Annotated in this window: 108 protein-coding genes and 1 tRNA gene (2 of these 109 running past the window's edge); 46 read left to right on the forward strand and 63 right to left on the reverse strand. The window is 72.2% G+C overall.

Going from position 1 to position 113140, the window contains the following annotated elements; genetic code table 11:
- The 3 genes from AB0J53_RS14470 to AB0J53_RS14480 form a co-directional block, all read right to left on the reverse strand.
- On the reverse strand, window positions 1-1059 hold the 5' portion of the coding sequence (locus AB0J53_RS14470; protein ID WP_364172077.1) for a cytochrome P450. It extends 129 nt beyond the left edge of the window; 1059 of the gene's 1188 nt are visible here — the first part of the coding sequence; its start codon is at window positions 1057-1059; its stop codon lies beyond the left edge, outside the window.
- Between the two features lie 68 nt (window positions 1060-1127).
- Window positions 1128-1862: a DUF4142 domain-containing protein gene (locus tag AB0J53_RS14475; RefSeq protein WP_364172079.1), complete on the reverse strand. Its 735-nt coding sequence runs from the start codon at window positions 1860-1862 to the stop codon at window positions 1128-1130.
- Between the two features lie 98 nt (window positions 1863-1960).
- Entirely contained in the window at window positions 1961-2545 is a 585-nt protein-coding gene (locus AB0J53_RS14480) for a helix-turn-helix domain-containing protein (RefSeq protein ID WP_364172081.1), read from the reverse strand.
- A gap of 69 nt (window positions 2546-2614) precedes the next feature.
- On the opposite strand from AB0J53_RS14480, the gene AB0J53_RS14485 reads away from it, so the two are divergent.
- A complete protein-coding gene (locus AB0J53_RS14485) occupies window positions 2615-3847 on the forward strand; it encodes an MFS transporter (protein WP_364172083.1) in 1233 nt (410 codons plus the stop codon).
- Window positions 3848-3903: 56 nt separating this feature from the next.
- Window positions 3904-4713: a serine/threonine-protein kinase gene (locus tag AB0J53_RS14490; RefSeq protein WP_219513351.1), complete on the forward strand. Its 810-nt coding sequence runs from the start codon at window positions 3904-3906 to the stop codon at window positions 4711-4713.
- Here the strand turns inward: AB0J53_RS14490 and AB0J53_RS14495 are convergent.
- Window positions 4710-5462 carry a lysophospholipid acyltransferase family protein gene (locus AB0J53_RS14495; RefSeq protein WP_219513352.1) on the reverse strand — a complete coding sequence of 251 codons (753 nt, stop codon included), beginning with the start codon at window positions 5460-5462 and terminating at the stop codon, window positions 4710-4712. The genes AB0J53_RS14490 and AB0J53_RS14495 overlap by 4 nt on opposite strands.
- 79 nt (window positions 5463-5541) lie before the next feature.
- Between AB0J53_RS14495 and dhaK the strand changes: the two genes are divergently transcribed.
- Genes dhaK through dhaM form a run of 3 tightly spaced genes read left to right on the forward strand, consistent with a single transcriptional unit; the run spans window position 5542 to window position 7558 of the window.
- The gene (gene dhaK / locus AB0J53_RS14500; protein WP_219513353.1) at window positions 5542-6522 is read left to right on the forward strand and encodes a dihydroxyacetone kinase subunit DhaK; all 981 of its coding nucleotides are present in this window, start codon (window positions 5542-5544) and stop codon (window positions 6520-6522) included.
- Window positions 6523-6542: 20 nt separating this feature from the next.
- On the forward strand, window positions 6543-7184 hold the full coding sequence (dhaL, locus tag AB0J53_RS14505; protein ID WP_364172086.1) for a dihydroxyacetone kinase subunit DhaL: 642 nt from the start codon (window positions 6543-6545) through the stop codon (window positions 7182-7184).
- On the forward strand, window positions 7184-7558 hold the full coding sequence (gene dhaM / locus AB0J53_RS14510; protein ID WP_219513355.1) for a dihydroxyacetone kinase phosphoryl donor subunit DhaM: 375 nt from the start codon (window positions 7184-7186) through the stop codon (window positions 7556-7558). Before dhaL ends, dhaM begins: the two co-directional genes overlap by 1 nt.
- Here the strand turns inward: dhaM and AB0J53_RS14515 are convergent.
- From AB0J53_RS14515 to AB0J53_RS14530, 4 genes are all read right to left on the reverse strand, one after another.
- Window positions 7555-9234 (reverse strand): thiamine pyrophosphate-binding protein, encoded by a 1680-nt coding sequence (locus AB0J53_RS14515; protein ID WP_364172088.1) that lies wholly within the window; start codon window positions 9232-9234, stop codon window positions 7555-7557. The two genes, dhaM and AB0J53_RS14515, sit on opposite strands and share 4 nt — an antisense overlap.
- A complete protein-coding gene (locus tag AB0J53_RS14520) occupies window positions 9231-10031 on the reverse strand; it encodes a cyclase family protein (RefSeq protein WP_364172090.1) in 801 nt (266 codons plus the stop codon). Before AB0J53_RS14520 ends, AB0J53_RS14515 begins: the two co-directional genes overlap by 4 nt.
- Before the next feature lie 65 nt (window positions 10032-10096).
- Window positions 10097-10618, reverse strand: coding sequence for a hypothetical protein (locus tag AB0J53_RS14525; RefSeq protein WP_364172092.1), 522 nt, complete (start codon window positions 10616-10618; stop codon window positions 10097-10099).
- Window positions 10619-10708: 90 nt separating this feature from the next.
- The gene (locus AB0J53_RS14530; RefSeq protein ID WP_219513364.1) at window positions 10709-11137 is read right to left on the reverse strand and encodes a CBS domain-containing protein; all 429 of its coding nucleotides are present in this window, start codon (window positions 11135-11137) and stop codon (window positions 10709-10711) included.
- Between the two features lie 154 nt (window positions 11138-11291).
- Between AB0J53_RS14530 and AB0J53_RS14535 the strand changes: the two genes are divergently transcribed.
- Both AB0J53_RS14535 and AB0J53_RS14540 read left to right on the forward strand, forming a co-directional pair.
- Window positions 11292-12686: an aminopeptidase P family protein gene (locus AB0J53_RS14535; RefSeq protein WP_364172094.1), complete on the forward strand. Its 1395-nt coding sequence runs from the start codon at window positions 11292-11294 to the stop codon at window positions 12684-12686.
- Between the two features lie 96 nt (window positions 12687-12782).
- Window positions 12783-14330 (forward strand): alpha/beta fold hydrolase, encoded by a 1548-nt coding sequence (locus tag AB0J53_RS14540; protein WP_364172096.1) that lies wholly within the window; start codon window positions 12783-12785, stop codon window positions 14328-14330.
- Window positions 14331-14333: 3 nt separating this feature from the next.
- Here the strand turns inward: AB0J53_RS14540 and AB0J53_RS14545 are convergent, their stop codons facing one another.
- Window positions 14334-15755: an FAD-binding oxidoreductase gene (locus tag AB0J53_RS14545; RefSeq protein ID WP_364172098.1), complete on the reverse strand. Its 1422-nt coding sequence runs from the start codon at window positions 15753-15755 to the stop codon at window positions 14334-14336.
- Window positions 15756-15882: 127 nt separating this feature from the next.
- Here AB0J53_RS14545 and AB0J53_RS14550 point away from each other — a divergent pair, with 127 nt between their 5' ends.
- Both AB0J53_RS14550 and AB0J53_RS14555 read left to right on the forward strand, forming a co-directional pair.
- The gene (locus AB0J53_RS14550; protein WP_308126098.1) at window positions 15883-16506 is read left to right on the forward strand and encodes a phosphopantetheinyl transferase-like protein; all 624 of its coding nucleotides are present in this window, start codon (window positions 15883-15885) and stop codon (window positions 16504-16506) included.
- Between the two features lie 9 nt (window positions 16507-16515).
- On the forward strand, window positions 16516-16692 hold the full coding sequence (locus AB0J53_RS14555; RefSeq protein ID WP_357590915.1) for a hypothetical protein: 177 nt from the start codon (window positions 16516-16518) through the stop codon (window positions 16690-16692).
- Here AB0J53_RS14555 and AB0J53_RS14560 read toward each other — a convergent pair.
- Window positions 16689-17615, reverse strand: a complete 927-nt coding sequence (locus AB0J53_RS14560) for a cation diffusion facilitator family transporter (protein ID WP_308126099.1) — start codon at window positions 17613-17615, stop codon at window positions 16689-16691. The two genes, AB0J53_RS14555 and AB0J53_RS14560, sit on opposite strands and share 4 nt — an antisense overlap.
- Before the next feature lie 33 nt (window positions 17616-17648).
- Between AB0J53_RS14560 and AB0J53_RS14565 the strand changes: the two genes are divergently transcribed.
- From AB0J53_RS14565 to AB0J53_RS14575, 3 genes are read left to right on the forward strand one after another with little or no spacing between them, the layout of a single operon-like run.
- On the forward strand, window positions 17649-18107 hold the full coding sequence (locus tag AB0J53_RS14565; protein ID WP_219513405.1) for a MarR family transcriptional regulator: 459 nt from the start codon (window positions 17649-17651) through the stop codon (window positions 18105-18107).
- Between the two features lie 59 nt (window positions 18108-18166).
- A complete protein-coding gene (locus AB0J53_RS14570) occupies window positions 18167-18862 on the forward strand; it encodes an LppX_LprAFG lipoprotein (RefSeq protein ID WP_364172101.1) in 696 nt (231 codons plus the stop codon).
- A complete protein-coding gene (locus tag AB0J53_RS14575) occupies window positions 18859-20736 on the forward strand; it encodes an MFS transporter (protein WP_364172103.1) in 1878 nt (625 codons plus the stop codon). The genes AB0J53_RS14570 and AB0J53_RS14575 overlap by 4 nt, the downstream gene beginning before the upstream one ends.
- A gap of 43 nt (window positions 20737-20779) precedes the next feature.
- Here the strand turns inward: AB0J53_RS14575 and aspS are convergent, their stop codons facing one another.
- The 5 genes from aspS to AB0J53_RS14600 all read right to left on the reverse strand — a co-directional run bounded on the left by aspS (window position 20780) and on the right by AB0J53_RS14600 (window position 26410).
- Window positions 20780-22045 (reverse strand): aspartate--tRNA(Asn) ligase, encoded by a 1266-nt coding sequence (aspS, locus tag AB0J53_RS14580; RefSeq protein WP_364172105.1) that lies wholly within the window; start codon window positions 22043-22045, stop codon window positions 20780-20782.
- Window positions 22046-22304: 259 nt separating this feature from the next.
- On the reverse strand, window positions 22305-23699 hold the full coding sequence (gene der, locus AB0J53_RS14585) for a ribosome biogenesis GTPase Der (protein ID WP_219502646.1): 1395 nt from the start codon (window positions 23697-23699) through the stop codon (window positions 22305-22307).
- Between the two features lie 28 nt (window positions 23700-23727).
- On the reverse strand, window positions 23728-24384 hold the full coding sequence (gene cmk, locus AB0J53_RS14590; RefSeq protein ID WP_364172108.1) for a (d)CMP kinase: 657 nt from the start codon (window positions 24382-24384) through the stop codon (window positions 23728-23730).
- Window positions 24385-24437: 53 nt separating this feature from the next.
- Complete coding sequence (locus tag AB0J53_RS14595) at window positions 24438-25796, reverse strand: carotenoid oxygenase family protein (RefSeq protein ID WP_364172110.1); 1359 nt, start codon at window positions 25794-25796, stop codon at window positions 24438-24440.
- Entirely contained in the window at window positions 25796-26410 is a 615-nt protein-coding gene (locus tag AB0J53_RS14600; RefSeq protein ID WP_219502637.1) for a TetR/AcrR family transcriptional regulator, read from the reverse strand. Before AB0J53_RS14600 ends, AB0J53_RS14595 begins: the two co-directional genes overlap by 1 nt.
- A gap of 105 nt (window positions 26411-26515) precedes the next feature.
- Between AB0J53_RS14600 and AB0J53_RS14605 the strand changes: the two genes are divergently transcribed.
- The gene (locus AB0J53_RS14605) at window positions 26516-27370 is read left to right on the forward strand and encodes a glycosyltransferase (RefSeq protein WP_364172112.1); all 855 of its coding nucleotides are present in this window, start codon (window positions 26516-26518) and stop codon (window positions 27368-27370) included.
- Window positions 27371-27390: 20 nt separating this feature from the next.
- Complete coding sequence (locus tag AB0J53_RS14610; RefSeq protein WP_364172114.1) at window positions 27391-27585, forward strand: DUF2795 domain-containing protein; 195 nt, start codon at window positions 27391-27393, stop codon at window positions 27583-27585.
- A gap of 54 nt (window positions 27586-27639) precedes the next feature.
- On the opposite strand, the gene AB0J53_RS14615 is transcribed toward AB0J53_RS14610, so the two are convergent.
- From AB0J53_RS14615 to AB0J53_RS14655, 9 genes are all read right to left on the reverse strand, one after another.
- A complete protein-coding gene (locus AB0J53_RS14615; RefSeq protein ID WP_364172116.1) occupies window positions 27640-28737 on the reverse strand; it encodes a prephenate dehydrogenase in 1098 nt (365 codons plus the stop codon).
- A 17-nt stretch (window positions 28738-28754) separates the two neighbouring features.
- A complete protein-coding gene (gene aroH / locus AB0J53_RS14620) occupies window positions 28755-29114 on the reverse strand; it encodes a chorismate mutase (protein WP_219502624.1) in 360 nt (119 codons plus the stop codon).
- A gap of 70 nt (window positions 29115-29184) precedes the next feature.
- Complete coding sequence (locus AB0J53_RS14625; RefSeq protein WP_364172118.1) at window positions 29185-31188, reverse strand: pseudouridine synthase; 2004 nt, start codon at window positions 31186-31188, stop codon at window positions 29185-29187.
- Complete coding sequence (gene scpB, locus AB0J53_RS14630; protein ID WP_219502713.1) at window positions 31185-31757, reverse strand: SMC-Scp complex subunit ScpB; 573 nt, start codon at window positions 31755-31757, stop codon at window positions 31185-31187. The genes AB0J53_RS14625 and scpB overlap by 4 nt, the downstream gene beginning before the upstream one ends.
- 244 nt (window positions 31758-32001) lie before the next feature.
- Window positions 32002-32811: a segregation/condensation protein A gene (locus tag AB0J53_RS14635; RefSeq protein ID WP_364172120.1), complete on the reverse strand. Its 810-nt coding sequence runs from the start codon at window positions 32809-32811 to the stop codon at window positions 32002-32004.
- Window positions 32808-33749, reverse strand: a complete 942-nt coding sequence (locus tag AB0J53_RS14640; protein WP_219502618.1) for a ParA family protein — start codon at window positions 33747-33749, stop codon at window positions 32808-32810. Before AB0J53_RS14640 ends, AB0J53_RS14635 begins: the two co-directional genes overlap by 4 nt.
- A 116-nt stretch (window positions 33750-33865) precedes the next feature.
- Complete coding sequence (locus AB0J53_RS14645; RefSeq protein ID WP_364172123.1) at window positions 33866-34771, reverse strand: site-specific tyrosine recombinase XerD; 906 nt, start codon at window positions 34769-34771, stop codon at window positions 33866-33868.
- A gap of 17 nt (window positions 34772-34788) precedes the next feature.
- Window positions 34789-35400, reverse strand: a complete 612-nt coding sequence (locus tag AB0J53_RS14650) for an NUDIX hydrolase (protein ID WP_219502612.1) — start codon at window positions 35398-35400, stop codon at window positions 34789-34791.
- Window positions 35397-37061, reverse strand: coding sequence for a CTP synthase (locus tag AB0J53_RS14655; RefSeq protein ID WP_364172125.1), 1665 nt, complete (start codon window positions 37059-37061; stop codon window positions 35397-35399). Before AB0J53_RS14655 ends, AB0J53_RS14650 begins: the two co-directional genes overlap by 4 nt.
- 110 nt (window positions 37062-37171) lie before the next feature.
- Here AB0J53_RS14655 and AB0J53_RS14660 point away from each other — a divergent pair, with 110 nt between their 5' ends.
- From AB0J53_RS14660 to AB0J53_RS14670, 3 genes are read left to right on the forward strand one after another with little or no spacing between them, the layout of a single operon-like run.
- Window positions 37172-37816 carry an acyltransferase gene (locus tag AB0J53_RS14660; protein ID WP_364172127.1) on the forward strand — a complete coding sequence of 215 codons (645 nt, stop codon included), beginning with the start codon at window positions 37172-37174 and terminating at the stop codon, window positions 37814-37816.
- A 39-nt stretch (window positions 37817-37855) separates the two neighbouring features.
- On the forward strand, window positions 37856-38971 hold the full coding sequence (locus tag AB0J53_RS14665; RefSeq protein WP_364172129.1) for a nitronate monooxygenase family protein: 1116 nt from the start codon (window positions 37856-37858) through the stop codon (window positions 38969-38971).
- 17 nt (window positions 38972-38988) lie between these two features.
- Entirely contained in the window at window positions 38989-39732 is a 744-nt protein-coding gene (locus AB0J53_RS14670) for a GntR family transcriptional regulator (protein WP_364172131.1), read from the forward strand.
- On the opposite strand, the gene AB0J53_RS14675 is transcribed toward AB0J53_RS14670, so the two are convergent.
- Window positions 39725-42076, reverse strand: coding sequence for an FAD-dependent oxidoreductase (locus AB0J53_RS14675; RefSeq protein WP_364172133.1), 2352 nt, complete (start codon window positions 42074-42076; stop codon window positions 39725-39727). The genes AB0J53_RS14670 and AB0J53_RS14675 overlap by 8 nt on opposite strands.
- 68 nt (window positions 42077-42144) lie before the next feature.
- Here AB0J53_RS14675 and AB0J53_RS14680 point away from each other — a divergent pair, with 68 nt between their 5' ends.
- Together AB0J53_RS14680 and AB0J53_RS14685 are read left to right on the forward strand one after the other, a co-directional pair.
- The gene (locus AB0J53_RS14680) at window positions 42145-43050 is read left to right on the forward strand and encodes a choline/ethanolamine kinase family protein (RefSeq protein WP_364172135.1); all 906 of its coding nucleotides are present in this window, start codon (window positions 42145-42147) and stop codon (window positions 43048-43050) included.
- Between the two features lie 4 nt (window positions 43051-43054).
- The gene (locus AB0J53_RS14685; RefSeq protein WP_364172137.1) at window positions 43055-43648 is read left to right on the forward strand and encodes a DUF4126 domain-containing protein; all 594 of its coding nucleotides are present in this window, start codon (window positions 43055-43057) and stop codon (window positions 43646-43648) included.
- 187 nt (window positions 43649-43835) lie between these two features.
- Here AB0J53_RS14685 and AB0J53_RS14690 read toward each other — a convergent pair whose 3' ends face one another.
- A complete protein-coding gene (locus tag AB0J53_RS14690; RefSeq protein ID WP_364172139.1) occupies window positions 43836-45305 on the reverse strand; it encodes an SDR family oxidoreductase in 1470 nt (489 codons plus the stop codon).
- Window positions 45306-45489: 184 nt separating this feature from the next.
- Here AB0J53_RS14690 and AB0J53_RS14695 point away from each other — a divergent pair, with 184 nt between their 5' ends.
- From AB0J53_RS14695 to AB0J53_RS14710, 4 genes are all read left to right on the forward strand, one after another.
- On the forward strand, window positions 45490-46095 hold the full coding sequence (locus AB0J53_RS14695; RefSeq protein WP_364172141.1) for a hypothetical protein: 606 nt from the start codon (window positions 45490-45492) through the stop codon (window positions 46093-46095).
- A gap of 55 nt (window positions 46096-46150) precedes the next feature.
- A complete protein-coding gene (locus tag AB0J53_RS14700; protein ID WP_364172143.1) occupies window positions 46151-46729 on the forward strand; it encodes a Uma2 family endonuclease in 579 nt (192 codons plus the stop codon).
- Between the two features lie 55 nt (window positions 46730-46784).
- The gene (locus AB0J53_RS14705; RefSeq protein WP_364172145.1) at window positions 46785-47138 is read left to right on the forward strand and encodes an extradiol dioxygenase; all 354 of its coding nucleotides are present in this window, start codon (window positions 46785-46787) and stop codon (window positions 47136-47138) included.
- An 83-nt stretch (window positions 47139-47221) separates the two neighbouring features.
- Window positions 47222-47944 (forward strand): PepSY domain-containing protein, encoded by a 723-nt coding sequence (locus AB0J53_RS14710; protein WP_219502581.1) that lies wholly within the window; start codon window positions 47222-47224, stop codon window positions 47942-47944.
- Window positions 47945-47998: 54 nt separating this feature from the next.
- Here the strand turns inward: AB0J53_RS14710 and AB0J53_RS14715 are convergent, their stop codons facing one another.
- Genes AB0J53_RS14715 through AB0J53_RS14735 form a run of 5 tightly spaced genes read right to left on the reverse strand, consistent with a single transcriptional unit; the run spans window position 47999 to window position 52488 of the window.
- Window positions 47999-48349, reverse strand: a complete 351-nt coding sequence (locus tag AB0J53_RS14715) for a VOC family protein (RefSeq protein ID WP_364172147.1) — start codon at window positions 48347-48349, stop codon at window positions 47999-48001.
- Window positions 48350-48365: 16 nt separating this feature from the next.
- Window positions 48366-50474, reverse strand: coding sequence for an excinuclease ABC subunit UvrB (gene uvrB / locus AB0J53_RS14720; RefSeq protein WP_364172149.1), 2109 nt, complete (start codon window positions 50472-50474; stop codon window positions 48366-48368).
- A gap of 36 nt (window positions 50475-50510) precedes the next feature.
- The gene (locus tag AB0J53_RS14725) at window positions 50511-50744 is read right to left on the reverse strand and encodes a helix-turn-helix transcriptional regulator (RefSeq protein WP_219502572.1); all 234 of its coding nucleotides are present in this window, start codon (window positions 50742-50744) and stop codon (window positions 50511-50513) included.
- Between the two features lie 14 nt (window positions 50745-50758).
- Complete coding sequence (locus tag AB0J53_RS14730; protein ID WP_364172151.1) at window positions 50759-51613, reverse strand: ABC transporter permease; 855 nt, start codon at window positions 51611-51613, stop codon at window positions 50759-50761.
- Window positions 51610-52488: an ABC transporter ATP-binding protein gene (locus AB0J53_RS14735; RefSeq protein WP_246644362.1), complete on the reverse strand. Its 879-nt coding sequence runs from the start codon at window positions 52486-52488 to the stop codon at window positions 51610-51612. The genes AB0J53_RS14730 and AB0J53_RS14735 overlap by 4 nt, the downstream gene beginning before the upstream one ends.
- 180 nt (window positions 52489-52668) lie before the next feature.
- Here AB0J53_RS14735 and AB0J53_RS14740 point away from each other — a divergent pair, with 180 nt between their 5' ends.
- The 8 genes from AB0J53_RS14740 to AB0J53_RS14775 all read left to right on the forward strand — a co-directional run bounded on the left by AB0J53_RS14740 (window position 52669) and on the right by AB0J53_RS14775 (window position 59495).
- Window positions 52669-54297, forward strand: coding sequence for an SPFH domain-containing protein (locus AB0J53_RS14740; RefSeq protein WP_364172153.1), 1629 nt, complete (start codon window positions 52669-52671; stop codon window positions 54295-54297).
- Complete coding sequence (locus AB0J53_RS14745) at window positions 54294-55523, forward strand: SPFH domain-containing protein (RefSeq protein WP_219502560.1); 1230 nt, start codon at window positions 54294-54296, stop codon at window positions 55521-55523. The genes AB0J53_RS14740 and AB0J53_RS14745 overlap by 4 nt, the downstream gene beginning before the upstream one ends.
- 9 nt (window positions 55524-55532) lie before the next feature.
- Window positions 55533-56306 (forward strand): sporulation protein, encoded by a 774-nt coding sequence (locus tag AB0J53_RS14750; protein WP_364172155.1) that lies wholly within the window; start codon window positions 55533-55535, stop codon window positions 56304-56306.
- Between the two features lie 141 nt (window positions 56307-56447).
- A complete protein-coding gene (locus tag AB0J53_RS14755) occupies window positions 56448-57500 on the forward strand; it encodes a hypothetical protein (RefSeq protein WP_246644361.1) in 1053 nt (350 codons plus the stop codon).
- The gene (locus AB0J53_RS14760) at window positions 57497-58111 is read left to right on the forward strand and encodes a hypothetical protein (protein WP_364172157.1); all 615 of its coding nucleotides are present in this window, start codon (window positions 57497-57499) and stop codon (window positions 58109-58111) included. Before AB0J53_RS14755 ends, AB0J53_RS14760 begins: the two co-directional genes overlap by 4 nt.
- Window positions 58112-58120: 9 nt before the next feature.
- Window positions 58121-58918 carry an inositol monophosphatase family protein gene (locus AB0J53_RS14765; protein WP_219502550.1) on the forward strand — a complete coding sequence of 266 codons (798 nt, stop codon included), beginning with the start codon at window positions 58121-58123 and terminating at the stop codon, window positions 58916-58918.
- Between the two features lie 119 nt (window positions 58919-59037).
- Complete coding sequence (locus AB0J53_RS14770) at window positions 59038-59313, forward strand: hypothetical protein (protein ID WP_219502547.1); 276 nt, start codon at window positions 59038-59040, stop codon at window positions 59311-59313.
- Window positions 59310-59495, forward strand: a complete 186-nt coding sequence (locus AB0J53_RS14775) for a hypothetical protein (protein WP_364172159.1) — start codon at window positions 59310-59312, stop codon at window positions 59493-59495. The genes AB0J53_RS14770 and AB0J53_RS14775 overlap by 4 nt, the downstream gene beginning before the upstream one ends.
- On the opposite strand, the gene AB0J53_RS14780 is transcribed toward AB0J53_RS14775, so the two are convergent.
- Both AB0J53_RS14780 and AB0J53_RS14785 read right to left on the reverse strand, forming a co-directional pair.
- Window positions 59488-59937, reverse strand: coding sequence for a hypothetical protein (locus tag AB0J53_RS14780; RefSeq protein WP_357590940.1), 450 nt, complete (start codon window positions 59935-59937; stop codon window positions 59488-59490). The two genes, AB0J53_RS14775 and AB0J53_RS14780, sit on opposite strands and share 8 nt — an antisense overlap.
- Before the next feature lie 38 nt (window positions 59938-59975).
- Window positions 59976-61148 carry an SLC13 family permease gene (locus tag AB0J53_RS14785; protein WP_364172161.1) on the reverse strand — a complete coding sequence of 391 codons (1173 nt, stop codon included), beginning with the start codon at window positions 61146-61148 and terminating at the stop codon, window positions 59976-59978.
- A gap of 57 nt (window positions 61149-61205) precedes the next feature.
- Here AB0J53_RS14785 and AB0J53_RS14790 point away from each other — a divergent pair, with 57 nt between their 5' ends.
- Complete coding sequence (locus AB0J53_RS14790) at window positions 61206-66779, forward strand: TIR domain-containing protein (RefSeq protein ID WP_364172163.1); 5574 nt, start codon at window positions 61206-61208, stop codon at window positions 66777-66779.
- Between the two features lie 26 nt (window positions 66780-66805).
- Here the strand turns inward: AB0J53_RS14790 and coaE are convergent, their stop codons facing one another.
- From coaE to polA, 6 genes are all read right to left on the reverse strand, one after another.
- A complete protein-coding gene (gene coaE / locus AB0J53_RS14795) occupies window positions 66806-67408 on the reverse strand; it encodes a dephospho-CoA kinase (RefSeq protein ID WP_219502528.1) in 603 nt (200 codons plus the stop codon).
- Window positions 67409-67417: 9 nt separating this feature from the next.
- Window positions 67418-67867, reverse strand: a complete 450-nt coding sequence (locus AB0J53_RS14800) for a GNAT family N-acetyltransferase (RefSeq protein WP_357590947.1) — start codon at window positions 67865-67867, stop codon at window positions 67418-67420.
- Window positions 67868-67876: 9 nt separating this feature from the next.
- Window positions 67877-69025: an epoxide hydrolase gene (locus AB0J53_RS14805; protein WP_364172166.1), complete on the reverse strand. Its 1149-nt coding sequence runs from the start codon at window positions 69023-69025 to the stop codon at window positions 67877-67879.
- A gap of 152 nt (window positions 69026-69177) precedes the next feature.
- The gene (rpsA, locus tag AB0J53_RS14810) at window positions 69178-70659 is read right to left on the reverse strand and encodes a 30S ribosomal protein S1 (RefSeq protein ID WP_219502519.1); all 1482 of its coding nucleotides are present in this window, start codon (window positions 70657-70659) and stop codon (window positions 69178-69180) included.
- 201 nt (window positions 70660-70860) lie between these two features.
- A complete protein-coding gene (locus tag AB0J53_RS14815; RefSeq protein ID WP_364172168.1) occupies window positions 70861-71949 on the reverse strand; it encodes a polysaccharide deacetylase family protein in 1089 nt (362 codons plus the stop codon).
- A 491-nt stretch (window positions 71950-72440) separates the two neighbouring features.
- Window positions 72441-75131 (reverse strand): DNA polymerase I, encoded by a 2691-nt coding sequence (gene polA / locus AB0J53_RS14820; protein WP_364172170.1) that lies wholly within the window; start codon window positions 75129-75131, stop codon window positions 72441-72443.
- 122 nt (window positions 75132-75253) lie between these two features.
- On the opposite strand from polA, the gene AB0J53_RS14825 reads away from it, so the two are divergent.
- The 6 genes from AB0J53_RS14825 (at window position 75254) to AB0J53_RS14850 (ending at window position 80457) form a co-directional block, all read left to right on the forward strand.
- Window positions 75254-75598, forward strand: a complete 345-nt coding sequence (locus AB0J53_RS14825) for a hotdog fold thioesterase (RefSeq protein WP_364172912.1) — start codon at window positions 75254-75256, stop codon at window positions 75596-75598.
- Window positions 75599-76121: 523 nt separating this feature from the next.
- Window positions 76122-77276 carry a branched-chain amino acid ABC transporter permease gene (locus AB0J53_RS14830; RefSeq protein ID WP_364172172.1) on the forward strand — a complete coding sequence of 385 codons (1155 nt, stop codon included), beginning with the start codon at window positions 76122-76124 and terminating at the stop codon, window positions 77274-77276.
- Between the two features lie 11 nt (window positions 77277-77287).
- A complete protein-coding gene (locus AB0J53_RS14835; RefSeq protein WP_219502506.1) occupies window positions 77288-78274 on the forward strand; it encodes a branched-chain amino acid ABC transporter permease in 987 nt (328 codons plus the stop codon).
- Complete coding sequence (locus tag AB0J53_RS14840) at window positions 78264-79199, forward strand: ABC transporter ATP-binding protein (protein WP_364172174.1); 936 nt, start codon at window positions 78264-78266, stop codon at window positions 79197-79199. The genes AB0J53_RS14835 and AB0J53_RS14840 overlap by 11 nt, the downstream gene beginning before the upstream one ends.
- Complete coding sequence (locus AB0J53_RS14845; RefSeq protein WP_219502501.1) at window positions 79196-79981, forward strand: ABC transporter ATP-binding protein; 786 nt, start codon at window positions 79196-79198, stop codon at window positions 79979-79981. The genes AB0J53_RS14840 and AB0J53_RS14845 overlap by 4 nt, the downstream gene beginning before the upstream one ends.
- 80 nt (window positions 79982-80061) lie before the next feature.
- Window positions 80062-80457: a hypothetical protein gene (locus AB0J53_RS14850; protein ID WP_219502499.1), complete on the forward strand. Its 396-nt coding sequence runs from the start codon at window positions 80062-80064 to the stop codon at window positions 80455-80457.
- Window positions 80458-80517: 60 nt separating this feature from the next.
- Here the strand turns inward: AB0J53_RS14850 and AB0J53_RS14855 are convergent, their stop codons facing one another.
- A complete protein-coding gene (locus tag AB0J53_RS14855; RefSeq protein ID WP_219502497.1) occupies window positions 80518-81810 on the reverse strand; it encodes an ABC transporter substrate-binding protein in 1293 nt (430 codons plus the stop codon).
- A 517-nt stretch (window positions 81811-82327) separates the two neighbouring features.
- Between AB0J53_RS14855 and AB0J53_RS14860 the strand changes: the two genes are divergently transcribed.
- Window positions 82328-82846: a hypothetical protein gene (locus tag AB0J53_RS14860; RefSeq protein WP_364172177.1), complete on the forward strand. Its 519-nt coding sequence runs from the start codon at window positions 82328-82330 to the stop codon at window positions 82844-82846.
- On the opposite strand, the gene AB0J53_RS14865 is transcribed toward AB0J53_RS14860, so the two are convergent.
- From AB0J53_RS14865 to AB0J53_RS14875, 3 genes are all read right to left on the reverse strand, one after another.
- Window positions 82843-84144, reverse strand: coding sequence for an ABC transporter substrate-binding protein (locus tag AB0J53_RS14865; RefSeq protein ID WP_219502494.1), 1302 nt, complete (start codon window positions 84142-84144; stop codon window positions 82843-82845). The two genes, AB0J53_RS14860 and AB0J53_RS14865, sit on opposite strands and share 4 nt — an antisense overlap.
- A 172-nt stretch (window positions 84145-84316) precedes the next feature.
- Window positions 84317-85591: an ABC transporter substrate-binding protein gene (locus AB0J53_RS14870; RefSeq protein WP_364172179.1), complete on the reverse strand. Its 1275-nt coding sequence runs from the start codon at window positions 85589-85591 to the stop codon at window positions 84317-84319.
- A 146-nt stretch (window positions 85592-85737) separates the two neighbouring features.
- A complete protein-coding gene (locus AB0J53_RS14875) occupies window positions 85738-86325 on the reverse strand; it encodes a response regulator (protein ID WP_308125675.1) in 588 nt (195 codons plus the stop codon).
- Window positions 86326-86430: 105 nt separating this feature from the next.
- Between AB0J53_RS14875 and AB0J53_RS14880 the strand changes: the two genes are divergently transcribed.
- The 4 genes from AB0J53_RS14880 to dapD all read left to right on the forward strand — a co-directional run bounded on the left by AB0J53_RS14880 (window position 86431) and on the right by dapD (window position 88861).
- Window positions 86431-86513: transfer RNA gene (locus AB0J53_RS14880), tRNA-Leu, on the forward strand.
- A 41-nt stretch (window positions 86514-86554) separates the two neighbouring features.
- Window positions 86555-87301, forward strand: a complete 747-nt coding sequence (locus AB0J53_RS14885) for a helix-turn-helix domain-containing protein (RefSeq protein ID WP_364172181.1) — start codon at window positions 86555-86557, stop codon at window positions 87299-87301.
- Window positions 87302-87396: 95 nt separating this feature from the next.
- Window positions 87397-87837, forward strand: a complete 441-nt coding sequence (locus AB0J53_RS14890; RefSeq protein WP_364172915.1) for a pyridoxamine 5'-phosphate oxidase family protein — start codon at window positions 87397-87399, stop codon at window positions 87835-87837.
- Window positions 87838-87898: 61 nt separating this feature from the next.
- Entirely contained in the window at window positions 87899-88861 is a 963-nt protein-coding gene (dapD, locus tag AB0J53_RS14895; RefSeq protein WP_219502487.1) for a 2,3,4,5-tetrahydropyridine-2,6-dicarboxylate N-succinyltransferase, read from the forward strand.
- Window positions 88862-88963: 102 nt separating this feature from the next.
- Here dapD and pyk read toward each other — a convergent pair whose 3' ends face one another.
- From pyk to gltB, 5 genes are all read right to left on the reverse strand, one after another.
- Window positions 88964-90394: a pyruvate kinase gene (gene pyk / locus AB0J53_RS14900; RefSeq protein WP_219502484.1), complete on the reverse strand. Its 1431-nt coding sequence runs from the start codon at window positions 90392-90394 to the stop codon at window positions 88964-88966.
- Window positions 90395-90429: 35 nt separating this feature from the next.
- Window positions 90430-90780 carry a DUF2784 domain-containing protein gene (locus AB0J53_RS14905; protein WP_364172184.1) on the reverse strand — a complete coding sequence of 117 codons (351 nt, stop codon included), beginning with the start codon at window positions 90778-90780 and terminating at the stop codon, window positions 90430-90432.
- Window positions 90777-92414 (reverse strand): S8 family serine peptidase, encoded by a 1638-nt coding sequence (locus tag AB0J53_RS14910; RefSeq protein ID WP_364172186.1) that lies wholly within the window; start codon window positions 92412-92414, stop codon window positions 90777-90779. The genes AB0J53_RS14905 and AB0J53_RS14910 overlap by 4 nt, the downstream gene beginning before the upstream one ends.
- Before the next feature lie 114 nt (window positions 92415-92528).
- Window positions 92529-94007, reverse strand: coding sequence for a glutamate synthase subunit beta (locus AB0J53_RS14915; protein WP_364172188.1), 1479 nt, complete (start codon window positions 94005-94007; stop codon window positions 92529-92531).
- 13 nt (window positions 94008-94020) lie between these two features.
- Window positions 94021-98526 (reverse strand): glutamate synthase large subunit, encoded by a 4506-nt coding sequence (gltB, locus tag AB0J53_RS14920; RefSeq protein WP_219502472.1) that lies wholly within the window; start codon window positions 98524-98526, stop codon window positions 94021-94023.
- Window positions 98527-98825: 299 nt separating this feature from the next.
- On the opposite strand from gltB, the gene AB0J53_RS14925 reads away from it, so the two are divergent.
- A complete protein-coding gene (locus tag AB0J53_RS14925; protein WP_364172190.1) occupies window positions 98826-100361 on the forward strand; it encodes a bis-aminopropyl spermidine synthase family protein in 1536 nt (511 codons plus the stop codon).
- A gap of 341 nt (window positions 100362-100702) precedes the next feature.
- On the opposite strand, the gene AB0J53_RS14930 is transcribed toward AB0J53_RS14925, so the two are convergent.
- From AB0J53_RS14930 to AB0J53_RS15000, 15 genes are all read right to left on the reverse strand, one after another.
- Window positions 100703-101287, reverse strand: coding sequence for a hypothetical protein (locus AB0J53_RS14930; protein WP_364172192.1), 585 nt, complete (start codon window positions 101285-101287; stop codon window positions 100703-100705).
- Between the two features lie 125 nt (window positions 101288-101412).
- Window positions 101413-102270 carry a hypothetical protein gene (locus AB0J53_RS14935; protein ID WP_357590968.1) on the reverse strand — a complete coding sequence of 286 codons (858 nt, stop codon included), beginning with the start codon at window positions 102268-102270 and terminating at the stop codon, window positions 101413-101415.
- Window positions 102267-102971 carry a VIT1/CCC1 transporter family protein gene (locus AB0J53_RS14940; protein WP_219502463.1) on the reverse strand — a complete coding sequence of 235 codons (705 nt, stop codon included), beginning with the start codon at window positions 102969-102971 and terminating at the stop codon, window positions 102267-102269. The genes AB0J53_RS14935 and AB0J53_RS14940 overlap by 4 nt, the downstream gene beginning before the upstream one ends.
- The gene (gene lgt, locus AB0J53_RS14945; RefSeq protein WP_364172194.1) at window positions 102968-103996 is read right to left on the reverse strand and encodes a prolipoprotein diacylglyceryl transferase; all 1029 of its coding nucleotides are present in this window, start codon (window positions 103994-103996) and stop codon (window positions 102968-102970) included. Before lgt ends, AB0J53_RS14940 begins: the two co-directional genes overlap by 4 nt.
- A gap of 26 nt (window positions 103997-104022) precedes the next feature.
- Entirely contained in the window at window positions 104023-104775 is a 753-nt protein-coding gene (locus AB0J53_RS14950; protein ID WP_219502461.1) for a thioredoxin domain-containing protein, read from the reverse strand.
- Window positions 104762-105253 carry a MauE/DoxX family redox-associated membrane protein gene (locus AB0J53_RS14955; protein ID WP_219502457.1) on the reverse strand — a complete coding sequence of 164 codons (492 nt, stop codon included), beginning with the start codon at window positions 105251-105253 and terminating at the stop codon, window positions 104762-104764. The genes AB0J53_RS14950 and AB0J53_RS14955 overlap by 14 nt, the downstream gene beginning before the upstream one ends.
- Window positions 105254-105875: 622 nt before the next feature.
- A complete protein-coding gene (trpA, locus tag AB0J53_RS14960) occupies window positions 105876-106676 on the reverse strand; it encodes a tryptophan synthase subunit alpha (protein WP_219502453.1) in 801 nt (266 codons plus the stop codon).
- 47 nt (window positions 106677-106723) lie between these two features.
- Window positions 106724-107929, reverse strand: a complete 1206-nt coding sequence (gene trpB, locus AB0J53_RS14965; RefSeq protein ID WP_364172918.1) for a tryptophan synthase subunit beta — start codon at window positions 107927-107929, stop codon at window positions 106724-106726.
- Between the two features lie 38 nt (window positions 107930-107967).
- The gene (gene trpC, locus AB0J53_RS14970; RefSeq protein ID WP_219502450.1) at window positions 107968-108807 is read right to left on the reverse strand and encodes an indole-3-glycerol phosphate synthase TrpC; all 840 of its coding nucleotides are present in this window, start codon (window positions 108805-108807) and stop codon (window positions 107968-107970) included.
- Window positions 108808-108928: 121 nt separating this feature from the next.
- Window positions 108929-109360: a DUF2752 domain-containing protein gene (locus tag AB0J53_RS14975; RefSeq protein ID WP_219502447.1), complete on the reverse strand. Its 432-nt coding sequence runs from the start codon at window positions 109358-109360 to the stop codon at window positions 108929-108931.
- Window positions 109361-109362: 2 nt separating this feature from the next.
- The gene (locus tag AB0J53_RS14980; RefSeq protein WP_219502445.1) at window positions 109363-109908 is read right to left on the reverse strand and encodes a CD225/dispanin family protein; all 546 of its coding nucleotides are present in this window, start codon (window positions 109906-109908) and stop codon (window positions 109363-109365) included.
- A 156-nt stretch (window positions 109909-110064) separates the two neighbouring features.
- Window positions 110065-110655, reverse strand: coding sequence for a DUF4190 domain-containing protein (locus tag AB0J53_RS14985; protein ID WP_364172198.1), 591 nt, complete (start codon window positions 110653-110655; stop codon window positions 110065-110067).
- A gap of 62 nt (window positions 110656-110717) precedes the next feature.
- Complete coding sequence (locus AB0J53_RS14990; RefSeq protein ID WP_364172200.1) at window positions 110718-111389, reverse strand: Trp biosynthesis-associated membrane protein; 672 nt, start codon at window positions 111387-111389, stop codon at window positions 110718-110720.
- Entirely contained in the window at window positions 111389-111745 is a 357-nt protein-coding gene (hisI, locus tag AB0J53_RS14995) for a phosphoribosyl-AMP cyclohydrolase (protein ID WP_364172202.1), read from the reverse strand. The genes AB0J53_RS14990 and hisI overlap by 1 nt, the downstream gene beginning before the upstream one ends.
- Before the next feature lie 41 nt (window positions 111746-111786).
- Complete coding sequence (locus AB0J53_RS15000) at window positions 111787-112122, reverse strand: STAS domain-containing protein (protein WP_219502415.1); 336 nt, start codon at window positions 112120-112122, stop codon at window positions 111787-111789.
- 150 nt (window positions 112123-112272) lie between these two features.
- On the opposite strand from AB0J53_RS15000, the gene AB0J53_RS15005 reads away from it, so the two are divergent.
- Both AB0J53_RS15005 and AB0J53_RS15010 read left to right on the forward strand, forming a co-directional pair.
- Window positions 112273-113103: an MEDS domain-containing protein gene (locus tag AB0J53_RS15005; protein ID WP_364172204.1), complete on the forward strand. Its 831-nt coding sequence runs from the start codon at window positions 112273-112275 to the stop codon at window positions 113101-113103.
- A protein-coding gene (locus tag AB0J53_RS15010; RefSeq protein WP_364172206.1) for an ATP-binding protein crosses the window boundary here: on the forward strand, window positions 113096-113140 show its 5' portion. The gene runs 342 nt beyond the window's last position; only the first 45 of its 387 coding nucleotides appear in the window; its start codon is at window positions 113096-113098; its stop codon lies off the right edge, out of view. The genes AB0J53_RS15005 and AB0J53_RS15010 overlap by 8 nt, the downstream gene beginning before the upstream one ends.

The raw sequence follows: 113140 nt of genomic DNA on the forward strand, positions 1-113140 counted from the left end.
CTCGATGCGGGCGAGCTGCTGACCCAGGCACTGGTGGACGCCGTGCCCGAAGGCCAGGTGGTGGCGGGCCTCGGCGCGGTCCAGGCGCAGGACGGCGGGGTCGGGGAAGCGGGCCGGGTCGCGGTTGACGGCGGGCAGGGCGAGCACGACGGTCTCGCCCGCGCGGACCGTCCGGCCGCCCACCTCGACGTCTTCCAGGGCCACCCGGCCGGGGGCACCCAGGTGGACGACGGTCAGGTAGCGCAGCAGCTCCTCGACGGCGGTCTCGGTGAGCGACGGGTCGCGGCGGAACGCGTCGAGCCGGTCGGGGTGCCGCAGGAGGGCGAAGACGCCGAGGGCGAGCATGCCGGCGGTGGTCTCGTGCCCGGCGACCAGGAGCGTCAGGGCGATGTTGGTGAGCTCCTCGTCGGTCAGGTCGCTCCGGGTGACGAGCTCGCCGAGCAGGTCGTCACCGGGGCGGGCGCGGTGGCGGCGGACGAGCCCGGCCAGGTAGCCGGCGAGCTCGCCGACCGACGCCGTGGCCCGCTCCTCGGAGCTGGCCAGGTCCAGGGCGACGGCTGAGTGCTCCTGGAAGAAGGCGTGGTCGTCGTAAGGGACGCCGAGCAGCTCGCAGATGACCAGGGACGGGATCGGCAGCGCGTACGCCTGGACGAGGTCGGCGGGCGGGCCTTCGGCGGCCATGGCGTCGAGGCGGCGGGCGGCGATCTCGGCGACGCGCGGCTCCAGGCGCCGCATCCGCTGGACGGTGAAGCTGCCGGCGAGCAGTCGCCGGCAGCGGCTGTGGGCGGGCGGGTCCATGCCGCCGAACCAGCCGGGCGGGGCGGTGCCGTCGGCGCTGCGGGGCCGGACGTTGGGGCGGGGCAGCGGCGAGTGCCTGAGGTCGGCGCGCACGCTGAAGCGCGGGTCGGCCAGGACGGCGCGGGCGGGCTCGTACGCGGTCACCAGCCAGCCCCGGTGGCCGTCGGGGAAGGTGAGGGGGCCGACGGCGGGCCGGTCGGAGAGGGCGGCGGGCGGGTCGAACGGGCATCCAGGGGTGCGGCGGGTGGGCAGATCGGTCATGACGGCTCCTTGTGAGTGCAGCCTCTTAATTGAGAGTCTACTTTCACAATCGAGCGGGCGGTGGCCGTTCAGACGGGCGGAGGGCTGGGGAAGGACTCGGGGCCGGTCAGGCCGGTGCTCTCCAGCAGGCGCTGGTGGTTGAGCACCGCCGCGTTGCAGGTCTCGGCGAACTTGCGGACGAGCGTGTTCTGGGTGCTGCCGCGCACGGCGCCGATGAGGCCGAAGATCTGCCCGTGCGCCAGCCGCAGCCACTTCACGAACGTGACGTCGTAGTCGCGGCCCGACCTGCCGGAGATGTCGGCCATCCAGCGCTGCTGCGTCTCGGTCGGCTCCACCGGCAGCCGGATGTCGAACCGCTTGGCCAGCTCCCTGGCCTCGACGTCGAGCCCGTGGTGCTGTTCGGCGATCTCGGCGCTGATCGTGCGCACCTTGGCGCTGGCGCCGCGCTGGACGGCCTCCTGCGCGATCGTCATCTCCCAGAGCGTGGCCAGCCGTACCTTCTTGATCAGGTCGCGGTCGGCGGGCGACAGCGGGCCGGACTCGGTGGGCCAGGTGAGGTCGTCACGCCGGCCGGGCGCGGGCGAGGCGGCGGGGGCGCCAGTGGGGGCGCCGGTGGGGTCGGTGAGGCTGGTGGCGGGCGGGGCCAGGCTCTCCTCCGGGATGTCGGTCTCCAGGAGGTCCGCCACCCGGGCCGTGTCGGCGCTGGGCAGGGCCGCCTGCCCGCCGCAGCCGGTCAGCAGCGCGGCGGCACACCAGGCGGCACAGCAGGCGGCGAGCAGGGTACGGCCGCGTCGGGGTCGCACGTGCCCTCATCCCCTTCCGGTTCTCGCTGGTCGGCAGGAGGTACGCAGGCCGTCCCCGGCGCGTTCACCGGTATGCGCGGAAGTGATGAGGGCGGCCCCTAGGAGTCCGTCATGCCTGTGGGCAGGACGTCGAAGTGGATGACGACGTGCCCGGTGCCGGGGGTGTCGTGGGAGCGGCCGTCGGAGCGGGCCCGGTAGCGTTCCATCACCTCGAACACCTCGTCGCGCAGGTCGCGGGTCTCGTCGGGGGTCAGGCGCAGGGAGCGGCGGCCGAGGACGCTGGCCTCTACCCACTCCTTGGGCGTGCGCGGCTCCTCCTCGCGCCACCGGGCCAGCTCGGCGCCGCGCCGCCGGACGAGGTCGTCGAGGAGGAACTCCAGCGCGCCGGCCGTCTCGGGGTCGCCGGGCGGGTCGCCGTAGGAGAAGCCGCCGGGCACCACCCGCCAGTACTTCTCCTTGCCTCGGCCCAGCTCGGGGGCGATCTCGATCATCCCGTGCCGGGCCAGCTCGCGCAGGTGGTAGCTGGTGGCGCCGGTGTTCTGCGTCACGAGGGCGGCGAGCCGGGTGGCGGTGGAGGGGCCGTGCTCGTCCAGCAACTCGTACAGGCGCAGGCGGAGGGGGTGGGCGAAGGACTTGAGCGCGCTCGCGTCGAGTTTCCGCGCGGAAGGGCTCTTGCGGGACATCACTGTGCACACCTATCTTTGCAAAGGTTTGTTTGCACACTTTTCCTTACACACTATCGGAGTGTCCCGGTGAATCGATCGTTCGGCTTCCTGTTGTCGTCGGCCACGCTGTCGAACCTGGCCGACGGCGTGCTCAAGGTGGGCGCGCCGCTGCTGGCGGTGTCGTTCACCCGCTCCCCCGCACAGGTGGCGCTCGTCGGCGCGGCCACCACGCTGCCGTGGCTGCTGTTCGCGCTGCCCGCCGGGGCGCTGGCCGACCGGCTGGACCGGCGGCGGATCATGGTGACGGCGAACGCGCTGCGCGCGGGCGTCCTCGTGGCCGCCGGCGCGCTGGCCGTGCTCGGGCTGATGAACCTGTGGGTCATGCTGGCCGCCGTGCTGCTGGCGAGCGTGGCCGAGGTGCTCGCCGACACCTCCGCGCAGTCCGTGCTGCCGATGGCGGTCGAGCCCCAGGCCCTCACGCGGGCCAACGGGCGGCTGCAGAGCGCCCAGATGATCGGCAACGAGTTCGCCGGCTCCCCGCTCGCGGGCGTCCTCGTCACCCTCCTGCCGGCCGCCGTCTTCGGCGGGCCCGGCCTCCTGTACGCCGCGGCGGGGCTGCTCCTGCTGGGCATGCGGGGCTCCTACCAGCCGGCGGGCGCCCGGCGGCCCATGGCCGGGGAGATCGCCGAGGCGCTGCGCTGGCTGTGGTCGCAGCGGTTCCTGCGGGCGCTGGCCCTGACCGCCGGGACGCTGAACTTCGCCACCGCCGCCTACTGGGGGGTGTTCGTGCTGTGGCTGGTCGGCGAGGAGTCGCGGTTCGGGCTGGAGCCGAGCGGCTACGGGCTCATGCTGACCGTGTTCGCCGCCGGGGCGGCGGCCGGGGCGCTGGTGTCGGAGCGGATCTCCGGGGTGCTCGGCGAGGGCCGGACGCTGATCGGCATGTGGCTGCTCAACACCCTGCTGCACCTGGTGCCGCTGTTCGTGCCCGTCACCTGGCTGCTCTACCCGACGGCGCTGCTGTGGGGCATCTCCAGCGCGGTGTCCAACGTGCTCGTCATCTCCACCCGGCAGCGGCTGATCCCCACCGAGCTGCTGGGCCGGGTGAACGCCGCCTACCGGCTGATCGGCATGGGCGGGATGCCCGTCGGGGCCGCGCTCGGCGGCGTCCTGGGCGAGGCGGCCGGGCTGCCCGCGGTGTTCGGCGGGTCCGTCGTGCTGTCGCTCGTGGCCGTCGGCCTGCTCTGGCGTGTCCTTCGCGGGCGAATTTCCGCGCCGTTGACCAGCCAAGCTACGATTCCCGACATATCCAGATCACGTTAGGCACCCAAAGCTGCGCGCAGAGATGACATGATTACCCCTGTCAAAGAGGGGATGGTATGCGGCGGGAGATCGGCGGACGGTACCTCCTGAACGAGGAGGCCGGTCGTGGGGGCATGGGCGTCGTCTGGCGCGCGTTCGATCAGCTTCTGCACCGTGAGGTGGCGCTCAAGGAGCTGACGCTCGCCGGCGAGGCCGAGATGGTGCGCCGTCGTGTCCTTCGCGAGGCGAGGATGGCGGCCCGGCTCAGCCACCCCAACATCGTCACGGTCCACGACCTCATGGAAGAGGGCGGCAAGCTCTGGATCGTGATGGAGTACCTCGACGGGCTGTCGCTGCACCAGCTCCTGTCGCAGGTCGGCACGCTGCCGGCGCAGTCGGTGGCGGCCATCGGCCAGCACCTGCTCGCCGCGCTGCGCACCGCGCACCAGGCCGGCGTGCTGCACCGTGACGTCAAGCCCGCCAACGTCATGCTGACGGGCGAGCGGGTCGTGCTGAGCGACTTCGGCATAGCGACCGCCGAGGGTGACATCCGCATGACGACCTCGCGGCGGCTGCGCGGCACCCCCGCGTTCATGGCCCCCGAGCGGCTCTACGGCGGCCCGGCCAGCAAGGAGGCCGACATGTGGTCGTTCGGCGCCACCCTCTACAGCGCCATCGAGGGCCAGCCGCCCTACCCGGGGCAGGACGCCGCGACCGTGCTCGGCATGGCCCGTAGCGGCCGGTTCCCGCCGCCGCGCCGGGCCGGCGTGATGCGCCCGCTCATCGAGGGCCTGCTGCACCACGACCCGGTGCGCCGCTTCACGCCGGAGCAGACCGCGGGGCTGCTGGCGGGCATGCGCGCCAGCAGCTATCAGGCGGCGATCTAGTCCTCCCGCTTGGCGGCCCTGGCCTCGGCCTCGGCGGCGTCCATCGCGGCGGCCTCCTCCGGGGTCGGCGCGGTGCCGCCCAGGTGCGCCGGCTGCCACCACACGCCCGGCGGGATCTCCGGGTAGGTGCGCTGCGCCCGGTCGACCAGCGCCGTCAGCCGCTCGCGCAGGTCGGCCGCGTGCTCGTTGACGTCCTCGCCGCGCTTGGGGTGCATCGGCTCGCCCACCAGGATCGTGATCGGCACGTGCCGCTGCAGGAGCTGCTTCTTCCTGCCCTTGGTCCACAGCCGCTGGCTGCCCCACAGCGCCACCGGGATCACCGGCACCTTGGTCGCCTGCGCCATCCGGATCGCGCCGTTCTTGATCTCCTTGACGGTGAACGACCGGCTGATCGTGGCCTCGGCGAACACGCCCACCACCTCGCCCGCCTTCAGCATGCGCAGCGCCGTCGCGTAGGAGCCCGCGCCCGCCCCCCGGTCGACCGGGATGTGGTGCATGCCGCGCATCAGCGGCCCGGAGATCCGGTGGTCGAACACGTCCTGCTTGGCCATGAACCGCACCAGCCGCTTGGACGGCAGCGCGCCGAACCCGGCGAAGATGAAGTCCAGATAGCTGATGTGGTTGCTCACCAGCACCGCGCCGCCGGAACGCGGCACGTTGTCGGTGCCCTCCAAGTGGAAGCGGTAGTCGAGCACGCGAAAGAGGGTCCGCGCGGCGGCGATCACCGGCGGGTACACGATCTCAGCCATGTGCAGACGGTAGCCTACCCGGCCGGCCCTCCACGCCGGGGTGCTTGCCAGGGCGTCATAACGGGCAGATGTTCTCACCATGAAGAAGCTCATCAACACGGCCGAGTCCGTGGTTGAGGACGCGCTGAACGGCCTGGCCGCGGCCCACCCGTCCCTGCGGGTGCGCGACCGCGTGGTCTACCGGGCCGACGCGCCGAGGCCGGGGAAGGTGGCGCTGGTCTCCGGCGGCGGCTCCGGTCACGAGCCGCTGCACGCCGGCTTCGTCGGCCACGGCATGCTGGACGCCGCCTGCCCCGGCGACGTCTTCACCTCGCCGGTGCCCGACCAGATCCTCGACGCCACCAGGGCCGTCGACGGCGGCGCCGGGGTGCTCCACGTCGTCAAGAACTACACCGGCGACGTGCTCAACTTCGAGATGGCCGCCGAGCTGTGCGCGGGCGTCGAGGTGGCGAAGGTGATCGTCGACGACGACGTGGCCGTGCAGGACTCCCTCTACACCGCCGGGCGGCGCGGCACCGGGGCCACGGTGTTCGTGGAGAAGATCGCCGGGGCGCTGGCCGAGGAGGGCGCGCCGCTGGCCGAGGTGGCCCGGGTGGCCGCCGACGTGGACGGGCGCAGCCGTTCGTTCGGGATCGCGCTCACCTCCTGCACCTCCCCCGCCGCCGGCAAGCCCACCTTCGACCTGCCCGGCGACGAGGTGGAGCTCGGCATCGGCATCCACGGCGAGCCCGGCCGCGCCCGCGTCCCGCTGGTGTCGGCGCGCGAGCTGGCCGCGATCGCGATGGAGGCGATCCACGGCGACCTGCCGCTGCGCGGCGACCTGCTCGTCATGGTCAACGGCATGGGCTCGACCCCGCTGATGGAGCTGTACGTGGTCTTCGCCGAGGTGGAGTCGTTCGTGCGGGGCAAGGGGGCACGGGTGACGCGCTCGCTGGTGGGTAACTACGTGACGAGCCTGGACATGCAGGGCTTCTCGGTGACCGTGTGCCGGCTCGACGACGACCTGACGCGCCTTTGGGACGCACCGGTCGAGACTCCGGGGCTGCGCTGGGGGCGCTGATGGGCGGGATGGGCGAGCTGATGGACCGCGGAACGGGCGAGGGGATGGACACGGCGTTCTTCCTGGCCTGGTTCGAGGACGCGGGCCGGCTGGTGCGGCTGCAGCGCGACCGGCTGACCGCGCTCGACGCCGCCATCGGCGACGCCGACCACGGCGCGAACCTCGACCGCGGCTTCACCGAGGTGCGGCAGGCGTTCGCCGAGTGGCCGCCCGCCACGCCCGTGCAGGCGCTGGTGTCCGCCGGCACGACGCTGATCCGCCGCGTCGGCGGGGCCTCGGGTCCCCTGTACGGGTCGGCGTTCCGGCAGATGGGCAAAAGCATGGACTCGCCGGTCACGCTGGCCGTGTTCGCCGCGGCGTTCGAGTCGGGGGTGCGGGCGGTGGAACGGCTGGGCAAGGCGGCGCAGGGCGACAAGACGATGCTGGACGCGCTGGTGCCCGCCTCCCGGGAGCTGACGCGGGCCGTACAGGAGGAGATCGCGGCGCGGGAGGCGTTCGAGCGGGCGGCCCGCGCGGCCGAGGAGGGGGCGCGGGCGACGATCCCGCTGCGGGCCCGCCGGGGCCGCGCCAGCTATCTCGGCGAGCGCAGCGTCGGCCACGAGGACCCCGGGGCGGCCTCGGCGGCGATCATCATGGCGGCGCTGGCGGCGGTGGCGTCCTGATGGTCGGGCTCATCCTCATCTCGCACAGCGCCGGGCTGGCCGCCGAGGTGGCCTCGCTGGCCCGGTGCATCGCCGGCGACCGGGTGCGGGTCGCCGCGTGCGGCGGCACCGGCGACGGCCGCACCGGCACCAGCGTGGACCTCATCGACCAGGCCGTCGAGCAGGTCGACGAGGGCGACGGCGTGGTGCTCATCCCGGACCTCGGCAGCTCGGTGCTGACCGCCAGGCTGCTGGTGGAGCCGGGCCGGGTGGTGCTGGCCGACGTGCCGTTCGTGGAGGGCGCGATCGCCGCCGCCGTCGCGGCGGGCGGCGGCGCGCCGCTGGCCACCGTGCTGTCGGCCGCCGAGGAGGCCCGCACCCAGCGCAAGCTCTAGTGGCCCCGGAACGCCTCCTCCAGCCACCAGGAGGCGCGCTCCCGGGTGACCTGGGCGTGCACCAGCAGCGGCCGGTCGCGCGGTCCCTTCAGCCAGTCGGCCACCCCGGCCAGGTCCGCCGCCGCGCCCACGGTCACCGCCGCGAACCCGTGCCCGCGCGCCACCGCCGCCAGGTCGGCCGGCGGGAACCGCACGGTGTCGAGCGGGTCGCCGCCCGGCCCGAAGTGGTGCACCTCCGCGCCGTAGGCCTCGTCGTCGTACACCACGACCACCATCGGCAGGCCGAGCCGCACGACGGTCTCCAGCTCGGCCGCGCCCATCCAGGCGCCGCCGTCGCCGAGCGCCGCCACCGTCAGCCGGTCCGGGCGTGCCACGGCCGCGCCGATCGCGCCGGCCAGGCCCAGCCCGACGGCCTGGAACGCCTGGGTGAAGCAGAACCCGGCCTCGTCGGGGACATCCATGAACATCGCCGGATATCCCGTGAAATTTCCGGAATCGGTGACCACGGTGCGCTCGGCGGGCAGCAGGTCGTCCAGGCCGATGCTGAGCGTCCTCGGGTCGATCCGGCCGCCGCCGCTCTCGTCCTGGTACGGCACGTCCCGCCACCGGCCCTCCTCGCGGATCCGCCGCGCGACGTCCGCCGACCGGTAGCCCGCGGACGGCTGCCCGGCCGCGAGGGCGTCCCCGGCCGCGCGCGCCACCACGGCCACGTCCCCGATGACCCCCAGGTCGGCGCGGACGTGCCTGCCGACGGCCTCGGGCTCCAGGTCCACCTGCACGACCGTGGCGTCCGGGCCGATGAGCGCGCCGTGGCGGGTGGTCCACATGTTCAGCGCGCACCCCCACCCCACCACCAGGTCGGCCTCGCGGATGAGCTCGGCGGCCAGCGGCGTGGCGAACCCGCCGCTCACGTCCAGGTCCCACGGGCTGCCCCGGAACAGGCCCCGGGCGACCGCCGAGGTCGCCAGCAGCGCCCCGGCCCGCCCGGCCAGCTCCTCCACCTCGGCCCGCGCCCGCCTGGCCCCGCGCCCCGCCACGAACACCGGCCGCCGCGCCTCCCGCAACAACCGCGCGAACTCCTCCACCCTCGCGCGAAGGTCCCCCTGGCCGGTGGCGGGCCCCTCCAGGGCGGCGCCCCCTGCCACCCCCCGGTCCGGGACTTCTTCGTCGCGGGGGGACTCCGTACGGGCCGCGGCGTCGGCGGCCTGGAGGTCCAGGGGAAGGTTGAGCAGGACGGTGCGGCGGTCGTCGCGGGCCAGGCGGAACGCCTCCAGGGCCTCGGCGACGGCCGTGGCCGGGGAGGTGACGCGCAGGGCGACGGCGCCCACGGAGCGGGCCAGGGCGTCCTGGTCGATGTGGAAGTTGGAGCGCGCGTCGGTGGCCTCGCCGGCCAGGACGACGAGCGGGGTGCGGCTCTTGGCGGCCTCGGCGATGCCGGTGACCGCGTTGGTGAGCCCGGGGCCCTGGTGGACGGTGACGACGCCGACGTGGCCGCTCGTGCGGGCGTAGGCGTCGGCCATGGTGGCCGCGCCGCCCTCGTGGCGGGCGGCGACGAAGCGCGCGCCGTGCCGTACGAGGGCGTTGGTGACGTGGAAGTTGCCGCTGCCGACCACCCCGAACGCGACGCGGGCCCCGGCGGCGGCCAGGGCCCGGCCGACGGCCTCGGCGACGGTCACCGCGCCTGCCCGGCCTCGCCGCCGTCGCGCTCGACGAGGGCGAGCACGCGTACGGGGCTGCCGGAGCCGCCGAGGATGGGCAGCGGCGGCGCGACGACGACGGCGCCGGTCACCGGGAGCCGGTCGAGGTTGCGCAGCTGGGTGAGGCCGTACTTGCCGGCTCCGAGCAGGTAGGAGTGGCACGGGAAGGCGGGGTCGAAGGAGTGGGCGGCGCCCGCGTCGGTGCCGACGGTCTCGACGCCGAGCCCGAGCACGGGCGTCTCCTCGGCCAGCCAGCGGGCGCACTCGACGGAGATGCCGGGCGTGTGCGGGCCGGTCTCGTCGGCGTTGAGGAACGCGGCCTGGTCGCCGGAGCGGGAGTCCCAGCCGGTGCGGTAGAGGAGCCAGCCGCCGTCGGGGAGCGGGCCGTTGGCGCGTTCCCATTCCTTGACGTGGTCGACCTGGAGGAGGAAGTCGGGGTCCTTGGCGGCCTCGGCGGCGAAGTCGAGGACGACGGCGGGGGCGAGCAGGCTCGTCACGGGCACCTGGGACACGTCCTGGCCGTCGCGGGCGGTGACCCAGTGGACGGGGGCGTCGAAGTGGGTGCCGGTGTGCTCGCCCGTGTGGATGTCGTTCCAGTACCAGGCGGGGCCGCGGTCGTCGTAGCGGCTGATCTCCTCCAGGCGGAACGGGATCGTGTTGCCGAACGGCTCGGGGAGCTGGAGGATCGGCGTGTCCGAGGAGAGGGGCGCGGTCAGGTCGATCACCTCGATCGAGCCGTTCCGTACGCTGTCCACGAAGCTCCGCAACACCGACATGTCATCCTCCTAGGTGGGCTGAGGGAATCCTCCTACGTGCGGTGTGGCCTCCGCAAACACCTGCTTCACGCCTTGGTCCATTCGGCGCAGCCGCCGGTCTGGAACGACTTGTCGGTGGCGAGGATGGTGACGGTGGCGGGGCCGGTCGGCATGCCGGCGTCGATCACGTCGGCGATCGAGGCGGTGGTGCCCTTCATCCGGGCCCAGTAGCAGCTCTGGGAGGCGGTGACGGGGCCGGTGGTGCGGTAGGTGCCGGGCTGGATGTCGACGCCGACGACCAGGGTGCGGAGCGTGGCGTTGCCGCCGCCGGGCCCGGCGGTCACGGGCGGCGTGCCGGTGCCCGGGGGCTGCGCGCCGGTGTCGGGCGCACCGGTGTCGGGCGCACCGGTGTCGGGCGTCCCGGTGTCAGGCGCGGCCGTGCCGGGAGCCTCGGTGCCCGGCGGCCGGCCGGTGGCCGTCGGGGCGGGCTCCGGCTCGGCCGTCGGCCCCTCGACCGTCACCGTGACCCGGGGCGCGGGCGGGGCGGCCGTCTCCCCCGAGCCGAGCCCGGCGAAGAAGCCGATCAGGAACCCCAGCACACCGGTCATCCCCGACACCAGCAGGATGATCGTCGGGCTGCTGGACGCGCGAGGGTATTCGGGAGGCCCGTACATCACCCGACCAGGGTCCCACCCCGGTCAGCGGTGAAGATAGTCCACCAGCGACGCCTTCTCGGTCTCCAGCTCCTCGATCGCGCTCTTGACCACGTCGCCGATGCTGACGATGCCGACCAGGCGGCCGTCCTCGACCACGGGCATGTGCCGCACCCGGTGCGTGGTCATGATCTTGCGCAGCTCGTCGACCCGGTCGCCGGGCGCGACGGTGCGCACCTCGGCCGTCATGATCGACGACACCGGCTCGGCGAGGATGGCGGCGCCCCGGTCGTGCAGGCGGCGCACCACGTCGCGTTCGGACACGATGCCGTCGATGGTCACGCCGTCGGCGGAGACCACGACGGCGCCGATGTTGTGCTCGGCGAGCTTGTCCAGCAGGTCGCGGACGGTGGCCTCCGGCGCCACCGTCGTGACGCCGCTTCCCTTGCCGCGCAGGATCGTCCCGATGAGCATCTGCACCACCTCGGCTCTGAGTTACCCCGGCGGGCACCCGGTTAAGCGCTTGTCGTCCCAGGCAAGCAACCGGGTGGGAGCCCGTCAAGGAGTCACGTAAGCTGCCGTACCGAAAGTCCGGGATAATCACGATCCACCTGCGGAGAGACACCTGATGAACGAGCCGCTCAACACCGGGAGCCACGACCTGCCGATCACCGGGGAGCTGGCCGCGTTCATGCGGACCGGGTGGGCCGACACCCGGCGCACGGACGTCACGGCGCTGCCGGTCGCGCCGTGGGCGGCCAAGCGGCGGGCGGCGCTGGCGAGCCGGTTCCCCGGGGAGCGGCTGGTGGTGCCGTCGGGGCGGCTCAAGGTCCGCAGCAACGACAGCGACTACCGCTTCCGCCCGCACAGCGCGTACGCGTACCTGACGGGCGCGGGCGAGCCGGACGACGTGCTCGTGATCGAGCCGTCCGGCGAGGCGCGGCTGTACGTCAGGCCGCGCTCGCCCCGCGAGGAGGGCGAGGAGTTCTACCGCGACCGCCGCTACGGCGAGTTCTGGGTGGGCCGCAGGCCGGACCTGGCCGAGGCGTCGGAGCTGTACCAGGTGGACTGCGCGCACATCCGCGAGCTGGACCTGAAGGGCTCGGCGCGGGTGCTGCGCGGCGTGGACGCCGCCGTGGACGCGATGGTGGCGCCCGGCGACGGCGACGCCGAGTTCGAGGGCTTCCTGTCGGAGATGCGGCTGATCAAGGACGAGTGGGAGGTCGGCGAGCTGCAGGCGGCGGTCGACGCCACCGCGCGCGGCTTCGAGGACGTGGTGCGCGCCCTGCCGACGGCGCTCGGCCACCCGCGCGGCGAGCGCTATCTGGAGGGCGTGTTCGGGCTGCGCTCGCGGCTGGAGGGCAACGCGACCGGCTACGACAGCATCGTGGCCTCGGGGGCGCACGCCTGCGTGCTGCACTGGATCCGCAACGACGGCCCGCTCGACCCGGCGCACCTGCTGCTGCTCGACGCGGGCGTGGAGTCCGACACGCTCTACACCGCCGACGTCACCCGCACGCTGCCGCTGTCGGGCCGGTTCGGGCCGGTGCAGCGGCAGGTGTACGAGCTGGTGTACGAGGCGCAGGCGGCCGCGATCGCCACGCTGCGGCCCGGCGCCCGCTTCCGCGACTTCCACCAGGCGGCCATGCGCGTCATCTGCGAGGGGCTGAACGAGTGGGGCCTGCTCAAGGAGTCGCCCGACACGCTCATGGAGACGGGCCTGTACCGCCGCTACACGCTGTGCAGCAGCGGCCACATGCTCGGCCTGGACGTGCACGACTGCGCCAGGGCGCGCGCCGAGGTCTATCTCGACGGCGTCCTGGAGGAGGGCCAGGTGCTCACCGTCGAGCCCGGCCTGTACCTGCAGCCGGACGATCTCACCCTGCCGGAGGAGTTCCGCGGCCTGGGCGTCCGGATCGAGGACGACCTGGTCATCACGGCCGACGGCGCCCGTCTGATGTCCGGCGCGCTGCCCCGCCACCCCGACGAGGTGGAGGACTGGATGGCTGGTCTGCTGCGCTGATGTCGGCCTGGAGGATGACATCCGTTTCGTCCTCCAGTCGGATGGTCTTGTCGGAAGATCCGGTCGATGATCGGATCCCCGACGATTGGACGCGCAGTGCGAAGACCTGTCCTGATCCTCTCGCTCCTCCCCGCTCTCGTCCTCACTCTCCTCGCGCCGCTGACGCCGGCCACGGCGAGCGCGGGCGCGATCTCCTGGGCTCCGTGCGCCGAGGACCCGTCGGCCGAGTGCGGCACGCTCACCGTGCCCGTCGACTGGCGCAAGCCGCGCGGCGAGACGTTCGAGCTCGCGCTGGCCCGGCGCAGGGCGAGCGATCCGGCGGCCCGGATCGGCTCGCTCGTCATCAACCCGGGCGGCCCCGGCGGCTCCGGCGTGGACGCCGTGGTGGGCGGCTACCTCGGCTTCACCCCGGAGATCACCAGCCGCTTCGACGTGGTGGGCTTCGACCCCCGCGGCGTGGCGCGCAGCCATCCGGTCCTGTGCTCGCTGGAGCTGGCCCTCCAGGCGCCCGACCCGCTGTCGATCAAGGACCAGGCCGGGTTCGACGCGCTGCTGGCGCACAACCGGCGCTACCGTGACGACTGCCGGGCCCGCACCGGGCCGCTGTTCGACCACGTCGACACCGGCAGCGTGGTGCGCGACCTCGACGCCCTGCGCGCCGCGCTCGGCGACGACAAGCTCACCTACTACGGCATCTCCTACGGCACGCTCATCGGCCAGCTCTACGCCGAGCGGTTCCCGCACCGGATCCGCGCGCTGGCGCTCGACAGCAACATGGACCACAGCCTGGGCACGCGGGCGTTCCTCGACACCGAGTCGTGGACCGCGCAGGACTCCTTCGACGAGTTCGTCGCCTGGTGCGAGCGCACCCGGACGTGCGCGCTGCACGGAAGGGACGTGCGGGCCGTCTGGGCGGACCTGCTGGCGCGGGCGGAACGCGGCGAGCTGAGCCTGCCGGGCTCCCCGGAGATCAAGCTGGGCAAGCTCGACCTGATCGGGCAGGCGTTCGGCGCGTTCTACGGCCCGGCGTTCAAGGAGCTGGCCGAGTTCCTGGTGGCGCTGGAGAGCGGCGCGGCGACCGCCCGCCCGATCCTGACCCCGCCCTCCACCGCCTCGTCCGCCTCGTCCGCCGAGCAGACGATCAACGATCCGACGCGCGTCTTCTGCCAGGACTACCTGCTGCCCATCCGCGACTACCGCGCCTACGAGCAGCACCTGCGCAGGTCCGCGCGCATCGCGCCGGACATGCTGGTCAGCGCGGCGGCGCATCCGATCACCGCGGCGTGTCTGGGCACCGAGGCGCCGATCCCCAACCCGCAGCACCGGCTGCGCGTCGACGGCACGCCCCCGCTGCTGCTGGGCAACGCCCTGCACGATCCGGCCACGGGCTACCCGTGGGCGGTGAGCGCGGCGCGGCAGATCGGCCGTGAGGCCCGGCTGATCACCTACGAGGGCTGGGGTCACGGCATCTACGGCCGCGGCGACTGCCCGACGCGGGCGATCGACGCCTACCTGGTCTCCGTCGACCCGCCGGAGCGGGGCCTGCGGTGCCAGGCCGTGCCGCCGGCCGAAATGTCCGCCCTGCGTCACCGGCCGCCGACCGGCCCGATCCCCGGGCTGCCCGGCTACCGCCTCACCCGATGACGGTCACGGCCGGGGCGGTTCCTCCCGCCCCGGCCGGGGCCTGACGTTGGCGTTCAGGTGGAAGACGTTGTCGGGATCGTAGGCGGCCTTGACGGCCGCCAGCCGGTCGTACTTCGCCCCGTACGAGGCGCGCACCCGCTCCTCGTCCCGGTCGGCGATGAAGTTCACGTACGAGCCCGTGCCCCCGGCGTACGGGAGCAGCGCCTCCCAGGCGGAGCGCGCCCACTCCCGCTCGGCGGGCAGCTCGTCCGCCGAGGGCGTGATCGCGGCGATGGACATCGTGTAGTGCGGCGCGCGGCTGCCGCTGAACGCGGTGGCGTCGTCGTCCCTGGCGGCGAAGGCGCCGTCGAGGCGGAAGGTCGGCAGGAACGACAGCGGCGAGGACTTGCCCGCCGCCTGCTCGCAGATCGCGGTCATCGCCTCGGGCGTGAGGCCGGGCAGGTCGAGCGCCTTCTCGTAGGCGGAGATCCCCCACGGCGCGCTCTCGTCGAGCAGCGACTGCAGTTGCGTGTACGGCATCGGCGCGACGAACTCGAACAGCGGCTCCAGCTCCCGCCTGATGGAGGCCAGCACCGCCTCGTGCCGCTCGGCCGTGGAGAACCCGGCGACGATCAGCGCGTGGCCGGGGCGCAGCCGGTGCTCCTCGGGCACGAACGGGGCGGGCGGGGCGCTCATCCCGAAGCCGATCAGCACGGCGGCGTCGTCCGGCAGGCCCGTGGCGGCGGCGTCGATGACCTCGGCGGCCTCCCTGCCGCGTTCGGCCTCCCAGAACAGCACGGCGACGTGCACGGCCGGGCCGACGGGGTGCAGCCGGTAGGTGAACGCGGTGACGACGCCGAAGTTGCCGCCGCCGCCTCGCAGGGCCCAGAACAGGTCCGGGTGGTCCCGGGCGGAGGCGTGCACCTGCTCGCCCCCGGCCAGCACCAGGTCGGCCGCCGCAAGGTTGTCGATCGTCAGCCCGTGCCTGTGGGTCAGCCAGCCGAACCCGCCGCCGAGCGTCAGGCCGCCGATGCCGGTGTGGCTGATCGTGCCGCCCGGCGTGGCCAGCCCGTGGGCCTGGGTGGCGGCGTCGACGTCGGCCCAGGTGGCGCCGCCGCAGCAGACCGCGCTGCGGGTGGCGGGGTCGACGTCGACCAGGCGCAGCGGGCTGAGGTCGAGCATGAGGCCGCCGTCGGTGACGGCCGAGCCGCCGAATCCGTGGCCGCCGCCGCGTACGGAGATCTCCAGCCCTTCCTCGCGGGCGAAGAGCACGCCCGCCGAGACGTCCTCGGGGCCGCTGCACCGGACGATCACGGCAGGGCGGCGGTCGATGGCGCCGTTCCAGATCGAGCGCAGCACGTCGTACTCGGTGTCGTGGCGGGTGACGACCCGCCCGGCGCAGCGGTCGCGGAGCCTGTCGAGCTCCGGCTTGATGAGCTGGACCATGCCGCCACCCCCAGTGCGCGACTTATCCCGAAATATCACTTAATCCTAGGATTTATCCGTATTTGGAGGGGTTGGCGGGCGGTGAAATCCCCCTCAAATTCCCTGCGCGGGAGGTACGATCCACCCAGTGACGATCACTCCTGCGACGGCCCTGGCGGCGGCGATGGGCTGCCCGCCCGACGAGGTGCGCGCGCCCCTGGAGTGGCTGACGGACGTCGAGCGCGATCGCGCCGCGCGCTTCCGCTTCGCCCCCGACCGGATCGCGTTCGTCGCCGCCCACCTGCTGGTACGGCTCTGCGCCGGCCGGGTGCTGGGCGCCGATCCCGGGGAGCTGACGCTGGCGCAGCACTGCGACGTGCACGGGCCGGGGCACGGCAGGCCGTACCTGGTCGAAGCCCCCGAACTGGGCGTGAGCCTCAGCCACACGCGCGGCTACGTGTGCGCGGCGGCCGGCCCCGGCCGCGTCGGCGTGGACGCCGAGCGGGTGCCGCCCGGCCCGCTCGACCGCACGCTGGCCCCGATCGCGCTCACCCCCGCCGAGCTGGCCGGGGCGCGCGGCAACGAGGACCTGATCCGCCACTGGGTGCGCAAGGAGGCGCTGATCAAACGGGGCGAGCTGACCCTCGCCGAGATGGCCACGGCCGAACCGGACTGGACCGGCCGCCACCTGCTGGAATGGCGCGCCGAGCCGGACGTCCTGGTGGCCGTGATCACCGACTCGCCCGCCACCCGCCTGCCGATGTCCGGATAATGTGGGCGCATGTTCTACAAGAAGCCTCTGGAGGAGCGCATCGCGGACCGGATGGCCCAGCGGCGCCCCCTCGAAGAGGGCCGGACGTTCGAGCACGGGCCGGCCAAGTTCGTGTTCGTGTCGCTGCTCGTCGCCGTGGTCGTCATGCACGTCGTCGGCGTGGCGATCGTCATGGCGTTCGACTAGCGGCGGCGGGGCGGGGTGGGGTCGAGGAACACCTGGTCGATGCCGGGAAAGCGCTCGCGCAGCCTGCGGTCCACCTCCTCACAGGCGCGCTCCACACCGCCGGCGCGCACCTCGTCCCGGAAGTCGATCTTCGCCGCGACCAGGAACCGGCCCGGCCCGATGACCATGGTGAGCAGCTCCACCACGTCCTCCACCTCCGGCTGGACGAGGAGCACCGCGCGCACCCCCGTCTCGATCGGGCGCGGCGCCGCCTGGCCGATGAGCAGCGACAGGTTCGCCTGGATGAGCGTGAGCGCGACCACCAGCAGCAGCACGCCGATGAGGACCGACGCCAGGCCGTCCCACAGCGACGACCCGGTGAGCTGCGAGCCGAGCAGCCCCAGCGCCGCGATGACCAGCCCGGCCAGCGCCGCCCCGTCCTCCAGCAGCACCGCCTTGAGCGCCGTGTCGGACGTCTTCCTGGCCAGCCGCAGCGGGCTGACCCGCCACCGGCCCGCCTCGCCGCGCAGCTGCCCGTACGCCTTGAGGAACGACACCCCCTCGATGACGAACGAGACCGCCAGCACCACGTACGCCGGGGTGAGCGCCGACAGCTCCTCCCCGCGGACGATCTCGTGCACGCCGTGGGTGATCGAGAACCCGGCGCCGCCCGCCAGCGTCGCGAACGCCGCCATCATCGCCCAGAAGAACCCCGCCTTGCCGTATCCGAACGGATGGCGCCGGTCGGCCGGCTTGCCCGAACGCCGGACCGCGACCAGCAGCAGCACCTCCGTCACCGTGTCGGCCGCCGAGTGCGCCGCCTCCGACAGCATCGCCGCCGATCCGCTGACGATCCCCGCCAGCAGCTTGGCCACCGCGATGGCGAGGTTCGCCGCCCCGGCCACCAGCACGGTGCCCAGGCTCTCTCCCGACTTCTCCCCCACCTTCGTCACTCTACGTGCGCTAGATTGGAGATCATGAGCGCGCCTCGCTGGCTTTCCCCCGCTGAGCAGCGTGCCTGGCGAACCCACCTGGCCCTGCACAAGCTGCTCATGCACCGCCTGGACCGGGAGCTTCAGGAACACGCCCTGTCACTCAACGACTACGAGATCCTGGTCAACCTGTCCGAGAGCCCCGCGCGGCGCATGCGGATGAGCGACCTGGCCGACGCGACCATCCAGTCCCGCAGCCGGCTCTCCCACCAGATCTCCCGGATGGAGGCCAAGGGCCTGGTCACCCGCGAAGACTGCCGCGACGACCGGCGGGGCACGTTCGCCGTGCTGACCGACGAGGGCTGGGAGACGATCCAGCGGGTGGCGCCCGACCACGTGGCCGGGGTGCGCGAGCACTTCGTCGACCGGCTCACCGACGACCAGCTCAAGGAGCTGGAGGCCGCCTACGGGCCCATCGTGGAGCATCTGAAGAAACTGCGCTGACACGCAGTCGATACCGCAGGGGCCGCCCGGGTGTCCGTCCCGCTCGCTACGATCCGCTCATGTTGAGAAAGCTGCTCGTGGTGGCCCTGGCCGTCGTGGCCCTGGCGGCCTGCTCCTCCGCAGGCGAGGGCGCGGCGCTGCCCGCCGGGCCCGACCTGATGCGCCAGGCCGCCGAGGCGATGAAGACGGTCAAATCCGCCGCGTTCTCCATCGCCACCGAGGGCAAGCCGAACGTGCCCGTCAAGAAGGCCGACGGGCGGCTCACCGCCGAGGGCGACGCCGACGGGACCATCACGCTGGAGGTGTTCGGCAACCTCCAGGAGGTGTCGTTCATGCTCATCGGCGACAAGGTCCACTTCAAGGGGCCGACCGGCGGCTACCAGGAGATGACCCGGCAACAGCTCGCCCAGCTCTACGACCCGTCGCTCATCCTCGACCCCGCCAAGGGCATCCCGGGGCTGCTCGCCACCGCCGCCGACCCGCTCGTCCGGGCCGAGGAGGACGGCGCCTACCGGGTCGACGTCGCCTTCACCGGGCAGGCGCTGAGCACGCTGGTGCCCGGCGTCACCGAGGGCGTCAACGGCACCGTCTGGGTCGACCGGGCCAGCAGCAGGCTCACCAAGGTGCTGCTGCAACTGCGCGAGGGCACGGTGACGGTCTCGTTCGCCGACTACGACGCGCCGGTGACGATCACGCCCCCGCCGTCGTCATCGTCGTCGTCGGCGCCGTCATCGCCGGCGTCGTCCGCGGGATGAGGAGCGCCCGCCGGGTCGTCCTCGGCGTGGGCGGGGCGGTGGTGCTGCTCGCCGCCCTCGACGCGTACGTGGTCGTGACCGTCCTCATCGACATCGCCACCGACATCGGCATCCCGCTCAACCGGCTCGAACGGGTCACGCCCGTGGTCACCGGGTTCCTGCTCGGGTACGTGGCGGCGATGCCGCTGCTGGGGCGGCTGTCCGACCGGTTCGGGCGTCGGCCGCTCATCCATGCCTGCCTGGCGGCCTTCGCGGCCGGCTCCGTGCTGACGGCGCTGGCGTCCGGGGAGGTGATGGTGGTGGCCGGCCGCACCGTCCAGGGCGTCGCCGGGGGCGCGCTGCTGCCGATCACGATGGCGCTCATCGGCGACCTGTGGGGCGAGCGGGAGCGCCCCCTGGCCCTCGGCGCGGTCGGGGCCGCCCAGGAGCTCGGCAGCGCCCTCGGGCCCGTGTACGGCGGCCTCCTCGCCGGCGTCCCCGCCGCCTCGCTGCTGGGCGTCGAGGTGGGCGGATGGCACGCCATCTTCTGGATCAACGTCCCCCTCACCCTCGCCGCCGCCCTGGCCGTCCACCACGCCCTCCCCTCCCCCACCAAACCCCCACCCCCCTCCCCTAAAGCCCCCACCCCCACGGAGGGGCTCCCCGAGCCCGAGCAGCCCCTCCCCTCCGGCGCCCACGCCCTCACCGATGGCACCCACCCCTCCGGCGAGGACACCCACTCTCCGGAAGGGCGGCCCTCCGCCGACGCCCCCGCCTCCTCGGGCGGCCCCGGCCTCGCGGAGGGGCTCCCCGCGCCCGCGCAAGCCGTCCCATCTGGAGGGCACGCCGCCGCCGGTACCCCCGGTTCCCCCGGGCTCGTGGACGGGCTCCCCGCGCCCGCGCAACCCCTCCCCTTGGAAGGACCCGCCCCCGCCGAGGGCGCCCGTTCCCTGGAGGAGGGGCGGGGTTCCGTCGAAGAGGCTGTGGAGCAGGCCGGGGCCAAGGGTTCTCAGGCGGAGGCGGTGGATCTGGTCGGGGGCGGGTTGCTGGCGTTGGCGCTGGCGTTGCTCGTGGTGGGTCTGTACAACCCGGATCCCGCCCATGCCGTCCTGCCGCCGTGGGGCCTGCCGGTGATCGGGGCGGGCCTGGTGGCGGGGGCGGCGTTCGTGTGGTGGGAGATCCGCTCCCCGGTGCGCCTGCTGGACCTGTCGCAGGTGCGCAGGGGCCCGCTGCTGGCGACGCTGGCGGTGAGCTTCCTGACGGGCGCGGCGCTCCTGGTGACGATGGTGTTCGTGCAGTTCACGGCGCAGACGCTGCTGGGGCTGGACGCGCTGGACGGGGCGCTGGTGCTGGGCCGGTTCCTGATCGCGCTGCCGGTGGGCGCGCTGCTGGGCGGGTTGCTGGCGCGCCGGTTGGGCGATCGGCTGGTGACCGTGGGCGGGCTGCTGGTGGCGGCGGCCGGTTATGCGCTGATGAGCCGGTGGCCGCTGGAGCTGGCGGAGGCGCGGGCGATGGTGGACGGCACGCTGGTGGTGGCGGGGCTGGGGGTGGGCCTGGTGATCGCGCCGGTGTCGGCGGCGGTGCTGCGGCTGACGCCGCCGCGCCAGCACGGGGTGGCCTCGTCGGCGGTCGTGGTGGCGCGGATGATGGGCATGCTCATCGGCATCGCCGCCGTGTCGGCGTGGGGTTTCTACCGGTTCCAGTCGCTCACGGCGCATCTGGACACGCCGCTGCCGTTCGGCGTCGACGCGGCGGTCTACGCCGAGCGGCTGGAGGCGTACACGGCGCGGGTGGAGGCGGCGCTGCACGTCGAGTACACGGAGATGTTCCTGGTGACGGCGTTCATCTGCCTGGCGGGCGCGGCGGTGGCGCTGCTCATGCCCAGGAAGGGGTGACCCGCCCCCAGCAGGGGCGGGTCACCGCGGAGTCACCCCGGAGTCACGGCGTGAGGCGGTGCAGGTCGCGCGGGAACGCGGTGACCTGCCGGATGTTGGCGGCGCCGGTGAGCCGGGCGGTCCAGCGTTCCAGCCCGATCGCGAACCCGCCGTGCGGCGGCATCCCGTACGCGAACGCCTGGAGGTAGCCCTCGTACGGGGCGGTGTCCTCGCCCCGGGCGGCGAGGGCGTCCAGGTAGTCCTGGTGCCGGTGCAGCCGCTGTCCTCCGGTCACCAGTTCCAGCCCTCTGAAGAGCAGGTCGAAGCCGTTGGAGTAGCCGGGCCGGTCAGGGTCGGGATGGGTGTAGAAGGGCCGTTTGGCCATCGGGTAGCCGGTCACGTACAGGAATTCGGACCCGTGCTCGGCGAGCGCCCATTCCGACAGCCACCGTTCCTGGGCGGGTGACAGGTCGGGTTCGTCCTCGCCGGTCATGCGCTGCGCCTCGGTGAAGTGGATGGCGGGGATCTCCTGGGGCACGTCGGGCAGCCGGGCGCCGAGCGTGGCGACGGCGGCGGGGGCGCGGTCCCGTACGGAGTCGAGCATGCCCGCCAGGGCTTCGCGCAGAACCGCCATCACGTCGCGGTGGTCGCGCACGAAGCCGAGCTCGGCGTCCAGGCTGGTGTACTGGGCGAGGTGGCGGACGGTGTCGTGCGGTTCGGCGCGGAACACCGGCCCCACCTCGTAGACCCGCTCGAACACGCCGACCATCGCCTGCTTGTAGAACTGGGGCGACTGGGCGAGGTAGGCGGGCCGGCCGAAGTAGCCGATGCCGAAGACGTTCGCGCCGGACTCTGTGGCCGAGGCGACGATCTTGGGCGTGTGGATCTCGGTGAAGCCGAGCCGGTCGAGCGTGCCGCGGAACCCGGCGACGGACGCGGCGGAGATCTCCAGGGGCGCGCGCAGCGCCGGGTGGCGCAGCGCGGCGGGGGCGTGGTCGAGCACCGTCGGCAGCGCGGCGGGGATCGACGGCCGGTAGAGGTCGAACGGCGGCGCCTGGACCGGCTCGGTCAGCACGCGCACCTGGGCCTCGGTGAGTTCGACGCCGCCTGGCGCCTGCTCGTTGGCCGTCACGGTCCCGGTGACCTCGACGACGCTCTCCTCGCCGGGCAGGGCGCCGTCGTGGAAGACCGCCTGGGCGAGCCCGGCGCGGTCCCTGACGATGAGGAAGGACACGGATTTCAGCTGCCGGCGGCGATGGACCCAACCGGCGATCGTCACTCGTCGTCCGGCGAACTCGGCGAGCTCGGCGGACAGGACACGAGAGATCATCACAACTCCTTGCGGATATGCGTGACCCCTTGGGAGTGCGGGGGAGAAGGGAGCTCCCGGTGCCACCGCACTTTCACCGCCCGCGAGGGGCGGCCTCCAGGACCCGATGACGGGGGTCAGGCCGGCGAGGCATTTCCTCCTCGCACTCGGGAGTGTCTTCACCGGGGGGCGCGGGGCCGCCTTCACAGCGACCGGCGGCTCTCTCGGCCCGCGCGGGCCCCGGTTACTCGTCTCCGTCTACGCGTTGTCCCGCATCGTATCAGCGGTCCTTCTTCTGGCGCTTCTCGCGGATCTTCATCGTGACCTCGATGGGCGATCCGGCGAAGCCGAACTCCTCGCGGATGCGCCGCTCGATGAAGCGGCGGTAGGTGTCCTCCAGCCAGCCCGAGGTGAACAGCACGAACTTGGGCGGCTCGATGGACGCCTGGGTGGCGAACAGGATCTTCGGCTGCTTGCCGCCGCGCACGGGGGGCGGCGTCTGCTGGATCAGCTCGGTGAGGAACGCGTTCAGCCTGGACGTGGGCACCCGCGTGGACCAGGAGTCGAGCGCCTTCTCCAGGGCCGGGACGAGCCGGTCCATGTGGCGGCCGGTCTTGGCGGAGATGTTGACGCGCAGCGCCCACGGGGTGCGGACGAGCTGGCGGTCGATCTCCTTCTCCAGGTAGTAGCGGCGGTCCTCGTCGACCAGGTCCCACTTGTTGAAGGCGACGACCATGGCGCGGCCGGACTCGATGACCAGGGTGATGATGCGCAGGTCCTGCTCGGTGAGCGGCTCGCTGGCGTCGATGAGCACGATCGCCACCTCCGAGCGCTCCAGCGCCGCCCTGGTGCGCATGGCGGCGTAGAAGTCGGCGCCCTGCAGCTCGCGGTCGCGCCGCCGGATGCCGGCGGTGTCGACGAAGCGCCAGGTGCGCCCGCCGAGCTCGATCAGCTCGTCGACCGGGTCGCGGGTGGTGCCGGCCATCGGGTCGACGAGCACCCGCTCCTCGCCCGCGAGCTTGTTGAGCAGCGAGGACTTGCCGACGTTGGGCTTGCCGAGCAGCGCCACCCGGTAGGGGCCGCGCTGCTCGCCGAACGTGACGGCGGGCGTCTCGGGGAGCGCGTCGAGCACGACGTCGAGCAGGTCGCCGCTGGAGCGGCCGTGCAGGGCGGAGACCGGGTAGGGCTCGCCCAGGCCGAGCGACCACAGGGCCGCGGCCTCCAGCTCGAGCTGCTGGTTGTCGACCTTGTTGGCGGCCAGGATGACCGGTTTGCCGGACTGCCGCAGCACCGAGCCGACGATCTCGTCGGCGTCGGTGGCGCCCACGCTCGCGTCGACCACGAACACGATGACGTCGGCCAGCTCGACGGCGACCTGCGCCTGCTCGGCGATGCGCAGGTTCATGCCGGTGGCGTCGGGGTCCCAGCCGCCGGTGTCGACGACGGTGAAGCGGCGGCCACGCCAGTTGGCCTCGTAGGTGACGCGGTCGCGGGTCACGCCCGGCACGTCTTCGACGACCGCCTCACGGCGGCCGATGACCCGGTTGACCAGCGTCGACTTGCCCACGTTGGGGCGGCCGACGATGGCCACGACCGGGAGCGGGCCACTGTCGGCCTGCTCGTCGGATACTTCGAGATCGTCGAGGTCTGCCTCGACCCAATCCCCCGTTGACACAGTGTTCGTCCTTATGAGTCCCGCACCCTCAGGTGCGCTCCTTGACCAGTCTCAGCACCTCCGCGATGACCTCCTCGAGGTTCAGCGCGGTGGTGTCGAGCTCGACGGCGCCAGCCGCCATCGAGAGTGGATCGGTCTTGCGTGTCGAGTCCAGGGTGTCACGCCTGGCCAGGGCCGCGACCTGCGCCTCGGCCGTGGTGCCGGCCAGCTCCGCGGAGCGCCGCAGGGCGCGGGCCTCGGGGCTGGCCGTCAGGAAGATCTTGACGGGGGCGGCGGGGGCGACGACGGTGCCGATGTCGCGGCCCTCGACCACGATGCCCCCGGCGCCGATGATCTCCCGCTGGAGCGCGACCAGCCGGGCGCGCACCTCGGGGACCGCCGCCACGGCGGACACCACGCCGGTCACCTCGTCCTCGCGGATCGGCCCGGACACGTCCGTGCCGCCGACGTGGATGGACGGGGCGTCGGGGTCGGTGCCGGAGACGATCTCGGCCTCGCCGCAGCGCGCCGCGACAGCCTCCGGGTCGGTGAGGTCGACGCCCTGCTTGAGCATCCACCAGGTCATGGCCCGGTATTGGGCGCCGGTGTCCAGGTAGCGCAGACCCAGCGCGCGGGCGACTCCGCGCGACGCGCTCGACTTGCCCGACCCCGAAGGGCCGTCCATGGCGACGACCAGACCGGTCACGACTCTCCCTCTTCAGCTTCCTTTACCCAACCTGAAGAGGCTACCGCCTCCCGTCAGTCGGCGACCCAGCTCCCGTGGAAGCCGAGCGGCACCCGGGCGGGCAGGTGGACGACGGCGACGGGTTCGCCGGTGAAGTCCTGTGCCGGGAGGATCACCAGGTCGGCGGCGCCCCGGTCGGGGTTGTTGACGTAGGAGAGCACGTACCCGTCGTCCTCGGCCTCGCCGGCGGCGACGAACACCGGCTCGCCCACGTACGCGCCGCGGCCGAACTGCCGCCGCTCCTGGGTGCCGCTCCTGAGGTCGTGCTTGACGAGCGTGTTGTCGAACGCCTCGTCGGGCAGGTCCTCCATCTCGGCTTCGCCGGGGTAGAGGACGTCCGTCAGGTCGTGGGTGGCGGCGGTGTAGCCGTAGCGGTAGGGCAGGCCGGTGCGCCGCTCGTCCATGCGGGGGAACTCCTGGGCCCGCTCGTCCAGCCGGGTCCGGCTCACCCGGCCGGACGCCGGGTCGATCCGCCACCGGTCGAGCGACGGCTCGCCGCCGCGGTCGAGGCGGGCGTCGACGAACCGCTTGGGGTAGCTGACCACGTCGACGACGACCTGGTCGCCGTCGTCGTAGGCGTTGAGGGTGTGGAAGACCCAGCACGGCTCGATCTCCACCCAGCGGATCTCGCCGGTCGCGCGCGACATCAGGCCGACGCGGGAGGGATGGTCGTCGTTCCACGCGTACGGCATCGGCGCGCCCTGCTCGGCGTGGGCCATGCTGAACGTCACCGGCAGGTCGTACAGGACGACGTAGCGCGCGGTGAGCGCGAAGTCGTGCATCATCGGCTTGTCGGCGAGCTGGATGTCGCGCGTGTGGATCACCGTGCCCTTGGCGTCGAGCACGATGTGCTGGTTGTGGTCCCAGTTGACGGAGTACGCCACCGCGTGCAGCTCGCCGGTGACCGGGTCGAGGTGGGTGTGGGCGGCGTAGCCCCCGGGCAGGCCGCCGTCGAAGTCGACCGGGCCGAGCGTCTCGAGCTCGTAGTCCAGCTCGTACGGCAGCGTGCCGGCCTCCATCGTCGCGTACGTGCGCCCGGCCACGCCGATCACGTGGGTGTTGGGCGAGAAGTCCAGGCCGGCGTGCGACAGCGCGGACCTGGGCTGCTCGCCGAGCCGCCCGGCGACGTCGACGCTGCGGACCCACCGGTTGCGGTACCACTCGGCGCGGCCGTCGCGCAGCCGTACGCCGTGCACCATGCCCGCGCCGAGGAACAGGTGGGAGGCGCCGGGGTCGTCGAGGCCGAGCGGGTTGGGCCCGTTGCGCAGGTAGCGGCCGTTGAGCTCGGCCGGGATCCGGCCGGTGACCGGCAGGTCGTAGGCGGTGATCTCCTCGGTCGCGGGCGTGAATCCGCCCCGGTACGGGGTGTCCATCAGGTGGTCCTCTCGTCGTGGGTCAGGAAGGGGTGGAGCACCGAGGCGCAGAGGAGCCGGTAGCGCGCCTCGGCCTCCTCCGGCTCGAAGTAACCGGAGATCTCCAGGCTCACGGCGCCGTGCATGGCCATCCAGAGCACGTCGGAGATCTCCACGGCGGCGGGGCCGCGCAGCAGGCCGGTGTCGAGGCACTGCTGGACCCAGGTCACGAGCAGGTCGAAGGTCCGGCGCGCCGCGTGTGCCGCGTCGGCGCCGGGCTCGAACCGGGACAGCGCGCCCATGAACATGGCCCGGTAGTAGTCGGGCTGGTCCAGCGCGTACGCCCGGTAGGCGGTGATCCCGGCCTGCAGGCGCTCCAGGGGCCCGTCGCCGGGCACCGAGAGCAGCCGCTGCTCGAACCGGGCGAACCCCTCCAGCCAGAGCGCCTCGGCGAGGCCGTCCTTGCCGCCGAAGAGCGTGTAGATCACTTTCGTGGAGCAGCCCGCCTCGCCGGAGATCCGGCGCACGGTCAGCGCGGCGGGGCCCTCGGTAACCAGGAGGTGGGTCGCGGTGTCGAGGATGGCGGCCCGGACGACGTCCTGGCCTTCGCGCTGGGCCTGCTGGTACACGGTCACTGGTAACACCGTTTCTGCGCGGTAACACTGTTACCGCATTTCTACCGCACCCGCCGCCCGGCGTCAACGCGAGTAAGCCGGTCCTCACCGGAAAGGTGAGGCCGTGTGACGGACAACTCCAGCCGGGTGACGGTCGTCGTGGCCACGATGAACCGGCTGCGCGCGCTGCAACGCTCGCTCCCCCGCCATCCGGGGCCGGTGATCCTCGTCGACAACGGCTCCACCGACGGCACTCCCGGCTTCGTCCGGCGCCACTTCCCGCACGTGCGCGTGGTCGAGGCCGGCCGCAACCTCGGCGCGCCCGCCAGGAACATCGGCGTCAAGCTGGCCGAGACGCCGTACGTGGCCTTCGCCGACGACGACTCCTGGTGGGCCGGAGGCGCGCTGGAACGGGCCGCCGACCTGTTCGACGCCCATCCGCGGCTGGCCCTGCTCGGCGCGCGGGTGCTGGTCGGCCCCGAGGAACGGCTCGACCCGGTCAGCGAGCTGATGCGCGACTCCCCGCTCGGCGTCGACGCCGACCTGCCGGGGCCGAGCGTGCTGGGCTTCCTGGCCTGCGGGGCGGTGGTGCGCAGGGAGGCGTTCCTGGAGGCGGGCGGGTTCGACGACGTCGTCTTCTTCTTCGGCGAGGAGGAGCGCCTGGCGGTGGACCTGGCCGCGCGCGGCTGGGGGCTGGCCTACGTCGACGACGTGGTGGCCCACCACCACCCCGCGCCGCCCCGCGACCCGGCCGGCCGCCAGTCGCTGGCCGTGCGCAACGCCGTCCTCACCGCCGTCCTGCGGCGCCCCTGGCGCGTGGTCGCGCTGCTCTCGCTCGACGCCGTACGCCGCGGCCCGCGCGGCTGGCACGGCCTGCGTACGGCGCTCCCCCGGCTGCGGCGAGCCCTGGCGCAGCGCCGGGAACTGCCGCCGGAGGTGGAACGCGCCCGCCGCCTTCTGGACAATGGTTACAAAGCGTGACAGTCGGGTAACACAGAGTCATGACTACTGCATCGAATCCGATCCAGCTCCAGAAGCACCTCAAGGGCGTCGACTACCCGGCCACCAAGGCCGACCTGATCGACGCCGCCCGCCGCCAGGGGGCCGACCAGGCCACGCTGAAGGCGCTGGAAGCCATGCCCGACCGCCAGTACGACGGCCCCAACGCCGTGAGCCAGGCGGTCACCCAGCGCTGACCCGTCGGCGCTTCGGAGGGTCCCGGTGGACGTCCACCGGGGCCCTTCGGCGATCTAGGGCACCTGCCAGCCGCGCTCGACCAGCGCCTGGCTCAGCCGGGCCGCCGAATCGGGCTGCACCGACAGCTCGGCCACACCCAGCGGCAGGCCGGGCGCGTGCTCCAGGCGGACGTCCTCGACGTTGACGCCGACCTCGTCGCACACCTGGAAGAGCCGGGCCAGCTGGCCCGGCCGGTCGCCGATGACGACCTGGACCACCACGTACGCCGGCGCCGGGCCGCCGTGCTTGCCCGGGATGCGGCCGTGACCGGCCACGCCGCGCTTGAGCAGCTGGGTCACCTCGCCGCCCGCCGTGCCGTCACCCCCGGCCAGCGCGCGCAGCGCCGACGCGGCGTCGGCCAGATCACGCGAGACCGCCTCCAGCACCTCGGCCACCGGGGCCGCGTTGCCCGACAGGATGCCCAGCCACAGCCCGGGATCGCCGCCCGCGATCCGCGTCACGTCACGCACGCCCTGCCCCGCCAGCCCGAGCGCCACGTCGGAGGCGTCGGCCAGCCGGGCGGCCACCGCCGAGGCGGCCACGTGCGGCGCGTGCGAGACGACCGCCACCGCCCGGTCATGGTCGGCGGCGTCCACCTCGACCGGGTTGGCGCCGCACAGCTCGATCAGCCGCAGCACCGCCGCGACCGCCTCGCCCGACGCCTCGCCGGTGGGACAGTAGGCCCACGGGCGGCCCAGGAACAGGTCGGCGCGCGCCGCCCCCGGCCCCGACCGCTCGCGCCCGGCCAGCGGGTGCGAGGCCACGTAGGCCGCCAGGTCGCAGCCCAGCCGCGCCGCCTGCTCGATCGGCTCCGCCTTGACGCTGGCCACGTCGGTGTAGAAGCGGGCCACGCCGCGCTTCTGCAGCTCCAGCAGCTCGGTCGCCACCTGGCCCGGCGGCACCGCGATCACCGCGAGATCCGCCGCCGGCCCGTCATCCTGGCCCCCGGGCTGCCACTCCTCGCCCGCGCCCAGCTCCCGGGCCAGCCGCACGGCGCCCGGATCGCGGTCGGCGAGCAGCACCCGCACGTCCTTGCGCCGCAGCGCCAGCGCCAGCGAGGTGCCGATGAGACCGGTGCCCACAACCAGCACGGTGCGCAGTTCGGTGGCCATGTCGTCGTCCCGGGATCCTATTGAGCGATGTCCTGCCGGAGCGCGACCGCGCCCCGCAGGTAGACGTGCTGGACGGCCGAGCGCGGCCGGTCGGTCTCGACGTGCGCCATCAGCCGCACCACCCGCGGCAGCGCGCCCGGCACGTCGATCTCCGTGGTGCAGATCAGCGGCACCTCGTGAAAGCCCAGCTTGCGCGCCGCCAGCGCGGGGAACTCCGCGGTCAGGTCGGGCGTCGCCGTGAACAGCACGCTGATCACGTCATCCGTGGTGAGCTCGTTACGCTCCATGATCTGGGTGACCAACTCGGTCGTGGCCTCGATGATCGAGCCACGGTCGTTGGCATCCACCTGGATCGCCCCGCGGATCGCCCGCACCATGCGCTTCGCCCCTTCGATAAGCGGGAGAGCCCGTGCGGAGGGTCGCACGGGCTCCTGCGTCGCGGCCAGATTACAGCTTCACGGCCGCGTAAAGCTCGCCGACCTCCTTCAGGGACAGCGCCCTGACGGTGCCCGGCTTCGTACGCCCCAGCTTGACCGGCCCGAACTCGATCCGCGCCAGATCGATCACCCGGTGGCCCGCCTCCTCCAGCATGCGGCGCACCACGTGCTTGCGGCCCTCGTGCAGCACCACCTCGACCAGCGCCTGCTGGCCGTGCTCCTGCACGATCGCGAAACTGTCGGCCCTGGCCAGACCGTCCTCCAGCTCGATCCCCTGCTTGAGCCTGCGGCCCAGGTCACGCGGGATCGGCCCGGGCACCTTCGCCCAGTACTTCTTCTGCACCCCGTAGCTGGGATGCGTCAGCCGGTTGGCCAGCTCGCCGTCGTTCGTGAGCAGCAGCAGGCCCTCGGTCTCGGTGTCGAGCCTGCCCACGTGGAACAGCCTCGGCGCCAGCTCCTCCACGAAGTCGGCCAGGCACGGCCGGCCCTGCGGGTCGTCCATCGTCGACACGACGCCGATCGGCTTGTTCAGCGCGTAGTAGACCAGGTCAGGGGCCGTCGGGATGCGCTTGCCGTCGACGTGGATCACCTGCGCAGCCGGGTCCACCTTGGCCCCGAACCTGCGCACCACCTGGCCGTTCACGGTGACCCGGCCGTCGCCGATCATCTCCTCGCAGGCCCTGCGGCTGGCCACGCCCGCCTGGGCGAGCACCTTCTGCAGCCGCACGCCGTCCGGCACCTCGGTGGTGTCGCGCTCGTCGGTGTAGCCGTCGGGGAAGAAGTCACGGTCGCGCATGGGCTGCCGCGCCGTCTTGAACCGGTCACGCGCCGGCCCGCCCTCGCCCCGGCCGCCGCCTGAGCCGCCGGGACCGCCTGGGCCGCCGAACCCGCCGTCGCGCCTCCCGCCGTCGCGGCGCGCGCCGCCGATGGTCTGCACGCCGTCACGCCCGGAGGTACGCCCGCCGCGCCCGGAGTCGTCACGCCGGCCGAACCGGCCCCGCGATCCGCCGCGCGCCGCGTCGTCCCTGCGCCCGCTCCGGTCGGCCCGGAACCCGCCGCGCTCCTCGCGCGGCCCACGGGTCTCCCCGGAGCCCCGCCCGGCGCCCTCACGCCCTTCGTACCGGTCACGCCCGGCATACCGGTCGCCGCCCTGGTAGCGGTCGCGGCTCTCGAACCGGTCACGGCCCTCGGCACGGTCGCGGCTCTCGAACCTGTCGCGGCCCTCAGAGCGGTCACGGCTCTCGAAGCGGTCGCGGCCTTCGTTCCGGTCGCCGCCGCTGAAGCCTGTACGCTCGCGGGCGTCTCGGGTGGCGGGGCGGCCGTAGCGGGCGCGGGAGCCGCCGCGGTCGGCGCGCAGCCCGTCACGGGCGCTCTCGTCCCTGAACCCGCGCTCAGCCGTGCCCCGGCCCTCGGAACGGAACCCGCCACGCTCGTCGCGGGACCCGCGCCGGTCGCCGCGGAAACCCTCACCGTCGCGGAACCTGTCACGGTCACCGCGCCCGCTCGGGGCCCCGGCGCGCCGGTCCCCCTGGTAGCCGGCCCGGTCGTCACGGCCCCGGGAGTCCCCGCCACGGGAACCGTCCCGGAACCCGCCGCCGCGCGAACCCGCACGGTCCTGGAACCCGCCGCCGCGCGAACCCGCACGGTCCTGGAACCCGCCGCCGCGCGAACCCGCGCGGTCCTGATAGCCGCCGCCGCTCCGCGAACCGGAGCGGTCCTGGAAGCCGCCGCCGCCCGAACCGGCGCGGTCGTCACGGCCGCCGCGGTCGTCGCGGAAGCCGCCGCGCTCGCCCCGGCGGGAGGCGCGGAAGTCGTCGCGGCGCGCGTCGCCGCGGGTGTCGTCGCGGCGGGGGCCGCCGCGTTCGCCATCTCGATGGGAACCGCCGCGGAAGTCGTCGCGGCGTCCGCCGCGGCTGTCGTCCGAGCGGAAGGCGGGACGCCCGCCGCGGCCGGAGCCGCCCGCGCGTCCTCGACCGCGTCCCTCACCGGACGGGGTGCTTCGCCTGTTGATCACTTTGTCGTCTCCTCGAGGTTTTCCACGTCGTCGGGGAGGAAGGGCGCGAGCTCGGGGAGCTCGCTGATGTCCCGCAGTCCCAGACGTTCAAGGAAGTATGAGCTTGTCCGGTAGAGCACCGCTTGGCTCTCCGGGTCGGTGCCGGCCTCTTCGACCAGCCCTCTCGCGACGAGCGTCCGCATGACGCCGTCGCTGTTGACGCCGCGTACGGCGGCGACACGGGCGCGGCTCACCGGTTGCCGGTAGGCCACGACCGCGAGAGTCTCCAGCGCGGCCTGGGTCAGCCGCGTCTGCTGGCCGTCGCGTACGAACCGCTCGACCAGCCCGGCGCAGTCGGCGCGCGTGTAGTAACGCCAGCCGCCCGCGACCTCTCTCAGATCGAAACCCCGCCCGGCGGCAGTGTATTCCTCGGCCAGCTCCCGCAGCGCCGCCGCCACCTCGTGCGTGGGCCTCTCCAGCACCTGCGCCAGCGTCACCTCGGCCACCGGCTCGTCGACGACGAGCAGGATGGCCTCCAGCGCCGCCTTGAGCCCGGGCCCTTCCCCGGACCCCTGAGCCGCCTCCCCCACCGTACGCGTCGCGCCGGGCTCCGCCGTCCCGCTGCCCGCCGCACCGGCGCCGGGAAGGGGCGGCGCGTCGTCCGCCTCCGGAAGAAGGCCAGCCGCCTCGTCCGGGAAGACCGCCGCGCCGGGCTCCGCCGTCCCGCTGCCCGCCGTGCCGGCGTCTGGAGGCTCCGGTTGGGGGTCGGTCAGGGCGCCGGGGAGGGTCATCCAGGCGGGGATGCGGTCGGCGCCGCGGGGGGCCTGGGGGTGGTCAGTCATCTGCTGCTTTCTCCGCGCTCTCCTCGTAGTCGTCCCTCACCGAGACGTCGCCGTCGTCGGCGCCCGTCCAGGTGACGTGCAGGTCGCCGAGCGGTTCGAGCTGGTCGAAGGTGACCGCCGACTCCCGGAAGAGCTCCAGGACGGCGAGGAAGCGGGCGATGACCTCGAAGGTGCCCTCGCAGTCGGCGACCAGGGCCCTGAAGGTGGCTCTGCGCATGCGGCGCAGCCGCTCGACCAGGATAGCGGCTTGTTCGCGGACGCTGGCGAGTGGTTGGTAGATGTGGCCGACGCTGACGGTGGGCGGCAGCTTCGGGGTGAAGGCCTTGGCGGCGATGCGGGCGAGCTGTTCGGGCCCGATGCCGAGGATGAGCTCGGGCAGCAGGTTGGCGAACTGGGGCTCCAGGGGGACGGTGCGGGGGAAGCGGAGCGCCTCGTCGGCCATGCGCCCGGCGAAGACCTTGGCCACCTCCTTGTACGCCTTGTACTGCAGGAGGCGGGCGAACAGCAGGTCGCGGGCCTCCAGCAGGGCGAGGTCCTCCTCGTCCTCGACCTCGCCGGAGGGCAGCAGCCGGGCGGCTTTCAGGTCGAGCAGCGTGGCGGCGACGAGCAGGAAGTGGCTGGTCTGGTCGAGGTCCCATTCGGGGCCGCGGGACCGGATGTAGGCGATGAACTCGTCGGTCACCTGGGACAGCGAGACCTCGGTGATGTCGAGCTTGTGCTTGGCGATCAGGCCGAGGAGCAGATCGAAGGGGCCTTCGAAGACGTCCAGGTGGACCTGGAATCCCTGCTGCTGCTCGGTCACCTGGCCATTGTCGCAGCCGCGGGCCAGCGCGAGAGCACCTCGCGCGCCAGCTCACGGTAGGCGTTGGCGCCCAGGGACGAGGGGTCGAAGGTGGTGATGGGCTCGCCGGCGACGGTGGCGTCGGGGAAGCGCACCGTACGGTTGATCACGGTGTGGAACACCTTGTCGCCGAACGCCTCGACGACGCGGGCGAGCACCTCGCGGCCGTGGAGGGTACGGGCGTCGTACATGGTGGCGAGCAGGCCCTCGATCTCGAGGTCCTCGTTGAGCCGCTCCTGGACCTTGGTGATGGTGTCCATGAGCAGGGCGACGCCGCGCAGCGCGAAGAACTCGCACTCCAGCGGCACCATGACGCCCTGGGCGCAGGTGAGCGCGTTGATGGTGAGCAGGCCGAGCGACGGCTGGCAGTCGATGAGGCAGACGTCGTAGTGCGGCAGCAGCGGCTTGATGACGCGGCCGAGCACCTGCTCGCGGGCGACCTCGGTGACGAGCTGGACCTCGGCCGCGGACAGGTCGATGTTGCTGGGCAGCAGGTCGAGGCCCTCGACGCCGGTCTCCAGCAGCACGTCCTCGGCGGTGACGTTGCGCTCCATCAGCAGGTTGTAGACCGTGAGGTCGAGCTGGAGCGGGTTGATGCCGAGGCCGACGGACAGGGCGCCCTGCGGGTCGAAGTCGACGAGCAGCACCTTGAGGCCGTATTCGACGAGGGCGGCGCCGAGGTTGATGGTGGTGGTGGTCTTGCCGACCCCGCCCTTCTGGTTGACCATGGCGACCACGCGGGCCGGGCCGTGGACGTCGCGCGGCGCGGGCTCGGGGAACACCGGCCGGGGGCGCTGGGTCGGGCCCAGGTTGACGCCCGTGGAGGGCGCGTTGGTCTTCGTGTCTCCCCAGGGGTTGTCGGGGGTCCCCGGGGCCGAACCGTTGGTCTTCACAGTCACCAGCTCGAACCTCCCTGACGATCCCGAACCGGACCGTCCGGACGGACACTATGGCGTCACCACTTAACGCGGCAAGGCGGCACGCCGATGTGCCGCACGACCCAAAAGACTATAGATCACTGGCGGGCCCGTGGATGCGCCGCCGCGTAGACCTCGCGAAGTTTGTCGACGGTGACGAGTGTGTAGACCTGGGTGGTGGTGACGGAGGCGTGGCCGAGCAGCTCCTGGACGACCCGGACGTCGGCACCGCCATCGAGCAGGTGGGTGGCGAAGGAGTGGCGCAGCACGTGGGGCGAGATCCCGGCGAGGCCGGCGCGCACGGCGGCGGCCTGGAGCACCTCCCAGGCGCCCTGGCGGGTCAGCCGGCCGCCTCTGGCGTTGAGGAACACGGCGGGGGTGCCGCGGCCGTGGGCGAGCAGGCCGGGCCTGGCGCGCACGACGTAGGCGTCGAGGGCGGCGCGGGCGTAGCGGCCGAGGGGGACGATGCGGGTGCGGCCGCCCTTGCCGCGCAGCCGTACCTGGTCGTCCTCCAGGTCGTCGACGGCCAGGCCGACGGCTTCGGAGATGCGGGCGCCGGTGCCGTACAGGACTTCGAGCAGGGCGCGGTTGCGCAGGGTGAGGGGGGCGCCGTCGGGGCCTGATGCGGCGATGAGGCGTTCGACCTCGTCGACGGCGATGGCCTTGGGCAGGCGGCGGAGCTGGCGCGGCGGCCGTACCTGGTCGGCGGGGTCGTGGGCGGTGACGCCTTCGCGCAGGGCGAAGCGGTGCAGGCCGCGCACGGCGGAGACGGCGCGCGCGGCCGAGCTGGCCACGAGCGCCGGGTGGTCGCCGTCTCCCTCGCGCAGGGCGGCGAGGAAGGCGCGCACGTCGGCCTCCCCCACCTCGTCGAGGCGGAGGCGGCCGCGGGCGCGCAGGTGTTCCAGGTAGCGGCGCAGGTCGCGACGGTAGGAGGCGAGCGTGTTGGCAGCCAGGCCCCGCTCCACCGCCAAATGGGCGAGGTAGCTGGAGAGCACCGCCTCCACGATGGTCCTTCCGGTCGTCAGGCCTCGGGCGCGTCGGCGGGGCGCAACAGGCCGAACCCCTCAACCGAAGCCGTGTATGCGGCGAGGATACCGGCCACGGCCGGGGAATTGTGGATCATTCCCATCAGGGCCTTCTCGACGGCGTCGGCGAGGGGCACCCATTCGACCGGCATGCCGATCTCCTCGTGACGGTGCACGAACCCGTTCTCCTCGTCCGGGATCTTGGTGAGGTCGCGGGCGAGGAAGACGCGGATGCGCTCGTCGGACATGCCGGGCGAGGAGTAGAGGTCGACGAGCGTGTGCCAGGTGGCGGCCCGGTAGCCGGCCTCCTCGGCGAGCTCGCGGGCGGCCCCTTCGACCAGGGGTTCGCCGGGCACGTCGCGGATCCCGGCGGGCAGTTCCCAGAGCAAATGGCGGGTCGGGTGGCGGTACTGGCGCAGGAGCAGGACGCGGTTCTGCTCGTCCAGGGCGAGGACCGCGACGGAGCCCGGGTGGACGACGTAGTCGCGGTCGGCGTGGTCGTCGCCGGGCATCCGGACGGTGTCGGTGACGACCTCGATGACGTGTCCCGAGAAGCGCTTCCTGGTTTCGAGAACGTCCCAGCGCTCGGGCGTGTCCTGGATCCTCACTTGGCCGCCTTCGCGCTCACGCGGCTGTCGGCGTAGGCGAGCGCCGCGTTGACGAGGCCCTTGAACATCGGGTTGGCGCGGGTGGGCCGGGAGCGGAACTCGGGGTGGGCCTGGGTGCCGATGAAGAACGGGTGCGTGTCGGCGGGCAGCTCGGTGTACTCGACCAGGCGGCCGTCGGGCGACAGGCCGGAGAAGACCAGGCCGACGCTCTCCAGCTTGTCGCGGTAGGCGTTGTTGACCTCGTACCTGTGGCGGTGGCGCTCGTCGGCCTTGGCCCGGCCGCCGTAGAGCTGGCGGGCCAGCGTGCCCTCGCCGAGCTTGGCGGTGTAGCTGCCCAGGCGCATGGTGCCGCCCATGTCGCGCTCGCCGGCGACGACGTCCTCCTGGTCGGCCATGGTGGAGATGACCGGGTGCTTGGTGTCGGGGTCGAACTCGGCGGAGTTGGCGTCGGTGATGCCGGCCATGTTGCGGGCGGCCTCGATGACCATGCCCTGCATGCCGAGGCAGATGCCGAGCAGCGGGATCTTGTTCTCGCGGGCGTGGCGGATGGCGCCGATCTTGCCTTCGATGCCGCGCACGCCGAACCCGCCGGGGATCAGCACGCCGTCGGCGCCGTCGAGCTCGCGCTCGGCGCCCTCGGGGGTCTCGCAGTCGTCGCTCTTGACCCAGCGGATGTTGACGCGGGCGTCGCAGGCGAAGCCGCCGGCGCGCAGCGCCTCGGTGACCGACAGGTAGGCGTCGGGCAGGTCGATGTACTTGCCGACGAGCGCGATCGTGACCTCCTTGGCCGGGCGGTGCACGCGGCGCAGGAGCTGCTCCCACTCCTTCCAGTCGACGTCGCGGAAGGGCAGGCCGAGGCGGCGCACCACGTACGCGTCGAGGCCCTCGGAGTGCAGCACCTTGGGGATGTCGTAGATGGAGGCGGCGTCGACGGCGCTGACGACGGCGTCCTCGTCGACGTCGCACATGAGGCTGATCTTGCGCTTGATGGCGGTCTGCACGGGCCGGTCGGAGCGCAGCACGATCGCGTCGGGCTGGATGCCGATGCTGCGCAGCGCGGCGACGCTGTGCTGGGTCGGCTTGGTCTTGAGCTCGCCGGACGGGCCGATGTAGGGCAGCAGCGACACGTGCAGGAAGAACACGTTGTCGCGGCCGACCTCGTGGCGGATCTGGCGGACGGCCTCCAGGAACGGCAGCGACTCGATGTCGCCGACGGTGCCGCCCACCTCGGTGATGACCACGTCGACGTCGGGGCCGGCCATGCCCCGGATGCGGTCCTTGATCTCGTTGGTGATGTGCGGGATGACCTGGACGGTGTCGCCGAGGTATTCGCCGCGCCGCTCCTTGGCGATGACGTTGGAGTAGACCTGGCCGGTGGTGACGTTGGCCGAGCCGTGCAGGTCGGTGTCGAGGAAGCGCTCGTAGTGGCCGACGTCGAGGTCGGTCTCGGCGCCGTCGTCGGTGACGAAGACCTCGCCGTGCTGGAACGGGTTCATGGTGCCGGGGTCGACGTTGAGGTACGGGTCGAGCTTCTGCATGGTGACCCGGAGCCCGCGGCCCTTGAGCAGACGGCCCAGGCTGGAGGCGGTGAGGCCCTTGCCGAGACTGGAGGCGACACCGCCGGTGACGAACAGATGCTTGGTTTGCGATGCGCTGCGCAAGGAGGCTCCCGTGGCTCGAGGTGTGGCCGATGTGTCCACGGGCTCTCAGGATATCAAACAACGCCCCCGACATGCCCGAACAGGATGACCTAGCGGTAACTTTGGTCCCTATGTCACTTGTACGGCGGGCGTTCGGCACGCTGATCCACCGGGCCTACGCCGCGATCCGCGACGCGGGTGCCATCACTCCCGAGACGCCCGCGGGTCACGGGTTCCGCCGTCTGGGCGACGGCGCGAAGATCGCCTTCCCGCCGGGCGCGATCTTCGGGGAGCGCTGGATCGAGATCGGCGACCACACGCTGATCGGCGAGCGGGTGTCGATCTCGTGCGGCATGTGGCCGGGCGTGGATCTGGGCCCCGGCTCGATCCTGCGGATCGGCGGGTCCTGCTCGATCGGGCGGGGCACGCACATCGTGGCCCACCAGTCGATCGACATCGGCGACGACGTCTTCACCGGCCCGTACGTGTACGTCACGGACCAGAACCACGTCTACGACGACCCGGACGTGCCGATCGGCAGGCAGTGGCCGCGCAACAGCCCGGTGTCGATCGGCTCGGGCTCGTGGCTGGGCGCGGGGGCGATCATCCTGCCGGGCACCCGGCTGGGCCGCCAGTGCGTGGTGGCGGGCGGCGCGGTGGTGCGCGGCGAGTTCCCCGACCACAGCGTGGTGGCGGGGGTGCCGGCGCGGCTGGTGCGGCGTTACGACCCGGCGCACGGTTGGCACGATCCAGCGGTGGCGCTGGCGGTCGACTGACCCTGGACCGAACATCCTTCTGGCGGTTAGCGTCAGTGCATGCGGACCGCCATCACCCGGCTTCTGGGCATCGAGTTCCCGCTGTTCGCCTTCAGCCACTGCCGTGACGTGGTGGCCGCGGTCACCAACGCGGGCGGGTTCGGCGTGCTGGGCGCGATCGCGTACACCCCCGAGCGGCTCGACGCCGAGCTGACCTGGATCGACCGGCAGGTGGGCGGCCGGCCGTACGGGGTGGACGTGCTCGTGCCCGGCCGGGTCGACGCGGCCGCGCCGGGCGGCGTGGCGCGGGCGATCCCCGAGCGGCACCGCGACTTCGTCGCGCGCCTGCTGGCCAGGCACGGCGTGCAGGCGGGCCCGGAGCGGGACGGCGGCGGCGCGGACGAGTTCGGCAGGCGGGTGACGGCGGCGGGCGCGGCCGGGCTGGCCGAGGTGGCGCTCGGGCATCCGATCGGGCTGATCGCCAGCGCGCTCGGGCCGCCGCCGCCAGAGCTGGTGGCGCGGGCGCGGGAGGCGGGCGTGCCGGTGGCGGCCCTGGTCGGCACCGTGGAGCACGCGCGCAGGCAGGTGGCGGCGGGCGTGGACATCGTCGTCGCGCAGGGCGCCGAGGCGGGCGGTCACACCGGCGAGATCTCCACGATGGTGCTGGTGCCGCAGGTGGCCGACGCGGTCGCGCCGGTCCCGGTGCTCGCGGCGGGCGGGATCGCCTCGGGCCGTCAGATGGCGGCGGCGATGGCGCTCGGCGCGCAGGGCGTGTGGTGCGGGTCGGTCTGGCTGACGACGGAGGAGGCCGAGACGTCCCCCGCCGTCCGGCGCAAGCTGCTGGCCGCCTCCTCGCTCGACACGGTCCGCTCGCGCTCGCGCACCGGCAAGCCCGCCCGGCAGCTCCGCTCGGCCTGGACCGACGCCTGGGACTCCGCCGAGGACAGCCCGGGTCCGCTCGGGATGCCGCTGCAGATGCTGGTGGCCGAGCGGGCGATGGCGCGGATCGGCGCGGCGGCCGAGCGCGGCGAGCCCGGCGCGGTGGAGCTGGCCACCTACTTCGTCGGCCAGGTCGTCGGCCAGCTCGACCGGGTGCGGCCGGCCCGCGAGGTGGTCTACGGGATGGTGTACGAGTTCGCGGAGGCGGTGGAGCGGTTGGCCGGGCTGTCCCGGTGACCGGCTACGATGCCCGAATGGTCGGGAATCCTCCCGAGTTGGAACGCGGCACCGGGGTTCCCGCGCACGTGCAGATCGAGCGCTGGCTGCTCGACTCGATCGCCGGCGGCGACATGGCGCCAGGCGACAGGCTGCCCGGCGAGCGCGAGCTGGCGGGCCGGCTCGGCGTGAGCCGGATGACGCTGCGCCAGGCGCTGGCCACGCTGGAGCGCGACGGGGTGCTGGTCAGGGTGCCGGGCCGGACCGGCGGCGCGTTCGTCGCCGAGCCGCGCATCGAACGCGACCTGACCGGCCTGGCCGGGTTCACCGAGCAGGTGCGGCGCGCGCACCTGCGGGCCGAGGCGCGCATCCTGACGGCCGCCACCGTGCCCGCTCCCGCCGCCGTGGCCGCCGCGCTGCGCGTCGAGCCCGGCTCGCCGGTGCACGAGGTGGCGCGGGTGCGCTCGGCCGGGCGCTCGCCGCTGGCGCTCGAACGCTCCTTCTTCCCCGCCCTGCCCGGCTTCCTCGCCCAGGACCTGACCGGGTCGCTGTACGCGCTGCTGGCCGACGGGTACGGCCTGGCGCCCCGCACCGCGCTGGAGCACCTGGACCCGGTCATCGCCGGGCCCGCCGAGGCGGCCGAGCTGGGCATCGAGCCCGGGGCGCCGCTGATGCGCGTCGAGCGGACCGCCTACGCGGCCGACGGCGCCCCGGTCGAGCACGCCCGCGACCTGTTCAGGCCGGACCGGGTGCGGATCTCGGTGCGCAGCGGCGTCACGTGACGACGGTCGCGGGCACCCAGGCGCCCTCCACCTCGACCTCCACCCCGGAAGCGTCGTCCGCGTCCTTCTCCAGGTAGGCGTAGGCGATCGACTGACCGGCGGTGTGGCCGTAGCCGCCGGAGGTCACCCGGGCCACGACGCGGCCGTCGAGGCGGACCGGCTCGTTGCCGAGCGCCACGGCGCGCGGGTCGGCGAGCGCCAGGCGGCGCAGCCGGCGCGGCGGGTCGGGGTCGAGCGCGTCGCGGCCGAGGAACTCCTTGTCGAGCTTGACGCAGAAGCCCAGCCCGGCCTCGTACGGCGTGGTCTCGGGCCCGATGTCGGCGCCCCACACCCGGTAGCCCTTCTCCAGGCGCAGGCTGTCGATGGCCCGGTAGCCGCCCGCCACCAGCCCGTACGGCTCGCCCGCCCGCCACAGCGTCCGCCACAGCCCGAGCCCGTACTCGGTGGAGCAGTAGAGCTCCCAGCCGAACTCGCCGACGAACGTCACCCGCAGCGCCAGCACCGGCACGTCGCCCACGGTCAGCTCGCGCGCGGTCATGAACGGGAAGTCCAGCGGGTCGGGCGTGAGCGTGGCGAGGATGTCACGGGCGCGCGGCCCCCACAGCGCGAAGCAGGCGCGGCTGCCGGTCACGTCGGCGATCCGGACGTCGGCGCCGCGCAGCCGGGCCTGCTTGCGCAGCCAGCCGAGGTCGTGGGAGCCGAACGCGGTGCCGGTGACGACGAGGAACTCCCGCTCGCCGCGCCGGGTGACGGTGAAGTCGCACTCGATGCCGCCGCGCCGGTTGAGCGCCTGGGTGTAGGTGACGTCGCCCACCCGGCGGGCGACGCGGTTGGCGCACACCCATTCGAGCAGCGACGCGGCGTCGGGGCCGGTGACCTCGATCTTGGCGAACGAGCTCTCGTCGAACAGCCCGGCCGTGGTGCGGGTGGCGTGGTGCTCGGCGGCGACGGCGGGCGACCAGTTGCGGCCCGCCCAGCCGTGCGGCCGGACGCCGTCGCCCGCGGGCTCGTTGGACGTGTAGTAGTTGACCCGCTCCCAGCCGGCCTTCTCGCCGAAGACCGCGCCGTGGGCGGCATGCCAGGCGTAGGCGGGCGAGGTGCGCAGCGGGCGGCCCGCCGCGCGCTCGTCGCCGGGGTAGCGGATGTCGTAGTAGGTCTCGTAGTTCTCCACCGCGCGGGCCAGCGTGTAGGACGGGGAGCGGTAGTGGGCGCCGAAGCGGCGGACGTCCATGTGCCAGACGTCCATGCCGGGCTCGCCGTCGACGATCCACTCGGCCATCACCCTGCCGATGCCGCCCGCGCCGGCGATGCCGTGGGCGCAGAACCCGGCCGCCACGTAGAAGCCGCCGACCTCGGTCTCGCCCAGGCAGAACTCGTTGTCCGGGGTGAACGCCTCCGGGCCGTTGATGAGCTTGCGGATGCCGACGTCGGCCATCGCGGGCACGCGGACGCGGGAGTTCTCCGAGATCTCCTCGAACCTCGGCCAGTCCTCCGCCAGCAGCCGCCCGTTGAAGCCGGCCGGGATCGCGTCGTAGGACGACTCCCCCGCCGTCCACGGCGCGCAGGTGCGCTCGTAGCCGCCCATGACGAGCCCGCCGACCTCCTGTCGGTAGTAGACGAGCAGGTCGGGGTCGCGCAGCGTGGGCAGCCCGGCGTGCTCGTGGAAGCCGTCGGTGACCACGTACTGGTGCGACATCGGCACGATCGGGACCCGCACCCCGGCCATCCGGCCGATCTCGGCGGCGAACATGCCGCCGCAGTTGACGACCACCTCGCAGTCGATGTCGCCCTGGTCGGTGCGCACCCGCGTGACCCGGCCGCGCTCGACGTCCAGGCCGAGGACCCGGACCTTGGTGCGGATCCGCGCGCCGCCCTCCCTGGCCCCGGCCGCCAGCGCGTAGCACAGCCGTGACGGGTCGATCTGGCCGTCGGTCGGCAGGTAGGCGGCGCCGACGACGCCCTCGGTGCTCATCAGCGGGAACAGCTCGGCCGCCTCGGCGACGGAGATCTCCTCCAGCGGCAGGCCGAACGTGCGGGCCCAGCCGATCTGGCGGCGGATCTCGGCCATCCGCTCCGGGGTGGAGGCGAGCTTGATGCCGCCGCACTCCGTCCACCCGGCGTCGAGGGTGCGGTAGAGCTCGACGGAGTACTGGTTCATCCGGGTGAGCGTCGGATCGGCGCGGAGCTGGCCGACCAGGCCCGCCGAGTGGAAGGTCGAGCCGCTGGTGAGCTCGTCGCGCTCCAGCAGGACGACGTCCCGCTCGCCGAGCTTGGTGAGGTGGTAGGCGACGGAGGCGCCGCCGACGCCGCCCCCGATGATCACGATGCGCGCCGAGTCGCTCATGCCCGCGAGGCTAACCGGCGGGCCGTAAAAGGTCTAGACCGTTTAGCGGGGCGGAGCTAGCATCGACCATGGCCGTGCTCGAGATCCTCGACCGCATCCCCCTGCTGGCCGGCGTGCCGCGCTCCGTGGAGGAGCTGCCCGGCGGCCTGACCAACCACAACTACAAGGTCACCACCCCCGGCGGGGCGTACGTGGTGCGGGTGTGGGCCAGCGACGGGTCGCTGCTGGCCATCGACCGCGACGCCGAGCACGCCTCCTCGATCGCCGCCGCGCGGGCGGGCGTGGGCGCGCCGGTGCACGCCTACCTGCCGGGCGAGGGGGTGCTGGTGGTGGGGTTCATCCCGGGGCGCACGTTCACGGAGGACGACGTGCGCGACTCGGCCAACCTGCCGCGGGTGGCCGAGGCGTGCCGGCGGCTGCACGCGGGGCCCCGGTTCGTGCGCGACTTCGACATGTTCGACGTGCAGCGGCGCTATCTGGCGATCGTGCGGGAGCGGGGGTTCCGGCTGCCGGACCGGTACCTGGAGTTCATGCCCGTCGTTGAGCAACTCCGTAAATGTCTGGAAATAAGGGCAGAAGGCACCGTTCCGTGTAACAACGACCTGTTGCCGGGCAACATCATCGACGACGGCCGGCGGCTGTGGCTCATCGACTACGAGTACGCCGGCAACAACGACGCCTGCTTCGAGCTGGGCAACGTGTGGAGCGAGTCGGACCTGTCGCTCGACCAGCTCGACGAGCTCGTCACCGCCTACTACGGCCGCCGTCTGCGCCACAAGATCGCCCGTGCCCGGCTGCTCGGCCTGATGGCCAAGTACGGCTGGACCCTGTGGGCCTCCATCCAGGACGGCGCCAACGACACGATCGACTTCGACTTCTGGTCGTGGGGCATGGAGAAGTACGAGCGCGCCGTGGCCGAGTTCACCGCCGGTGGGCTCGGGCGCCTCATGGACGAGGCCGCCCGGGCAGACTAGGGGCATGCTCGCCGCACTGACCGGGCTCGGCCTGTCCACCGCCGCCGGGCTCAACGCCTACATCCCGCTGCTCGTCGTGGGCGTGCTGGCCAACCTGACCGACCGGGTGCGGCTGCCCGACGGCTACGCGTGGCTGTCCCACTGGGGCGTCCTGGCGATCATCGCCGTGCTGCTGGCGGCGGAGATGGTGCTGGACAAGGTGCCCGCCGTCGACACCGTCAACGACCTGATCCAGACCGTCGTACGGCCCGCGTCCGGCGGCGTCGTCTTCAGCGCCACCAGCGCCGCCGCCGAGCTCGACCGCTCCACCTGGATGACCGAGAACCCGTGGGCGTCCTGGCTGCTCGGCATCGTGGTCGCGCTGGCCGTGCACGCGCTCAAGACGGCGGCCAGGCCCGTGGTCAACGCCGGCACCGCCGGGGCCGGGGCGCCGGTGGCGAGCGTTGCCGAGGACACGGGCGCGCTCGGCATGAGCCTGGTCGCGATCTTCCTGCCTCTGCTGGTGATCGTCCTGCTGGCACTGTTCGCGCTGGCCGCCTGGTGGACGATCGGCAAGGTGCGCCGCTACCGCGCCGGGCGCAGGCGGCCGCCCGGCTAGCGTCCTGCCGGATCATCCCCCGGGCTGACCCGTCATCCCCCTCGGGGCTGATCCGCCCGCGCCCGCCCGTCCCGTACCGTCCGATGACGTGCGGACTCGTCGTGGCCCCCGCCCGCGCCCGCACACGGGCCCGGCGGCGCACCCGCGCCGCCGGGCTCCCCGGCCCGTCACCACGGCGGTACGGGCCTCATGACCCGGATCGTTCCCGGCGCCGGGCCGCGGCGGCCACGTTGACCGGCATCCGGCCGAAGATCAGGCCGTGGAAGGGCGAGATCGCCCACCAGTAGAGGTGGCCGAGGAGCCCGTGCGGGTGGAAGATCGCCCGCTGGGTGTAGACCGTCCGGCCGCCGGAGCGGTCGACGCCGAGCTCCAGCCAGGCCAGGCCGGGCAGCCGCATCTCGGCCCGCAGCCGCAGCAGCCGGCCGGGAAGCACCTCCTCCACCCGCCAGAAGTCGATCGTGTCGCCCACCCGCAGCCGCGCCGGATCGCGCCGGCCGCGCCGCAGCCCGACGCCGCCGACGAGCCGGTCGGCCAGCCCCCTGAGCTTCCAGGCGACCGGCAGCGAGTACCAGCCGTTGCGGCCGCCGATGCCCTCGATCACCTGCCACAGCGCCTCCGGGCTCGACGGCACGGCCAGGCTGCGGTCGTCGACGAAGAGGCTGCCTCCCGCCCAGTCGGGGTCGGTGGGCAGCGGGTCGCTGGGCGCGCCGGGCGTGGACGCCGAGGACCAGCGCGTGGCGACGTCGGCCTCCCTGATCTTCATCAGCGCCAGCGACACCGCTCGGCGGAAGCCGATCAGCCCGCCCTCGGGGTCGGGCACGTGGCGGGCGATGTCGTGCTCGCCGCACACGGCCTCGTTGCGCAGCGACTCCACCAGCGGGCGGGCGATGCTCGCCGGGACCGGCGTGACGAGCCCCACCCAGAGGCTCGACAGCCGGGGGCTGAGCAGGGGCACCGGGAGGATCAGCCGGGGCGGCAGCCCGGCCACGGCGGCGTACCCCTGCATCATGTCGGCATAAGTCAGGACATCGGGCCCGCCTATGTCGAACCCTCGGTTGACCGTCCCCGGCACCTCCGCCCACGCGACCAGATACCGCAGCACGTCCCGTACCGCGATCGGCTGGGTGCGGCTCCGCACCCAGCGCGGTGTGGTCATCACCGGCAGCCGTTCGGTCAGGTAGCGCAGCATCTCGAACGACGCCGACCCCGACCCGATGATCATCGCGGCGCGCAGGACCACCGCCGGCACCGCGCCCCCCAGGAAGATCTCCCCCACCTCGGCCCGCGACCGCAGATGCGGCGAGAGCGCCTCGCCGGCGGCCGGACCGCCCAGGTAGACGATCCGCCGCACCCCCGCCTCGGCCGCCGCCGCCGCGAACGTCCGCGCCGCCAGGCGGTCCCGCTCGGCGAACCGGCCGCTCGCCCCCATCGTGTGGATCAGGTAGTACGCCACCTCCACCCCGTCCAGTGCCCGCCGCGTCCGCCCGGCGTCCGTGGCGTCGGCCTCGGCCACCTCCGTACGCGCCGCCCACGGCAGGTCGCGCAGCCGCCCGGCAGAACGCACCATGCACCGCACGTCATGACCGGCGGCCAGCAGTTCGGGGGCCAGCCGCCCGCCGATATAGCCGGTCGCCCCTGTGACCAGGCACAACGGCATGCCACGCCTGTTCCCCCGGCACCGTCCGTCATGCGTGGGGGCGCGGATCGCGGGACATGTCCGAGGAGCTCGGCCTGAGGTGATCAAGGGCGGCGGGGAACCCGGAGCGGCCGCCCGCGCGTTGGTCCGTGCGTTGGTGCGTGCCCTCGGCACGGCTATTCTCAAGGCGAGAACTCAACAGGAGGTGGCCACGATCAGCGAAATCGTCCTCATCGTGCTGGTGATCCTGGCGTTCCTCCTGCTGCTGACCGGGGTCGGCGTCTACCTCCTGGTCAAGCTCGGCAGGAAGGCCGCCACCAAGGCCAAGCAGGCCACGACCCGGCTGACCACGCACGTCAACGCGATGGGCACCGGCGACGCCGCCGAGGTCGAGCGCCTCCGCCTCGACCTGCGCCGCGAGGTGTCGCTCACCCGCCAGGCCGTCGAGCAGGCGCAGGCCCAGGGCTGGGGCCTCGGCGACCTGCCCCGCCTGCTGGCCGACCTGACCGCCCAGGCCGACGTGCACGACGGCCAGCTCGGCATGTACGCCCAGCAGCGCCGCCTCTCCCCGTACGTCGACCACGCCACGCTCGACCGGCTGCGCCAGCACCAGGCCAGGCTGACGGCCATGTGCGCCCGCATCCGCGCCGACCTGCTCAGCGACCAGGTCCACCACTCGGCCACGGGCATCGACGACCTCGACACGCGCACCAACCTGGAGATCGAGTCCCGCCGCCCCGCCCCCGACCCCCTCGACGAGATCGACGACCTCTACCGCAAGACCATGCAGGAACGCCGCGACCCCTCCTGACGACTACGGATCGTGGCATGATCCGTCACACGGTCACCGTCCAGGAGGCGCATCGATGAGCACGGCCCTGCCGGAGTGGTTCTCTCCGGGCCCTCCCGGCGGCTGGACCGCCGACATGCTCGACCGTCTCCCTCCCGGCGCGCCTGGGCACGTCGAGCTGATCGACGGATCCCTCGTCATGCGGTCCCCCCAGACGCTGTTCCACATGCTCGCGCTCAGGTTGTTCGAACGGGAGCTCACGCCTCCCGAGCATCTGGTCGTCGTCCGCGAGATGACCGTCACCCTGGGGCTGCGGCAGCGTCCCGAGCCGGACATCCTCCTGGTGAAGGACACCGCGGCCCAGCGGGTCGGCCTGACCAGCTTCAAGCCTGAGGACGTCCACCTCGTCGTCGAGGTGGTGTCGGAGGAGTCCCGCGACAGGGATCGAACGACCAAGCCGAGCAAGTATTCGAGCGCGGGGATCACGTACTTCTGGCGTGTCGAGCTGGAGGACGAACGGCCCGTCGTCCACACGTTCGAGCTGGAGCCCGCCGTCAAGGCGTACGTCCCCACCGGCATCCACCGCGGCCGCCTGCGCACCGACATCGGCTTCCCGGTGGACATCGACCTTGATCTGGACAAGGTCAGACGCTGAGCCCGCTGGGGCGTGGGTTCTTCCCGTGCGGGGCGCCGGGGGCGACACTGTGAGGGTGATTCGCGGACTGCATCTGCTGTTCCACAGCCGGGATCCGGAGGCGGACCGGGCGTTCCTGCGTGACGTGCTCGGGTGGCCGTACGTGGAGGACGCGGCGTCCGGGGCCGGGTGGCTGATCTTCAGGACGCCGCCGGCCGAGCTGGGCGTCCATCCGACCGACGCCGATCCGGTGGTGACGCTGCACCTGATGTGCGACGACGTCGCCGGGACCGTCGCCGGTCTCGCCGCGCGGGGCGTGGCCGCCGGTCCCGTCACCGACGAGGGGTACGGCCTGGCGACGACGCTCACGCTGCCCAGCGGCGCCACGATCGGCCTGTACGAGCCGCGTCACGCCAGCCCGCTCGGCTGAGCGAGCGTCATGCGCGGGCCGGGAACCGTACAACAGTCCTTGACCGGGTGATATACCAGCACATTCCGGGCAGTCGTCCCCGCATGAACGGGGAGACCAAGCGCAACAAGATCATCGGCGCCACGCTGGCGAGCGCCGCACTGCTGACCGGCGCGGGCTGCGGCCCGGCCGCGCCGGGCGAGACCGGGACCGCTCAGGCGGCCGGGTCGCCGGCCCCCGCGCCGACCGGCACGGAGGACATGCCCGTCGACCCGGGGAGCCCGCCCGTGGACCCGGAGGACTCGCCGACGGACCCCGAGGCCTCGCCCACGGGCACGGACGCGACGCCCTCCCCCACCGACGGCAGCCCCTCGCCGGGCGCCACCACGGCAGGCGTCGCCGATCTCAAGAAGGCCGCCGAGGCCGCACTCGCCGCTGTCCCGAACTCCACGCTCATCTCCATCGAGAGCGAGGAGGGCGGCAAGCTCTGGGAGGTCCAAGTCGTCGACAACACCGGCGCCGAGCAGCAGATGGACGTCGACGGCGCCAGCGGCCAGGTGGTGAACGGCCCCACCGCCGAGGAGTCGGACGCCGAGGACAAGCAGAAGCACCTGGAGCGGGTCAAGGCCGCCAAGCTCACCTACGCCCAGGCCGCCGACAAGATCGCCGCCTCGGTCCCGCAGGGGCGCATCACCGAGCTGAACCTGGACAGCAGCAACGGCAAGACCGTCTGGGAGTCGGACGTCGTCACCCCCAACGGCACCAAGCACGAGGTGACGGTCGACGCGGCCACCGGCGACGTCACCAAGAACAGCTCCACCAGCTGACCCCGCCCACCCGTCCGTCAAGGGCCCACGCCACCACGCGGCGCGGGCCCTCCCTCATGCCCGGGGCCTCAGGGCGCCGCCGAAGCTGAGCTCGTTGCCTTCGGGGTCGCGGTAGGTGACCTTGGTGACGCCGCCCTCGTACGTCTCGCGGCGGGCGGGCTCCAGGCCGCGGGCGGCCAGGCCGGCGACCCGGGCGTCCAGGTCGTCGACGAACGCCAGCACCAGCGCGTGGCCCGCCCGCTCGGGCGCCTGCACGATGTAGACGTGGCGGCCGGGGGCCACCTCCCACACCGCCTCGATGTCGTTGGGCAGGAACGACGGCGGCCCGCCGAACAGCCGCTCGTACCACGGCAGCGCGGCGGCGTAGTCGGTGACGGGGATGCCGGCGAACAGGTCGAGCGACACGTCGTCCTCCAGAGAGCTAGCTGATGCCGGCCTCGCGCATGTCGCGAAGCTCGCGCTTGAGCTCCTTGATCTCGTCACGGAGCCGGGCGGCGACCTCGAACTGGAGGTCGGCGGCCGCCTGGTGCATCTGCTCGGTGAGCGACTCGATCAGCGACTCCATCTGCGCCCTCGGCAGCTCGCCGGCGATGGCCTTGGCGTGCTGGCCGGCCTTGGCGGCGGCGAAGCCGGGGACGGGGGCCTTGCCCCGGGACTGGCTGCGCCCGCCGCCCATGAGCTGCTGGGTGTCGGCGTCCTCGCGCTGCAGCGAGTCGAGGATGTCGGCGATCTTCTTGCGCAGCGGCTGCGGGTCGATGCCGTTGGCCTCGTTGTAGGCGACCTGCTTGGCCCGGCGCCGGTTGGTCTCGTCGATGGCCCGCTCCATGGACGGCGTGACCTTGTCGGCGTACATGTGGACCTGGCCGGAGACGTTTCGGGCGGCGCGGCCGATGGTCTGGATGAGCGACGTCTCGGAGCGCAGGAAGCCCTCCTTGTCGGCGTCGAGGATGGCCACCAGCGACACCTCGGGCAGGTCGAGGCCCTCGCGCAGCAGGTTGATGCCGACGAGCACGTCGTACTCGCCGACGCGCAGCTCGCGCAGCAGCTCGATGCGGCGCAGCGTGTCGACCTCGCTGTGCAGGTAGCGGACCCGGATGCCGAGCTCCAGCAGGTAGTCGGTGAGGTCCTCGGCCATCTTCTTGGTCAGCGTGGTGACCAGGACGCGCTCGTCGCGGTCGGCCCGCTCGCGGATCTCGTGCACCAGGTCGTCGATCTGGCCCTTGGTGGGCTTGACGACGACCTCCGGGTCGACCAGGCCGGTGGGCCGGATGACCTGCTCGACGACGTCGCCCTTGACGCGGCCGAGCTCGTACGGGCCGGGCGTGGCCGACAGGTAGACGGTCTGGCCGATCCGCTCCAGGAACTCCTCCCACTTCAGCGGCCGGTTGTCCATCGCGGACGGCAGCCGGAAGCCGTGGTCGACGAGCGTGCGCTTGCGGGAGGCGTCGCCTTCGTACATGGCGCCGATCTGCGGCACGGTCTGGTGGGACTCGTCGAGCACCAGGACGAAGTCCTCGGGGAAGTAGTCGAGCAGCGTGTTGGGGGCGCTGCCGGCGGGGCGGCCGTCCATGTGGCGGGAGTAGTTCTCGATGCCGGAGCAGGTGCCGATCTGGCGCATCATCTCGATGTCGTAGGTGGTGCGCATGCGCAGCCGCTGGGCCTCCAGCAGCTTGCCCTGGCGCTCCAGCTCGGCCAGCCGGTCGGTCAGCTCGGCCTCGATCCCGGCGACGGCGGCGGCCATGCGCTCCTCGCCCGCGACGTAGTGGGAGGCGGGGAAGATGTAGAGCTCTTCGTCCTCGGTGATGACCTCGCCGGTCAGCGGGTGCATCGTGGACAGCTTCTCGATCTCGTCGCCGAACATCTCGATGCGCACGGCGAGCTCTTCGTACTTGGGGATGATCTCGATCGTGTCGCCGCGCACCCGGAACGTGCCCCGGGTGAAGGCCAGGTCGTTGCGGGTGTACTGCATGTCGACGAGGCGGCGCAGGAGCTGGTCGCGGTCGACGTCCATGCCGACGCGCAGCCGGGCCATGCGGTCGACGTACTCCTGCGGGGTGCCCAGGCCGTAGATGCAGGAGACGGAGGCGACGACGATGGTGTCGCGGCGGGTGAGCAGCGAGTTGGTGGCCGAGTGGCGCAGCCGCTCGACCTCGTCGTTGATCGAGGAGTCCTTCTCGATGTAGGTGTCGCTCTGCGGGACGTAGGCCTCGGGCTGGTAGTAGTCGTAGTAGGAGACGAAGTATTCGACCGCGTTGTTGGGCAGCATCTCGCGCAGCTCGTTGGCGAACTGGGCGGCGAGGGTCTTGTTGGGCTGCATGACGAGCGCGGGCCGCTGCAGCCGCTCGATGAGCCACGCGATGGTGGCGGTCTTGCCGGTGCCGGTGGCGCCGAGCAGCACGCTGTCCTTGGCGCCGGCCTTGACGCGGCGCTCCAGCTCGGCGATGGCCGTCGGCTGGTCGCCCGAGGGAGTCATCTCGGTGACGACCTCGAACGGCGCCACCTTCCGCTGCAAATCTGTGACCGGTCGCATGCTGCCCACTTTAGGCGGCCCGACCGACAGAATCGGTCAGGCCGTCCGCTCCCCGATGCGGGGGAAGGGCGCGGTGGAGAAGACGACCTCCACCGGCACCTCGAAGTATTCGGCTATCCGCAGCGCCAGGTAGAGGCTGGGGCTGTATTCGCCCCGCTCCAGGTAGCCGACGGTCTGGTAGTGGACCCCCAGGGCGTCGGCCAGCTGCCTGCGGCTGACGCCCCGCTCGGCGCGGAGCAGGGCGATGCGGTTGTAGACGGTCTCGCTCATCGTCGCCCATCTTCTCAGCCGATGCGCTGCAGTGCCCGATCGCGCCGCGACTGCATGAGGGAGCCCGACTCGCGGCGGGCCATCCGGCGCAGGATCGGCGGCGCGAGCAGGAGCCCGGCCACGGTCCAGGCCAGCAGCACGCCGATCGTCGGCAGGGTGCGCCAGGAGCCGCCCAGCTCGGCGGCGGCCGCCGCGCCGGGCAGCAGGGCCGAACGCATGCCGAGCCCCAGCCAGTAGATCGGGAACGCCTGGGCCAGGCCCTGCAGCCAGCCGGCGAGCGCGGTGATCGGGTAGAAGATGCCGGAGATGGCGGTGAGCGCGCCGAAGCAGAGCATCGACAGCCCGGCGGCGGTCTGCGGGTTGGCGCTCAGCGAGCCGATGACGGCGCCCAACGGCAGCATGGCGGTCAGCCCGAGCACCGCCACCCAGAGCACGGTGAGCCAGCCGCCCGCTCCGGCGGCGGCGAGCTCGGGCAGCAGGATCAGCCCGGCGACGGACACGAGCAGGAGGCTGCCGAGCGCGGAGAGCGAGACCGACACGACGCGGCCGACCAGGTAGCCGAGCATGCCCTGCGGCAGCGCCTTGGCCCGCAGCAGCGTGCCGTCCTCGCGTTCGACGGACAGGGAGCCGACGGCGCCCATGAGCCCGTTGAAGGCCATGCCGAGGCCGAGGATGCCGGGCATCGTGGCGGCGGCGAGCGACAGGTCGGTGCCGGGCACGGTCGCGCCGCGCTGGAAGTAGAGCACGGTGACGAACGCGGCCGTGGTGACGAGCGTGAAGCCGATGTCCTGGGGGTTGGCGAGGGCGTGCCGGAACTCGATCCACCCTCTGGCCAGGCCGAGCCGGGCGGCGTGCGCGGTGGGGTTCATCCTTCCTCCTTCTTGAGGATGGCCATGTAGGTGTCCTCCAGCGTGGCGCGCCGGACCTCCAGGTCGCCGATCTGGTCGCCGTACTGCTGGAACAGGCCGCGTACGAAGCCGGTGGCGTCCTCGGTGGCGTGCACGAAGTGCTCGCCGTCGCGGCTCCAGCGGACCTGGGCGTCGCGGGAGGCCTCGCGTGACAGCTTGTCGGCGCTGCCGTCGGCGACGATCCGGCCGCCGGCCAGGATGAGGATGCGGTCGGCGAGCTTCTCGGCCTCGTCCAGGTCGTGCGTGGTGAGCAGGATGGTGGTGTCGTCCAGGTCGGACAGCCGGTGCACCAGGTCGTGGAAGTCGCGGCGGGCCTGCGGGTCGAAGCCGGCGGTCGGCTCGTCGAGGAAGAGCACCTCGGGGCGGCCGACGATGCCGATGGCCACGTCGAGGCGGCGGCGCTGGCCGCCGGACAGCCGGCTGACGCGCTGCCCGGCGTGCCCGGTCAGGCCGACGGCCTCGATGAGCTCGGCGGTGGGCGTGGGGCGCCGCCGGCCGGGGGCGGAGTAGGGCGCGTAGTAGCGGCCCAGGTGGTCGAGGAGGCCGTGGACGGTCCAGCGGCCGTGGTCGCGCCAGGACTGCAGGACGACGCCGAGGCGGGCCCGCCAGCGTTCGTCGCCCTTGACGGGCTCGGTGCCGAGCACCCGCACGTGGCCGCCCGACGGGGCGCGGAAGCCTTCGAGGATCTCGATCGTGGTGGTCTTGCCCGCGCCGTTGGGGCCGAGCAGCGTGACCACCTCGCCGGGGGCCACCCGGAAGTCGACGCCGCGCAGCACCTCGTGGGTCCCGTAGCTCATGCGCAGGTCGCGGACCTCGATGGCGGAGGCAGCTTTCATCACAGTGATGTCTCCATCCAGTGTCGTAGCAGCGCCCATGACCCCCTCCATATAGTAGGTGTACTACATTGATAGCACACATACTATTGATCGCAATACTTCTATGACATTCGATTGCAAGCGATCTTTAAGTCGCACCCGATACGGTCGAATCCGCCTGTAGCGGAAGAGGAAGGTGCGATGTCACGACCCAGAGAGGCCTTGATCCAGGCAGGCCAGGGCGTAGCCCAAGCGGTCGCCCAAGGAGGAAACGTACGCCAGGCCATGAGCCAGGCGGTCGGGCAGGTCGCCCAGCAAGCGGGCCAGCTCGGCGGGCAGGGTCAGGGCTTCGCCCTCAACCCGCACGACTTCGCCGCCGCCCGTGACGGCGGCGTGTCGATCGGCACGCAGATCGAGGCGCGCACCGCGTCGCTCAACGAGGCCGGCGAGATCGTCAACCGCAGCTTCGCCGAGAACGGCATGCACGTCATCTCCCCGGTGGTGATCCCCAAGGGCAACACCGCCAAGGTGATCGTGCCGCTGGGCATCCTCATCGTGCTCGGCCTGATCGGCGCCCTCGGCAACGTCATCCCCAACACCGAGCTGTTCTTCGGCCCGCATTACTGGGTCGTGCTGGTGCTGGCGGCCGTGTTCCTGTGGTGGCGGCGCAGCGTGGTCATGGTGCCCGAGGGCTGCAAGGCCCTGATCACCAAGTTCGGCAAGCTCGTGCACATCGCCGACCCGGGCCGCGTGACGCTGCTCAACCCGTGGAAGCGGGTCAGCTACATCGTCAACACCACCCGCGAATACCCCTTCAACGCGCCCATCAGCGAGGCGCCCACCCAGCAGGGCGTCAAGGCGAGCGTCGACCTGTTCCTGCAGTTCAGGATCGAGAACCCGGCCGAGTTCATCTTCGTGCTCGGCTCGGTGAGCGGCTTCCAGTCCAAGCTGCAGAACGCCATCAGCGAGGTCACCCGCTCGCTGATCTACGCCCAGCGCGCCGAGGACATCTACGACCTGGTGGGCGAGAGCACGGTCGGCATGCTCGACAACCTCAACCAGCAGTTCCTGCCCGCCGTGCGCCTGACCGACGTGAACATCACGCACGCCGAGCCGTCCAGCCAGGAATACCGCATGGACCTGGCCGCCCCCGAGATGGTCCGCGTGGCCAAGGAGGCGTACACCTACGAGTACGAGCTCCAGCTCCGCAAGGAGCAGAACGAGGGCGACCTGATCAAGGAGCTGGCCGGGCTGCAGGAGACGCTGAGCGCCATCCAGGCCGAGATCGCCGGCTACCAGGCCCGCATGGACACCGCGCTGGAGCGGGCCACCCACCAGGCGACCGCGCAGGCCAGGCAGCGCCTGGTCGAGGCCGAGTCCTCCGCCAAGGCCAACTCGGCGCTGCTGGAGGCGCAGGCGCTCGACATCCGGGCGCTCAGCGCCGCCGAGGCCCCCGAGATCCTCGACTACCGCTTCCAGCAGGACCTGCTGGACAAGCTGGAGACGGTCTCCGGCCGGCTGCCCCAGGTCGTGCACGTCGGCGAGAACAGCGACATCGACTTCCTGGAGCTGGCCCAGCAGCTCGTCGGCAGCAAGGCCGCGGTGCTGTTCACGCCCGAGGACATGGCCGCCATCCGCTCCCGCCTGGCCGAGATCGGCAGGCGCGTCTCCGGCCGCGAGGCCGAGATCGGCGCCCTGCTCAAGAAGGTCGAGGACGAGGTCACCGAGGCGCCCGACCCGGACCTCGCCGTCCTGGGCTCCCCCGAGGGCCGCCATCACGCCGCCCCCGAAGGCGCCGTCCCCCAGAGCATCGAGGGTGAGGTCCGATGAGCCGCGAGTTCTCGAAGATCAAGGAGTCGCTGGCGTCCTGGTCGGAGATCCGCCAGCTGCTGCGCGGCGGCGAGCAGGGCCAGCTCGTCCCCGTCGTGATCCCCAAGGACCGGCGCGGCTTCTCCTGGATGGCGCTGGTGTTCATCGCGGTCTACTTCGCCGGGATGGCGGTGCTGACCGACTGGACCGTCATGGCCGCGCTGGCCGCGCTGTTCTTCCTGCTCGTGGCGCTGCTGACGGTGTGGCGCCGGGCCATCATCGAGATCGAGGAGGGCACCACCGGGGTGCGCAGCCACTGGGGCGCCATCACCGGCACGCTGCCCCCTGGCCGCCACTACCTGTGGCTGCCGTGGGACCGGGTCGACGCGGTCGTCGACACCTCCACCGAGATCCCGTACTCGGCGCCGATCGTGGCCTGCCCGACCGCCGAGAACGTGCCGCTGAAGTCGATCGAGTTCTTCCTGAAGTTCCGCATCGTCGACCCGGTGGCGTTCGTCCGCACGATCGGCGCCGGCAACTTCGACCTGGTGCTGTCCAGCGCGGTCCAGGACGCCATCCGGCAGCGCAGCCGCAGGGTCAACACCGAGCGGGCCTACGACCTGCGCGGCTCCGACGTCGGCGACATGCAGGACGCGCTCAACCGCCAGCTCGGCCGCTACGGGGTGCGCGTCACCGGCGCCAACATCCCCGACGTGCAGCTGCCCGACCAGTACCAGCAGCACCTGTCCACCCGCGAGAAGGTCGCCAAGGAGCTGTCGGCCTACGAGCGCGAATGGGAGCTGACCCGCAAGCGCCGCATCGACACGCTGCTGATGGAGATCGAGCGGTCCAAGAAGACCCGCGACGCCCGCGTGGTCGAGGTCAAGGCCGCCCACAACAAGGCGCGCAAGGACGTGGCGCGCATGCTGGAGGAGCAGGAGACCGAGGCGCAGCGGGTGCGCTGGGAGATCGAGGCGCGCGGCCGGGCCGAGCTGACCGCCGCCGAGAACGAGGCCAAGGCGCTGCGCCGGCTGGCCGAGTCCTACCGCGACAACCGGGCCGTGCTGCAGTACGAGCTGGCCCGCAAGCGCCTCGACGTGGGCGCCAAACTGGCGGAGAACGCCCCGCAGCCGCTGGTGGTCCGCACCCAGCAGGGCGGCGGCGACTCCGCGCTGTCCACCCTGCTGCTGGCCCAGCTTCTCCCCCGCTTCTCGGCCAACGGCAAGGACCAGGCGCCGACCCCCTAAGGAGGACTCATGGTGTTCCGCAAGCTGATGGCCGCGTTCGGCGCGGGCGTCGAAGTAGACACGGTGCTGACCAACGCCACCGTGCGCCCCGGCGAGCCGCTGCGCGGGGTGGTCAACTTCCGCGGCGGCGGCTCCGACTACAAGGTGGAGGGCATCTACCTGGACCTGACCGCCGTGGTCGAGGTCGAGTCGGGCGACAACGAGTACAAGACGACCTACAGCTTCCTGCGCCAGGCGGTGGCCGGGCCGTTCCAGCTCGCCGCCAAGGCCGAGCACGGGCAGCCGTTCGAGATCCCGGTGCCGTGGGAGACGCCGATCAGCGCGATCGGCGGCCACGCGCTGCCCGGCATGCGGCTGGGCGTGCGCACCGAGCTCGCGCTGGCCGGGGCCCTGGACAAGGGCGACCTCGACCCGCTGTTCGTCACCCCGCTGCCGGCGCAGGAGCACGTCATCCGCGCCCTGGACCGGCTCGGCTTCCAGTTCAAGAAGGCCGACCTGGAGCGGGGCACGCTGCACGGCTCGACGATGCCGTTCTTCCAGGAGATCGAGTACTACGCGGGCGGCCAGTGGCGGCGTCACTTCAACGAGCTGGAACTGACGTTCATCGCCGGGCCGAGGCAGATGGAGGTCATCCTGGAGGCCGACCAGCGCGGCGGCTTCCTGACCTCCGGTCACGACTCCTACAACCGCTTCACCGTCCGCTACGGCGACGCCCCGGAGGCCGTCGACCAGGCGCTCCAGCACGGGCTGGAGCAGATGGCGCGCCGGCGCGGCTGGTTCTAACCGGCCCCGCGACGGGAGGGCGGCGTCCGCGCCGCCCTCCCGTCCTTCATGGAGAGGTACGCCTTCCGCGCCTGGCAGGGACCTGACGCGCTCGTTACCATGACCCCGGGACTGACTGATCGTCGGGATGCGGGGCGAGCGATGGCACGGTTCGTGGGGGCGTTGCGGCGGATCGCCCCTTGGGCGGCCCAGAACGCGGACGTGGCGATCGCCTTGGCGCTGGCCATCGTGGTCGGCGTGCTGGGCATCATGCCCGACGACATCGTCCCGCCCAGCGTCCAGGCGCAGCTCGTCAGCGCCGCGACGCTGGTGATCCTGGCCCTGGTGGCGACCGCGCTGCTGCGCGACCGGGCGCGGCAGGCCCCCGTCGAGGAGACCATCACCTCCGGCGCGCTCGCCCAGCTCCCCGTCCGGCTGGAGCGGCTGGAGCAGATCGAGAACCTGGTGCAGGGCACCCGCAAGGCGCTCGACGCCCTCCAGCTCGTCCGGGTGCTCGGCAGCTCCCAGGAGATCGCCCAGGCCCACGCCGACGCCCGCCGCGACACCTCCCGGTGGAGCTTCAAGGGCGGCACCGGCACCTACCTGCGCGCCGTCACGCTGCCCGTGTGCGTGGCCGCCGCCCGCCGCGACAAGCGCCACCTCACCGTACGGATCGAGATCATCGACCCGACCGACGCCGAGGTGTGCGAGACGTACGCCCACTACCGCCGCTCGCTGTCGGACCTGCCCGACGGCACCGGCGAGACGTGGACCACCGACCGGGCCAGGAAGGAGTCGTACGCGACGATCCTGGCCGCGTTCTGGCACCGGCAGCGCTACGGGCTGCTCGACATCGGCGTGGGCCTGTCGGCCACGATGACGACGTTCCGCTGGGACCTGTCCAGCAGCCGCCTCATCATGACCGTCGAGGACCCGAACATGGCGATGACGGCGCTGGCCGACACCTTCTACTACGAGAACGGCGACACCGAGCTGCGCCTGAGCTTCGAGCAGGCGCGCCGGGTGCCGCTGGAGATGTACAAGCGGGTGCCGCTCAGCGACGAGCCCACGATCGAGGAGGTGCAGGACCTGTTCGAGCGCATCGGGATGCCGCTCCCCAAGTCCTACGACGGGCGCGACGTGGTCGACATCGCGCGCAAGGCGCTGCGCGCCGTCGACCCGTACGGCGAGCCGGCGCGCGGGCACGGGTCATGAGCTACGCGGGCGTCTACGAGCAGGTCGTCCGGGGCCGGGCCAGGGCATGGGCGCTGGAGGCGGTCTCCGGCGAGGTCCGGGCCGTGCGGCACCCCCTGGGATTCGTCTGCCTCCCGCTGGAGCGGGACGGCGGCGAGGGGGTATGCATCCATCTGTGGTCCGATTCGCTCGCGCCGGCGACCAGCACCACCTCGCAGATCCACTGCCACAGCTGGGACCTGGTCAGCCACGTGCTCTACGGCCAGGTGCGCAACGTGCACGCGGTGCTCGACGACGCGGGCCCCGACGCGACGCACCGGGTGTTCGAGGTGGTCAGCGCCGCCGACGGCGACCGCATCTCGCCCACCCCGCGCACGGTCCGGCACCGCACCGGCCTGGTGGAGTCGTTCGGGCCGGGCGACACCTACACGCTGCCTGCCGGCCGCTTCCACAGCAGCGTCGTGCCGGAGGGCGGCGAGGCCGCCACGGTCGCGCTCGGGCGGGGCCGCCCGGGCAGCCGCGACCTGTCGCTCGGCCCGCTCGGGGCCGGCGACCACCACGTGTCGAGGCAGCCGCTCGACGCCCGGGAGACGGCGCTCGCCGTACGCCTGATCACCGCCCGCCTGAGCTGAGGGGTGCCGATGGACCTGGACCGCGCGCGAACGCTGGCCGTCGAGGCGGCCGAGGCCGCCGGGCGGCTGCTGGTGGACGGCGCCGCGGGCGCGGTGGGGGTGCGGGCCAAGGGCGGCTCCGGCGACGTGGTGACCGATCTGGACCTGGCGTCGGAGAAGCTGCTGCTGGAGCGGATCCTCACCGCCTACCCGTCGCACGCGGTCATCGCCGAGGAGTCGGGGCTGCTGGGCGTCTCGGGCAGTGAGTGGACGTGGCTGGTGGACCCGCTCGACGGCACCAACAACGTGGCGATCGGGCTGCCCGCGTACGTGGTCGGGCTGGCGCTGTGCCACGGCGGGCGGCCGGTGCTCGGGGTGGTGCACGACCCGGTGACGTCCCGTACGTGGTCGGCGGTGCGCGACGGCGGCACGCTGGACTCCTCGGGCGCCCGGATGTCCCTTCCGCACCGGTCCGCACCACATGGGCCGCTGCTGGCTTGGACCCAGGGGTATGCTGTGACCAGGCACGACGCTGCGGCGCGGGCGCTGCGCACGAGGCTGGAGCTGGCTGCCAGGCGGGTGCTGCAGTTGTGGGCCCCGCTGCTGACGTGGGCGATGCTGGCGCGCGGCGACATCGACGCGATCATCGGCTACCGCGCGGAGCTGATCGACCTGCCGGCGGGCGTGCTGATCGCACGGGAGGCGGGCGCCGAGATCCGGGCGCTCGACGGCGGGCCGTTCGACGAGAGCATCGAGGGCACGGCCGACCGCAGCTTCGTGGCGGCCCACCCGAAGGCCATGCCGGGGCTGCTGTCGCTCCTGGCGTGACGATCTTGAATCCCTAAAAATCTTGAAGGTCCGGCGCGAAATGTCGATAACTTTCCGCGCCTTTCGACGTCTCACTAACAGGTGCGCGTTCCGGCGGCACCGGTGGAGAGGAGAAGACCATGGCGACCATGCTGACCCGGCTGAGCGTGACGGAGCTCGCGCAGGTGCTCTTCGCCTCCGCCGTGCAGCCGTCCGACACCGCGTCCGGCGCCGTGTCCGCGAGGGAGATCCGGGCGGCGATCGACCGGAGGCTGTGCGCGTGCGGCGGCCACGCCGGATGCGCCGCCTACGTGGCGCAGGAGGCGGGCGACCACCCGGACGCCTTCGTCACCCGCATGCGCTGGGCGCTGGAGGCCGTGGCGGGCGCCTATCCCGGTCCACGGGCGGCGGCATGAGCGGCGGCATGAGCGGCGGCATGAGCGGCGACGAGCGCAGGGAGTGGGCGCATCCGTGGTTCGCGGCCGTGGTCGGCCCGCGGCCGTCGGAGGAGAGGCCGGACAGGCCGGCCGAGGAGGACGAGCGCCGCGTCAGGCGCCGCGCTCGCCGCGTCGCGACGGTGCGCCGCCGCACTACTTGAGGAGATACTTGCACAGGCCCTTGGCGGTGACGACCCGCTCGCCGTCGACGGTGATGCGGCAGGGCGCGGGCCTGAACTGGCCGTTCTTGTCACGCACGGAGCCGGCCACGATGGAGACCAGCCGGCCGACCTCCTGCTCGGCGCCGGTCAGCTCGATGTCGGCCGTCCTCGACCAGGGCAGGGTGGCCGCGGTCTCGGTGCCGCTCTCGTCGGCGTTGTAGGCGATCGGCTGGACGGCCTCGCCCTTGCCGAGCACCTCCAGCTTGACCTTGCGCACCACCTTCTGCGGGGTTCCGGAGCTCGCCGGGCTCTGGGAGGGCGTGGACGCCGAGCTGGAGGGGGTGGGCACCGAGGCGGCGGAGCCGGACGTGCCGCAGCCGGTCAACGCTGCCGCCGCCACCAGGGCAAGACCGAAACATCTGATCAGAGGTGATTTGGCCATGGCGACCATTGTCCCCGACTTCCCCGGCCCCCGGTCCCTCAGCCGAAGGCCACCAGCGCCCACGTGGTCGCCAGCACCCCGGTGACGGCCAGCCCGGCGCCGGTCAGCAGGAAGCGGCGCATCGGCACCCGGACGTCGTGGCGGCGGCACGACTCGAACCACAGCAGCGTGGCCAGCGACGCCCACGGGGTGACGACGGTGCCCACGTTGGTGCCGACGAGCAGCGCGAACAGCTGCCCCCGGTCGCCTGCCGGGATGACGCCTTCGAGCGCCTTGTAGGCCGGCAGGTTGTTGACCACGTTGGCCAGGCCCGCGCCGACGGCCGCCGTCCGGTACGGGTCGCGCTCGTCGCCGAGCATCCAGTGCATGAGGTCGTCCAGGCCGTAGCGGCTGAGCGTGGGCACGACCAGGAACAGCCCGGTGACGAAGATCAGCAGTTGCCAGGGCACGAGCCGCCAGGTCAGCCGCTTGCGGTCGCGCACCGCGAACGCCACCACGACGACGAGCCCCGCCGCCGTGGCCGCGGCCCACACCTCGACCCTGGCCAGCAGCGCGACGATGAACAGCACGCAGGCCGCCGATGCGGCGGTGAACAGCGCCCGGTCGGCGATCGGCTCCAGCAGCGGCGGCGTGTAGCGCAGGTCGCGCCGCCGCCCGCGCCGCCAGAAGTACGCCCACAGGAACGCCATCGTGACCGCGATCGCGACCGCCTGCGGCGCCCACATGAAGGAGGCGAACTCCAGCGGGCTCAGCTCGATGCGGTGCATGGCCAGCAAGTTCGTCAGGTTGGAGACGGGGAACAGCAGGCTGGCGGTGTTGGCGAACCAGATCGTGGTCATGGCCAGCGGTAGCGCCGCGATGCGGGCCTTGGGGGCCAGGGCCAGCATCACCGGCGTGAGCAACACCGCAGTCGTATCAAGATTGAGAAATATCGTAATAAATGACGCAAAGACCGTACAAAGCAAGAAAAGGGCGAAATAGTTGCCGCGCCCGAGAACCGCCATTCTTGCCGCGATCGCGTCGAAGACCTGAGCCTCCTTGGTGAGCTCGGCCAGCACGATGACGCCCACCAGGAACACCAGCAGCGGCCCGATCTCGGTCAGGCTCGCCGTGGCCTCGGCCAGCGGCAGCAGCCCGGACGCCACGAAGAGCAGGCCGAGCGCGAGCAACCCGACCCTGATCCAGTCGAGCACGCCAAGACGCCGCAACACCCGACGATGATCGCACACGTGCTGGGAAACTCCGATCCTCCGGGCGATACTGGGGAGATGGCACGTGACGGCAGGCCGACCCAGATCTTCGTCAGCTATTCCCCCGCCGACACGGCCTGGGCGACCTGGATCGCCTGGGAGCTCGAGGCGGCCGGATATCGCACGATGATCCAGGCGTGGGACTTCGTGCCCGGCACCAACTTCATCGACTTCATGGACCGCGGCGTCAGCGAGGCGCAGCTCGTCGTGGCGGTGCTGTCGCGCAACTACCTGAGCTCGCGCTACGGCCGCCTGGAGTGGCAGGCCGCGCTGCGCGCCGACCCCGACAACCCCTCCAACAAGCTCGTCACGATCCGGCTGGAGGACGTGCAGCTCGAAGGGCTGCTGTCCACGATCACCTGGGTCGACCTGCTGGGCGTCACCGACCCGGGGCAGGCCAGGGCCGCGCTGCTGGGCCGGGTCGGCGAGGCGCTGGCCGGCCGGGCCAAGCCGCAGGCCGCGCCCGCGTTCCCCACCGCCGGGGCGCCGCCCGCCGCGGTGCCGACGCTGCCGCCGCCCGCCGACCCGGCCCGCGCCCGGCGCACGCCGGTCTCCGCGCCGAAGTTCCCGCCCGCCACCGGGCCCCGGGAGCGCCGCGAATCGCTCGCCGTGCTGCACATCGCCGGACCGCGCTTCGGCCGGGCGCTGCCCGAGCCGGGCGAGCCGTTCACGCCCGAGGACCTCCAGGCGCGGATCTGGGCCGACCTGACCGCCATGTACGACCGGGGCATGCCGCGGCCCGACCTGATGGTGGTCAGCGGCGACCTGACCGAGTCGGGCAGCCTCGGCCAGTTCGGCCAGGCGACCCAGTTCGTCACCGACTTACGGCTGCTCATCGGGCTGGAGCCGCACCGGCTGGTGATCGTGCCGGGCCCGCGCGACGTCACCAAGGCCGCCGCGAGCGCCTACTTCCTGACGTGCGAGGCCGACGACGTCACCCCGCAGCCCCCCTACTGGCCCAAGTGGCGGCACTTCGCGGGCCTGTTCGGCGAGGTCTACCAGGGGCTGGACGACCGGGTGTTCGACGGCGGCCAGCCGTGGACGCTGTTCGAGGTGCCCGACCTCCAGGTGGTCGTGGCCGGGCTCAACTCCACGATGGCGATGAGCCACCTGGAGCGCGACGCCTACCCGCTGATCGGCGAGGCGCAGGCCGCCTGGTTCGCCGAGCGGCTGCGGCCCTACGAGGAGCGGGCGTGGCTGCGGCTGGGCGTGATGGGCCACCCGCCGGCCGCGCTGCACGACGCGCCCGCCTTCGACCGGCTGCTGGCCCACCGGCTCAACCTGCTGTTCCACGGCCCCGGCCAGGCCGGTGAGGCGGCGATCGCCGCGCCGCGCGCCGGCCGCCACCACGTCGTCGAGCTCACCCCCGCCGAGACGCGCGTGTGGCTGCCCGACGGCGGCGCGCCGGAACGTTCCCGGCGCACCTGGCGGGCCGCCCGCGCCACCTTCACCGGCGAGACCCCCGGCACGCCGCCTCCCGCGCTGGCCGCGAGCTCGGGCGAGCGCGAGCCGAGCCCCGTCGACCTGCTGCTCGACCGCATCACCGAGGTGTGCGAGGCCCGCCACGAGCGGGCCCGCATCCGCCGCCTGCCCGGCCACCTGGTGGTCACCCACCCGGAGGACGGGTTCGTCCGCCAGCTCATGATCGGCGCGCACGTGGGCGAGCTCACGCCCGCCGACGCGGCCGACTTCGTCCGGCGCGCGCACGCGGCGGAGCTGGCCGCCGAGCTCGTCTACCAGGGGCCGCCCCCGGCCCGCGCGCTGCGCGAGGACCTCATGCGGCGCGGCGTGCGGCTGCGCAGCTTCACCGAGTTCCAGGGACTGCTCGACCTGTCGGGCTACGTCGGCGAGCAGACCGCCAGGCTCGCCGCCGACCACCGCTACCCGCCCGAGCTGTACGTGCCGCAGCGCTACCGCGAGCTCGACCGGCCCGGCCAGCACGTCAAGGACGGCCTGACCGACGAGCTGATGCGGCTGCTGTCGGCCGACCACGGCCGGTTCCTGCTGCTGCTCGGCGACTTCGGCCACGGCAAGACGTTCGCGCTGCGCGAGCTGGCCCGGCGCATCCCGGTCGAGCTGCCGCACCTGACGCCGATCTTCATCGAGCTGCGCGCCCTGGACAAGGCCCACTCCGTCGACGGGCTGGTGGCCGCCCACCTGGCCAACCACGGCGAGGAGTTCATCGACCTCAAGGCGTTCCGCTACCTGCTGCGCCAGGGCCGGATCGTGCTGCTGTTCGACGGGTTCGACGAGCTCGTCACCCGGCTCACCTACGACAGGGCCGCCGACCACCTGGCGACGCTGCTGGCCGCCGCCGAGGACAAGGCCAAGATCGTGGTCGCCAGCCGTACCCAGCACTTCAAGTCGCACAGCCAGGTGCTGACGTCGCTGGGCGAGATGGTGGGCGTGCTGCCGCAGCGGCGGGTGCTCGGCGTCGAGGACTTCACCCGCGACCAGATCCGCTCCTACCTGGCCAACCGGTTCGACGACGGCGACGAGGCCGGCGCCCGCATGTCGCTCATGGAGGGCATCAAGGACCTGCTGGCGCTGGCGCAGAACCCGCGGATGCTGAGCTTCATCGCCGACCTCGACACCGACCGGCTGCGCATGGTGGCCGGCGCCCGCCACACGATCAGCCCGGCGCTGCTGTACGAGGAGATCCTGCAGTCGTGGCTGGCCTTCGAGGAGCGCCGGGCCAAGGTGCCCGGCTCGCCCGCCTCGCTGACCAGGGACGAGCTGCTGCGGGCGGTGACGGCGCTGGCGCTGCGGCTGTGGGACTCCGGCGAGTCGCTGCTGGGCCTGGACGAGCTGACGGAGATCGCCGAGACGCTGGCCGACCTGGCCAGCGGCCAGCTCACGGTCGCCCACACCGCGCACGCCGTGGGGTCGGGCAGCCTGCTGGTGCGCACCGAGGAGGGCATGTTCGGGTTCATCCACGCCTCGGTGATGGAGTGGCTGATCGCCCGGCACGTCGCGGCCACCCTCGACTCCCCGGCCGCGCTGTCGCGCGGGCCGCTGTCGGCGCTGAGCATCGAGTTCCTGTGCGACCTGGCCGACGTGCGCACGCTGCGCGCCTGGGTGGCCGACCCGCCCGCCGACGACGTGGCCCGCGCGAACGCCGTCAAGATCGCGGCCAGGCTGCGCACCCCGGCCAAGGCCGACCTGCGCGGCGCCAACCTCAAGGGCGAGGACCTGTCGGCGCGCGACCTTCAGGAGGTCGACCTGACGGGCGCCGACCTGAGCGGGGCCACGCTCGCGGGCACCAACCTGACCAGGGCCGTCCTGCGTGACGCGAAGCTGACCGGGGCCCGGCTCGACGGGGCCGTGCTGGCGGGGGCCGACCTGCGCGGCGCCGACCTGTCGGGGGCCCGGCTGGCCCGCTCCGACCTGAGCGACGCCTCGGTCGAGGGCGCCCGCTGGCACCGGGCCGCGCTCATCAACGTGACGGGCACGCTGCCCCACCTGCCGGGCGCGGCCGTGGCCCCCGGCCAGCCGGTGGAGATCCAGCTCGCCCCGGCCGCGATCGGCGTCCCGTACGGCTATCACTTCCAGACCAGCCGGCTGCCCGAGCCGATCGCCTACAGCCCCGACGGCTCCACGATCGCCATCGGCAACGAGGACGGCGACGTGCTGCTGTGCGCGGGCGGGCTGCCGGTGCGCACGCTGCACGGCCACGGCGGCCGCGTCTACGCGGTCGCGTTCGCCGGCGAGCTGCTGGCCACCGGCGCGAGCGACGGCACCGTACGGCTGTGGGACTCAGCCACCGGCGAGCCGCTGCGGCAGCTCACCGGGCACGCCGACGGCGTGTGGCCGCTGCGGCTGAGCCCGTCGGGCGAGCTGGTCGCGGCGGGCGGCGGCGACGGCGTGGTGCGGGTCTGGGAGAGCGCCACCGGCGACCTGGTGCACGAGCTGGCCGGGCACCAGGCGCCCGTCTACACGGCCTCGTTCGGCGGCTCGACGCTGGTGACCGGCGACTCGGCGGGCGTGGTGCGGGTGTGGAGCCTGGCCGGCGGCGAGCTGACCGGCACCCTCGACGGCCACCGCGGCTCGGTGTTCCGGGCCGTGCACAGCCCCGACGGCACGCTGCTGGCCACCGGCGACGAGGCGGGCACGCTGCGGGTGTGGGAGACGCGTACGTGGACGTCGCGGGCGGCGCTCACCGGCCACCGCGGCAGCCTCTACTGCGTGACGTTCTCCCCCGACGGGTCGCTGCTGGCCACCGGCGACACCTCCGGCGACGTGCGGCTGTGGGACCCGGAGGGAGAGTTCCGCGGCCTGCACACCACCCACGCCGCCGCCGTCTACCAGGTGGCGTTCTCGCCCGACGGCCACACGCTGGCCACCGGCGACGCGGGCGGCGTGGTGCGGCTGCAGCCGGTCGGCTCGCCGCACCGGGTGGAGCTGACCGGGCACCGCAGCTCGGTGTGGCCGTTCGCCTGGCGGCCCGACGGCGAGCAGCTCGCCACCAGCAGCAACGACGGCACCGTGCGGCTGTGGGACCCGGTGTCGGGGCAGTGCCAGCGGGTGCTGCGCGGCCACGGCAGGCGGATCACCTCGGTGCGCTTCAGCGCCGACGGCTCGATGCTGGCCACCAGCGGCAACGACGGCGTCGTGCGCGTGTGGGAGCCGCGCGCCGGGCGGCTGCTGCGGGAGGTGCCCGGCCGCGCCGACCGGCTGGTGTCGGCGCTGTTCTCACCGGCCGGGCCGGTGCTGGCCGCCTCCAGCAACGACGGCGGCGTGCACTTCTGGAACGCCGCCACCGGCGACTACGAGCGCGAGCTCAACGTCGAGACCGACCACGTGTGGGCCGAGGCGTTCAGCCCCGACGGCAACATGCTGGCCACGGCCAACGACGACGACAGCGTGCGGATCTGGTGGCGCTCGACCGGCCGCATGGTCACCAACCTCGGCGACCACCGCGGCCGGGTCCGCTCGATCGCCTTCAGCCCCGACGGCCGCTACGTGGCCACCGGCTGCGACGACCGGCTGGTACGGCTGTGGCACGTGGAGTCCGGCGGCCGGGTGGCGACCCTCGAAGGGCACACCGACCGCGTCTACTCGGTGGCGTTCTCGCCCTCCGGCCGCCGGCTGGCGAGCGGCGGCAACGACGGGCTGGCCATGCTGTGGGAGCTGCGTCCGGGCCAGCCGTGGCAGCCGGCGCTGCGCCACACGATGCGGGCGAGCGCGGGACGACTGTGGAGCGTCAGCTTCGACGCCTCGGGCGAGCGGCTGGCGACCGGCGGCGACGACCGCGCCGTGCGCGTGTGGGACGCCGCCACCGGGCGGCTGCTGCACACGCTGCCGGGACACTCCAGGCGCGTCTGGTCGGTCGCCTACAGCCCTGTCTCCGACCTGCTGGCCAGTGCGGGCGACGACGGCGTGGTCATCCTCTGGGAGGGCGCTGAGCGCCGTACGACGCTGCTGGGGCTGCCCGAGGGGTGGGCGGCGCTGGCTCCGGACGGACGCTACAAGGTGCACGGGGACACGGCCGGGCAGTTCTGGCACGTGCTCGGCATGGCCCGCTTCGAGCTCGGCGAGCTGGACGCGCACCTGCCCGGGGTCCGCCAGGTGCCGCTCGACGCGCCCTTCTGACGGCGGCGCCCCGACGACGCTGCCGGTCAGGCGCGGGCGGCGCGCCTGACGAGGTCGTCCCACACCTCGGCGACGCGCGCCTCCAGCTCGTCCAGGCCCGCCTCGTTGGGGATCACCACGTCGGCCACGGCCAGGCGCTCGTCACGGGTGGCCTGGGCGGCGATGCGGGCCCTGGCGTCGTGCTCGGCCATGCCGCGGTGCTCGGCCAGCCGGGCGACCCGGACGTCGTCGGCCGCGTCGACCACGATGACGACGTCGTACATGGGGGCAAGCTTGTTCTCCGCCAGGAGCGGCACGTCGTAGACGACGATGGCGTCGTCGTCGGCCTCGCCCTGCAGCCGGGCGACCCGCTCCCCCACCAGCGGGTGGACGATGGCGTTGAGCGCGGCGAGCCGGTCGGGGTCGGCGAAGACGATGCCGCCGAGCTTCTCCCGGTCGAGCGAGCCGTCGGCCCGCAGCACGCCGTCGCCGAACTCCGCCACCACCCGGGCCAGGCCGGGCGTGCCCGGCTCGACGACCTCGCGGGCGATCCGGTCGGCGTCGATGACCACGGCGCCCCTGGCGGCCAGCCGCCTGGCCACCTCGCTCTTGCCCGACCCGATGCCGCCGGTGAGTCCGATCTTCAGCACGCCCGCAGCCTACCCGCGCCGCAGGTGGACCAGCGTCAGGTGGTCGTCCATCCGCTCGCGGTGCGTCTCGCGGTAGCCCAGGCGGCGGTAGAGCCTCAGGTTGGACTCCGACAGGTGGCCGGTGAACAGGTCGAACGCCTCGGCCTCCGGCACCCGCTCGTGCAGCGCGGTCAGCAGCGCGGTGCCCAGGCCCCTGCCCTGCCGGTCGGGGGCGACCACGAGCCGCCCGACCAGGCAGGTGGCCCCGGCCAGGGTGCCGCGCACCGACCCGACGACGCGGCCGGACTCGACGGCCTTGAGCACGACCCCCGCCTCGATGGCCTTGCGGACCTGCTCGACGGACTCCACCAGCGGCGGGATGTACGGGTCGCCGTAGAGCTGGGCCTCGCTCACGTACGCGGCCCGCTGGAGGGTGAGGATCTCGCCCGCGTCCGCGCCCGCCGCCCGCTGGATGTCCATCCGAGCACCCTACTTCAGCGGCAGGCTCCCGAAGAAGGTGCGGAGGTCGGCCACCACGTCGCCGGGGACGGCCATGGCGACCATGTGGCTGGGGCTGTGGCGTCCGCCCCAGTGGGTGAGCGTGTTCTTGCGCCCGGCGATCCGCGCGAAGGCGGCCGGGCCGCCGTGCGACACGCCGGTGGGCACGGCCGTCTGGTCGACGGGCAGGCCGGCGGCGCCCTCGTAGTAGGTCCACGACGACGAGCCGCCGGTGCCGGTCAGCCAGTAGAGGGAGGCGTTGGTGAGCAGCAGGTCGCGCGGGATCGGCTCGGCGGGGGTCTCCTCCGGCCAGCCGTCGAACTCCTTGTACCGCTCGACCAGGTAGGCGAGCTGGGCCACGGGCGAGTCGGCGAAGCCGTGCGCGAGCGTCTGCGGGCGGGCCGCCAGGTAGGGGCCGTAGCCGCTGCCCTGGCCCATCCAGGCGGTCGCCGCCTCCAGCTCGGCGCGTTCCTCCTCGGTCGCGCCGGCGAGCTCGGCCGGGTCGCCGGTGGGGATGCCGAGGCCCGCGGTGATGTGCGCGCCGGCCACGTGCTCGCTGTCGAGCGCGGCGAGCTGCGGCGTGACCAGGGCGCCGGCGTCGTTGCCGTGCGCGCCGTAGCGCTCGTAGCCGAGCCGGGCCATCAGCTCGGCCCAGACGCGGGCCACCCGGGCTACGGACCAGGGCCGCTCGTCGGCGGGCTCGGGGAACGGCGAGAAGCCGAAGCCGGGCAGCGAGGGCGCCACCACGTGGAAGGCCACCGCCGGGTCGAGGCCGTGCGCGCGCGGGTCGGCGAGCGGCCCGGCCAGCTCCAGGAACTCGGCGACCGAGCTGGGCCAGCTGTGCGTGAGGATCAGCGGCAGCGCGCCGGGCTCGGGCGAGCGCACGTGCAGGAAGTGCACCCGCTGCCCGTCGATCTCGGTGGTGAACTGCGGGAACGCGTTCAGCCTGGCTTCCTGCGCCCGCCAGTCGAAACCGTCGGCCCAGTAGGCGGCCAGCTCCCGCAGGTAGTCCACCGGGACGCCGCGCCGCCATCCGCCCCCGGGAAGCTGCCGCGCCCAGCGGGTGCGGCGCAGGCGGTCACGCAGGTCGTCAAGGTCGGCTTGGGGGATGTCAACGCGGAAGGGCGTGATGTCGTTCATGGGGCCCACGATGGCGCCCCATGCGGAAAGGATGCTTCCGCATATAGGCATTTCGGGAGGCCCGTTTTCCGGCGCGGGCGGTCCGGTTCCGGGAATGACGAAAGGCCCCGTACGGAGATCCGTACGGGGCCTTCGTTCAGCGATCAGCTAGCTCAGCTCTGGCCGCCCGCGAGCTTCTCGCGCAGAGCCGCGAGAGCCTCGTCGGAGGCGAGAGCGCCGGCCGCCGGAGCGGACGAGGAGCTGCTCGACTGGGGCTGCGACTCACCGCTGTAGGACGAAGGAGCGGCTTCGCCGGCCTCGGCCTCGGCCTTGCGGGCCTCTTCGATCTGCTTGCGGTGGGCCTCGTAGCGCTGCTGGGCCTCGGCGTACTGCCGCTCCCACTCCTCACGCTGCTTGTCGAAGCCCTCGAGCCACTCCCCGGTCTCCGGGTCGAAGCCCTCGGGGTAGATGTAGTTGCCCTGGTCGTCGTAGGTCGCCGCCATGCCGTAGAGCGTCGGGTCGAACTCGACCTCGGTGCCCACGCCCTCGTTGGCCTGCTTGAGGGACAGGCTGATCCGGCGACGGTCGAGGTCGATGTCGATGATCTTCACGAAGATCTCGTCGCCGACCTGGACGACCTGCTCCGGGATCTCCACGTGGCGCTCGGCCAGCTCGGAGATGTGGACCAGGCCCTCGATGCCCTCCTCGACCCGGACGAACGCGCCGAACGGCACCAGCTTGGTGACGCGGCCCGGCACGACCTGGCCGATCTGGTGGGTGCGGGCGAACTGCTGCCACGGGTCTTCCTGGGTGGCCTTGAGCGACAGGGAGACGCGCTCGCGCTCCATGTCGACGTCGAGGACCTCGACCGTGACCTCCTGGCCGACCTCGACAACCTCGGAGGGGTGGTCGATGTGCTTCCAGGACAGCTCCGACACGTGGACCAGACCGTCGACGCCACCCAGGTCCACGAAGGCACCGAAGTTGACGATCGAGGACACGACGCCCTTGCGGACCTGGCCCTTCTGGAGGGTGTTGAGGAAGGTCTGGCGAACTTCCGACTGCGTCTGCTCAAGCCAGGCACGGCGCGACAGAACCACGTTGTTGCGGTTCTTGTCGAGCTCGATGATCTTGGCTTCGAGCTCGCGGCCGACGTACGGCTGCAGGTCGCGGACACGGCGCATCTCGACCAGGGACGCCGGGAGGAAGCCACGGAGGCCGATGTCGAGGATGAGACCACCCTTGACGACCTCGATGACGGTGCCGGTGACGATGCCGTCCTCGTCCTTGATCTTCTCGATCGTGCCCCAGGCGCGCTCGTACTGAGCACGCTTCTTGGACAGGATCAGGCGGCCCTCCTTGTCCTCCTTCTGGAGAACCAGGGCCTCGACGTGCTCGCCGACCTCCACGACGTCAGCAGGGTCGACATCGTGCTTGATCGAAAGCTCGCGCGAGGGGATGACACCCTCGGTCTTGTAGCCGATGTCGAGAAGAACCTCGTCTCGATCGACCTTGACGACGGTGCCCTCGACGATGTCGCCGTCGTTGAAGTACTTGATGGTCTCGTCGATCGCGGCGAGGAAGGCTTCCTCGGACCCGATGTCGTTGACCGCTACCTGCGGGGTGCTCGAGGTGGCCTCAGTGCTGGACGTCATGTGTGGAATTGCTCCGAACGCGGACAGATGTCGATGTGGCGATGCGCGGCAGGCCCTCTTCCGCATCAAGCCGAGGAGTTACGACATCGACGTGACCGAGCGCGAGCCCGCTCCGTCTGAGGCGCGCGCGAGCCCACAGCGCAGCGATCAGCATATGAGACCATCGCCACGGGGTCAATCCAACCGGCACATCCACCGCGGCTAATAAGCGTTGACCCGGGGCCTGTGCTTTGCCTCGATATTACCCCGAAGCCGACGAGGGATGGAGACGCGCTCCGGGTCGCCGTCGGACACATAACGCTCGCCCGGGTGCTTGTCCAGCCATTCCAGCCAGTACTGCGAGCACCACTTGCGGCATTCGCCCTTCTTGCCGTTGCTCTGGATCCGCTGGATCGCACCCCTGTCGAATTTTTTCGCGTACGGCGAAACGGACGGCTCGGCCCCGGCCAGGAACACCCCGTCGTAGTCGTAGCGCGTGCCCTCCCACGACCCCTGCCGGGCCGCCTTCTTCGAACGCGGCATCGACCCGTACGGCAGCGCCAGCGTCGTCACCTTGTCCACGCCCAGCCGGCCCAGCATCCGGTCGAGCCTGGCGATCTGCTTGCGCACCTTCTTCGTGCCGAGCGAGCGCAGGTCCGGATGGGACCAGGTGTGGTTGGCCACCTCGAACCCGTTGCCCGTCAGCCAGCGCACCGCCGCCTCCTGCTCCCGCTCGCTCCGCAGCCCGAACGGCGTCTGGTTGACCCAGAACGTGGCCACCGGCCGGAACCCCGGATGGCGCGCGGCCACGTCCAGCAGGATGCCCACCGCCGTGTCCCGGGCGGGCTTCCCGGCGGCGTCCAGGGCGAAATGGCTGGGATGGCCGTCGTCGAACGTGAGCACGACCGGGAACTTCCCGGCCGGCACCCGGATGTCGCCCGCCGCGAACTCCGCCGCGCTGACCGGCACGTACCCCTTCCTGGCGAGCTTCTCCAGCTCCTGCCTGAACTGGGCCGGCGTGCGGTCGATCGACGAGCGTCGCTTGCCGACCAGCCGGTGGTACATCAGCACCGGGACCTTGCCGAGCTCGTTGGCCTTGACCTGCTTGGCGAACTCGGGGGTCGCCACGACGCCCGGCGGCTCGGCCACCTCGCCGACCGCCGGGCCCGTCGGCGCCGCCATGGACCGTTCCTGGGCCCGCGCGGGCGGGGCCGCCACGGGCCGGTCGCCGGGCACCAGCCAGAGCCCGACGATCGCCGTGACCACGACCAGGACGTTCGTCACGCCGATGATCCGCGTAAGGGACTGCACAAAACTCCTGTGCCACTCGGGGAAAGCTTCCCTCAGCGTAATCCAAAGGATCACGAAAAAAGTGCCATGCCCCGCCGAACCAGGACGAAACCCACCCCCACCGCAACCCGCCCAGGACCCCGGCACCACCTGCCCCGACGCCCCCGCGCGAAGGCAAGCCTCCCGGGAGGCGCGCCCGAGAGGGGCCCCCACCGCGCCGAGGCCCCGACCGCCCCCGAGGGGGCCCGCCGTACGGGGAGGCGGCACGACGGGAAGAGCCTGGAAGGGAAGGGGCGCGCGCCACCCGGGAGCCGCGCCAGGCGGCCACCCAGAGCGCCCACGCCGTGCCGGGGCCGGGCCCCGCAGGCGCCCGCACACCCTGGCCCGCGCCGCGCCAGGCGGCCACCCAGAGGGCGCGCGGGCGCCCGCCCACCCCGGACGGGGCCTGCACCGCGTGGAAGGCGCCCCGGGCGGAGGGCCTGCGCCGGGCGGGCCCTCCCGCTGGGTTCGGGTTAGTGGCCGGCGTCTTCCCAGGTGCGGCCGATGCCGACGGAGACCTCCAGGGGGACCCGGAGCTGGTAGGCGGCGTTCATCTGGTCGCTCACGAGCTGCCGCAGCGTCTCCAGCTCGCCCGGGGCCACCTCGAAGACGAGCTCGTCGTGCACCTGGAGGAGCATGCGCGAGCCCAGCCCCTCCTCGGCCAGCGCCTGGCGGACGTGCAGCATGGCGACCTTGATGATGTCGGCCGCCGACCCCTGGATGGGGGCGTTGAGCGCCATCCGCTCGGCCATCTCGCGGCGCTGGCGGTTGTCGCTGGTGAGGTCGGGCAGGTAGCGGCGGCGGCCCATCATGGTCTCGGTGTAGCCGTTGGTGCGCGCCTGGCGGACGATGTCGTGCAGGAAGTCGCGCACGCCGCCGAACTCCTCGAAGTATTCCTCCTTCAGGGCCCGCGCCTCGGCGACCGGGATGTTGAGCTGGCCCGCCAGCCCGAAGTCGGACAGCCCGTAGGCGAGGCCGTAGTTCATCGCCTTGATGCGGGCGCGCAGCTCGCCGTCGATCTGCTCGGGCGGCAGGTCGAAGACGCGGGCGGCGGTGGCCTGGTGGAAGTCGTGGCCCGACTCGAACGCGGCGATCAGCGACTCGTCGCCCGACAGGTGGGCCATGATGCGCAGCTCGATCTGGCTGTAGTCGGCGGTGAGCAGCGTCTCGTAGCCCTCGCCCACGACGAAGCCCTGCCGGATGCGGCGGCCTTCGGCGGTGCGGATGGGGATGTTCTGCAGGTTGGGCTTCTCCGACGACAGGCGGCCGGTGGCGGCGATGATCTGGTTGAAGGTGGTGTGGATGCGGCCGTCGTCGCCGATCTCCTTGATCAGGCCCTCGACCGTGGTGCGCAGCTTGGTCTGGTCGCGGTGGCGCAGCATGATCGTCGGCAGCTCGTGCTCGGTCTGGGTGACGAGCCAGGCGAGCTGGTCGGCGTCGGTGCTGTAGCCGGTCTTGATCTTCTTGGTCTTGGGCAGGCCGAGCTTGACGAACAGCACCTCCTGCAGCTGCTTGGGCGAGCCGAGGTTGAACTGCTCGCCGACGGAGCGGTGGGCCTCCTCGACCGCGTGCTTGACGGCAGCGCCGAACTCGGCCTCCAGGCCGGCGAAGTATTCGCTGTCGACGGCGATGCCGGCGCGCTCCATCTCGGCCAGCACGGTCAGCAGCGGCAGCTCGACGTCGCTGAGGAGCTGGGTGCCGCCGCGCCCGGCGAGGAAGCCCTCCAGGGCGTCGGCCAGCTCGCGCACCGCGTGGGCGCGCAGGGCGAGGTCCTTGGCGGGGGCGTCCTCGTCGTCGCCGAACAGGGCGGCCTGGCCGTCGGACTCCTCCTCGGCGCGCAGGTCGCGGTTGAGGTAGCGGCGGGCGAGGTCCTCGAGCGCGAACGTGCGCTGCCCGGGCATCGCCAGGTAGGCCGCCAGCGCGGTGTCGCACGACAGGCCGCGCAGCTCCATGCCCTGCGCCCACAGCGCCAGGATCGGGCCCTTGGCGTCGTGGACGGCCTTGGGCCTGCCGGGGTCGGCCAGGTAGGCGCGCAGCGCGGCCTCGTCGGCCTCGGTCAGCTTGACCGGGTCGATGTGCGCGGCGGTGCCGTCGGGGGAGGCGATGGCGATGGCGTCGACGCGGCCGGTGCCGCTGCCGTAGACGCCCTTGAACGCCACGCCGGCGCGGCCCTCGGGCAGCGCCGACAGCCAGCCGGCCACCCGGTCGGGGCCGAGGATCACGGTCTCGACCTCGAAGCCCTGGTCGGGCTCCTGCTCGCCGGTGCCGAGGGTCTTGAAGACACGCTCGCGCAGCTCGCCGCGGATCTGCAGGGTGTCGAACAGCTTGTTGACCTCTTCGCGCTCCCAGGCGCCCTGCTTGAGGTCGGCCAGCTCGGCCTCCAGAGGGACGTCGCGCAGCAGCTCGGTGAGCCGCCGGTTCATCAGCACCTGGGCGACGTGCTCGCGCAGCTTGTCGCCGACCTTGCCCTTGACCTCGTCGACCCGGTCGACGAGCTCGGTCAGCGAGCCGAACTCGCGCACCCACTTGGCCGCGGTCTTCTCGCCGACGCCGGGGATGCTGAGCAGGTTGTCGGACGGGTCGCCGCGCAGCGCCGCGAAGTCGGGATACTGCACCGGGGTGAGGCCGTACTTCTCCTGGACGGCCTCCGGCGTGAAGCGCGTCATGTCGCTGATGCCGCGGCGGGTCATGAGCACGGTGACGTCGTCGTTGACGAGCTGCAGCGCGTCGCGGTCGCCGGTGACGATGAGCACGCTCATGCCCTCGGCGCCGGCGCGGGTGGCCAGCGTGGCGATCAGGTCGTCGGCCTCGAAGCCGGCCTTGGACAGGCGCGGGATGCGCAGCGTGTCGAGCAGCTCGTAGATGAGCTGCATCTGGCCGCGGAAGTCTTCGGGCGTCTCGCTGCGGTTGGCCTTGTAATCGGAGTATTCCTCGTGCCGGAACGTCGGCTCCGATCGGTCGAAGGCCACCGCCACGTGCGTGGGCTGCTCGTCACGCAGGATGTTGGTCAGCATCGAGGTGAACCCGTAGACCGCCTCGGTGTGCTGACCGTCGGTGGTCATCAGGTTGGCGTCTTTCAGCGCGTAGAACGCGCGATAAGCCAGGGAATGCCCGTCAAGCAGCAGCAGGCAGGGTCGGCTGGGGGTCACTTCACTCTTCGGCACACAGGCAGCCTAGTCTCCAACTGCGACAGAAAACCCGAGCTCGAAAGACTGGAGGCGTCCCCTTGACGCAGATCGACCCGGCCTCCTTCACCGCCGTGCACGAGGGCACGCTGGCCGACCGGATGGGCATCGAGTTCCTGGAGGCGAGCGCCGAGCGCGTGGTGGCGCGGATGCCGGTGGCGGGCAACACGCAGCCGTACGGCCTGCTGCACGGCGGCGCCTCGGTGGTGCTGGCCGAGACGCTCGGCTCGACGGGGGCCGCCCTCTTCGCCGGCCCCGGCAGGATCGCGGTGGGGATCGAGATCAACGCCACCCACCACCGTCCGGCGACCTCCGGGCACGTGACGGGGGTGGCGACCCGGCTGCACGGCGGCCGCACGCTGGCCACGTACGACATCGAGATCTCCGACGAGCAGGGGCGGCGGGTGTGCACCTCCCGCCTCACCTGCATGCTGCGCGACGCCTGATCGCACCAGCCCCTTTGCGCACAGGGCCCGGGGATCGCTACGGTTGTCCCCAGCGGAGCCCGCGGGGAGGCCGAGTAGACAACGGGTGAGGCCGGGGAAGCCTCATACGGCACCAAAGGTCTCCCCCGGGCTCGTTTTTATGAATTCCGCTTGTATCGTTAGCGATTCGTTAGTCACCGCGCCAGGCGTGTCCGCTCATTTAGCCCCTGACCTGGCGCGTTGTTTGCTCACACAAGTGACACACGCATGTCACTAATTGGTGACGAACCATACTGAACCGGGCGTACCCGGAATAAGCTCCCGCCACAGCATCCCAGTCGTGCCTGCGATGCCCGCGTGTCGAGATGGAGGGGCACAACCCCGCCTTGACCTATCTGAGGGAGCACCATTGCGCAGAGCCGTGATCGCGTTCACGGCCTTCCTGGGTGGACTCATTCTCCTGCTCGCCGTTCCTGCCCATGCGGCGGATCCGGAACAGAGCCTGAGGGGAACACTCCAACACCAAGGCCAGCCAGTGAACGGCGTGAAGATCGTCGTGACCACCGAGAGCGGACAACCCGTTCAGGAGGTCACCAGTGACGCCAAGGGCACATGGGAGGTGCCGGTCGAGAAGCCCGGCAAGTTCAAGGTCACGCTGGATGTCAGCACCCTCCCCGCGGACCTGCAGATCGTCGGCGGCAAGAACGTCCGCACGCCGACCGTCTACGAGGGCAACCCGGCGAGCGTGCTGTTCGCCCTGCAGCCCAAGACCGCAGCGGGCGAGGAGCCCGCGGCGCCCGGCAGCGGGGGCAGCGCCTTCTGGGAACGGGCCGCGCAGCTCACCTTCGAGGGTCTCAACCTGGGGCTGATCATCGCCCTGGCGGCGCTCGGCCTGTCGCTCATCTACGGCACCACCGGCCTGACCAACTTCGCCCACGGTGAGCTGGTCACGCTCGGCGCACTGCTCGCCTACGCCTTCAACACCGGCATCGGCCTGCACCTCATCCCCGCCGCGATCATCGCGGTCATCCTCGCGGGCGGGCTCGGCTACGCGCAGGACAGGTTCTTCTGGGGCCAGCTGCGCCGCCGCGGCACCGGCATCATCGCCATGATGATCGTCTCGATCGGTGTGGCGATCTTCCTGCGCTACCTCTTCCTCATCCTGTTCGGCGGCCAGAGCGAGGCGTTCGCCCAGTACAACGCCCAGCCCGGCATCCAGGTCGGCCCGATCTCGGCGGCGCCGAAGAACTTCGTCGCCATGGGCATCGAGCTGATCGTCCTGGTCGTCGTCGGCATCGCCCTGCTGCGCACCCGCACCGGCAAGGCCGCCCGCGCCGTGGCCGACAACCCGGCGCTCGCCGCCTCCTCCGGCATCAACGTCGACCGGGTCATCCGCATCATCTGGACCATGGGCGGCGCCATCGCCGCGCTGGCCGGCATCATGCTCGGCCTGTCGCAGAACCTGAAGTTCACCATGGGCCAGGACATCCTGCTGCTCATCTTCGCCGGCGTCACTCTCGGCGGGCTCGGCACGGCGTTCGGCGCGCTGGTCGGCTCCATCATCGTCGGCCTGTTCATCCAGGTCTCCACGCTGTGGGTGCCGCCGGAGCTCAAGAGCGTCGGCGCGCTGGCCGTGCTCATCATCGTGCTCCTCTTCCGGCCGCAGGGCATCCTCGGCCGCCGCGAGCGGATCGGCTGACGGGGGGAACCATGGACTGGATCACGATCATCTCCACCACCGTCAAGGCCGCCATCGGCGTCGAGACGGTCTGGTACGCGCTCGCCGCGATCGGCATCAACATCCACTTCGGCTACACCGGCCTGCTCAACTTCGGGCAGTCGGCGTTCCTCGCGGTCGCCGGCTACGGCCTGGCGGTCACCGTCACCGTGCTCGGCCTGCCGTTCTGGATCGGCATCGGGGTCGGCCTGCTGTCGGCCGTCCTGCTGGCGCTCGTGCTGGGCATCCCCACGCTGCGGCTGCGCGCCGACTACCTGGCCATCGTCACCATCGCGGCGGCCGAGATCGTCCGATTGGTGTTCCGCTCGGTGGCGTTCAAGGACGTCTTCGGCGGCTCCGACGGCCGGCGCGGCTTCTCCGACGGCTTCTACGCGCTCAACCCCTTCCCCGAGGGGGAGTACGGGTTCGGCTGGCTGCTGTTCGGCGAGCGGACGCTGTGGGTGCTCGTCGTCGGCTGGATCCTCGTCGCCCTCTCCTGCGCCATCGTCTTCCTGCTCATGAAGAGCCCGTGGGGCCGCGTGCTCAAGGCGATCCGCGAGGACGAGGACGCCGTGCGCAGCCTCGGCAAGAACGTCTTCTCGTACAAGATGCAGTCGCTCATCCTGGGCGGCGTCATCGGCTGCCTCGGCGGCTTCATCTACGGCCTGGCCTACGCCTCGGTGCAGCCGGACATCTTCGGCACCGAGACCACCTTCTTCGCCTACACGATCGTCATCCTCGGCGGCGCGGCCCGGGTGTTCGGCCCGGTCGTCGGCTCGGCGATCTTCTGGGTGCTGCTGGTGCTGGTCAACGGCGTGCTCAGCGGTGCGGTCGAGTCGGGCGCGATCACCTTCCTGGACTCCACCCAGGTGGGCCCGTTCCGCTTCCTCCTCGTCGGGCTGGGACTCATCCTCTTGCTCGTCTTCCGGCCACAGGGCATCTTCGGTGACAAGAGGGAGATAGCAATCGATGCACGCTGAAACCACCACCGACCGCAAGGCCGCCGCCCTGGCCGCCTTCAAGGACCTCGCCCACGACCCCGGGGTGGCCAAGCCGGACCCGATCCTCGTCGTGGACAACGTGGTGCGCCGCTTCGGCGGCCTGACCGCCGTCGACGTCCGGCACGTCGAGGTGCAGCGCGGCTCCATCACCGCGCTGATCGGCCCCAACGGCGCCGGCAAGACCACGTTCTTCAACCAGCTGACCGGCTTCGACACCGCCGACTCCGGCCAGTGGACGTTCAACGGCCGCAACATGAACGGCGTGCCCGCCCACAAGGTGGCCCGCGCCGGCATGGTGCGCACGTTCCAGCTCACCAAGGCGCTGTCGAAGCTCACCGTGCTGGAGAACATGCGCCTGGGCGCGCAGAAGCAGCGCGGCGAGAACTTCTGGCGGGCGCTCGTGCCGGCGATCTGGCGCGGCCAGGAGGACGAGATCACCGAGCGGGCCGAGGAGCTGCTGGTCCGCTTCAAGCTCGACGCCAAGCGCGACGACTTCGCCGGGTCGCTGTCCGGCGGCCAGCGCAAGCTGCTGGAGATGGCCCGCGCGCTCATGGTCCAGCCGGAGCTGGTCATGCTCGACGAGCCGATGGCGGGCGTCAACCCGGCCCTCACCCAGTCGCTGCTCGGGCACGTCAAGGACCTGCGCGAGCAGGGCATGACCGTGCTGTTCGTCGAGCACGACATGGACATGGTCCGCGACATCAGCGACTGGGTCGTCGTCATGGCCCAGGGCGCCGTCATCGCCGAGGGCCCGCCCGACACGATCATGTCGGACGAGCGGGTCATCGACGCCTACCTGGGCGCCCACCACGACGCCCCGCTCGACGAGAGCGAGCTCGCCGAACAGCTCCACGAGGCCGAGCAGGCGCTCGAGGCCGAGTTCGAAGAGGAGACGAAGAAGTGAACGCCGTCCCCGAGTCCACGTCGGCGGTCACCGACCGCAGCGCGCACGTGGCCGGCGCCGAGAACGCCGTCCTGCGCTGCGACGAGCTGATCGCCGGCTACCTGCCGGGCGTCAACATCCTCAACGGCTCCGACCTCTACGTGGGCGACGGCGAGCTGATCGGCATCATCGGCCCCAACGGCGCCGGCAAGTCGACGCTGCTCAAGGCCATGTTCGGGCTGGTCAACATCCGCAGCGGCAGCGTCACGCTCAAGGGTGAGAACATCACGAACATGAAGGCGCACGAGCTGGTCGCGCGGGGCGTCGGGTACGTCCCGCAGACCAACAACGTCTTCCCCAGCCTCACCATCGAGGAGAACCTCGAGATGGGCGCCTTCCAGGTGCCCGGCAAGTTCAAGGAGCGCTTCGAGTTCGTCGCCGAGCTGTTCCCGGCGCTCAAGGAGCGGCGCAAGCAGCGGGCCGGCTCCCTGTCGGGCGGCGAGCGGCAGATGGTGGCGATGGCCAGGGCGCTCATGACCGAGCCGTCGGTGCTGCTGCTCGACGAGCCGTCGGCCGGTCTGTCGCCCAAGCTGCAGGACCTGGTGTTCATCCAGGCCCAGCAGATCAACAAGGCCGGCGTGACCGTGATCATGGTGGAGCAGAACGCCCGGCGCTGCCTGCAGATCTGCCACCGCGGCTACGTGCTCGACCAGGGCCGCAACGCCTACACCGGCACCGGCCGGCAGCTCGCCCGCGACCCCAAGGTCATCGAGCTCTACCTGGGCACGCTCGCCAAGGCGTGAGGCACGGACGATCAGGCACGGAAAGGGGCTCCTGCGGGGGCCCCTTCTCCGTTGGCGGCCGGCGGTCTTCAATGGGCGATGTGAAACGTCTCGCGGCCTCGGCGCTCCTCGTCCTCCTGACCGCCGCCTGCGGTCCCTCACCCTCCACCGGCACCTACAGCACCGGCGGCGACCCCGACGACGACCCGTGCGCGCGCGTGGTCTCCGCCATCGGCTACGCGGGCCTGCTGCTCGAACCCGCGGGCCACGAGGACGAGCAGGACTTCCAGGACGCCGTCATCGGCCGGCTGGCCGAGGTGCACGGGATCACCCGCCAGTTCGGCCCCCGCCTGCCGGACTCCCTCGGCACGGCGGTGCGTACGGTCGAGTCCACGACCGCGGACCTGTCGAAGTCGCGCACGCCGCGCGAGCGGCAGGTGGCGCTGCTCAAGCGCTATCGCGCGGCGGCCGGGCAGATCGAGGCGGGCTGCCGCTGAGCATGCCGAAGGGCCCGGTCTCAGGGGGGAAGACCGGGCCCTTCACACTTGGGGCGGGGATCAGCCCTCGATGTTGCCCGTGCGGTACTCCAGCGCCTTCACGGGGTACTTGTTGTCGTCGCCGTACTGGTAGATGCCGATGGTGGCGACGGCCGGGTCACCGGCGTCGTTGAACTCGACCGGACCGCTCACGCCGTCGTAGTCGAAGTCCTTGCCCGCCTTCAGCAGCTCCGAGCAGGTCTTGAAGTTGGTGCACTTCTCGCCGCCCTTGCTGACCTCGGCCAGCTTGGCCGCGATGTCGGCGCCCACGTCGCTCTTGGCGACCTCGGCGGCCAGCGCGATCAGGTTGGCGGCGTCGTAGGACTCGGGGGCGTAGGTGAAGTCCTCGAGCTTGGGGTCGACCGCCATCAGGCTCTGCCGGAACTCGTCGGGCGAGGCGGCGCCGGGGTAGGTGCCCTTGACGCCCTTGAGCGTGCCCTTGGGCATCTTGATGTAGTTGGTGTTCGACATGTTGCCGTCGACCATGTACCACTTGACCTTGTCGGCCGGCATGCCCTGCTTGATCAGCTCACCGATGACCTTGGCGGTCTCCTCGAAGCCGATCAGCACGACGGCCTGCGGGCTCTTGGCCTTGATCTTGGCCACGTCGGCGGAGAAGTCGGCCGCCTTCGGGTCGTAGTCGACCCGCTCGACGACCTGGCCGCCGCCGTCCTGGACCGTCTTGGCCACCTGGTCGGCCAGGCCGGTGCCGTAGGAGTCCTGCATCGCCATGATGGCGATGGAGGCGTTGCCGTCGGAGATGATCAGGTCACCCAGCACGCGGCCCTGGAGCTGGTCCGGCGGCGCGGTGCGGAAGTACAGGCCCTTGTCCTCGATCGTGGTGAACTTGTCGGAGGTGTTGGCCGGGGAGAAGTGGACCACACCGGCGCCCGTGATCTTGTCGATGACCGACTCCGACACCGACGAGGACGCGGCGCCGATGATGGCGTCGGCGTTCTGCGTCAGGAGCTTGTCGACCGACTGCGAGGCGATGTTCGTGGTGGTGTCGCCGGAGTCGGTGTGGATCTTGTTCACCGGCTTGCCCAGGACGCCACCGGCCTCGTTGATCTCCTTGACCGCCAGGTCGACGCCGGCGAACTCGGGCGGGCCGAGGAAGGCGAGCGATCCGGTCTGCGGCAGCAGCGTGCCCAGGGTCAGCGTGCCGTCGCCCTTCGCCGCGGGGGCCGCGGAGGATGGGGCGGCCGAGGGGGATTCAGGCGTGGCGGTGTTGCTGCCGCCACCGCAAGCTGTCAGGGCGAGGCTGGTGGCAGCCGCGACAGCCAGCACCCGTCCCACGGGAGCAATGCGGATCATGAAGTAATCTCCTTCATTTCCAGGCCGGGATCCGTCAGCACCGCCGAGCGTTCCCGATCGAATGACGGAAACGTACAAAATGCCTGGACATCGGGGCCAGATGCGCAGATGAACTGTCGGCACTTGGATGCGGAGTCGTAATCAGTCCTCAACTTACGACTGGGCCCGGGGTGTGCCTAATGTGAAGGACGTGAAGCGCATTTGGACCATCGGCATGCTGTGCGTCCTCGCCGCCGGGTGCAGCTCGCCTCCGCCCCCCGCGCCGTCCGCCGAGCCGCCCGCGGGCGTGTCGGTCACGCTGGGACAATGGCGTTCGGACGAGGCCGCGCACCGGTTACAGGTGGCCGTACGGAATACGAGCGACACCCCGGTGTATTTCGCGGATCTTCAACTCGTGACACCGTCATTGACCACGGTTCCCGTACAAAAGACTGATTCCACCATCAAACGGACGGCGAGGACTGATCTCCCCATTCCATATGGGAAGGCCGTCTGCCCCGCTCAGGGGCTGCCCGAGGTGCGGCCCGCCACCGTCGTGGCCCACGTGCGCACCGGCTCCGAGCAGAAGCTGCGCCGCGTCGTCTTCCCGGTGCCCCACCCCGACCCGGTGCTCGCCAGGCTCGTGCGCGACGAGTGCTCGGAGCACCTCATCAGGCAGGCCGCCGACCTCGCCCTCGGCCCCGAGTGGAAGCAGCACGGCGACGCCATGCGCACCACGCTCACGCTCACCCGCCGCGGCCCCGGCGCCGTCACCGTGCACTCCGTCGGCGGCACCACGCACTACCTCGTCACCGGCGGGGAGAGCCTGCGGGCCACGCTGGACGCCTCCGCGCAGCGGGCCGAGGTGCCGTTCGAGATCACCCCGGCCCGTTGCGACGCGCACGCGTTCGCCGAGGCCAAGAAGGCGTTCATGTTCCCCGCCCGCGCCAGCGTCGACGGGGGCGAGGAACGCGTCGTCATCCTCACGCCGCCCGAGCAGGTGCAGAAACGCCTCATCCGCTACGCGGCCGACGTCTGCGACCTGGGCGGCGGCTAGCCGGCGATGTTGCCGGTGCGGTACTCCAGCGCCTTGGCGGCGTACTTGTTGTCCTTGCCGTACTGGTAGACGCCGATCGTGGCGACCGCCGGGTCACCGGCGTCGTCGAACTCGATCGGGCCGCTGACGCCGTCGTAGTCGATGTCCTTGCCGGCCTTGAGCAGGTCGGCGCAGGTCTTGAAGTCCTTGCACTTCTCGCCGCCCTTGCTGACCTCGGCCAGCTTGCCCGCGATCGACTTGCCGCTGTCGTCCTTGGCCGCCTCGGCGGCCAGCGCGATCAGGATGGCCGCGTCGTACGACTCCGCCGCGTAGGTGAAGTCGTCCAGGTCGGGGTCGGTCTTCATGAGCTTCTCGCGGAAGGCCGTCGGCGCCTCGGCGCCCGGGATCGTGCCCTTCACGCCGTCCAGCGTGCCCTTGGGCATGTCCAGGTAGTTGGTGTTCGACATGTTGCCGTCGACCAGGTACCACTTGACCTTGTCCGTCGACAGGCCCTGCTTGACCAGCTCCTGGATGACCTTGGCGCCCTCCTCGAAGCCGATCAGCACGATCGCCTTCGGGCTCTTGGCCTTGACCTTGGCCACGTCGGCGGAGAAGTCGGCGGCCTTTGGGTCGTAGTCGACCCGCTCGACCACCTGCGCGCCGGCCGCCTCGGCCGTCGCCGTCACCTGGTCGGCCAGGCCGGAGCCGTAGGAGTCCTGCATCGCCATGATGCCGATGCTGTCGTTGCCGTCGGCCACGATCAGGTCGCCCAGCACGCGGCCCTGGAGCTTGTCCGGCGGGGCGGTGCGGAAGTAGAGGCCGTCGTCCTCGATGGTGGTGAACTTGTCGGAGGTGTTGGCCGGCGAGAACTGCACCAGACCGGCGCCGGTGATCTTGTCGACGACCGACTCCGACACCGACGAGGACGCGGCGCCGATGATCGCGTCGGCCTTCTGCGAGATCAGCTTGTCGACCGACTGCGCGGCGATGTTCGTCGTCGTGTCACCCGAGTCGGTGTGGATCTTGTTCACCGGCTTGCCGAGCACGCCGCCGGCCTCGTTGATCTCCTTGACCGCCTGGTCGACGCCGGCGAACTCGGGCGGGCCGAGGAAGGCCAGCGACCCCGTCTGCGGCAGCAGCGTGCCCAGGGTCAGCGTGCCGTCGCCCTTGGCCGCGGGCGCCGCGGACGAGGCCGCGTCGGATGCCGCGGCGGACGGGCTCTCCTGCGCGGTGGTGTCGCCGCCCCCACAGGCCGTCAGGGCCAGGCTCGCGGCGGCCGCGAGAGCCAGCATGCGTCCGGCCGGAGCAATGCGGATCATCAAGAAACTCCCCTTGTCCCAGCGGAGGAACTGTCCCGCCGCTGCGTTTTCCGACTTCAGCATGACGGCGAACGACGGAAAAGGGAGGTTGTTGTGCGAACTTTATGCTAATTCGTGATGTCCGAAACGCCCGCCCCGAGCACGGACGTTTCGGACATCAGGTCCGTGCCGATCAGCCGGCGATGTTTCCCTTGCGGTATTCGGTCGCCTTGCCCGCGTCGAACTTGTTGTCCGGCCCGTACTGATACACCCCGATGGTCGCCACCGACGGATCACCCTCGTCCGTGAAATCCACCGGACCGCTCACCCCGTCGTAATCGACGTCCTTGCCCGCCTTCAGCAGCGCCGCGCAGCTCGCGAAGTCCTGGCACTTCTCGCCGCCCCTGCTCACCTCGACCAGCTTCGCCGCCGCCGGCCGCCCCGCGTCGTCGCCCGCCGCCAGCGCCGCGAGCGCGATCAGGTTCGCCGCGTCGTACGACTCCGCCGCGTACGTGAACTCCGTCAGGTCCGGGTCCACCGCCAGCAGCCGCTTCTGGAACGCCTCCGGGGCCGACGCCCCCGGGATCGTGCCCTTGACCCCCTCCAGAGTCCCCCGGGGCGCCCGCAGGAAGTTCGTGTTCGACATGTTGCCGTCGACCATGTACCACTGGTGCCGGTCCGCCGTCAGCCCCTGCTTGACCAGCTCCTGCACCACCTTGGCCGTCTCCTGGAAGCCGATCAGCACGATCGCCTGCGGGCTCTTGGCCTTGATCTTCGCCACGTCCGCCGCGAAGTCCGCCGCCTTCGGGTCGTAGTCCACCCGCTCCACCACCTGGCCGCCCGCCTCCTCGGCCGTCCTGGTGAACTGGTCGGCCAGACCGGAGCCGTACGAGTCCTGCATCGCCAGGATGCCCACCGTCGCGTGCCCGTCCGACACCACCAGATCGGCCAGCACCCGCCCCTGCAGCTTGTCCGGCGGGGCCGTGCGGAAGTACAGGCCGTCGTCCTTGATCGTGGTGAACTTGTCGGACGTGTTCGCCGGCGAGAACTGGATGACCCCGGCACGGGTGATCTTGTCGACGATCGACTCCGACACCGACGACGACGCCGCCCCGATGATCGCGTCCACCTTCTGCCCCAGCAGCTTGTCCGCCGACTGCGCGGCGATGTTCGTCGTCGTGTCGCCCGAGTCGGTGTGGATCTTCTCCACCGGCCTGCCCAGCACGCCGCCGGCCTCGTTGATCTCCTTGACCGCCAGGTCGACCCCGGCGAACTCCGGCGGGCCCAGGTACGCCAGCGTGCCCGTCTGCGGCAGCACCGTGCCGATCGTCAGCGTCCCGTCACCCTGACGGCTCGGGGCCTGGGACTGCGCCCCGGCGCCCGGTCCGGGGGTCGTGCCGCCGCCGCAGGCCGCCAGCGCCAGGCACGCCGCGGTGACGGCGGCGGGCGCGCGAAGAATGCGGATCATCGCAAGCGTCTCCGTTCGTGATGAGGGGAGCTTCCGTCCGCCCATCAGAAGTGCCGGGACACCTCACGCGATAGCCGCCGAGGCCGGTTGGATGCCCATCCGTGACCGCATCACAACCCATGCCGCGAAATATCCTGATATGCGCCCTACTGCGAGCGCTCGGCCGCGTCGTCTATAACGATCTGGGCAACCTCACGCATGCTCAACCGGCGATCCATCGACGCCTTCTGGATCCACCGGAACGCCTGCGGCTCGGTCCACCCGTGCTGGGCCATCAGCTGCCCCTTGGCCCGCTCGACCAGCTTGCGCGTCTCCAGCCGCTCCGACAGGCTCGACACCTCGGCGGTCAGCGCCACCATCTCCTCGTGCCGGCTCACCGCCATCTCGATCGCCGGCACCAGGTCCGCCTTGGTGAACGGCTTGACCAGATAGGCCATCGCCCCCGCGTCCCTGGCCCGCTCGACCAGGTCACGCTGCGAGAACGCGGTGAGGATCAGGCAGGGCGCGATCCGCTCCGCCACGATCCGCTCGGCCGCCGAGATGCCGTCGAGCACCGGCATCTTGACGTCCAGGATCACCAGGTCCGGCCGCAGATCCGTGGCCAGCTGGATCGCCTGCTCCCCGTCACCGGCCTCCCCCACGACGACGTAGCCGTCCTCCTGGAGCATCTCCTTGAGATCGAGGCGGATCAGCGCCTCGTCTTCCGCGATCACCACTCGCCGCTGCGTACTCACGAGCAGAAGAGTACCGATGTCCGGTAGATTAGAGCGACGTCGGCACCCTCCGTTGGTCTCCATCAGAGGTGAGGCACGACAAGCTCCGGACAAGTCCGGAAATATGCCGGAATGGTGGAATGGCAGACACTGACGCCTCAAAAGCGTCTGCTCGAAAGGGCGTGCGGGTTCGAATCCCGCTTCCGGCACTCCCCCAGAAACTGTCGGTGACGTCACGCATACTCACCGCATGCACTCCCGCGAGACCGTGACCCTGGCTCTTCGGCTCTCGGCCCAGGGCCTGTCCGATCGGCACATAGCGGCGCGATGCGGCGTCTCCGTCAGCAGCCTGCGCCGGTGGCGGGCGAGCACGGACCGGGCCCTGGAGCAGCCACGCCGCTCCACCTGCCCACGCTGCCATGGCCAGCCCCTCGACCTGCCGTCCTATGCCCACCTCCTGGGCCTCTACCTGGGCGACGGCCACATCGTGCGCTGCCGCAGGGCCGTCTACCAGCTGGCCGTGCAGTGCGACGACGCCTGGCCCGGCCTGATCGAGGAGACCGCCCAGGTGATGGCGCGGGTCATGCCGCAGTCGGCGGTCAGCCGCCGCCGGCGCCGCGGCTGCACCGAGGTGAAGAGCTACTCCAAGCACTGGCCATGCCTGTTCCCCCAGCACGGGCCGGGGCTGAAGCACCAGCGTCCGATCACGCTCGAAGGCTGGCAGCAGGAGATCGTCGACGCGCATCCCGGGCTGTTCGTGCGGGGGCTGATGCACTCCGACGGCTACCGGGGCGTCAACCGGGTGCGCCACGGGGAGCGCTGCTATGCCTATCCGCGCTACCTGTTCAGGAACGAGTCGCGCGACATCCTGGCTCTCTGCGGCCGGGCGCTCGACGTGCTGGGGGTGGCGTGGCGTCACAACAAGCGCAACGAGCTGTCGGTGGCCCGGCGGGAGGCGGTCGCGCTGCTCGATCTGCATGTGGGGCCCAAGCACTGAGCCCGAGGTCAAGGATCGGTAAAGACTGCGGGGGCGACGTCGGTTATGGGACGTTTGACCGGGGACGGCGGGGAATACCAAGGTTGATCTTGAGTGTGACCGTGGAGGTGGGTCTGGTGGGGTTGAGCGTGCAGGAGCGGGAGAAGTTCCTGGCCGAGTCGCACATCGCGGGTGTGGCCGTCGACGCCGGGCCGGGGCGGGCTCCGCTGAACGTGCCGGTCTGGTACGACTACGAGCCGGGTGGGGCGGTGGAGTTCCTGACGGGGGCCGATTCGGTCAAGGCCCGGCTGATCGCGAAGGCGGGCCGGTTCACGTTGCTGGTGCAGCGGACGAGCCCCACCTATCGGTACGTGTCGGTGGAGGGGCCGGTCGTGGCGCAGGGGCCGACGACGCTGGCGCAGCTGACCCGGATCGCGGCCCGCTACCTGCCGGCGGAGGCCGTGGCGGGCTATGTGGAGGGCTCGGACCTGAACGCGCTGGTGACGTTCCGGATGCGCCCCGAGCACTGGCTGTCGGCGGATCTGGGCGCGCTCTGAGCGGTCGCGGCCCGGCGCGCTGGGGCGGGGCCGGGCCGCGGATAGCGGTATTTTGTGGCACGTGACTGCTATCGATCCCACCGTGACCGGCGCGTACGGCGTCGGGCTGGCCACCGTCGCCTCCGACGGCACCGTACTCGACACCTGGTTCCCCGCTCCCGAGCTGGGCGAGCCGCCCGTCACCGGCACCGAGCGGCTGCCCGCCGGTGAGGCGGGCGAGCTGGCCGCGCTCGTCGGCCCGGACGAGGCCCGCGGGGTCGAGGTGGTGGCGGTGCGCACCGGCATCGCCAAGCTGTCCGAGCCGCCCGCCGACGCGCATGACGCCTATCTGCGGCTGCACCTGCTGTCGCACCGGCTGGTGCGGCCGCACGGGCTGAGCCTGGAGGGGGTGTTCGGCAAGCTCGCCAACGTGGTGTGGACGAACTTCGGGCCGTGCGCCGTGGAGGGGTTCGAGCGGACGCGGCTGCGGCTGCGGGCGCGGGGCGTGGTGACGGTCTACGGGGTGGACAAGTTCCCGAGGATGGTCGACTACGTGGTGCCTTCGGGGGTGCGGATCGCCGACGCCGACCGGGTGCGGCTGGGCGCGCACCTGGCGAGCGGCACGACGGTGATGCACGAGGGGTTCGTGAACTTCAACGCGGGCACGCTGGGCACGGCCATGGTGGAGGGCCGGATCTCGGCCGGGGTGGTCGTGGGCGCGGACTCCGACGTGGGCGGCGGCGCGTCGATCATGGGCACGCTGTCGGGCGGCGGCAAGCAGGTGATCTCGGTCGGCGAGCGCTGCCTGGTGGGCGCCAACGCGGGCCTGGGCATCTCGCTGGGTGACGACTGCGTGGTGGAGGCCGGTCTTTACGTGACGGCGGGCACGCGGGTGACGCTGCCCGACGGGCGCGTGGTGAAGGCGATGGAGCTGTCGGGCTCCGACGGGGTGCTGCTGCGCCGCAACTCGCAGTCGGGCGCGGTGGAGGCGCTGCCGCGCAAGGGCGGCGGTGTGGAGCTGAACGCGGCCCTGCACGCGAACTAGCCCGGCGACCGGGCACGGGCGAGCACGGGCGAGCCGGGGCGAGACGGATGAAGGCGGAAAGGGCCGGTGGCTCTTTCCGCCTTCTCGTGCCGGCTCGGACGGTCAGTGGGTGTGGGACACCGCGGAGCCGATGGTGTGGACGCGCAGGGCGTTGGTGGAGCCGGGGGTGCCGGGAGGCGAGCCGGCGACGATGACGACCTTGTCGCCCTTCTCCAGCCGGCCGAGCGACAGCAGCGACGCCTCGACCTGGCGGACCATGTCGTCGGTGTGGTGCACGAACGGCACCTGGAAGGTCTCGACGCCCCAGGTGAGCGAGAGCTGGCCGCGCACGTGGGCGGCGGAGGTGAAGGCGAGCAGCGGGATCGGGGAGCGGTAGCGGGCCAGGCGGCGCGCGGTCTCGCCCGACATGGTGAAGGCGACCAGCGCCTTGGCGCCGACGATGGCGCCGACCTCGGCCGCGGCGCGGGCGATGGCCCCGCCGGTGGTCTCGGGCATGCGCTCCAGGGTGTGGGTGGCGTGCAGCGAGGACTTCTCGGCGGCGCAGGCGATGCGGTCCATGGTGGAGACCGCCTCGATCGGGTAGTTGCCCACGGAGGTCTCGCCGGAGAGCATGACGGCGTCGGCGCCGTCCATGACGGCGTAGGCGACGTCGGAGGCCTCGGCGCGGGTGGGGCGCGGCGCGTTCATCATCGAGTCGAGCATCTGGGTGGCGACGATGACCGGGCGGGCCTTCTCGCGGCACAGCTCGATGATGCGGCGCTGGACGATCGGGACCTGCTCCAGGGGCAGCTCGACGCCGAGGTCGCCGCGGGCGACCATGATGCCGTCGAAGGCCTCGACGATCTCGGGGAGGCGCTCGACGGCCTGCGGCTTCTCGATCTTGGCGAGCAGCGGGAGGCGGACGGCCTCCTGCTCCATGATGTTGCGCACCACGTCGGCGTCGGAGGGACGGCGGACGAACGACAGGGCGATCATGTCGAAGCCGGTGCGCAGCGCCCAGCGCAGGTCGGCCTCGTCCTTGTCGGTGAGCGCGGGGGCGCTGACGTTGATGCCGGGGAGGTTGAGGCCCTTGTTGTCGGAGATCATGCCGCCGATGACGACGCGGGTGATGACCCGCTCGCCGTCGACGCGGGTGGCCTCCAGGACGAGGCGGCCGTCGTCGACGAGGATGGTGTCGCCGGGGCGCACGTCGCCCGGCAGCCCCTTGTAGGTGGTCGACACCTGGTCGCGGTCGCCGGGCACGTCCTCGGCGGTGATGGTGAAGACGTCGCCGAAGCCGAGGCGGACCGGGCCCTCCTCGAACCTGCCGACGCGGATCTTGGGGCCTTGCAGGTCGGCGAGCAGGCCTACGCCGCGGCCGAGTTCGGCCGCCACCTCCCTGACCCGGTCGTAGACCTCTCTGTGCATGTCATGATTGCCATGGCTGAGGTTGAACCGTGCCACGTCCATGCCGGCGGCGATGAGCTCGCGCAGGCGTTCGGGAGAGGATGTGGCGGGGCCTAGGGTGCAGACGATTTTCGCGCGACGAGTCACGAGTCCTACCTTAATTGGTACAGACCACTTGGCAGTCACTGACGACGGAGAACGTACCCGACATAGGAGAACAGGACGGCAACGGCGACCAGCAGGCGTGCCAAGTTCGTGTATTCCTCCGGATAGATGACGCCCTCGATGTAGTGGTCGATGAAGCCGCTCGCGGGCAGCCCGGCGAGCCCGGCGTTGCGCCGCCCCCAGTCCTCGACCAGGGTGAGCGGGCATTCGACGCCGGTGACGACCGACAGCAGCCCCCAGCCGGCGACGGCGAGGTGCATCCAGATGGTACGCCTCCAGCGCCAGGCCAGGAACCCGCCCACCACCATGTAGGCGAGGAAGGCGAAGTGCGTCACCATCGCCAGTTCCGCGACGAGGCGGTAGATCATGGCTCGAAGGTCGCCGCCTCCCACGCGTTGACGATGCCCCTGCCGAAGAAGCCGTTGTGCGCGGTGTCGCCCTCGCACACGTGGGTGGTGCTCTCGCCGTACACCTTGTAGACGTACGCGCGCGGCGTCGGGCAGGGCTTGTCCGTGGCGGTCTCGTACAGGTAGCGCTCGACGGTGCCGGGCGCCAGTGTGAGGCCGCCGGGGCCGGGCTTGCCGAAGCGGCTGATGAGGATGGCGGCGACGCCGGTGGCGTGCGGCGCGGCCATGGAGGTGCCGTCGAGATACTGGTAGTAGGAGCAGGGGCGCCGGGTGCAGTCGCGGACGACGTCGGTGCCGCGGGGCTTGCCGTTCCTGTCGATGCGGCCCTTGGCGCGCAGCATCGCCTCGGGCGCGGCGGCGAGGATGGAGCGGGTGGGCGAGGCGTCCTTGCCGTCGAGCGTGTCGCCGCCGGGGGCGGCCACGTCGGCCTGCTCGACGCCGTAGTCGCTGTAGATGGCCTTGCGGCCCGACGGGCCGACGGCGGCGACCGAGATGACGCCTTCGGACTCGGCGGGCACGTTGAGACAGGAGTTGTCGACCTCGCGGACGCGTTCGCCGCCGCGCGGGTAGCCGGGGCTGACCTTGTCGGTCTTGGGCTGGCCGAGGTCGGTGGAGCCGTTGCCGAGCGCGGAGATCAGCGTGACGCCCTTGCCGCGGGCGTAGTCGAGGGCGCGCTGCATGCCGGTGATGATGGCGCGCTGTTCGAGGCGTTCCTTCTCGCTGTCGGAGGGGTTGTCGCGGCAGTTGAACAGCCACGGGTCGACGTAGTAGCTCATGTTGACGACGTCGACGCCGATGTCGCCGGCGTAGGTGAGGGCGTCGAGGCTGGGCTTGAGGAAGAAGAAGCCGGAGTCCTGGCCGGCGCGGATGTTGACGAGCTGCACGCGCGGGGCGACGCCGATGACGCCGATGCCGTTGGCCGGGGAGGCGATGGTGCTGGCGACGTGGGTGCCGTGGCCGTCGTCGTCGCGGTCGACGGGGTCCTTGCAGCCGTCGGCCTCGCAGGGGCCGTCGAGCGTCTCGCCGTTCTCGTCCTCGGGCTTGTCGGTGACGAAGTTGCGGCTGAGCTCGCGGTTGAAGTTGGCGGCGACGTCGGGGTGGCTGCCGTCGATGCCGGTGTCGATGACGCCGACGAGGACCTTGTCGCTGCCGGGGGCCTTGGCGCGGGCGCGGTCGGCGCCGATCATCATCATGTCCCACTGGCGGGGGGAGAGCGGGTCGCCGGCGCTCTCGCCGTCGCCGGTGAAGGCGGAGGCGTCGGGGAAGGCCTTCTTGGCAGGGCCTCTCACGGTGGCGGCCGACGGGGCGTGGCCGATGCGGCGGTCGGCGGAGACGCCGACGACGGCCGGGTCCGCGCCGACGCTCTCGGCGAACCGCGTCCCGGAGGCGCGGGCGAGCACGTACCCGAGCTTGGGTTCGGTGAGGACGGCGGTGCCTCCGGCGGCGCCGATGCGGTCGAGCGCGCCGGCCTGCCCGCCCTCGGCGTAGAAGACGAGGTAGTCGGTGGCGGGTCCCGCGGCGGCGCCCGTGGGTGAGCAGCCGGCCAGCGCCGTCACCGTGGCCAGGGCCGCGAAGCCGGAGGCGATTCTTCGCATATTTCCTCCATCCCCCGCACTCCCCCAGAAACTGCATCTTCCCGACACTGACCGGGTGATGCAACTCGACGCCGAACGCCCGCCCCCGATGGGGACGGGCGTTCGCGGAACGAGCTACACCAGCGGGCGGGCCGTCGGCAGGATCGGGTACGGCAGCGCCGTCTCACCGGTGAGGTAGCGGTCGACGCCGCTGGCGGCGGCGCGCCCCTCGGCGATCGCCCACACGATCAGCGACTGCCCGCGCCCCATGTCACCGGCCACGAACACGCCGTCGACCTTGGACATGTACGTCCTGTCCCGCGCGACGTTGCCACGGGCGTCGTAGAAGCCGTCGCCGGCCAGCTCGGCCAGGTCCTGCAGCAGCGCGCCCTTCTCCGGGCCGAGGAAGCCCATCGACAGCGTGACCAGCTCGGCGGGGATCTCCCGCTCGGTGCCCGGGATCGGCTTGAAGCCGTTCTGCGGGCCCTCGACCTCGACCAGGCGCAGCCCGCGCACGTTGCCGTCGGCGTCGCCGGTGAACTCGGTGGTGGAGACCGCGTACACGCGCTCACCACCGGAGTCGGCCAGCTCCTCGTGCGCGCTCTCCACCTTGAACAGCAGGGGGAACGTCGGCCACGGCTGGCTGCCGGGCCGCGAGGCCGGCGGCCTCGGCATGATCTCCAGCTGGGTGACGGAGGCCGCGCCCTGCCGGATCGCCGTGCCGATGCAGTCGGCGCCGGTGTCGCCGCCGCCGATCACCACGACGTGCTTGCCCTCGGCCGAGACGGGCGAGACCGCGTAGTCGCCCTCCTGGACCTTGTTGGACAGCGGCAGGTACTCCATCGCCTGGTAGACGCCCTTGAGGTCGCGCCCGGCCACCGGCAGGTCACGCCAGGCCGTGGCGCCGCCCGACAGCACCACCGCGTCGTACTGCTCGCGCAGCTCCGCGGCCGTGATGTCGACGCCCACGTCCACGCCGGTGCGGAACTCGGTGCCCTCGGCCCGCATCTGGGCCAGGCGCCGGTCGATGTGCCGCTTCTCCATCTTGAACTCGGGGATGCCGTAGCGCAGCAGCCCGCCGATGCGGTCGGCCCGCTCGTACACCACCACGTCGTGGCCGGCGCGGGTGAGCTGCTGGGCGGCGGCCAGCCCGGCCGGACCGGAGCCGACGACCGCGACCCTCTTGCCGGTGCGCGTCGACGGGGGCTGCGGAACGACCCAGCCCTCGTCGAACGCCCGGTCGATGATCTCGACCTCGACCCGCTTGATCGTCACCGGGTCGGAGTTGACGCCGAGCACGCACGCCGCCTCGCACGGAGCCGGGCAGAGCCTGCCGGTGAACTCCGGGAAGTTGTTCGTGGCGTGCAGCCGCTCGATCGCCTCCCGCCAGTCGGTGCGGTGGACGAGGTCGTTCCACTCCGGGATGAGGTTGCCCAGCGGGCAGCCGTTGTGGCAGAACGGGATGCCGCAGTCCATGCAGCGCGACGCCTGCTTGGTCAGCTTCTCCTGCGGGAAGTCCTGGTAGACCTCCTGCCAGTCGCCGATGCGGACGTCCACGGGGCGGCGCGCCGGCAGCTCGCGGTCGTGCGTGAGGAAACCCTTGGGGTCGGCCATGCGGTACGCCTCCTTAACCCTGGACCGCGGCCGCCATGACGGCCTCGTCGATGTCCCTGCCTTCGATGCGGGCGGCCTCGGCGGCCTGCATGACCCGCTTGTAGTCGGTCGGCATGATCTTGCCGAACCTGCCGAGCGCGGCGTCCCAGTCGGCCAGCAGCTGCTTGGCCACCGGGGAGCCGGTCTCGGCGAAGTGCTGCTCCACCGTCTCCTTGAGGAAGTCGGCGTCCTCGGCGGTGAGCGCCTCGACGGCCACCATCTCCCGGTTGACGCGCTCCGGCCGCAGGTCGAGCAGGTAGGCGACGCCGCCCGACATGCCCGCCGCGAAGTTGCGCCCGGTGGGGCCGAGGACGACCGCCCGGCCGCCCGTCATGTACTCGCAGCCGTGGTCGCCGACGCCCTCGACGACCGCGGTCGCGCCCGAGTTGCGGACGCAGAACCGCTCGCCGACGACGCCTCGGATGAACACCTCGCCGGACGTGGCCCCGTACAGGGCGACGTTGCCGGCGATGATGTGGCCGTCCAGCGGGGCCGACTCGTGCGGCCGGAGCGTGATCCGCCCGCCCGACAGGCCCTTGCCGAGATAGTCGTTGGCGTCTCCGGTCAGCCGCAGCGTGATGCCGCGCGGCACGAACGCGCCGAACGAGTTGCCCGCCGACCCGGTGAAGGAGATGTCGATCGTGTTGTCGGGCAGCCCGGCGCCGCCGTAGCGCTTGGTGACCTGGTAGCCGAGCATGGTGCCGACGGTCCGGTTCACGTTGCGGATCGGCAGCTCCAGCGTGACCGGGGTGCCGTCGTTGAGCGCGCCCTCGGCGAGCTGGATGAGCGTGTTGTCCAGCGCGTGCCGCAGGCCGTGGTCCTGCTCGACCGTGCGCCGCAGCGGGGTGCCCTCGGGCAGCTCCGGGCGGTGCAGGATCGGCGACAGGTCCAGGCCGCCGGCCTTCCAGTGGTGCTCGGCCGCGCTCACGTCGAGCATCTCGACGTGCCCGATGGCCTCGTCCAGCGAGCGGAAGCCCAGCTCGGCCAGGTACTCGCGGATCTCCTCGGCGATGAACTCGAAGAAGTTGACCACGAACTCCGGCTTGCCGGCGAAGCGCTTGCGCAGCTCCGGGTTCTGCGTGGCGACGCCGACCGGGCAGGTGTCGAGGTGGCACACGCGCATCATCACGCAGCCGGACACGACCAGCGGCGCGGTGGCGAACCCGTACTCCTCGGCCCCCAGCAGCGCGGCGATGACCACGTCGCGGCCGGTCTTGAGCTGGCCGTCGACCTGCACGACGATGCGGTCGCGCAGGTTGTTCAGCAGCAGCGTCTGCTGCGTCTCGGCCAGGCCGAGCTCCCACGGCGCGCCGGCGTGCTTGAGGCTCGTCAGCGGGGAGGCGCCGGTGCCGCCGTCGTGGCCGGAGATGAGCACCACGTCGGCGTGCGCCTTGGACACGCCCGCCGCGACCGTGCCGACCCCGACCTCGGCCACGAGCTTGACGTGCACGCGGGCGGCCGGGTTGGAGTTCTTCAGGTCGTGGATGAGCTGGGCGAGGTCCTCGATCGAGTAGATGTCGTGGTGCGGCGGCGGCGAGATGAGGCCGACGCCGGGCGTGGAGTGGCGGGTCTTGGCGATCCACGGGTAGACCTTGTGGCCGGGGAGCTGGCCGCCCTCGCCGGGCTTGGCGCCCTGCGCCATCTTGATCTGCAGGTCGGCCGCGTTGACCAGGTACTCGCTGGTGACGCCGAACCTGCCGGAGGCCACCTGCTTGATCGCCGACCGGCGCGTGGCGTCGTACAGGCGCCCGGGGTCCTCGCCGCCCTCGCCGGTGTTGGACTTGCCGCCCAGCCGGTTCATCGCGATCGCGAGCGTCTCGTGCGCCTCGACCGAGATCGAGCCGTACGACATCGCGCCCGTGGAGAACCGCTTGACGATCTCCGAGACCGGCTCGACCTCGTCGATCGGGATCGGGTTGCCCTTGCGCAGCTTGAACAGGCCGCGCAGCGTCATCAGCCGCTCGGCCTGGGAGTCCACCATCTCGGTGTACTCCTTGAAGATCTCGTAGCGCCGGGTGCGGGTGGCGTGCTGCAGCTTGAAGACGGTCTCGGGGTTGAACAGGTGCGGCTCGCCCTCGCGCCGCCACTGGTACTCGCCGCCGACCTGCAGCCTGCGGTGCGCGTTGGCGGCCCTCGGGTACGCGTGCCGGTGCCGCTCGGCCGTCTCGCGGGCCAGCACGTCGAAGCCGACGCCGCCCAGGCGCGAGGTGGTGCCGGTGAAGCAGGAGTCGATGACCTGCCGGCTGAGCCCGAGCGCCTCGAAGATCTGCGCGCCGGTGTAGGAGGCCACGGTGGACACGCCCATCTTGGACATGACCTTGATGACGCCCTTGCCGTACGCCTTGATCAGGTTGCGCACGGCCTTGCGCTTGTCGAGCTCCAGCACCCCGGTCTCGACCAGGTCCTCGACGGTCTCGATCGCGAGATACGGGTTGACCGCGCCGGCGCCGTAGCCGATGAGCAGCGCCATGTGGTGGCACTCGCGGGCCTCGCCGGTCTCGATGACCAGGCCGATCTTGGTACGGGTCTTCTCCTGGATCAGGTGGTGGTGCACGGCCCCGGTCAGCAGCAGCGACGGGATCGGCGCCAGGCTGTCGGAGGAGCCCCGGTCGGACAGCACGATGATCCGGGCGCCGTCGGCGATGGCCTGCGACACCTCGGCCTTGATCTCCTCCAGCCGCGACAGCAGCGCCTGGCCGCCGCCCGCCACCTGGTAGAGGCCGGAGACCACATGCGGGTGGAACCCGGGCAGGTCGTGCTCGTCGTTGATGTGGATGATCTTGGCGAGCTCGTCGTTGTCGATCACCGGGTAGGGCAGCACGAGCTGCCTGCAGGAGGCCGGGCCCGGGTCGAGCAGGTTGCCCTCGGGGCCGAGCACGCTGGCCAGGCTGGTGACCAGCTCCTCCCGGATGGCGTCCAGCGGCGGGTTCGTGACCTGCGCGAACAGCTGCGTGAAGTAGTCGAACAGCAGCCTGGGCTTCTCGCTCAGCACCGCCACGGGCGTGTCGGTGCCCATCGAGCCGATCGGCTCGGCGCCGGTGCGGGCCATCGGCGACAGGATGATCCGCAGCTCCTCCTCGGTGTAACCGAAGGTCTGCTGCCTCCTGACCAGCGCCTCATGGGTGGGGATCTCCCGCTGCCGCGCGGGCAGCTCCTCGAAGCGGACCAGCCCGGCGTGCAGCCAGTCGGCGTACGGCAGCGCGGCGGCGAGCTCGGCCTTGATCTCGTCGTCCTCGATGATCTTGCCGCGGGCGGTGTCGATGAGGAACATGCGGCCGGGCTGCAGGCGGCCCTTGCGGACCACGTCCTCCGGCGCGAAGTCCAGCACGCCCGCCTCGGAGGCGAGCACGACCAGGCCGTCGGCGGTCACCCAGAACCGGCCGGGACGCAGGCCGTTGCGGTCGAGCACGGCGCCGGCCAGCGTGCCGTCGGTGAACGTGATCGACGCCGGGCCGTCCCACGCCTCCATCATCGAGGAGTGGAACTCGTAGAAGGCCCGGCGCGCCGGGTCCATCTCGGTGTGGTTCTCCCACGCCTCCGGGATCATCATGAGCACCGCGTGCGGCAGGCTGCGCCCGCCGATGTGCAGTAGCTCCAGCACCTCGTCGAAGGAGGCGGTGTCGCTGGCGTCCGGGTCGCAGATCGGGAAGAGCCGCTGCAGGTCGCCGGGGATGAGCCCCGACTCCAGCATGGCCTCGCGGGCCCGCATCCAGTTGCGGTTGCCCCGTACCGTGTTGATCTCGCCGTTGTGCGCGATGTAGCGGTAGGGGTGGGCCAGCGGCCAGCTCGGGAACGTGTTGGTCGAGAAGCGCGAGTGCACCAGCGCGATCGCGGTGGCGTATCGCTCGTCCGACAGGTCGGGGAAGAACGGCTCGACCTGGTCGGGCGTGAGCATCCCCTTGTAGACCACCGTACGGGCCGACAGCGAGGGGAAGTAGACGTCGACCTCGTGCTCGGCCCGCTTGCGCAGGCAGAACGCCAGCCGGTCCAGGTCGATCCCGGCCTCGCCGCCGGGCGCGGCCACGAACAGCTGGCCGAAGTGCGGCATGACCGCCCTGGCGCTCGGGCCGGGCAGGTCGCGATCGACCGGCACGTCGCGCCAGCCGAGCACGGTCAGGCCCTCCTCGGCGGCGATCTCCTCGATCATGCCGGTGGCGATCCGGCGCGCCTCGGGGTCGATCGGCAGGAAGGCCACGCCCGTGGCGTAGCGGCCCGCCTCCGGCAGCGCGAACGGCACCACCGCGCGGTAGAGCTCATCGGGGATCTGCGTCAGGATGCCGGCTCCGTCGCCGGTGTCCGGCTCGCTACCCTTGGCCCCCCGGTGATCGAGATTGCACAGCGCCGTCAGCGCCTTGACCACGATCCCGTGCTCCCGGCGGCCGTGCACGTCGGCCACCATGGCGACGCCGCAGGCATCGTGCTCGTTGGCGGGGTGGTAGAGGCCCTGGGGCTCGGGGAACCCGAGGTGGGCAGCAGGCATTGAATCCCTCCCGTCGTCTTCGTCTGTCTTGGACTGCTCCACAGGCGGGGACGACGTTGGCCCTGCTGCATATCGTGGATAGAGGTTACCGCACGCTGCCCGAATGGTGCCCACCGCATCCACAGTGCGAACATTCATGACATCCCGGCATGCGAGCGGAGATGTTCCAAACCCCGGAACAGCGGGGGCTTCCCGCTCCCCCGCATTCCGGACACGGCCCCGCCGGATTAGTGCTGCCGGGTCAGTGCCGCTGGGTTGGCGTCGCCGGACACGGGGAAGCCCTCGATAGGGTTGCCCGCATGGAACGCGACGGGGTGGAACGGCTGCTGGCCGAGGCGGGCGTCGACGGCAGGCGGCTCAGGCACGCGCTGGCGTCGCTCTGCGACGGCCGGTGGTGGACCCTCGCCACGCTGGTCAGGCACACCGCGACCTCACGGCGGACCATCGAGTCGCTGCTCGGCGTCCTGGACCTGGAGCGCTCCGGCGACCGCTTCCGCGTGGCCGAGACGCACCGGCCCGCCTTCCAGGACCTGCTGGCCGTCGCGCCGCCGCCCGAGGACCCGGTCGGCCACCTGGTGCCGCACTACGAGGCCGTGCTGGACCGGCTGCGCGAGCTGGTCGCCGGCGCGCCGCGCGCCCGCCACACGCTCGACCACGTCGCCGCCACGCCCGACACGATCCTGCGCCGGGCCCTGCTGCTCGGGGCCCGCTTCTGGCTGCCGGGCGCCCGCCTGCTCTGCGTCGGCGACCACGACCTGACCTCGCTCGCCGTCAAGCTCGTGCACCCCGAGACGGACGTCACGGTCGCCGACGTCGACGACCGCATCCTGGCCTACATCGACGAGCAGGACCTCGGCGTCTGCACCCGCTGGGCCGACCTGCGCCTCACCCTGCCCGCCTCCGCCCGCGACCACGACCTGGCCATCACCGACCCGCCCTACACGCCGGAGGGCATCGGCCTGTTCGTCGCCCGCGCCGTCGAGGGCGTCAAGGACGACGGGCGCGTCCTGCTCGCGTACGGGGCCAGCGAGCGGACCCCGGCGCTGGCCCTCAAGGTGCAGAACGCGCTGTCGGCGCTCAACCTCGCCTACGAGGCCATCTATCCCGACTTCAACCGCTATTTCGGCGCGGAAGCCATCGGGTCCGCCGCCGACCTGTACATCCTGCGGCCCACCACCCGCACCCGGCCCGCCGCCGCGGCCCGCCTCGACCGCGCCGCCACCGCCATCTACACCCAGGGCCCCCAGTCCGTCGAGTCCGCCCCCGCCGCCGACGCCCCCGCCCAGCCCGAGGGCCCCGCCGACCTCCTCGTCGGCGACTGGCCGGCCTCCCTGCCCCACACCCGGGTCAAGCTCTCCACCTGGCTCGCCAAGCCGTACGCCGCCACCGTCGAGCGCGTCGCGATCGCCGTCCCGGCCGGGCTGGAGGCGGCGCTCCCCCGCCTCCTCCTCGCCACCCGCGCCGCCCACGTCGAGGTCCACCTCACCGCCCCGCCCGCCGTCCCCGCCGCCCTCGCGCCGGTCTACGACTTCACCACCTCCGGCACCGTCCTGCACGCCACCCGCCGCCCCCTCCCCGCCGACCCCGAGGGGCTGCTCCTGCGGCGCATCCTGGACAACGGGCACGCCAAGCTGGCCAACTCCTGGCGCGAGGGCCTCATCGCCGCCGCCCGCGCCCAGGACGGCGCCCTCACCAAGAACGAGGCCCGCACCCTCATCCGCCAGACCGCCCCGTGGTCCGACGCCCTCTCCCCCGTCGAGGCCCCCCTCCACCGCCTCACCACCCTCCCCACCCACATCGCCACCACCCTCACCCTCCTCCACACCCCCCTCTGACGGACCCGCCACAAGCAGCAGCGAACCGCCGAGGGACGCCGACCCCACCTCGTCGAGCCACCGCAGGGGCCGTGACGCCGGCGCAGGCCACAGACTGGCCCCGGTACGGGCGCCTGGAGGCCCCAGAGGCTCCTGCAAGGCCACGGGCCGCTACGGGCCCCACCCCCTCCCGCGCGCGTACCAGCCGGAGGCGGTGGCACCCGGAGGAACTTGCACCGCCGAGCGGGCCCCGGCTACTTGCGTGGCAGGCGCCTCCCCGCAGCGCGCCTGCCGAGAGCACGCTCATGGGGGCGCGCCTCCTATGGACGCAGAGGCCGTAAGGGCCACACGGGCCGGAAGGACTAAGTGGCGGCGAGGACGCGGGACTGGATGGCCTGGCCGAGGGAGTCGAGGGCGATGAGCGGCGGCACCAGGTCGGCGTCGGCCGTGCCCCGGGCTCCGACCCAGCTGACGGTCACGTAATGGCCCAGAGCGCGCACCTCGGCGCGGCTGCGCGCGGCGTCGAAGGGCACCGCCTGCCGGACGAACCCGTCGCGGCGCAGGGCCGTGACCATGGCGTCGGCCGCGCGCCCGTCCGGCAGGTTGAAGATGACGAACTGCCCGGCGACCGCCCCGCCCGTGTAGGTGGCCCGCAGCGCCTGCGTGCACCCGGACGCGGCGGCACCCCACAGCGCGTCGTCGCAGTCGGCCAGCTCCTCCACCTCGCCCCGGGCCAGCTCGCCGAGCGCCCCGGCGCGGAACAGCTCGCCCGTGGTGAGCGGCCCGGCGTCGTCGGCCCGGGAGTCGACCGGCGCGTACATGGCCGACGTCGGCGTCCCGTGGAAGGCGGCGGGCCGGGGCGCGTCGCGCCCGAGCCACAGCCAGGCCCCCGCCCCGAGCACCGCGACCCCGGCCACCACCAGCGCGATCACGACCCGCCCCGGCATCAGATCCCCCACCTCACGCCAACCCCCGTTCTCTCAAACCACACCATCGCCCCCGTACGCCCCATGCCACCACACAACCGCGTCCCGTCGCCATCCCCATGACGACGGGACCCGGTCGCCGTCTGTCACCCGCCGGGGCCGGTGATGGCGACCACGCGCCGGTAGAGGGCCTTCTCGGCGCCTCTCAGGGTGAGGGCGAGCGAGACGTAGTCGTCCTTGGGCGTGGGCTCGGCGCCGTCGGCGCGGCCGAGCCAGACGAGGCCGACGTAGTGGCCGAGGGCGTAGCCGCCCGCCTCGGTGTAGCCGCCGGCCGGGTAGGCGGCCTGGGTGCTCTCCAGCGGGATGGTCCAGCCGCCTCGGTAGAGCGTCTTCAGCGCCTCGACGAGCTCGCCGGCCGCCTCGCCGTCACGCAGGTTGAGCAGCGTGTACTGGCCGACGTAGCGGCCGTCGGCGGTGGTGTAGAGGCCGCGGGCGGCCTGGGTGCAGCCGGCGTCGGCCACGCGGGCGAGCAGGTCGGCGCCCCACAGCGCGGCCGAGCAGTCGGCGTCGACCTGGCTGGCGACGAGTTTGAGCGAGAGCTTCTTGCCGCCGGGGAGCGTCTTCTGGCCGAAGACCTCCTTGGCGGTGAGCGGCTTGGGGTCCTTGGCCCGGTCGGCGACCGGCTGGAACAGCTTGGGCGAGGCCCAGCCGTGGAACACCTGCGGCAGCGCCGTGTCGCGTTCGGGGACGGAGCCGCCGGTGCGCGCCGGGGGCGTGTAGGAGCCGAGGGAGGCGATGACGGCGACCAGCGCGGCGACGGCCACGAGGGCGGCGGCCACGGTCGCGATGACGGCCAGCGTCCGCTGCTGTTCGGGCCGGAGCCCCCATCGGGTCAGCAGCGAGAGCTCGAAGTCGGGCCGGGGAGCGCGGCCGGCGCGCGGTGTCTTGGGCGGGCGGGGGGCGGGCGCGGCGCGGCGCCTCTTGCGGGCCCTGGTCTCGGTCACAGCCCCGACGCCCCGATCAGGTTGCCGAGCCCGAACGTCAGCCCGGCCGCGACCACGCCGACGACGAGCTGGCGCAGCCCCGAGTACCACCAGCTCCGCGCGGTCACGGCGGACACGACGGCGCCCGCGGTGAACAGCGCCACGCACGACACGACGGCCGGCACCCACAGCTCGACCGCGCCGAACACGTACGGCAGCAGCGGCAGCGCCGCGCCCACGCTGAACGAGACGAACGACGAGACGGCGGCCAGGACGGGTGAGGGCAGCTTGCCGGGCTCGACGCCCAGCTCGTTGCGGGTATGGACCTCCAGCGCCCGGCGGGGGTCGCGGGAGAGCTGCCTGGCGACCTCGGTGGCCAGGGCGGGCTCGACGCCCTGGTCGGTGAAGGACTGGGCGAGCTCGGCCAGCTCGTCCTCCGGGTGGCGGGCCAGCTCGCGGGCCTCGACCTGGATCTCGGCCTGGGCGAGCTCCTTCTGGCTGGCGACGGAGACGTACTCGCCGCCCGCCATGGAGAACGCGCCCGCGGCCAGCCCGGCGACGCCCGCCAGGCCGATGACCTTGGTGTTGGCGGTGCCGCCCGCGACGCCGGCGATGAGCGCGAAGTTGGACACCAGGCCGTCCATCGCGCCGAACACCGACGGCCTGAGCCAGCCGCCGTTGACGTCGCGATGCTGGTGGTGGATCTCCGCGCGGTCGTTCATCGCGCGTTCTTCTCCTCCGCGACGTCGCGTGGGGCCGCGTCGGACCCGTCGGACCCGTCGGACTTCCCGTCGTCGGAAGTGTCGCCGGGGGTGTCGTCGGCCTGGTCGGCCTCGTGGGCGGGGTCGGCCGGGTCGTCCCCGCCGCCGTCGCCCGAAGCCGGTACGGCCTCCGCGTCGGCCGTCGCGTCGGCCTCCGGGGAGACGACGACCTCGTCGCCCGTCTTGTTACGGGTCACCCAGAAGTAGACGAGCGCGCCGATGAACAGCGCGAGCGCGGTGTACTGGTTGATCCGCAGCCCGAACAGCTCGACGGCGTGGTCGACCCCGCCCACCGGGTCGATGCGCAGCCCCTCGATCCAGAACCGCCCGAGCGTGTAACCCGCCACGTAGAGGGCGAACAGCCGCCCGTGGCGCAGCGTGAACCGCTTGCCCGCGTAGAGCAGGACGAAGCCGAGCACCAGGTTCCACAGCGACTCGTACAGGAACGTCGGGTGGTAGAGGACGCCGGGCTCGCCGCCGTGTGCCTGGTCGATCTCCAGGCCCCACGGCAGCGTGGTCGGCGAGCCGTACAGCTCCTGGTTGAACCAGTTGCCCCAGCGGCCGATGGCCTGGGCGAACGCGATGCCGGGGGCGACCGTGTCGGCCACCGCGCTCAGCGACAGACCGCGCCGGCGGCAGGCGATCCACACGCCGACGCCGCCGAGCGCGATCGCGCCCCAGATGCCGAGACCGCCCTCCCAGATGAACAGCGCCTGGTAGGGCTCCTTGATCGCGCGCTCGCCGAAGTAGGTCTGCCAGTCGGTGATGACGTGGTAGAGGCGGCCGCCGATCAGACCGAAGATCACCGCCGGGACGGCGATGTCGATGATCGTGCCCTTCTGGCCCCCGCGGTCGCGCCAGCGGCGCTCGCTGAGCCAGACGGCGACGATCACGCCGAGCACGATGCACAGGGCATAGGCCCGGATCGGGATGATTCCGAGATACCAGACCCCCTCGGCGGGGCTGGGAATCGAGGCTAGGGGCATGTCAGGTGAGGGTAGCGGACGTCAGGCTACTTGGCGGCCTCGGTGACCGTATCGCGCAGATCCTTGGGGGTGAAGACCACGCTGTTGTCGATCATCTGGCCGTCGACCTTGACCGTCGGAGTGCCTTCGAGGTTCTCCCGCTTGTTGATCTTGTCGCTGTAGTCGAGCTGCGCCTGGGCGTGCTTCTGCGACGTGACGCAGGTCTCGAAGCCGGGGTCGGTGACGCCCGCCTCCTTGCCCCATTCGATGAGCTGGTCGGTCTTGAAGCCCTCGACGGTCTCGCTCGGCTGGTTCTCGAACAGCAGGTCGTGGAAGGCCACCCACTGCTTGCCGTCGGGGACGCAGCGGGCCGCGGCCCCGGCGCGCACCGAGTTGCCCTTGGTGGGCTCCTGGCCGAAGATTGTGATCGGGTGGTAGACGACCTTGGCCAGGCCCTCGGCGGCCAGGTTCTTGAACGTCTGGCCGCTGACCCGCTCCAGCTCCTTGCACGCCGGGCACTGGAAGTCCTCGTAGATGTCGACGACCGGCTTGGTCACGCCGTCCTTGGCCATGATCACGCTGCCGTCGGCCTGGATGGTGACCGGCGCGAGATCGGCCCCGGCCTGCTCCGACTGGGACCTGCTCATCGTGTACCACATCCCGGCGCCGATGGCGGCGATGGCCACGGCGCCGGCCGTGACGTACGTGACGACCTTCTTGCGCTGCTCACGGGCACGCTCGGCGGCCTGCTGCTCCCGGATCTTCTCCCGCGCCGTCTTCGACCGCTCAGCCTTGCCCATCACTGTTCTCCTCATCGTCCAAGGGGTGCTCGGCACCCGCCAGCCCCAGCGGCCGGTCCAGCGCGAAGCGGCCCGGCGGGAAACGCACGACCCAGGCGCCCAGCAGCACGAGGCCGAAGTCGCGCACAATGTCGAGCAGGTAGGTCGGTTCCTGCCCGGCGCCGAGCTGGCCGCCGCCGCCGAAGCAGCCGCAGTCGATCCGCAGCCCGTTGGCCCACGCCCAGGCGATGCCGAACACGAACGCGAGCATGAGCAGCGCGGCCACGACGGCCGCCACCCTGGTCATGAGGCCCACGATCAGCAGCACCCCGACGACGACCTCCACGATCGGCAGGGCGTAGCCCACGGTCGTGACCAGCGGCTCGGGCAGCAACTCGTACGCTCTGACCGCCACCACCGAGTCGGCCGGGTTGCCGATCTTGAGCCCTCCGGCCGCGATCAGCACCCCGCCCAGGACCAGCCGGGCGACGGTCGTCACCCAGGGTATCGCCGATCTCGCGGTGTGTGACGCCTGTGACGCGTTCACGAGCCATCTCCTCTTTCTCCGTGCGGAAGGCGCACAGTACCGGGACCTATCCGATCACGCTCGGGATAAGGGTCGGCTAAGTGCCGCTGTCCCGCGGTTCACCTGCGGCGAAACCCCGATTCCGCTGGGCGCGGAACTCGCTCTGCGGCTGCCCCGCGCGCCGGGTGAACAGCCGCGTGAAGCAGGCGGCGTCGTCGTCGCCGAGCCGCGCGGGCCGACGGCAGCCACCGGCAGGTCGGTGCCCCGGCGAGCAGGCCCTTGGCCCGGTTGAGCCGGATCGACAGCAGATGGTCCTCAGGGCTGCCCCCGACCGGCCGCCGGACGGCCCGGCGCAGGACAGCCCGGCGCAGGTCGGCGCGCGGCATGCCGGGGCGTCTGGCGTGCTCGGCGACGGAGACGGAGACGGGCAGGCAGGCGTCGCGGGCCGGCACGCACGGGCGATGCGGCCGATCGTGCGGGCGGCCGGCTCGGCGGTGGTGAGCGGCGTGACCGGGCCGGGCGGCGTCGACGCACCCGAGGTCCTGGCAGGCGGTCGCGGCGAAGGCGGCGAACCGCCAGGCGGGCGCTGCGGTGGTCAGACGCGGGAGCGGACGCCCTCGGCCATCGACCGGGCCAGCTCGCCGATCGAGGCGAGACCGGCGGCCTCGTCGGGGGCGTCGAGGATGCGGCGGATGAACGCCGAGCCCACGATGACGCCGTCGGCGTAGCCGGCGACCTGCGCCGCCTGGGCGCCGGTGCCGACGCCGAGACCGACGCAGACCGGCAGGTCGGTGTGCTCGCGGGTGCGCTTGACCAGGTCCTCGGCCGCCACGTTGACCGTCTCCCTGGCGCCCGTGACGCCCATCAGCGAGGCTGCGTAGACGAAGCCGGTGCAGCAGGCGGCGACGGCCTTGATGCGCTCCTCGGTGGAGCTGGGCGCCACCAGGAACACCGTGTCGATTCCCGCCTCGGCAGAGGCGGTGCGCCACGGCTCCGACTCCTCCGGCGTGAGGTCGGGGGTGATCGTGCCGGTGCCGCCCGCCGAGGCGAGGTCGCGGGCGAAGCGGTCGGCGCCGTAGCGGTCGATCGGGTTCCAGTAGGTCATGACGAGCGTGGCCGCGCCGGTGGCCGCCACGCCCTCGACCGTGCGCAGGACGTCGGCGATGCGGGTGCCGTTGAGCAGCGAACGGTGCACGGCGTCCTGGATGGTGGGCCCGTCCATGAGCGGGTCGGAGTAGGGCAGGCCGATCTCGATGACGTCGCACCCGGCCTCGACCAGGGCCGCGGCGGCGGCGACGGCGCCGTCCTTGGTCGGGAAGCCCGCCGGCAGGTAGCCGATGAGCGCGGCCCGGTTGTCCGCCTTCGCCTTGGCGAACACCGTCTGGAGAGTCGTCATTGATGGTCCCGTTCTCAGGTCGTCGAGCCCCGCCCCGCTGCGGGTCGTCAGAGGTTGAAGTACTTCATGGCCGTGCCCATGTCCTTGTCGCCGCGGCCGGAGAGGTTGACCAGGATGGTCGCCTCCGGGCCGAGCTCGCGGCCGAGCTCCAGCGCGCCGGCGAGCGCGTGGGAGGACTCGATGGCCGGGATGATGCCCTCGGTGCGGGCCAGCAGCGAGAAGGCGGCCATCGCCTGGTCGTCGGTGACGCCGTGGTAGGTGGCGCGGCCGCTGTCCTTGAGCCAGGCGTGCTCGGGGCCGACGCCCGGATAGTCGAGGCCGGCCGAGATCGAGTGGGACTCGATGGTCTGGCCCTCGTCGTCCTGCAGCACGTACGTGCGCGAGCCGTGCAGCACGCCGACCGAGCCGGCGGTGAGGGTGAGCGCGTGCTCGCCACTCTCCAGCCCGTGGCCGGCCGCCTCGTAGCCGTGGAGCTGGACGTCCTGGTCGCCGATGAAGGCGTGGAAGATGCCGATGGCGTTGCTGCCGCCGCCGACGGCCGCGCAGACCGCCGTGGGCAGCGCGCCGGTCAGCTCCAGCATCTGGCGGCGGGCCTCGACGCCGATGATGCGGGCGAAGTCGCGGACGATCTCCGGGAACGGGTGCGGCCCGGCGACGGTGCCGAACAGGTAGTGGGTGGTGTCGACGTTGGTCACCCAGTCGCGGAACGCCTCGTTGATGGCGTCCTTCAGCGTCTGGGAGCCGTTGGTCACCGGCACGACCTTGGCGCCGAGCAGCTTCATCCGCGCGACGTTGAGCGCCTGGCGCTCGCAGTCGACGGCGCCCATGTAGATGACGCACTCCAGGCCGAGCAGCGCGGCGGCGGTGGCGGTGGCGACGCCGTGCTGACCGGCGCCGGTCTCGGCGATCACCCGCTTCTTGCCCAGCCGCTTGGTCAGCAGCGCCTGGCCCAGCACGTTGTTGATCTTGTGCGCGCCGGTGTGGGTGAGGTCCTCACGCTTGAGCACGACCCGCGCCCCGCCGGCCTGCTCGCTGAAGCGCGGCACGTCGGTCAGCGTGGTCGGCCGTCCCGCGTACGTGCGCAGCAGGTGGTCGAACTCGCTCAGGAACTGCGCGTCGTTCTTGGCCTTGGCGTAGACGGCGGCGACCTCGTCGAGCGCCGGGATGAGCGCCTCGGGCACGTAGCGCCCGCCGAAGATGCCGAACTTGCCGTGCACGTCCGGGTCGTCGCCGTGGACGCCGTTGCCCGCCAGGTCGGCGGCCGTGAGGATGGAGCCTTCGTTTGCCACTGCTATCCCTCTGCTCCGTGGTCGGGGCGGGTCGCGGGGTGGGCGCCGGCGGTCACCAGCGCCTCCACGGCCCTGCGCGGATCCTTGCCGGTGACCAGGCTCTCCCCCACCAGCACGGCGTCGGCGCCCGACCTGGCGTAGGCGAGCAGGTCGTGCGGACCCCGCACTCCCGACTCAGCGATCTTGATCACATTATCGGGGATCTTCGGCGCCAGCTTCGCGAAGACATCCCGGTCGACCTCGAGTGTCTTCAGATTGCGGGCGTTGACCCCGATGACGCGGGCGCCGGCCGCGACCGCGCGGTCGAGCTCCTCCTCGGTGTGCACCTCGACGAGCGGCGTGAGCCCGATGGACTCGGCGCGCTCGATCAGCGACACCAGCGCGGGCTGCTCCAGGCAGACGACCATCAGCAGAGCCAGGTCGGCGCCGTGCGCCCGCGCCTCCCACAGCTGGTAGGAGGTGAGGATGAAGTCCTTGCGCAGGATGGGGATGTCGACGCGGGCCCGCACGGCGGCCAGGTCGTCCAGGCTGCCGCCGAACTTGCGCCGCTCGGTGAGCACGCTGATCACGTGCGCGCCGCCGGCCTCGTAGTCGGCCGCGAGCGCGGCCGGGTCGGCGATGGCGGCGAGCGCGCCCTTGGACGGGCTGGAGCGCTTCACCTCGGCGATCACCGAGACGCGGTCGCCGCCGAGCGCGGCGAGCGCGTCACGCGACGCGGGGGCCCGCTCGGCCCGCTGCTTGAGCTCGTCAAGCGGCACGGCCTGCTGACGTGTGGCGAGGTCGGCGCGCACCCCGTCGAGGATGTCGTCGAGGACACTCGGTCCTTCGGTCCGCTCACTCACGCGCTTGGGGTCCCTCCGGTCGGCAGTGGGGGTGGAGGCCGGGAGTTCGCTTCGCGTCCGCTCCCTGCCTTGTCTTGCGATGGTATCGGCCCGGCGGGCCCACATCGTCACAGGGCTCGCCTTACGGCGCCAGGAACGCCCCGAACGGAAGGTTGCGGACCACCCAGTAGACCAGCACGACCGCCAGGAACGCCCACAGCCAGGCGGGATGCGCCAGCGTGGTGCGTCTCGGCCTGCCCTGCCAGGAGCGCACCAGCCACCGCCCCCACCAGAACAGCAGGAACGGCACCATGGCCAGCGCGAGCGGGTTGAGCCCCGCCGCCGCCACCGGGTCGAGGTGCGCCAGCGCGTGGATCGTGCGCAGCGTCCCGCATCCCGGGCAGTACAGGCCGGTCGCCCACAGGAACGGGCAGGTCGGATAGTGCCCCGGTTCGTTGGGGTCGATCAGGCCCACGACGCCGAACACGGCTCCCGCCGCGGCCGCCACGCCGAGCGGCGCGAGCACCGACCTGAGCCGGTCGGTGCCGCGCCGCTCGATGTTCGCGTCAGGCATGGTCATCCGTAGTAGCTGCTGCTGGTGCTGGCAACGAGGACGACGAAGAACAGGACGTACGCCACCACGATGAGCACCTCGGCGATGAGGCCGAAGATCAGCGCGCGCTTCCACCACGTCTTGGCCTCCTCGGAGGCCTCCACCGCACCCTGGTAGTCGCCCGCCGCCCACTTCTGGTTGACCTGCGACGACTTGACGATCGAGACGATGCCGAGCGGGAGGCAGCAGAAGATGGTGGTCAGGATGGCCGCCACCAGGTGGTTGTCCGGCGGCGTCTGCGGCGCGCCGTAACCGCCCGCGCCGTAGCCGCCACCGCTCGGGGGCTGCTGGCCGTAACCGCCGTAGCCGCCGCTGGGCGGCTGCTGGCCGTAACCGCCACCGCTCGGCGGCTGCTGGCCGTAACCGCCACCGCTCGGCGGCTGCTGGCCATAGCCGCCGCCGCTGGGGGGCTGCTGGCCATAGCCGCCGCCGCTCGGCGGCTGCTGACCGTAGCCGCCGCCCGGGGGCTGGGCGCCGTAACCGCCTTCGCCCTGATTTCCGTAACTCATCCTTAGAACTCCTCATGTCGTCATGTTCGCGGCGACTTGCGCGCGGCAGCCTAGCGACAAACCATCGGCGACATGCAACAACGTTCACCTTGCGGACAACTTGTAATCTGCCTGCATTCGTGGCGTTACCGCAAGTTATTCCAGGTCAGGCGGTCGTCAACTGGTGTAGGTGGCGGTCGAGGCGATCCCGAGGAACGCCAGCCAGATCCCGCCGAAGAAGATCCACAGGATCAGCCACAGCACGATCGTGATGTAGGAGGTGATCAGGCCGGCCACCGCCATGCCCTGGCCCTGCTCACCGGTGCGCTTGATGCGCGCCATCGCGATGTGGCCGACGATGGCGCCCGGGATGCTCGTCAGGCCGCAGAAGAGCAGGCCCACGATGCCGAGCACCAGCGACGTGACCGCCATCCCGTTCGTCGGCCGCGGCGCGTACGGCGGCGGGTAGCCCGGGCCGGGCGGCGGCTGCTGGCCGTAGCCGTACGAGCCGCTCGGGGGCTGCTGACCATAGCTGTACGGGCCGCCGCTGGGCGGCTGCTGACCGTATCCGCCGCTGTAGGGCTGCTGGCCGTACCCGCCCCCGCTGGGCGGCTGCTGACCGTAGCCGCCGCCGCTCGGCGGCTGCTGGCCATAACCGCCTCCGCTCGGCGGCTGCTGGCCGTATCCGCCCCCGGTGGGGGGCTGCTGACCGTAACCACCGCCGGGCGGCTGAGCTCCGTAGCCGCTGCCCTGGTCCCCGTAGCTCATCCGTCCGACTCCTCGTGTGGTCGCCCCGCGGCGACGAATCCGACCATCAAACGAACGCAAACCTAGCGCGATTCGGTCGGATCGTCTCCACGGTCGAGCGCATCCCACAGAGCTCTGTCGCCGTCGGCAGCACGGGGCGCGCGGGCCGGGTCGCGCTCGTAGCGGGCGGACATCCCGGCCCACCGGCCGCCGCGCACCACGACGGCCAGCCCGCCGGCGAGCACCAGCGCGGCGCCCAGCCCGCACAGCGCCGGCCACACCACCACGTCGTCCCACGTCAGCCCGGCCGTCCCGGCGAGCACGTTGCGCTGCCGCAGCCAGTCCACCACCCCGTCGGCGCCCGTGGCCGCCCACGTCGCGGCGCCGGCGGCCAGCCCGCACAGCGCGAGCAGCGCGCCCATCAGGCGGCGGCCTGCCCCCTTCGTGGCCAGCACCGCCACCACCCCGGCCAGCCCGGCCAGCGCGAGCGGCGTCAACGCCGGCCCCAGGTCCCCGCCGGTCGGCGCCACGAGCTCCGCCGCCGCCCCGGCCTCCCGCACCCCCGCGGCCCACGGGCGGCTGGCGGCCAGCAGCACCAGCAGGCACCCGCCCGCCGCCACGGCCAGCCACACCCACCGCTCCCGCCCGGCGCCATCGCCCGCAGGGGACTCCACCGGCGCGCCCGGTCCCTCAGGGGACGGCGAGCTCGTGGGGGCGGAGGGGCGGTCCGGGGTGGGGTGGTCGGGGGTGGGCATCAGGTCGCCTGGGGCTCGGCGACGGGGAGGGGGGCGGCGTCGAAGCAGGTGCGGTCGCCCGTGTGGCAGGCGGCGCCGACCTGGTCGACCTGGAGCAGCACGGTGTCGCCGTCGCAGTCGAGGGCGGCGGACCTGACGTGCTGGACGTGGCCGGAGGTGTCGCCCTTGACCCAGTAGGCGGCGCGGCTGCGGGACCAGTAGGTGGCCCTGCCGGTGGTCAGGGTGCGGTGCAGCGCCTCGTCGTCCATCCAGGCGAGCATGAGCACCTCGCCGGTGTCGTACTGCTGGACGATCGCGGGCACCAGCCCGTCGCCGTTGCGCTTGAGCCGCGCGGCGATGGTGGGGTCAAGGGACATGCCCTCATTCAACCAGGCGTCCGGCGCGGTCCCGGCGGCGGTCAGGCGAGGGCCTGCGACAGCGTGTCGTAGATGGGGAACAGCGGCGCCAGGTTGGTGCGGCGCAGCCGGCGCAGCACCTGGCCGTCGGGGGCGACGAGCGCCATGGTGCCGTCGCGGTCGCGCAGGCTGGCGAGCTGGCGCACGAGGACGCCGAGCCCGGTGGTGTCGATGAAGGTGAGCTTGCTGAGGTCGACGACGAGGCGCGGCCCGTGGGTCCGGACGGCCTGGTCGAGGCATTCGCGCACCTCGGTCACGTTGTCGGCGTCGACCTCTCCGGCGAGGCTGACGACCACCATCTCGCCGTGCCGCCGACGGGTCATCTGCAGAATGTCCAACGCCATGCTCCTCACGCCCCGCCGTAAGGCGGCCCGCGACGAAGGTACACCTTACAGCGCGCCGTCACGGTGCGTTTTACACAGAACGCGGTACGTGATGACACTCCGGAGAGTAGTTTCGGGGCGACCTACGGTAGGGGGTGCGCCATCGTGTCACCGGGCTCCGTTCTCGATCCCGAGCTGGGCGATCATGTGTGCCTGCCGTTGCGCGGTGAGGGCGAGCGGCGGGCGGCGGCCCGGCTGTTCACGCTCAACGGGCTGCGCCGCCGGGCGAAGGTGCTGCTGATCACGCACGCCGACTCGCCGGGGCTGACGCGGGAGTGGCTGGAGCCGATGGTGCCGGGGTTCGCGGCGGCGGAGTCGTCGGGGCGGATCGAGATCCTGGACGGGGCGGGCACGCACTTCACCGACGGGCGGCTCGATCCGGGCAAGGCGCTGGGCGGGCTGGCGGCGGCGGTGGAGCTGGCGGGCAAGCAGGGCTGCCGGGGGCTCTACGCGCTGGTGGACGCGTCGTGGGGGGCCTGCGACCCGCCGGGGCAGGTGGCGCTGGAGTCGGCGGCCAACGCGCTGTTCGGTCGGCATCGGATGGCTCTGGTGTGCCAGTACGACCGGCGGGTGTTCACGCGGGAGGCGGTGGAGCGGGCGGCTTCGGCGCATCCGATCACGCCGGGGCAGGCGGCGCTGCGTTATGCGGCGCCGGGCGGGGCGGCGGCGCTGCGGCTGTGGGGCGACGTCGATCTGACGAACCGGCAGGCGTTCGCGTCGGTGCTGGAGCCGTTGCGGGAGGAGCCGGGTGAGGTGGTGATCGACGCGGCGGGGCTGGCGTTCGCCGACGCGGGCTCGGCGCAGCTTCTGGTGGCGATGGCGGTGCGCAGGCCGCCGGGGCGGACGGTGGTGGTGTGCGGGGCGCGGCTGGCCAGGCTGCTGCAGCTCATCAAGGGGGACGAGGTCGTCACCGTCCGCCGGGTCGGCGATGTGTAGACAGGTGCTGTGCGCCTCGTTCGCCCGGGGGCGCATC

Source organism: Nonomuraea sp. NPDC049725 (genome assembly GCF_040674795.1).
GTDB lineage: Bacteria > Actinomycetota > Actinomycetes > Streptosporangiales > Streptosporangiaceae > Nonomuraea > Nonomuraea ceibae.

Coding starts and splice junctions, on each gene's coding strand:
- AB0J53_RS14480 (WP_364172081.1), bottom strand. CDS start 2,545: ATGTCCCGCAAGAGCCCTTCCGCGCGGAAACTCGACGCGAGCGCGCTC.
- AB0J53_RS14490 (WP_219513351.1), top strand. CDS start 3,904: ATGCGGCGGGAGATCGGCGGACGGTACCTCCTGAACGAGGAGGCCGGT.
- AB0J53_RS14495 (WP_219513352.1), bottom strand. CDS start 5,462: ATGGCTGAGATCGTGTACCCGCCGGTGATCGCCGCCGCGCGGACCCTC.
- dhaK (WP_219513353.1), top strand. CDS start 5,542: ATGAAGAAGCTCATCAACACGGCCGAGTCCGTGGTTGAGGACGCGCTG.
- dhaL (WP_364172086.1), top strand. CDS start 6,543: ATGGACCGCGGAACGGGCGAGGGGATGGACACGGCGTTCTTCCTGGCC.
- dhaM (WP_219513355.1), top strand. CDS start 7,184: ATGGTCGGGCTCATCCTCATCTCGCACAGCGCCGGGCTGGCCGCCGAG.
- AB0J53_RS14520 (WP_364172090.1), bottom strand. CDS start 10,031: ATGTCGGTGTTGCGGAGCTTCGTGGACAGCGTACGGAACGGCTCGATC.
- AB0J53_RS14525 (WP_364172092.1), bottom strand. CDS start 10,618: ATGACCGGTGTGCTGGGGTTCCTGATCGGCTTCTTCGCCGGGCTCGGC.
- AB0J53_RS14530 (WP_219513364.1), bottom strand. CDS start 11,137: ATGCTCATCGGGACGATCCTGCGCGGCAAGGGAAGCGGCGTCACGACG.
- AB0J53_RS14535 (WP_364172094.1), top strand. CDS start 11,292: ATGAACGAGCCGCTCAACACCGGGAGCCACGACCTGCCGATCACCGGG.
- AB0J53_RS14545 (WP_364172098.1), bottom strand. CDS start 15,755: ATGGTCCAGCTCATCAAGCCGGAGCTCGACAGGCTCCGCGACCGCTGC.
- AB0J53_RS14555 (WP_357590915.1), top strand. CDS start 16,516: ATGTTCTACAAGAAGCCTCTGGAGGAGCGCATCGCGGACCGGATGGCC.
- AB0J53_RS14565 (WP_219513405.1), top strand. CDS start 17,649: ATGAGCGCGCCTCGCTGGCTTTCCCCCGCTGAGCAGCGTGCCTGGCGA.
- AB0J53_RS14570 (WP_364172101.1), top strand. CDS start 18,167: ATGTTGAGAAAGCTGCTCGTGGTGGCCCTGGCCGTCGTGGCCCTGGCG.
- AB0J53_RS14575 (WP_364172103.1), top strand. CDS start 18,859: ATGAGGAGCGCCCGCCGGGTCGTCCTCGGCGTGGGCGGGGCGGTGGTG.
- aspS (WP_364172105.1), bottom strand. CDS start 22,045: ATGATCTCTCGTGTCCTGTCCGCCGAGCTCGCCGAGTTCGCCGGACGA.
- AB0J53_RS14595 (WP_364172110.1), bottom strand. CDS start 25,796: ATGGACACCCCGTACCGGGGCGGATTCACGCCCGCGACCGAGGAGATC.
- AB0J53_RS14610 (WP_364172114.1), top strand. CDS start 27,391: ATGACTACTGCATCGAATCCGATCCAGCTCCAGAAGCACCTCAAGGGC.
- AB0J53_RS14615 (WP_364172116.1), bottom strand. CDS start 28,737: ATGGCCACCGAACTGCGCACCGTGCTGGTTGTGGGCACCGGTCTCATC.
- aroH (WP_219502624.1), bottom strand. CDS start 29,114: ATGGTGCGGGCGATCCGCGGGGCGATCCAGGTGGATGCCAACGACCGT.
- AB0J53_RS14660 (WP_364172127.1), top strand. CDS start 37,172: ATGTCACTTGTACGGCGGGCGTTCGGCACGCTGATCCACCGGGCCTAC.
- AB0J53_RS14665 (WP_364172129.1), top strand. CDS start 37,856: ATGCGGACCGCCATCACCCGGCTTCTGGGCATCGAGTTCCCGCTGTTC.
- AB0J53_RS14670 (WP_364172131.1), top strand. CDS start 38,989: ATGGTCGGGAATCCTCCCGAGTTGGAACGCGGCACCGGGGTTCCCGCG.
- AB0J53_RS14675 (WP_364172133.1), bottom strand. CDS start 42,076: ATGAGCGACTCGGCGCGCATCGTGATCATCGGGGGCGGCGTCGGCGGC.
- AB0J53_RS14680 (WP_364172135.1), top strand. CDS start 42,145: ATGGCCGTGCTCGAGATCCTCGACCGCATCCCCCTGCTGGCCGGCGTG.
- AB0J53_RS14685 (WP_364172137.1), top strand. CDS start 43,055: ATGCTCGCCGCACTGACCGGGCTCGGCCTGTCCACCGCCGCCGGGCTC.
- AB0J53_RS14690 (WP_364172139.1), bottom strand. CDS start 45,305: ATGCCGTTGTGCCTGGTCACAGGGGCGACCGGCTATATCGGCGGGCGG.
- AB0J53_RS14700 (WP_364172143.1), top strand. CDS start 46,151: ATGAGCACGGCCCTGCCGGAGTGGTTCTCTCCGGGCCCTCCCGGCGGC.
- AB0J53_RS14710 (WP_219502581.1), top strand. CDS start 47,222: ATGAACGGGGAGACCAAGCGCAACAAGATCATCGGCGCCACGCTGGCG.
- uvrB (WP_364172149.1), bottom strand. CDS start 50,474: ATGCGACCGGTCACAGATTTGCAGCGGAAGGTGGCGCCGTTCGAGGTC.
- AB0J53_RS14725 (WP_219502572.1), bottom strand. CDS start 50,744: ATGAGCGAGACCGTCTACAACCGCATCGCCCTGCTCCGCGCCGAGCGG.
- AB0J53_RS14730 (WP_364172151.1), bottom strand. CDS start 51,613: ATGAACCCCACCGCGCACGCCGCCCGGCTCGGCCTGGCCAGAGGGTGG.
- AB0J53_RS14735 (WP_246644362.1), bottom strand. CDS start 52,488: ATGAAAGCTGCCTCCGCCATCGAGGTCCGCGACCTGCGCATGAGCTAC.
- AB0J53_RS14740 (WP_364172153.1), top strand. CDS start 52,669: ATGTCACGACCCAGAGAGGCCTTGATCCAGGCAGGCCAGGGCGTAGCC.
- AB0J53_RS14745 (WP_219502560.1), top strand. CDS start 54,294: ATGAGCCGCGAGTTCTCGAAGATCAAGGAGTCGCTGGCGTCCTGGTCG.
- AB0J53_RS14750 (WP_364172155.1), top strand. CDS start 55,533: ATGGTGTTCCGCAAGCTGATGGCCGCGTTCGGCGCGGGCGTCGAAGTA.
- AB0J53_RS14755 (WP_246644361.1), top strand. CDS start 56,448: ATGGCACGGTTCGTGGGGGCGTTGCGGCGGATCGCCCCTTGGGCGGCC.
- AB0J53_RS14760 (WP_364172157.1), top strand. CDS start 57,497: ATGAGCTACGCGGGCGTCTACGAGCAGGTCGTCCGGGGCCGGGCCAGG.
- AB0J53_RS14765 (WP_219502550.1), top strand. CDS start 58,121: ATGGACCTGGACCGCGCGCGAACGCTGGCCGTCGAGGCGGCCGAGGCC.
- AB0J53_RS14770 (WP_219502547.1), top strand. CDS start 59,038: ATGGCGACCATGCTGACCCGGCTGAGCGTGACGGAGCTCGCGCAGGTG.
- AB0J53_RS14775 (WP_364172159.1), top strand. CDS start 59,310: ATGAGCGGCGGCATGAGCGGCGGCATGAGCGGCGACGAGCGCAGGGAG.
- AB0J53_RS14780 (WP_357590940.1), bottom strand. CDS start 59,937: ATGGCCAAATCACCTCTGATCAGATGTTTCGGTCTTGCCCTGGTGGCG.
- AB0J53_RS14790 (WP_364172163.1), top strand. CDS start 61,206: ATGGCACGTGACGGCAGGCCGACCCAGATCTTCGTCAGCTATTCCCCC.
- AB0J53_RS14800 (WP_357590947.1), bottom strand. CDS start 67,867: ATGGACATCCAGCGGGCGGCGGGCGCGGACGCGGGCGAGATCCTCACC.
- AB0J53_RS14805 (WP_364172166.1), bottom strand. CDS start 69,025: ATGAACGACATCACGCCCTTCCGCGTTGACATCCCCCAAGCCGACCTT.
- rpsA (WP_219502519.1), bottom strand. CDS start 70,659: ATGACGTCCAGCACTGAGGCCACCTCGAGCACCCCGCAGGTAGCGGTC.
- AB0J53_RS14825 (WP_364172912.1), top strand. CDS start 75,254: ATGGGCATCGAGTTCCTGGAGGCGAGCGCCGAGCGCGTGGTGGCGCGG.
- AB0J53_RS14835 (WP_219502506.1), top strand. CDS start 77,288: ATGGACTGGATCACGATCATCTCCACCACCGTCAAGGCCGCCATCGGC.
- AB0J53_RS14840 (WP_364172174.1), top strand. CDS start 78,264: ATGCACGCTGAAACCACCACCGACCGCAAGGCCGCCGCCCTGGCCGCC.
- AB0J53_RS14855 (WP_219502497.1), bottom strand. CDS start 81,810: ATGATCCGCATTGCTCCCGTGGGACGGGTGCTGGCTGTCGCGGCTGCC.
- AB0J53_RS14865 (WP_219502494.1), bottom strand. CDS start 84,144: ATGATCCGCATTGCTCCGGCCGGACGCATGCTGGCTCTCGCGGCCGCC.
- AB0J53_RS14870 (WP_364172179.1), bottom strand. CDS start 85,591: ATGATCCGCATTCTTCGCGCGCCCGCCGCCGTCACCGCGGCGTGCCTG.
- AB0J53_RS14885 (WP_364172181.1), top strand. CDS start 86,555: ATGCACTCCCGCGAGACCGTGACCCTGGCTCTTCGGCTCTCGGCCCAG.
- AB0J53_RS14905 (WP_364172184.1), bottom strand. CDS start 90,780: ATGATCTACCGCCTCGTCGCGGAACTGGCGATGGTGACGCACTTCGCC.
- AB0J53_RS14910 (WP_364172186.1), bottom strand. CDS start 92,414: ATGCGAAGAATCGCCTCCGGCTTCGCGGCCCTGGCCACGGTGACGGCG.
- AB0J53_RS14915 (WP_364172188.1), bottom strand. CDS start 94,007: ATGGCCGACCCCAAGGGTTTCCTCACGCACGACCGCGAGCTGCCGGCG.
- gltB (WP_219502472.1), bottom strand. CDS start 98,526: ATGCCTGCTGCCCACCTCGGGTTCCCCGAGCCCCAGGGCCTCTACCAC.
- AB0J53_RS14925 (WP_364172190.1), top strand. CDS start 98,826: ATGGAACGCGACGGGGTGGAACGGCTGCTGGCCGAGGCGGGCGTCGAC.
- AB0J53_RS14930 (WP_364172192.1), bottom strand. CDS start 101,287: ATGCCGGGGCGGGTCGTGATCGCGCTGGTGGTGGCCGGGGTCGCGGTG.
- AB0J53_RS14940 (WP_219502463.1), bottom strand. CDS start 102,971: ATGAACGACCGCGCGGAGATCCACCACCAGCATCGCGACGTCAACGGC.
- lgt (WP_364172194.1), bottom strand. CDS start 103,996: ATGCCCCTAGCCTCGATTCCCAGCCCCGCCGAGGGGGTCTGGTATCTC.
- AB0J53_RS14950 (WP_219502461.1), bottom strand. CDS start 104,775: ATGGGCAAGGCTGAGCGGTCGAAGACGGCGCGGGAGAAGATCCGGGAG.
- trpA (WP_219502453.1), bottom strand. CDS start 106,676: ATGACGACTCTCCAGACGGTGTTCGCCAAGGCGAAGGCGGACAACCGG.
- AB0J53_RS14975 (WP_219502447.1), bottom strand. CDS start 109,360: ATGCCTGACGCGAACATCGAGCGGCGCGGCACCGACCGGCTCAGGTCG.
- AB0J53_RS14980 (WP_219502445.1), bottom strand. CDS start 109,908: ATGAGTTACGGAAATCAGGGCGAAGGCGGTTACGGCGCCCAGCCCCCG.
- AB0J53_RS14985 (WP_364172198.1), bottom strand. CDS start 110,655: ATGAGCTACGGGGACCAGGGCAGCGGCTACGGAGCTCAGCCGCCCGGC.
- AB0J53_RS14990 (WP_364172200.1), bottom strand. CDS start 111,389: ATGCCCACCCCCGACCACCCCACCCCGGACCGCCCCTCCGCCCCCACG.
- hisI (WP_364172202.1), bottom strand. CDS start 111,745: ATGTCCCTTGACCCCACCATCGCCGCGCGGCTCAAGCGCAACGGCGAC.